Genomic DNA, 87,012 nt, shown 5'->3' with positions numbered 1-87,012 from the left:
CCTCCCGCCCGAGCAGCAATATGCGATCGGCGAAGCGGTTGCTGCGCTCAAACAGCAGAACGTCCTGGTCATCGGCAGCGGCTCGACCATTCACAATTTCCGTTACATGAATTTTCATGCGGAGAATCAGGCGGACGCGTGGGCCAAAGCGTTCGATGACTGGCTTATCTCGGGCATTCAGGCTTGGGATACGGAAGCATTATTTGATTACAAGCGGCAGGCTCCTTACGGAGTGCAGGCGACGCCTGACTACGAGCATTTTTTGCCTGTCTTTATCGCGATGGGCAGCGGAGCGGAGTCTAAAAAAGCGGAGCTCCTTCATCAAAGCTATCAATACGGCTCCCTTAGCCACGTGATTCTCGAGTTTCACTAAGGGGTTCCGGCATGGCGGATCAGGCAGTAAGGTCGGGGTACCCTGCCACTCTTGCGGCTTCGATCCGCAGGCGCTACTCGATCCACAAAGCGGCGTATACGAGCAGGACGACAAGCAGCGCAGCGAGGGACACCCCGGCCATCGCGGAAAAGACCGCGCCGCGGAGCGTCAGAAGCCCGTGCTGCGGAGCGGAAAACGGGCGGAACGGCTGCAGCAAGGGTTCGCTTGCTCCGGCCGTCGTCCCGCCGCCGGCTTCAATGGCGGTTTCGCCGCTGGCTGTACGGTCCGTTTGTTCACGGACTTCGTCGCTGATTGCGCCGGCGGCATCACCCAAGCTGTTTCGCAATATCGCTTCGGCCTCCTGCTCCTCGCAATGCTGCAGGCGTTCCCACAATTCCTCGTGCAATGAACGCAGCGCCGCTTGATTCTTGCTGTCTTTCAACATGGCCATACGGATGTCCCTCCTTACGATCAATCGAATGGATTCATTCCATTATATCCAAATATAGTCTATATTGGAATGAACCCGCGGCCGACACCGCGAGCCCCAGTAACAAGAAAAATAGCCGCCGGATTATGGCTTCCCGGCGGCTTCTTTGGATTTGAGTCCACTTAAATAGGTCGTCAGCATGTGGCGGAGCGTACGATCCCGATCAAGCTGCAGCCGGAACCCGTTTCGCCCTTCCAAGGAAGCGAAGCCGTGCACCATGCTGCGTATGCCCCTTACCGCATGCAGCGCTTCCTCCGGCTCCAGCCGGTACACTTCAAGCACCCGCAATACCGTGTCTACGACCGACGCCGACACCTGCTGGATGTCCGGGTCGGACATATCAGGCGCGCCCATCGTGGCCTCGTACAAGCCCGGATGCTGCCGCACAAAGGCGACGTAGGCGGTTCCTACGGAGAGCACGGCGTCATCCCCCGACTTCCCCAGCGCACCCTGCGTTAACGCTTCGTTGAGCCGTTCGATCCCGTACAGCGCCAGCTCCCTGCGCAAGCCCGGCAGTCCCTGGACATGGTTATATAACGACGGCGTCTTGACGCTCAGCCTTCCCGCGAGCGACGCGAGCGTGACCTGCTCAAGTCCGACTTCATCGGCCAAATCGGCCGCCGCCTTCACTACGCTCTCCCGATCAAGACCTTGCCGAGCGGCCATGGGCTTCCCTCGCTTTCGTCAATGCTTGGTCGGCTGCCCGAATCGCTTCGGCGATCGCCTCGGCCGGCCCCTCGATCATCGGCCCGTGCCCGACCGCGAGCAGCGACGGCTCGACACGCTGCAGCTTGCGCGCGGATTCAACCGCCTGCGCGGCGCTCCAGGTCGCGAAGGCAGGAAACGGAAAGCGCCACTGCAGCTTCCCCGATACGGCGACGCCCCCGCGCGTTTGCATCGCATCGCCGGCCACCAGCGCGCCGCTGCGCTCATCGAAGAACGCCATCGAGCCAGGCGTATGTCCCGGTACGGCAATGGCCGTGAGCGAGCCCACGCGATCGCCGTCCTCCAGCAGCACATCGGGCTTCGTGCGGACGGATTTCGGCACGCCACCCTTGACCCTCGTATCCGGCTCTCCCGGCTCAAGGCGGACATCGCCGCTCAGCAGTTTCGCGTCCCGCCGCGAGATGTACACCCGAGCGCTCGGCAGCGCCGCTTTCAAACCGTCCAGCGCCCCCACATGATCGTCATGGGCATGGGTCAGCACGATGCGCGTCAGCGGCTTGCCGATCTGCGCGGCAGCCTGCAAGATCCCTTTGACGCTGAAAGGAAGCGCCGCGTCGATCAGCGTCAGCTCCTCGTCCTCCTCCACCAAATAGCAGTTGACCGGGAATAGCCTTGGCATAAAAGCAAGCTGGTAGATCGTGCCTCGTTTCGTCATGCGCATGAAAAATCGCCTCCGTTAAACTAATGATATTAGTATAATAACTAATGTCATTAGTTTTATCAAGAGGCTAAAAGGAAAAAATTCGATTATACTTCTCTGCCGAGCCGTTTGCTCGCGATGTCTCTGGCGATCCAGACGCCCGCCGCGCCCGCTTGTGCGAGCCCGCGCGTGACGCCTGCACCGTCGCCTCCGCAGTACAATCCGGCGATTTCCGTCTCCAGCCGCTCGGTCAGCTTCGGCCGGGCGGAGTAAAACTTCGCCTCCACACCGTAAAACAGCGTGTGTTCCGAAGCAATACCCGGTGTGACTTGATCGAGCGCTTCCACCATTTCGATCAAGCTTTTCATCGTATTATAAGGTAACACCAGCCCCAGATCGCCCGGTACCGCTTCCCGCAATGTGGGCTCCAGAAAGCCCTCTTTGATGCGCGCTTCGGTCGAGCGGCGGCCGCGAATAATATCGCCGTACTTTTGCACGATAACGCCGCCGCTGGACAGATCGTTGGCGCGCTCGCAAATTTCCCGCGCATATTCGTTCGGCTTGTCGAACGGCTCCGTGAACCGGTGCGATACGAGCAGCGCAAAGTTCGTGTTGCTCGAGCCGAGCGCCGGGTCTTTGTAAGCATGCCCGTTCGCCGCCATGACCCCGCTGTGATTCTCAACGACGACATGACCGGACGGATTGCTGCAAAATGTCCGCACCCGCGTGCCGACTGACGTATTGAAAATAAACTTGCCTTCGTACAGATGCTCATTGATTTCGCGCATAACGACATCGGATGTTTCCACCCGCACGCCGACATCGACCTGATTGTTGTACATCTTCAGACGCCGCTTGCGCAGCACGTCTGTCAGCCAGGCCGATCCGTCGCGTCCCGGAGCGACCACCACATGCTCCGCTTCGATCTCCTCGCCGCTGCGCAGCACAATGCCCTTGACCTGGTGGCCCTCCTTCGTCTTCACGGTAAGCAGATCGGCTACCTCGGTCTTGAACTGCATGTCGACCCGCTGCTTCAAGTAGGCGTTGATCGACTTCAAGATTTCCAGGTTTTGCTCCGTCCCGAGATGGCGCACCTGCGCGCGCAGCAGCTTCAGCCCCGCGGCATACGCCCGCTGCTCGATCGACTGTACTGTCGGTGTCGTCGGATCGGTGATCGAATCCGTTGCACCATGCTCCAAATTAATGGCGTCGACGTAGCGAATCAGCTCCATGACCCGGGACGGGGCCAAATATTCCGTCAGCCAGCCGCCGAACTCGGTCGTAATATTGAATTTGCCGTCGCTGTATGCCCCTGCTCCCCCGAATCCCGCCGTGATCGAACAGGCCGGCAGACAGCCGGCGAATTCCTTCTTCCCGGCCGGCGGCGGACACAGCTTGATCTTTTCTTCCAGGATCGGACATCGGCGATGGTCGATATCATGTCCTTTATCGACCAGCAGCACCTGCAGCTGCGGCGCCTTCAGCGTCATTTCATATGCGGCGAAGATGCCCGCCGGACCTGCCCCTACAATAATTACATCATAGCGTTGTTTCATTCGTGTCATGGCCTCCCGTTCGATTCAATGCATGTGCGATGCGCGAAAGCAAAAAAAATCCCGGCTGTCCGAGGGTGCGGAAAGTCCGCACCCTTCGTAGCCAGGAATTTATCGGTTCCTTGTAGAAACCCTCGACCCGTATCGTCAAGGTTATACGAATGGTAGCTTGCAATCGATTTTATTGTAAACATCAAGCCCTTCGCTTAACCGTGAAGGGGGTTTGGCAACCAAAGAAATCATAAACGTTTTCGAAGATGATGTCAACGAATTTATAATAAATGTTCGTGAATAAATATGTTTATTGGCATAATAGCGATTCCATTATAAACGTATATGATCAAAACACGAACATTAACCACCGACGCCCCGTCCGGATCGCTGCCGGATAACACACCATATTCCCGACTCCCCGTGCAATCATCCACTGTCCATTGCAACTATCCACTGTCCGCTTCCCCTATGCCGTTCGGCAGCAGCTTGTTCCTGTCCGCCGCCTATTGTTTGCCCCGACGATGCATACCTACGTATCCCTTGCCTTACGCCTAGGCCGAGGCATCGAGTCGGCGTTCCGCCAAACGCTTGTTTTACTCCTAGTTCCCGATCGTGTAGGATGGGTACATAGGCTTTCATTGGGGAAACCTGTGAATAGACGAATGACGAACTGCGGAGGAATGGCAATTCATGCTTACTTTTGAACAAAAGCTTGCTGTCATCAGCAAGTTTCCCGAGCTTGAGCGGAAGGACGTATCGCTTGGGCGGGTCAATTTTCATTACGAACAAAGCGCGTACGACAAAAAATCGGTCGTCTACCACCTGCACCCGAACGGCAACGGCTTCGTCTTCGCCGGCAAGCTGCACGGATACGAGACCGACGACAAAGGCTTTGTCAATATTCGCGACTTCTCGGCCGACGCGCTGCGTACGCTCATCGAAGCTTCGATCCGCTCTTTGGCGCCGAAATCGACGGAAGAGCTGGCCATTGTCGGCGACGCTGAGGAAGAACGGTGGACCGGGCCCGACAATCAGACCCTGCTGCTGGTGAACGAAGACGAGCTGTGGTACGTGTATGCCGGTCTCAGCCTCGAGATGGCGTTCGATACGTACGAAGAAGCGGAAGCGTACTTGAAAGAGGAAGGCTTCGCCCGGCTGTAGCCGAACCGCGGCACAGCGCCCAGGTGCGCCTTGGCATTCCTGCCTGGCAGCGCCTCTGCGCAGCCGGGCCTGCAGCCGTCAGAGGCACGTGGCATTCGCCAAACTCGATACCATAAGCAAAGAAAGAGACAGCCGGCTTCGGCTGTCTCTTTCTTTGCTATGCAGATGATGTCGCTTGGCTTACGCCATGTTAAGCTCCATTTGGTCTTCTTCGTCGCGATTGAACGCATCGCGGTCGAATTCTCCCTCCGAGTTGGCTACGATCAGCGAGCAGACGGTGGTACCGGTCGCGTTGACCGCCGTACGGCCCATATCGACGATCGCATCGATGGCAAGCACGAGCCCCAGCCCTTCGAGCGGCAGACCGAGCGCCGTCAGCACAACCGTCGTCGAGATCGATGCCGGCCCCGGCACACCGGCCACGCCGATGGAGGAAATCATGCTGACGAGAATGATCAGAATATATTCGGAAATGCCGAGCGGCACATTGTACACGCGAGCGACGAAGATCGCGACGATCGCCGGCCACACGCCGCCGCAGCCGTTCATGTTCATCGTCGAACCGAGCGGCGCCACGAAGCTGGCAATTCTCGGGGATACGCGCAGCCGCTTCGTAATGACTTCCAGATTGACCGGCAGCGTCACGTAGCTGCTTCTCGTCGTAAAGGCGACGGCAATCGTAGGATACGCCTTGCGGAAAAATTTGAACGGGTTCACCTTCGCGATGAACGTTACCATGCCGCCGAACGTAATCACAAAGTGCAATAGGAGCGCCACGTACGTAGCGACAACGACTTTCATGAGCGGCAGCAGCGTCTCCAAGCCGTACTTCGCAGCCATGGCTCCGATCAGCGCATAGACGCCGTAAGGGGTTAGCCGAATGATGTATTTGGCGACCTGGTGCATCACCTGCGCGAACGACTCGATAAATTGCTTCACCGGAGCGATGATTTCCGGCTTCTTCGAGCCGACCTGCACCATCGCAATGCCGACGAAGATCGAGAAGATCAAGACAGGCACGACTTTGGCATTCGCCATATCGCCGACCGGATTGCTTGGAAGCAGGTCGATGATGACTTGCGAGAATGTCGGAATATCCCGCGGCTTGAACGTCTTCGGAACTTCCTGCTGAATACCGGAGCCCGGATCGAACGCAAGGGCGACCAGCAAACCGATCAGCGCCGCGATCCCCGTCGTAATCAAGAACAGGGAAATCGTCTTGACCCCGATCTTGCGCAAATGCCCCAGACTGGAAATCGAAGAAATACTGTTGATCACGAGCACGACCACAAGCGGGATAACCAGCATTTTGACCAGATTGACATAAATCGTACCGATCGTGCTGACGCTCGTCGCGTCAAACTTGAACTTGTTGAAGAAAATGCCGGCCACTAGCCCGAGCCCCAATGCAATCAACACTCTATAGCCGAAATTGACGCGCTTTCTTGCCAGGAAGTAAAGAATGCCGATGACGACAACGGATACGAGAAGACTGACCCAGTTCGTCTGAAAGGCTGTCAATAAATTGTTCTTCAAAGTACTCAACCCCTTCATTGCCTACTTTTCGTATAGGAATTATCCATTGCTAAGATAGTACTTCCATCCCTGTTCCCTGTCAATATGATTTTATGTTCACCTGTTGGAAAAATCCGCATGCATGCAAAATAACCCGGGGACGCCCCCCGGGCTCGCTTGCCGACATCATGCGATTTACTACTTTTTCGCGGCCAGCCATTCGGCTACCGCGTTCACTTCTTCCGGCTTCAGCTTGTCCTTCAATCCGGGCATGCCATTGCCGCCGTTGTTGATTTGATTAGCGATCTGCTCCTTCGTAAGCTTCGAGCCGATCTTCGTCAAATCCTTCTTCGGGCTGCCCTTGCCGTCCAGCGTATCTCCGTGACAGGCAATACAGCTCTGCTTCACGATGACCTCCGCATTGACAGGCGTCGCCTTCGCCGCATCAGGCGCTGGCGTTGCAGATCCAGCCGCGCTTCCCTGTCCGCCGCTACCGGCCGCACTCCCGCCTTGGGCCGCGCCTCCTTGCGCTGCCCCGCCTGCGCTACCAGACGACTGCTGCTGGCCCGCGTCACTCTCTGGCTTCGCCGCACAAGCGGCCATCGTCAACATCGATGCGGCAACCGCCGCGATCAGTACATAGTTCCACTTCATGCCCATTTCCTATACACCCCTCGATCATGATCAACAATGCCGAACCTCTCGCAGCCCGGTTTAACTGAACGACAAACCCGCATCACCACCTCTTCGTCTTCAAGCGGATAGGCATACAACCCTGAAGCCGCGGCTGCCCGGTTCCGGAATTAACACTACAATACGTAGTGTGATGTTTAAAAAAAATCAGCGCAGCGCCCATAAAAATAAAATGGTCAGGCTGAGCATGATATGAACAGAAATCATTGTAAGCGTCAACGGCAGTTTCAGCGGCGCTTTCTCTTCGGGATCGAGAATTTGCCGGATGCGGTAATTCACCGACGTGTCCGCGAACGAGACGTGGGCCAGCGACATCGGCCCAGCCGGCAGTCCTTTCTTCATCAGCTTGAGCAGCGCGCTGCCGATATCCGCCGAAGTCCCCATCCTGTCTATTGCATATTGATCCGCAAGCAGTTCCCGCGCAATTTTGTATTGCTGGTGAAACCACTTCATCAGCGGAATGTACCAGAACATCGTGGCGAATAGCGACAAAAGAAACGTCTTGAGCGGATCGGCGTGGCGGCCGTGAAACCGTTCATGATGAATGACCGCCTCGATTTCTTTCGCATCCAGCAGCTCGAGCAGACCCGTCGTCAGGAAGACGTCTCTTCGCACGAAGCCCATTGTGAACGCAACCGGACGCTCGCAGCGAACCACGATCAGCGCCCTGCCGCCGTCCCCGTATGTATCATTCAGTTGGCCGCTGTACTCCGGATGCCGGGCCGCAAGCAGCTTCCTTCGCGCCCGCCGCTCCAGTATCGCCTGCCTGACGATAAGCGCACAGGCCATCACAAAGGTACAGACAACCAGCGCATCCAGCACGTAACCGACGGAGAAGACGCCCTGAGAGCGCATCCAATTGTTACACATTTGCAGCAGGTTGAATCGGAGCTTCCAGCCGAAAAGCATATGCATGGCATACATGCCCATTTGTGTCAGAATAACTGCCGCAACCATTATGGATGAAGCGAACATCATCTTCGACCGGTTATTCCACATAAGGTTACCTGTCCTTTTTCAGCGACTTGATTTTTTGCTCCAGCTGCTCAAGCAATTCCTGATCAGCTTCTTCCAACGCTTCGATCATATGGTTTACGACGAGCGGCCCGAATTCCTCGATCAGCTCATGCGTCAATTCCTTCGATTGATTCTCCATAAAATGTTCCTTCGACAACAACGGCCGGTATAACGACGTTCGTCCGACGGACCGCTTCGTCAAAACGCCTTTCTCGACCAGCCGGTTCATCACCGTCATGACCGTGTTGAAATTAATCGCCTGATCGCGCTCCAGCCGCGCCTGCACATCCTTGATGGCGATTTCGGAGCTGGTCCACAGCACGTTCATAATCCTCGCTTCCAGCGGACCGAAAAAGCGGTTCAAGCCTCTTTCATATACGTTAAACCTGCGAATTTTCATCCTGCACACCTCTCACACTACCCATTGTAGTGGCAATATTTGACTGCGTCAAGATCCACTTTCACTTGTCATCAGCCATCGTATCTGTGATCGGCGCCGTGTGTTCGCCCTCCGTCCCTGCTGTCCGGCCGCTGTGAAACCGTCAAGCAGGCCGCTGTGCGATCGCCAGGACGGAATAAAAACCGGCACCTCACGGTGCCGGCTCATACCGCATTAAGCTTGCTTCGCCGCTTCAATCTCAACCGATACCTTCACTTCGTCTCCGATCAGCACGCCGCCCGTTTCCAGCGCCGCGTTGTAGGTCAGCCCGTAGTCGCTCCGTTTAATGACCCCTTGCGCGCTAAAGCCAGCCTTCTCGTTGCCCCACGGGTCCGTCCCCGATCCCTCGTACGTCACCGCGAACGTTTCCGTCCGGGTCACGCCATGCAGCGTAAATTCGCCGGATACGTCATACGTCCCGTCCCCGGTATTGACGATGCTCGCTGACCGGAAGGTCATCTTCGGATACTTCTCCGCGTCGAAGAAATCGCCGCTGCGCAGATGCGCGTCACGATCCTGATTGCGCGTGTCGATACTCGCGATATCGACGCTGAAATCGATGCTCGCCGTCGTCAAGTCGGCGGGGTCGGCTTCGATCTGCGCTTCGAACGCATGGAATGTGCCTTTCACTTTCGCAATCATCATATGCCGAATCGTAAAATCGATGCTGCTGTGTGTCGGATCTACCGCCCATTTCGTGTAGGACATGGCCACAACCTCCATTTTACTTACTTTTATTATATTACTAACATATTTTCATCTTTATACCTATCGTAAGTTTGCTTCCCCGTTTTGTCAATCCTTATTTTGGAAGCCCCGCTCGACTCCCTGTAAAAAAGAAAAACTCCTGATTGGAGTTCCTTCATAACTATAGCCAACAGCGCCCTATGTATCGAAAAGGCATCGTTTCCCGCGAGACAAACTCACCCGCCCGCCTTCGCTACAGGGGCCAAAACGAACTGCGTCGTCTGTTCGCTTGTCAAATGCGACGGATACGGATAAAGCGACGGGTTCCGGCCGCACAGCTGCACCCACGCCTCTACAACCACGGGGTCAAAGTGACTCCCCTTGTTGTCGATCAGAAACGCGATCGCTTCGGCATGCGTCATCGCCCTGCGATAGGAGCGGTTGGACGTGAGCGCATCATATACGTCGGCGACGGCGACGATGCGGGCCATGAGCGGGATCTGTGCGCCGCGCAGCCGGTCCGGGTATCCGCCGCCGTCCCATCGTTCATGGTGCCAGCGGATGATGCCCAGCTCTTCTTTCATGAAGCCAAGGCTGCGGGCCATCTCATACCCTTTCACGGGATGCTGTTCAATGACGGTTCGCTCCTCCGGAGTCAGTCTTCCGGGTTTATTGAGAATGTCGTCAGGAATGTTAATTTTCCCGACATCATGGATAATCGTTCCCTGCGCCACCGCGCGGAGCTGGTCGGGACCGAGCCGCAGCTCTTCCGCTAATTGAAGCGCATACAAAGTAACTCGAAAGTTATGGCCCGCCGTGTATAAATCCTTCTTCTCCGTCGCGACCATCAGCGCTTTGATGCTTGGCGACAGGCAGCTCGTGATCCGCTCTACGGGATCGGTCGTATATAGCGCACGGACAGCTCCGACCAGCGAAGCGCTCTCCGCATATTGCCGGATCAGCCCGACGAGCATGCCGATCACGGAAGCGAGCAATAAAAAGTGGTACATCCACCAGCTGATGCGCCACATCTCCCCGAGCGTCATGATCCATTGCGAGACGATCAGCCAGCCTGCGCTGTAGACAATCGACAGCTGCAGAGGAAAGCGGGAGTACAAATACGAACGGTAATAGCGGAATATAACAAAGACGTTGACCAGCGTGACTGCCGCGCAAACAACCAGGCTCAGCTGGCGGGAGCTCAGCGCGACGAAGCTGACAAGGCCGGGATAAAACATAGCCGTAGTTCCCAATACAAGCGCGAGGCCCGCCCACACAGGCAAGAGCAGCTTCTCGTATTTCGATATGGCAGCGACGGCCGGATGGTCGGTAGGCAGAGAGGACAGGCCGAGCCAGAACGTCGCCAGAATAACGCTAAGCGGCGCGGTAACGCCCGGCAAATGCGTGGCATGCAGCAAGAAATTGGGCGTCGACAAGCCATGAACCGCAAACGCGGACGCCAAGGACAGAAAGGATAACGAAAGGAACAATACCTTAATGTTCCTTAGCCGGGTGCCCGCAATGCCGACGGCAACCGCGATGACGGCCGCTAGAATGGCTACCGAGCTGACGACGTAAAAATGCCCCGTCGGCACGTTGAGCAGCACGTCGAGATTTGGGCTGCTTTTGACGTACATGAACAAAAGATACGGTATGATCATTGCAGCAAGGGGCCCTACCAGACCGCGGTATCTCATTTCAAATGACCATTCCTCTCATTGTGACTTTTGACCCACATCTCTTACCTTAATAATAGAACAGAAGAAGGAAAAATGAAACAAAAAAAGCGGGTTTCCCCGCTTCCTTACGCCGCTGCCGGCGTTTTCCCGACCTTTGCCCGGCAGCTACATCCACGTCTTGATATCGTCATCGTCAATCTCGTCATCCGGCGTCCTCGCCGCCTCCCTCACATGGGCCGCCGCGGCTTCTCCATAGGCGAATTCCGCCGGCGAAACGGCCGTCCGGTCCGCCGGAACGTACCGCTGCAAATTGCGCACGCCATGGGCGCGCACCTCGTTCTCGATCAAGTAGCGGATCGAATCCATCAAGTTCGTCTGGCTGTTGATCCACTCCATCACTGCGGGGGATTCCGATTTTTTCGTTTTCAGGCTGATGTTTTCGCCGGGTTGTTTGCGCTTTTTCACGAATGTCACCTGCACCCGCGGTTACCCGGTCTGCTGCGCTTTCGTTTTTAGCGTTTCGTATATTTTGCCGCGCACAAAATGATCGAGCCCCTCGGCGTTCATCGTGACCGCATACTGCGATGGTATGTAGAGCAGCCTGATTTCGCGTTCGTCGCATAATTCTTTGAGCATCGGATACAAGATGGACCGCATCAGGATGCTGCCCCCGCCGTATACACAGATCACATCGATTTCATTGCGCGCCTTGGTCAGCTGCTTGCGAATATTGTGCGCAATATGACGGGCTTGCCCCTCAAGCGGCCGGGCGAGCGTACGCAGCGCCTTGGCGTGGTATTTATGCTGCGGATTTTTGATGACGTCGCTGAAAAACTGGCGGGGGCTGTCGGGCAAATAAATCAGCTTGTTGAACGCGTCCAGCGCCTCCTCGATCGCATGCCCGGCCCCGTGATGGCTGCCGTGCACGAACTGGCGCAAAAACTTGTTGCCCTCCGTGATCGGATATTCCGTCGACCCGTCGCCGATGTCCGTATGCAAGATCCGCTTGTCCTTGAAGTAGCTGCCGTTAAACTGCGCGGGCAGCCCGTAGGCGGCGACAAATTCGGCGAAGATATCCCCTTCCCGCCAGCGGCCCTCCGCGTCCTTTTGCAGCGCGAACGCAACCGGCGTCGCTTCCGGAATCGCCTTTGCGAAGCGAAACGTCATGCGAACCGACACCCGCTGCTTGCCCAAGTGAACCGTGACATGATGGAGCCCTTCCATAAACTTTTGTTCAAATTTCAATGACGACTCGTCAGAATGCTGCGTCACCGGAAGGGCCGTTGCCATGTCGATCTCCACTTCGAGCTGCTCGGGAATCCGCTTGTCATCTTCGTATGATTTCTGCACCCCTGCCGCAGCAATTTGCGCCAGCGTATTGACCACCGGCAAATCGACATCGCATTTCTGGTCGATCCCGACCTGGATGGCGTCCACCAGCTCGCCGCTGTCGAGCGCGAACTTGCCGATGTAATACATACCGGGACGTACGGCAGGAGAATCGATCGTAACGATCAGCTGGTTCTGTAAATGCTTGATGAAGCTCTCCGGAGCTTGCTCGTCGCTCCAAGGCAGCTTGTCCACCATGCAGTTGACGTTAGGCTGGCGGATCAGTTTCCCGTCGATTACGATATCATGCTCGCTGTTTCCGTTATCGTTGCCTACGAATAAATGAAGCGGCATTCGTCATTCCTCCTCATACCAAGTTATGTCCGGTAACACCGAATCGGCAAAAAAATAAAACTACAATCCACGTCATATTTACGGTAGATATCATTACTCATCAATCTCCTCAACCGGCAGCGAGCCTCCGCCGCCGGTCCATTCATCCAGGTAGCCGAACTGCTTGAGCGCCCGAAGCGCATCCAGCAGCGCCTGCTCTTCATCGCCCGATTGACCCGATAGCTCAGCGAGCTCCTCCATCGTTACGCGGGGATGCCGCTTCAAATAAACGAGCAGCCCTTTCGCCGTCCAGGACAAGCGGTCGTCGCCGAAATCTCCGACGATTTCGCGGAATGCCTTGGACGTTAAAACCTTTTTCTCCACGAGCCCTTGCAGCGCGCCGATCGCCTGCCGGCCGGACATCCGGCCGTAAGCCGCAATATCGGCAACCGATACGATCCCGGACTTCTCGCCCGTCACCGTGCTAAGTACGATGCAGACCATTTGCTCGTAAATATCGAGATCGGGAATTTTGAAAAAGTCATGAAGTGAAAACGAACCGGTTTGCGTCAACGTCGTCACAGCCTGCGTGTACCTCCATTCGGAATATATAGATGGAATTCAGCAATCTCGGCACTGCCTTTATTGTAGTGAATACATGTTATCAAACTATGTTCGATCCTTTAAACAATTTAAGATAGTCATGGAGCCCCATTCCGCCCCGAATTAATGTCATGTTAATGTCATGTTTTTCTCGATTAATGCAGTGCGGCACTCGGAAAACGAACATTACAAAAAGAATTTAAACCCAATGTTAAGAAAAATGTGTTAGATATATTGACGTAACCATGGTTTGTGTCATAAAATGTGTACATGAGAAATAACATCAAAGAAAAATGTGAGAGTCAGGGGGAAAGACGTAGGTAATCAGCACTAAGTGTAATTATATCTACTATCAAAAGTGAGGTTGAGCGACATGGAATTAGGATTGAATGCGATTTGGGTAATGCTGGGAGCTATCTTGGTCATTTTCATGCAAAGCGGGTTCGTCTTACTGGAGGCCGGTTCTACCCGTATGAAAAATGCGGGACATATCGCCGGTAAAACCATTTTTACGCTCGGCATTGTTTCTCTTGTGTTCTGGGCTGTCGGCTACGCATTGATTTTCGGTTCACAAGGCAATTCACTGATCGGTTGGGGCGATTACTTCGGATTTGACATGAAGAACGTTCCTGAAGGTAGTCCGGTCGCTCCGACAGTCATGTTCATCTTCCAGCTCGCTTTCGCGGCCATCTCGATGGCGGTCGCGTTCGGCGGCTTCGCCGAAAGAGCGAAGCTGTCCGCGTACTTGATCTTCGCGATCTTCTTCTCGATTATCGTGTATCCGATCATCGCGCACTGGGTATGGGGCGGCGGCTGGCTGGCGGAGCACGGCAAACAAGACTTTGCGGGCTCGACAGTCGTGCATTTGACAGGTGCGATGGCGGCCCTTGCGGCAACGATATTGCTCAAGCCGCGTCTTGGCAAATACAACAAGAACGGTACGCCTAACGAAATTCCGGGACATAACCAAGTCTTCACGACGCTCGGCGTTATGCTGCTGTGGGTAGGCTGGTTCGGTTTCAACGCAAGCAGCACGATTACAGTCGGCGACGGCAGCTTCTTCGGTTTCGTTGCCATCAACACGCAGCTCGGCGCTGCAGCCGGCGCGGTCGCAGCACTGCTGATCGCTTGGGCCGTCAACGGTAAAGCGGATATTTCGGTCATGCTGAACGGCGCGCTCGCCGGTCTGGTCGCCATCACAGCTTCCTGCGCCTTCGTTGATTCCTGGGCGGCTATCGTCATCGGTCTGGTCGCCGGAGTTGTCGTATTCGCCAGCATGCGCTTCTTCGAGAAGCTTCGCATCGACGATCCGATCTATGCGTTATCCGCTCACGGCACGGCAGGCGTGTGGGGGACATTGTCCAACGGTCTGTTCGCCACGCCGGAGCTGGTCGAGAAAGTGGGCGTCGGCAAACCGGGTCTTCTGTACGGCGGAGGATTGGAGCAATTGGGTGTTCAAGCGATGGGTGTCGTCGTCTGCGGCGCATTCGCCTTCGTTGTCTCATATGTCATATTATCTATCATCAAAGCGGTCATTGGCTTACGCGTTACGGAAGAAGAAGAAACGATTGGTTTGGACTTGAGCGAGCACGGAAGCTACGGATATCCCGAGCATCTGAAAGCCGGCTCCTCTGCAAGCGGCAAAGCAGCGCCGGTTCACCCGTCGGCCTAACGCAAAGATCTGAATACAACGCATCGCAGCAAAGAACAACGTCCCGCTCACTCGAAGGAGTGCCGCGGGACGTTGTTCTTTTGAATAGGCGCCAGCGCCAATACACGGCGTCCAGCGCTTGTTCGATTGTACCGACCATCGAGGGTCGGAGCACACATGCTGGCGGAAAAGCTACATGCCTCCGAACAAGTCGGGCACGTATTCGATGCTGGACTGCGCTTCGATGATCAACAGTTCTCGTTCCGGATCGTAGTGGACGGAATCGTCTTTGACATAAAACCATATTTTGGCCGTCGGCCGGTCGTCAAATTCCCGGAACAGGAATACGTTCAGCTCCTGTTTCCATTCCAGCAGCTCTTCCATCGTACGGTCCGGCGGTGCCTTCACCGTAAACTGAAATGATGTACCGTCGCTCTCTACGCGGTACTCCACGGGCTGCTTCCCCGTATCGATGAACGTTCTGCCTCCGACCGCATGCTTGATAAGCAGCGTTTCCTTCATTTCGGCGCCTCCTTTACGGCAAGTCGATCAGCATGAAAAACGAGTCTTCGGACGCCCGAATCGCCAGCTCCGGCGTATCGGCAATGCGCGCCGTATCTCTTGCTGCCAGCGTTTCGGCTTCGTTTAATACGACCTGCCCTTCGATGACGAACAGGAAGATGCGCCTGCCCGCTTCCTGCCGGAACGAGATGGACTTCCCCTGCTCCGTCCTGCTCAAGTAGAGGGTCATGTCCTGATGAATGATCGCCGTACGGCCCTCCCCATTCGGCGTAACGACAGGCAGCAGCGCATTAATCAGCTGCGCCGGATCGTAATCGGCCGTTTCGTACGATGGCGGCAGTCCGCGTTCGCGGGGCATGAACCATAGCTGCAGCAGGCGAAGCGCTTCCGTATCGGAAGCGTTGTACTCGGCATGAATGACGCCGGTACCCGCCGACATCCGCTGCACTTGGCCGTACGACGTGACCTCTGTGTTGCCCAAATTATCCTCGTGCTTAATCTGTCCGCCGAGCACGACGGACACGATCTCCATGTCGCTGTGCGGATGCGGGCCGAAGCCGCGCCCGGGAGCCACTTCATCATCGTTGCACACCCGCATGACGCCAAAGCTTGTGTTCTCGGGATCGAACGGCTCCCCGAACGAGAAGCTACGTGCCCCCTTCAACCATCCGAGATCGATCGATACACGCGAGCTTGCCGGATAAACCTGAATCATCTCGAATCTCCTCCCGTCTGCTGTGTTATGCCTCTTTGCGCAGCCAATGAAACGGCGTCGTATTGAAGAACAAGTTCGGGTTCACGGGCGTGTTATGCGCCCAGAAGGTGAAATGCAGATGCGGTCCCGTCGAGAATCCGGTCGTACCGACAAGCCCGATAATGTCCCCCTTCTTCACCTGATCCCCCGTCTTGACATGCAGCTCCGACAAATGCGCATATTGCGAAAACAAGCCCATGCCATGATCGATATAGATCGAATTGCCGGTCAAGTACAAGCTGTCTGCCAGCGCGACCACGCCGTCGTTCGTCGCCTTGATCGGCGTCCCCTGCTTGGCCGCAAGATCGATCGCAGTATGGGTGCTGTCCAGCTTGCCGTTCACGTAGCGGGTATAGCCGTACGGCGTCGTCAGAATGCCTTCGATCGGCTGGACAAATGCCTCTGAAAATAAAAACTCGGGAGCCGATTTGCTCCGTGCGGCGTCAATTTTCTTCTGATCCGCCTGTATGCGCTGCGTGTCCTGCTTCATCGCTTCCATTTGCTTGGTTACCTGCAAATATTGCGTCTCGAACTTTTTGGCCTTCACCGTCAACGTCTGATCGCCGATCGGATACGTGCCGGGCTTGACCTGCATCGACACCGGGATATACGTGAAATAACCGGCGCCCGACGGCTCAAGGGGGTAGGTCTTCCCCTGCCACGATACTTCGCCCGGCTCGCTATGCCGCACAAGCACGACATCTCCCGGCGACACCGTATCGGGCAGCAGCGTCCATGGCGAGTCGATCGCCAGCTTCGCGCTGCCTTCAGACGCATAGCGCGCAGCTTCGTCTTTCATCTGCTGCTGCCGCTGCTTCTCCTCCTGAATAGAGGCACGGATACTCGGTGTGACTTCGTTGTACCAGGTATTACCGCCATCGGTCGTCACAAGCACGGAATGCTGCAGCTCGGCGCTATGGGGCAGCAGCACCCAGCCGAGCCGATCGGTCATGAACTGGGATTGCTTCACCGCATATTCCTTGGATTGAAACATAACGCTATCCGGCTTCTTGTCCTGCGGCGCCGCTCCGCTCCAGGCCGCAGGCTCGGCCGGCGCTTCCTCCGATTCGGCTGCCGCTCCTTCCCGCCATGTAACCCCTCCGTCCTCCGTAACCATCGTTCCGCCGTCCGCGTACCGAATCCAGCCGCGGTCAAAGTCGGTCATGCGGAATTCGGCCATTTCCCGGCGAACCGGCGCTTTCTTCTCCGCGACGACGTTCCCGGCCCCCTGCTCTCCGGCTGGCGTCCGCTGCTCGTAAATGAAGATACCTGCGCAAATGCCGAGCACCAGCGCGCCCCCCAGCAAAACCTTCTGCTTCATCGTTCCCGTTCCATCCTTCCTTCCAAGTTGACCTTCTTCGTCGGTCGTTTTTGCTATTACCATCATAACCGATGCGCGGATAAAAGAAAAAGCAGGCGCGCGCGCCTGCTTCCATCATGTCAGAACCGTTCTTCTAATGCTTCGTCAAATCCAGATGCTGCATGATCCGTTCCCGCATCTCGGCAAATTCAGCGCCGTTGCGATTGCGCGGACGCGGAATCGCGGTGCGGATCGTCTCTACGATTTGGCCCGGCCTCGGGCTCATCACATAGATCGTATCCGCCAAATAAATCGCTTCGTCGATATCATGCGTGATGAGCAGCACCGTTTTTCCCGTACCTTCCCATAAGCGGAGCAGCTCGTTTTGCATCGTAATCTTGGTGATCGCATCCAGTGCGCCGAACGGCTCGTCCAGCAGCAGCACTTCGGGATCCATGACAAGCGCGCGGGCAATGGATGCGCGCTGCCTCATTCCTCCGGACAGCTGATGCGGATAGTACGACTGGAAGCCCCCGAGACCGACTTTCTCCAGCATCATGTCCGTCTTCTGTTTACGTTCTCTCTTGGACATTCCGGCGAGCTCCAGGCCAAAGCTGACGTTCTGCTCCACCGTTCTCCAAGGGTACAGGGCATGCTCCTGAAAAATGAGCACGCGGCTAGGATCCGGTTCCTGGATCGGTTTACCGCTCGCGGTAACCTCGCCCTCCGATGGCGTTTCCAAACCGGCGATCATGCGCAGCACGGTGCTTTTTCCGCAGCCAGACGGACCGACGATAGCCGCAAACTCTCCCTGCTCAATCCGAAAATCGGTCTGCTTCAACACTTCCAAGGAACCGAATCGCTTGGAGACGTTGTCGATATGAATCGTCTGCATCGCTATTCATTCCCCCCGGTCTTCACGTAGCGGTAACGGAGCAATCTTCGCTTCAGCCACTCCAGCAGCACAAGATCCAGCACAGCAGCGATCGTGCCAATGACCAGAATGCTCATCAACACGCCTTCCATGTCCGCCACTTCGCCGCGCCAGCGCGAATAATAGCCAAGACCAATCGACGCGCCGCCCACCATCTCTGCGGAAATCAGCGAACGCCATGCGTTGCCGAAGGCAACCTGCGCCCCCGTTACGAAGGCCGGCAGCGATTCCGGCGCGAACACCTTCGTGAGCAGCTGCCCTTTGCTCGCGCCAAGCACGCGCGCCAGCTCGAGATGCGTCTTGTTCACACCCTCCGTCGCATTAAGCACAGACAAGGCCATCGGGAAAAAGCTGGCGATCACGATAACCGTGATAATGGTCGCATTGCCGAACCCGAGCAAAATAGCGAAAAACGGCACCCACGTGATCGGCGGAATGGATTGCAGGATAGAGATCAAACTGCGCAAATAAACCGCGAATGCGCGGGAAACGCCACCGATTAAACCAAGCAGCGCCCCAAAAAGACAAGCAAGCGGGTATCCCCACAACAGCCGGAATAAACTGCTCTTAACGCCGTCCGTAAATTCGGGTGTGGACGTACTGCGCAGCAAGCGTTTGAACACATCAGGCACATCGGGAAGCAAATACGAAGGCAGGAAAAACGCAACGATCTGCCAAATAGCAAGAAGGCTTCCCACCGCAAGCACGTAGGGAAGCACTTTCCGCCAAGAGGAGCCTGATTTCGATTTTAGTTTCGGTTTCGCTTGCGATGCGGAAGCGGACGATTGACTCACCGAAAATTCTCCTAACTTGAATATAATATCTTCATTAAACCTGCCGGTTGCCTATTTCTTTTGCTTTTGCTCCCAGCTCAGATCAAGAATATCTTCCACTTTCACACTCTTTTCCAGTATGCCCTGACTCTTCATGATGTCGGCAATTTCCTGCATACGTTTTACTTGATCCGGAGTAATTTTCCAATCGAACACTTGCGTTTCGATCGCTTGCTTAATCACGTCGACCGATTTGATTTCGCCGCCATGATGCGAAGTCATCGTCTCTTTGTCCGCGAATTTGCTTACAAGCAGCTCGGCGGACTTCTTGGAATCCTTCTGCAGCATTTCGATCGCTTCTTTTTGCGCGTCTAGCAATTGATCGACAGCCGCGCGATTTTCTTTCAAGTTTTTGTCCGTCGTAATCGTGACCATGCAAGGGAAAGGCCACACTTTGCCGATCTCATAAATTTGCTTGGCTCCCATCGTCTTGGTAGCGATACTATCGTATGGCTCGAATACGAACGCCGCGTCGACCGCGCCGGCGGCCAAAGACTGAATCGCTTGTGCAGGCTCAACATATACCATCTGCACGTCCTGCTTGGTCAGGTTCGCATTCTTGAGCGTTACGCCGGTAAGGACGATGTCCGCCGTGCTGCCTTGACCTTGGGAAGCGAGCTTCTTGCCTTTCAGATCTTCCACTTTCTTAATGGAGCTGCCGTCTTTGACGAGAATGCTGTGGAAGCCCATCTGCGCGCCGCCGACCACCTTAAGTCCAGCTCCCTTGGCTGCCCACGACACCGCGTTGGTGAACCCAAGCACGCCTGCATCCACTTGGCCGCCGACCATCGCCTTGATCAGGTCCGTGCCGCTGTTGAATTTTTGCATCGTTACGTTCAAGCCGTGCTTATCGTATAGCTTTGCTTCATAGGCGAGCATCGCCTGTGCATCGTCCATTACATTCAAATAACCGACGACAAAGTTCTTCTTTGTCTGCGCGCCGGAGGTTCCTCCTGCGTTCGATGCCTCTTGTTTGGTCCCGCAGGCCGTCATTGCCAGCAATATAACCACCATGAGCAAACCTACAACCCCGCTCCAGCTTTTTCTACGGGTTGTTCTAGTCATGAAGTATGTGCCCCCCAAATATATAATATAATACCGACTTCAATACTAGGCATTATAAAAACATATGCAGAATATTGTCAAGAAATATTTGCGCTCATTTTCATAGCCGCTGCACAGTACCGGTTTACAAATATAAGCCCTGCTCTGACGCAGGGCTTATGAGAATGATCTTCATTGTTTGAACCACGTGTATGATCGAATTACAAAATCCACGCGCCGATTACTCCGCATAGGATACCCAGCACCACGACGGACGAGGCGACAAACCCGATGACTTTCGGCGGAAACGACTTGGAAATCATCATCAAGGACGGGAGGCTGACCGGCGGCAGCGTGATCAGCAAGGCGGCGGCCGGTCCTGCGCCCAGACCGAATGACATCATCGTCTGGATGATCGGAATTTCGCCGGCCGTCGGGATCACGAACAGCATTCCGGCGATCGCGAAGCCGACGATAGCGATCAGGCTGCCGGCCATCTCCTCGCTCATCGCCGGGAACAGCCACGCACGGGCTGCGCCGAGCACGAGGACGGCGATCACATAGGCGGGAACGATGTGCAGAATCATCGTCCATATGCTTCGCAGCCAGCGGTGCAGCAGCGGCTTCTGCTGTTCCGCGCTTATTTCCTTCCGGTATGCGTCGATTTCCGGCGGGAGCTGCTGCACGGAGCCGGCAAACCGGTTGGCGAAGTAGCTCACGCCAAAGGTAAGAATCAGCCCGAACAAAACCCGCAGCAGTGTAAACTTCCAAGACAGCACGAAGGTCATGAAGATCAGCGTCGCCGGGTTGAGCGTCGGGTTTCCGAGCCAGAACGCGAGGCTGGCGCCGACGGAAACGTTCTTCTTGCGCAGCCCGACCGCAAGCGGTGCTGCGCAGCACGTGCACATCATGCCGGGAAGCGAAGCCAGACCGCCGAGCGCCGTGCTTTTGAACGTCGTCTTGCCGAGCACCCGCAGCAGCCACTGCCCCGGGAGCAGCACCTGCACGAGCGAGCCGAGCAGAATGCCGAGCACCGCGGCTTTCCAGACAGAGTTATAGTACGCCTTGGCATACTCCCATGCCGCATTCCACGATGGGCCGGGCGCTTCCGGATTTTTGCCGGACACGATGGACGCGCCGATGGAGTGCTTTACCGCCGCATCGAACGCTTTGTGATAATAAGGCAGCCATTTCACGTAGGTGAGGCCGGCTATCGCGACGAGGAGAAAGACGATGACGGCTGCGATCGCCTTTTTGTTGCTGCCGTTCGGGTCTTGGACGGCAAAACCGTTGTTCGTCATGGCACCCTCCGAATCGTTATATCGAACATAGCATCATTATATCATGACTAGCACAGCCGGACGGCACGTTCGTTCCCCTTGTTGTATGGTGCCCAAGGTCATGTGCCGGAAACGGCGAGCGCACCTTGCCCCGCCAGATCGACGAGCGCCTTTTTCTCCCATGCCCGGCTTCGCCAGCGGAAGAACATGATGACGCCGCGCAGCCATTCGTCGGCCGCAATCGCCAGCCAAATGCCCGCCAGCCCCAGTTCGAGCCGGAACGCCAGGAAATATCCGAGCGGCAGGCTCATGCCCACCATGGAGAGCAGGCCCATATACACGGTGAAATTCGCGTCGCCGGCTGCCCGCAGCGAGTTGATCAATATCAGGTTGAACGTTCGCCCCGTCTCCAAAATAAGGCTGATCACGATAACCTGCGACGCCAGCCGGATAATCGTCTGGTCCTGCGTGAACAACCCGATCAAAGGCTCGCGGAACGCGATAGCCGCCGCATCGATTAAGACGGTGATGCCCAGCCCCCACTTGAGGCTTGTCCATACGCGGCTATAGGCTTCTTCCCTTCGCCCCGCGCCGATCAGCCGTCCGGTGATGATGGCCGTCCCGATGCCGACGGCCGAGCTGAACAAATAAATATACATCGAGATGTTCATGGCATACTGCCTGGAAGCGAGCGCCTCCACGCCGAGGAACGTCACGAAATACAGGAACACCGATTGACAGCTGTGGTACGTGACCTGCTCGAAGGCAGATGGGATGCCGATCTTTAATATTTTGCGTATATATTCGCGCGACATGCGGAAGTAGTCCGCGATGGCGATACGAACTTCCATCAGCCGGTAAAACAGCCAGAAAAACACGAGCAGCGCGATGCCGCGGCTGACGATCGTCGATACGGCCGCGCCGGCGACGCCCATTTCCGGAAATCCCATATGCCCGAAGATGAGCAAATAATTGCCGATGATATGAACGACGTTCATCCCGAGGGAAACAAGCATCGATTGTCTTGTATAACCGTACGTCCGAATGATGCTGGAGAGCGTATTGATCAGCGCCTGCAAGAACAAGCCGCCGCCGACAATGATCAAATACGACTGGGCATAGCCGAGCACGTCTCCCTGCAAGTTAACCGCCCGCAGCAGCGGTTTGCCGAGGGCAATGAACAGGGCGCTTAGCGTTACGCCGATCAGCAGGTTCAGCGTAATGGCAATCGCAGAGATGCGCGCCGCTTCGATTCGTTTGCGCGCGCCGATATATTGGGCGATGACAATCGAAGCGCCGTTGCCGATCACTTCGAGAACGAGAATCGCAATGAACACATATTGATTCGCCACGCCGACCGCCGACACCGCTTCGTCCGACACCGAGCTGAGCATAAGCGTGTCGGCGGTGCCCATCAGCATAAATAAAAATAATTCCAAAAAAATAGGCCAAGTGAGCGTAAACAAGCCAAAGCCTTCGGCTTCGATACCTGCCGCTCCTTTCTTCGCTGTTGTGGTACTCATGATGTCACCTTTCTATTCTTATCATCGTCCGTTGAATTTTCAATTTCCCTATCGTAGCACAGTTTTCATACATTTTCATTACATTTATCCGAATTCCATAAACTCCCCTGAGAGAGATATGGATGAAGGCGCTTTCCCGCGATAGAGTGCCGTTTTTGTCCAAGAATGCCCTCTTCGAAACGCAATCAGCGGCACGCCGCACACGAAAAGGCCGGCCAATAACATATCGGCCGACCTCAACCTTCGGAACCCGGTTTGTCACCGTATCCCTTACCCGCTTCTCCCCTAGTTGCAGCTTACTTCGAACGCTTCCTCCGAAAGCTTCCATGAAAGCGTCCGTCACATCACGGCACAGCCGCCATTACTCTGGCTTGCTGAGGCGGATGACGTCCAGCAGGCCGATGCGATGGTTCGTTTGCTCATGATACAGCCAAGGCTCCTTCACATGATCGACGAACAGCACCCCGTTCAAGTGATCGATCTCATGCTGCATGCAGCGGGCAAGATAGCCCTCGCCTTCCATGATCCATTCTTCTCCTTGCCGGTTGAACGTCTTGATGCGAACAACATTCGACCGGGTCACCGTTCCGTAATATCCGGGAAACGATAAGCAAGCCTCCGGACCGCTCTGCGTCCCGCTCCTATCGAGGATCTCCGGATTAATCAGCTCGATCAGCCCGTCTCCGCAATCCATGACGATCAGCCGCCGGAGCAGGCCGATTTGCGGCGCGGCCAGCCCTGCCCGCCCGTCCTGGTCATACAACGTCTCCGCCAGGTCATCGAGAATTTTATGCGTTTTCGGCGAAACCGGGTCGGCCGGCTTCGCTTGCTTGCGCAGCACGGCATCGCCAAAAGGCAAAATAGGTCTTACCGTCATGGGTTTACGCACCTCTCATTTCGTCTGGCCGGGTATGAACCCATAAATCATTCGGCGTACATTCCAGCGCCGTACACAGCGCGTCCAGCGTATCTGACTTCATCTGTTTCGGCTGGCGCGGCGGATTTCATCTATAGTAAGATGAATATATATATTAAGAACGCTTCGAAAGGAGACCGTTATGTGCCGAAATATTAAAACATTGTTCAACTTCGAACCGCCCGCTAGCGATCAAGAGGTCGAGGATGCTTCCATTCAATTTGTCCGAAAGCTCTCCGGCTTTACGAAGCCTTCGAAGGCGAATGAGGAAGCATTCAACCGCGCCGTGGAAGAAGTGGCCGCGGCAGCCCGCAAGCTGATGGACTCTCTGGTTACGAACGCCGAGCCGCGCAATCGCGAAACGGAAGCGGAGCGCGCACGGCTGCGGTCGGCCAAACGGTTCGGCAGCACCGCGGAATAGAGCTATCTTCGACGCCTGATCCACGCTGCTTCCGAAGCGATGAATCCCGCCTGCTTACAGCCCCATTGTATCAACAAAGGATCTCCCTTCACCTGTCCGTGAAAGCGAGGTCCTTTGTGTGCAGATCGGTTTCCATCTCATGTGAACATTTCGGAGCACCCGCCGCCGCTTATTCGGCCAAAAGCGCTCTGACCTTGGCCGCCGTATCGTCGTTCGACGGCACATTGACCGTCACCGTCAAATGCGGGGCATCCGATACCAGAAATGAAATTTGGTCAAATACGAGCCGCCCAACGGCCGGGTGATCGTTGATCTTCTTCCCTTCGGGGCCGCTCAGCACATCATGCTGCGGCCACCACGCCCTGAATTCCGCGCTCGCCTCGCTCAATTCCGCAATGAAGCCCATCCACCAGGGATCGCCGGCGAACTTCCCGTAAGCGGCGCGAAAGTGCGCCAGCCGATGCCTCGCATGCGCCTCCCAATGCTCGCGCAGCAGCAGTCGGACAGCCGGCGAGGTGAACGTCCGCCACACCGAATTGCGCTCGCGCGGCGACAACGTCTCATAGTCGCCGTATATTTTGTTTGCCGCCTCGTTCCATGCGACGATATGGAGCCGTTCGTCAGTCACGTATGCGGGACTGGTCCCCTGCAGATCGAGGAAACGCTGCAGCGTCGGCGCAATGCCGCTTCCGGTTGGAGCCGGATCGGCCGGGAGCTGCTGCAGCGCAAGCAAAAACAAATGCTTGCGCTCGTTCATGTCCAGTTGAAGCGCACGCGCGACGCTTTCCAGCACTTGCGGGGACACCTGAATGTCCCGCGCCTGCTCCAGCCAAGTATACCAATCGACGCTGACGCCTGCGAGCAGAGCGACTTCCCCGCGCCGCAGCCCGGGCGTGCGCCGCCGTCCGCCGCCGGGCAGTCCCGCCTGCTCGGGCGCGATACGAGCGCGCCGCGTCCGCAAAAACTGCGCCAGCTCTTGAAGTCTCTGCTGACGTGATGATTCCATAGCTCATGCCCCGTTTCCTGTTCCTGCGTTCTCGTCTCCTAATCCGCATCCCCCATTCCGCGTTCCGCGTTCGTAGGAGAACGACTCCCAGGATAAACCGTCATCTTATATCCGTATACGAACCATTATACACTTTCCGTAAGCGGGTCGGCGCTTCAAGAAACGAATCAACCGTATTACGGAAAGGGGACATCGTCATTGGAAAAACAGCTGCCTCTGGCAGCATACTCGGCAGCCGGACGCTCCAGAGCGTTTCTGCTGCTCGGACTATCGCTCGGCTACTTCATGGTCTTGCTCGACACGACGGTCGTGGGTGTCGCGCTGCCGTCCATCCGCGCCGATCTGGGCGGCGGAATGGACGGTCTGCAGTGGGTCGTCAACGCCTATACGATTGTATTCGCCGGACTGCTGCTGTCGATGGGCGCCTTGTCCGACAAGCTGGGAGCCCGCCGCATCTATATCGCCGGCCTCTTCGTCTTTCTGGCCGCTTCGGCCCTGACCGCGGCCGCCTCATCACTCGGCATGCTCATCGCCATGCGCGCCGCTCTCGGCGTCGGAGGTGCAGCCTTGCTGCCCTCCTCCCTCGCCCTGATCGCCCACGCGTATCCCGAACCGGCGGCGCGCGCCCGGGCGCTCGGCGTATGGGCGGCGGTGACCGGCGCAGCGATGGCCGCGGGGCCGGTGGTCGGCGGCGCGCTCGTCGATACGCTCGGCTGGCGCAGCATTTTCCTGCTCCAGGTGCCGCTCGCCGTCATCAGCTGGGCCTTGACTTCGCGGCTCGCGCGCGAGCCGGAACGCAAGCCGCAGCAACGCCTGGACCCGATCGGTCAGGTGACGGCATTTGCCGCGATCGCTTCGTTATCGTTCGCGCTGATGGAAGGCGATTCCTACGGCTGGCACTCGCCGGTCATTATCTCCGCATTCGGTATAGCGCTGCTCTGCGCCGCCATCTTCCTTCTCGCACAAGCCAGAGGAAGGTCGCCGCTGCTGCCGCTGAAGATGTTCAGGAGCGCAACCATTTCCGCCGGGATGCTCGCCGGCATGGCGATTAACATCGGGCTGTCGGGCATCTTGTTCGTGCTTCCATTATATTTGCAGCAGGTCCGGGCATGGCCCGCCCATATCGCCGGTCTGGCATTGCTGCCGTTGACGGTTCCGCTCGCCTTCAATCCGCTCGTAACCGGACGAATCGTCGCCCGTATCGGGCCGAAGCTGCCGATGACCGTCGGATTTGCCCTAAGCGCGCTCGGCGTGCTGCTGCAGGCGTGGACTTCGCCGGATTCGAGCTATGCGCTTACGTTCGCCGGGCTTCTACTGGTCGGATTCGGCGTATCCTGCGCGATTCCGTCCTTAATCGCCGCGGTCATCGCTGCGGTGCCGAAGGATCAGACCGGAGCGGCATCCGGGGCGTTGAATTCCATCCGGCAGCTTGGCGCCACGATCGGCGTCGCCCTGTTCGGCTCCATGGTCGGCGCCGGCCCGACGTTCATGGACGGGATGCAGCGGTCGCTCATCCTGACGGCGGCCATCCTGTGCGTCGGAGCCGGCCTGTCGTTCGCGCTGATCGGCGCGAGGAGGCGTTGATCCGCGCCGGTGCCGCGATACGGGCTGCATCCTTTTATAGAACGGTGAGATGCCATTTCCTGCACCTATTATGACTTGTCACGACCCAGCTCCATGATCGGTCATGAAGTTCTGCGAATCGTTGTGGAAACGCGATTTTTCACGTTATACTATACACAAAGTCGACACATGAACCGGAGTGGATACGATGATCAAAGTGCTGATGGCGGACGACCATACGTTAATGCGGGACGGACTGGAAACGATCCTGAATCTCGAACACGATATCGAAGTCGTCGGGTCGGCCCGAACGGGCGACGAAGCGCTCGAAATGACGGAACGGCTGCGGCCGCATATTGTGCTGATGGATATCCAGATGCCCGGCATGAGCGGCATTGCTTGTACGAAGCGGATCAAGGAGCTTTATCCCGACGTCCAGGTGCTGATCCTGACGACCTTCGCCGAGGAAGAATACATCATCGACGCGTTTGCTTCAGGCGCCACCGGCTTCCTGCTGAAGGACATGTCCGGCGATAAGCTGACGCAATCGATCCGCGATGCGCTGGCAGGGCAGTTTATTCTGCCCTCCGCGATCGCCGTCAAGCTTGTCTCCCGGCTGGCCGCCGCCACGACGGGAAGGCATCCGCTGGACAAGGTGCTCCGCAAGTCGGCCAGCGCCCATCTGACCGACAAAGAGACGCGCGTAGCCCAGCTTATGCTGGAAGGAGCCAGCAATAAGGAAATCGCCGAACGGTTATTCATGAGCGAAGGCACGGCCAAAAACTACGTCAGCGCGATCTATAACAAAATCGGCACGAACGACCGGACCATCGCGGTCATGACGCTGCGCGGCATGCTGGGGGAATAGCCGATCCAGGAACCTGCGCTGCCCCCGCCTGCTCTCTTGCAGCCCAACCGATAGTTCGAACAGCTCCGCGCCCCTCCAGACGCAGAATGCGGACGGTCGCCTCGCCAAGCAGAAAAACACATCGTGCGGACGGCCTGATATTGCCCAGCCCTCCGCTTCCCGCTCCAAACACATCCTTCGACGCAAACCATGACTGGTCATCGACAAATGATGACGCCGTCACCTCCCGAATTAAGACTTACGGAACTGTCGATCTCCCCCCCAAAAGCCCGATGATGAGTAATGTCATTCGGTTTTCATTTTTTGGATACTTATCGGGGGTGTGAGTTTACTATGGCATGGAGCCAACGCGCCGTTCGCGCATCGTTACGAAGCGCAGCGGCATTTGCTTTATCCGCTCTGCTAGCCTGCACGAGTGTGTTCCCATCCGGCTTCGCAGCAAAGGCGCGGGCGGAGGATTCTAGCGCCAAGCTGGTGGTGTACGACGATCAGCTGCGCAACGGATTCCAGGATTACAGCTGGGCGGCGGTCAATACGCGCCAAACGAAAATTACGCACAGCGGGCCGTACGCGATTCAGATGAATCCGAGCAACCACGGCGGCTTGTACTTGTACAAGGACCGCGTCGTGCAGGTCTCGGACTACGGCATGCTCGAGTTCTGGGTGCATGGAGGCTCCGAAGGGGGACAGCAGCTGCGCCTCGTGCTGAACGCCGGTGGGCAGCAGGTGGCCGAGATGTCGCTGAATCAAATGCTGCCGCAAGGCAAACCGGCGGCCAGCAGCTGGCAAAAGGCGACACTGAACTTAACCGCGCTGAATCTGCCCTACGGCATGTTCGACGGCATTTTGCTGCAGGATAGCAGCGGTACGGAGCAGCCCGCCATTTATTTTGACGATATCTCACTGATCAAGGACCAGCAGGTTCGAGTGTCGAGCCTGTCGGTGATGCCGGAGTCGGTCACGATGAACCAAGGCGACAGCTCCTCGCTTCAAGCGGAGGCGCGGTACAGCGACGGCGACCTGCGCGGCGTCAACGCTTATGCGCAGTGGAGCTCGAGTAACCCGCAAGCTGTGACCGTGGAACCGGGCGGGGCGCTGCGCGCCGTCGGCGCGGGCGCCTCCGTGGTGAGCGCGACCTACCAGGGCTTCTCGGATACAGTCAGCGTCACAGTGCGTTCCGCCGACCCGGGCCCACAGCAGCCGCCCGGACAGGAGCCGCTTCCCGAAGTGAAAGGCATCGTCGTCTATGACGACAAGCTGCAGTCCCCGTTCCAGGATTACAGCTGGGCGCAGCATGATGTGGCCCATGGCGGAACGGTTCATACCGGGGCGAAAGCCATTCAGATGGACCCGAGCGGAGAAGGCGGGCTGTACTTATACAAAGGCGACGGCGCGGTGCTGGTCAAGGATCACGACCGGCTCGAGTTCTGGATTCACGGCGGCGCGCAGGGCGGGCAGCAGTTGAATCTGAGCTTCAATTCCGGGGGCGTGTCCGTCGCAACCGTCAGCGTGTCCGACATTACGTACGGAGGGGCTATCCCGGCGGGCGCATGGGCTAGAGCCTATGTCTCTCTGCCGGAGCTGAATTTGCCCGGCGGCATCTTCGACGGCATCCTGATCCGCGGGGCGACCGCCGGCTCGCAGCCGCCCGTCTATATCGACGACGTGCACCTGCTGGAGAAATATATCGCGCCTCCGACCTTGCTGGAGCTGCTGCTCGACAAGTACGAGTCGATTTTGCTCCCCGGCGATAAAGGCGCACTGGAGCTGACGGCCAATTATTCCGACAGCACCTCCAAAGCGGTGCAGGCGGAAGCCAAGTGGACCACCAGCGATCCGGGCATTGCGACGGTCGAGCGCGGCGTCGTGACGGCCCAGCAGCAAGGCATCGCCAAAGTTACTGCCGAACTCGGCGGCAAGCACGTATCGGCCTATGTCCAGGTCACCGGCGTAACGCCTGTCCGCGTCTATGACGAAGGGCCCGCTGCCGAGTTCTCCGACTGGAGCTGGGGCACGCGCGATATGCACAGCACGAAGCAGGCCCATCAAGGAAAGCAATCGATCTCGTTCCGGGCCCGGGGCTACGAAGGCATCTGGCTGCACAATAACAACCGGCCTTACGAGCTGTCCGAGTTATACGGCGTGCAGCTGTGGCTGCATGGCGGCACAAGCGGCAAGCAGAAGCTCAAGCTGCTGCTGCTAAGCGACCGCAGCGTTGTCGGAGATTACGACCTTGCCCCGCTCCTACCTGCGGAAGGACTGCCGGCCGGCGCATGGACGCAGGTGACGGTAAAGCTCGCCGATATCGGCATCAGCAGCGAAACGTTCGACGGCGTCGGCTTGCAGGCTTGGGGTGAGCAGGATCAGGGTGAAATCTTCATCGACGATATTGCGCTGCTGCGCAATACGAATCCGGTGCCGCTGCCTGAGCCCGAGCTGCCGAAGGTGGCCGTGCAGGTCGATATGAACAGCGCCCGCCGTGCGGTCAGCCAGGAAATATTCGGCGTGAATTTCGAGGAAATGCCAGCCGAGAACGCATCGCAGATGAAATTTCCGATCAAGCGCTGGGGCGGCAATCAAATGACCCGCTACAACTGGGAGCTGGACGTCACCAACCGCGGCGGCGACTGGTACTTCCTCAACTTGACGAACGGCACGCCCGATCCGTCGCAGCTGCCTAACGGCTCGCTGTCCGACCGGTTCATCGCGCAGTCGATCGCCGATCAGACGAAAGTGCTGCTGCAGATGCCGACGATCGGCTGGACGCCGAAAAGCCGCGACGTCTCCTGGAGCTTCTCCATCGAGAAGTACGGCGCGCAAGCCGGCAACGAATGCGATTGGGGCGAGGCTTGGTGCCGCAAGGACGCGGGGAACGGCAAATTAAAGAGCGGCGAATACGTGACCGGCAACGATCCGGAAGACACGTCCAAACGGGTCGGGCCGGAATTTATCGGCCGCTGGGTCGATCACCTGAAGAGCCGATTCGGTTCCGCCGTCCGCTATTACGCGCTCGATAACGAGCCTGCGCTATGGGGTCACGCGCACTGGGACGTCCATCCGGAGATGACGACCTACGACGAGATTTGGAAGTATACGCAGGATTACGCGAAAGTGATCAAGGCCAAAGACCCGCAAGCGCAAATCTTCGGTCCGGTGTCATGGGGCTGGTGCGAATATTTCTACTCGGGCAAAGACGGCTGCTACCCGGGGGACGACATGAGGGCGCATGGCGACAAGCCATTCCTCGAGTGGTACTTGCAGCAGGTCAGCGATTATGAGCGCAAGACGGGCCAGCGCCTTGTCGACGTGCTCGATATTCACTATTACCCGGCAGAGGGCGGCATCGCCTTCTCCAACGACGAATCGACCGAGACGTACAAACGCAGAATGAAATCGCTCAAGTCGCTGTACGATCCTACATTCCAGGACCCGTCCTCGTGGATTCAGGAGCCGGTGCGGCTCATCCCGCGGATGAGAGAGCTGATCGACCAAAACGCGCCGGGAATGCGGCTCGCGATCACCGAATACAACTTCGGCGACGGCGGCGGGATCGGCAGCGGACTGGCGCAGGCGGAAGCGCTCGCTCTGTTCGCCCGCGAAGGCGTCGACGTGGCGACCCGCTGGGGCGGATTGCCGGCAAACACGCCGCTGGAGGACGCATTCAAGCTGTACGTGAACTACGATGGCAAAGGCAGCCGCATTGAAGGCGACATGGTGCAAACGGTCAGTTCCAACCTCGACGCGGTAGGCGCCTATACCGTGCAAGCCGCAGGCGGAACCGTCTATACGCTGCTGTTCAATAAAGACGCCGCTCCACGCGTCGCGGAAATCGCCTCGAACGGCGACCTGTCCGGCAGCCACGAGCTGTACCGCTTCGACGGCAGGCAGCGTCTGAAATTCGAGCAGCACGTCCAAGGCACGCAGAACGGTCTGTCCGTCAAGCTGCCGCCGCGATCGGCTACGCTTATCGTGAGCAAGCGGTAGCACAAGCAAGCCTCCGTTTGGTGAATCGCAGCAAAGCGGCCGCCAATGGCATATGGCCGGAGACGGCGAATGAGTACAGTCCTTCGCCAAACAGATGATAGCAAAAACAGCCTGCCGACCTTAAGCGTCTGCAGGCTGTCTTTTGTCATGGGGCGAGTGTCGGACCTTCCCGGTGCGGCGGCTCCCCCTTCCTCTCCGTTTCCTTGTACCAGCGGTTGACTTCCTCCGTCACGACATCCCCGCCTGCCTTGTGCCACTGCTTGACGAAGGCGTCGAACGTATCGGCGGGCTCCTTGCCGTAGACGATCTTCAGGAAAGCTTCCTTCTCCAGCTTTTTCAGCAGCGGCCATTTGCTCTTCATCGCCCCGGTATTCGGCCCGACATATTCATCCTTTTGCGCATAGGCCGCCTGTATGTCGCTGACGAGCAGCCCTTCCAGATACGTGCGGGAATACGTCGAAGCGAGCTTTTTTTCGTACGGCGACTTGACCTGCCCCTGGAACACCCGGCGCTCGATGCTGTCGCCCTGAATGACGTTCGGCGGCGCGCTCCCCGGCGCCACCATCAAAAAGTTGGCGATGCCCGTATCGGCTCCCGTGAAGTCGTAAACCGGCTCGCCGTCCTTCATGATATAGTCGTAACCTTCCGCATATCCGTGGACGAAATCCGAGTTCGGATCTTCCGTCAGCGCCCCGTATACTTTATCCCAATACAAGAAGATGGCGTCCATGCGGCTGAAGCCGCTGCGGAATATATAGCTGCCGTAGGACAGCTTGGTGCCCATTCTGCCGATTCTGCCATCCGGCCCCGCCGGGAAAGGCAGGGGCTTTACGACCGCGCCCGGCACTTGCCGCGGCGTATCGTCGAGCGGCCAGCCGCCCATCCAGCCCGGTCCGGCAATGATGCCGGCATGCCCCTTCACGAACATCGCCGCCGCCTGCTGCTCGTCGTGCAGACCGAAGTCTTTATCGATGTATCCTTTGCCGTACCAATCGCTCAGCCGGCGCAGGGCGGTTTTGATTTCGGGCTGGACCGAACCATAGGCGAGCGAGCCGTCACTCATCCGGTTCCATTGATACGGCTGATTGCCGTAAGCGCCGTACAGGAAGCTGACGTTCCCCATCCACGCGTTGAGGCTGTTTTTGCCGGCGAATGCGAGCGCAACCGTATCGTTCATCCCGTTACCGTCAGGATCGCCGTTCGTGAACGCGTCCATGACCGCCTCCAGCTCCTCGAGCGTCGCCGGGGCGTTCAAGCCCAGCTTGTCGAGCCAGTCTTGACGAATCCACATGATGGGGTCCCCGACTTTCCCATCGGAAATTTGCGGCAGCCCCCACCGCTTCCCGTTATAGGTCACCGTCTTCCAGACGTCGGGATTTTTCTCGTACGCTTCCTTGACCCGCGGCGTCGCATAGCGCTCGAAAGCTTCGCCGATATCCATAATTTTGCCGGAGTCGACCATCTCCTCCAGCAGATCCGGCAAATCGTGGTTCGTCACGAACAGCACGTCCGGCAGCTCGTCTCCGCCGCTGAGCGCAAGCCGGATCTTGGTGGCCAGCGCTTCGTTCTGGTCCGCCACAATCCATTTGTTCTGCTGAATAATGCCGAGCCGGTCTTTGGCCCAACGGGTAATCGGGTTGTTGTCGATCGTGTCGCCGTTCTTGAGCGTATCGGAATCGCGAAGCGCCTTGGCCGTCGTGATAACGACCGGCGGATCAAGCTTCTCCTGCCCGCTTCGCACGTCCACGCCTGCGGCCGCCGGCTGCGGCTCCCTGCTCGCCGCCGGACGTTCTTCCTTGCAGCCGGCGGCGAGCAGACACAAAGCCAGCGCTGCCGCTCCCGCCCGGATCGGTCTATGCCTCATGTCCGGACCGCTTCCTTCCGCTGGCCGGGCGGCAGCCACAGCATCAGCCGTGTCCCCGGTGGCGTATCGGTCGAGGCGATCTGCAGCGTGCCGCCCAGCTTGCGCACCCGCTCCTCCATCGCCTTCATACCGAAGCCCGGGCGGTCCGCGCTGTACGGCGCGCCGTCGTTCCATAACATAAAGTGCAGCCCGCCGCCTGCATCCGGATACAGCTCGAACTCAAACCGGGCAGCGCCGCCGTGGCGAATCCCGTTCGTCAGTCCCTCCTGGAGCGCATGGCAAATCGCCTTGCTGCGCGGCGGGTCTGTCGGTGGCAGTGCTTCGATGCGGCTGGCGATGCTGACGTCAGCCGCTTTCTCCGTCGCCCGGATCAGATGAAGCAGCGCATGCTTCAGATCGGTCTCCGTTCCGGTGTCGGCCGACTTGATTTTCCATACGGCTTCCCGGATATCATCCAGGCTTTTGCGCACGAGCTCCTGCGAAAACGCAAGCCGCTTAAGCCCCTCCTGCTCGTTATGAACCAGCAGTCGTTTGGCCGCTTCGATCTGCACGAGCGTGGTCGTCAGCGTATGTCCGACCAGATCGTGAATATCGGCCGCAATCCGGCTGCGCTCCTCCCGCATGGACGATTCGGCGAGCGCTTTTTCCACCAGCAGGTCCGCTTGCATCTGCTCCAGCATCGTGCGCAGCTCCGCATCGGCTTGCTCCAGCTCCCGCTTCTTCGCCAGCTGCGCCCGGCGGCGCTGCACGATCCGGTCCAGCGAGACGGCCAGCGCCTCGTCCCGCACCGGCTTCATCAAATAATCGACCGCCTGCAGCTCGATCGCCCGCTTCGCGTATTCGAATTCGGCATAGCCGGTAATCAGGATGCACTCGATGTCCGCATGCCGCGCTTTTGCCTGCTCGATGAGATCGAGCCCGGACATGCCCGGCATTCGAATATCCGTCAATAAGATATCGATGTCATGCTGCTCGATCAGCTTCAAGGCGTCCGTCCCGGAATACGCTTTATAAATGCGGGTCACCTCGTATTGCTCCCAGGGCGTGGTCGTCGCCAGGCTCTCTACCAAGTGCTTATGGTCATCCGCGATCAATATCGAGAACATACGTTTCTCCGATCCTCCTTTATTCCTGTCCATGAACGGGCGCCTCCCGCTTCAACCACTGCAGCGTAACCCGCAGCCCTCCCGAGTCGGCCGACTCGACGATCATGCCCGCGCCTTCGCCAAAATGGTAGCGCAGCCGCATATGCACGTTCCACAGCCCGCAGCTGCGCGGGGGAAGCTCAGGCCTCTCAAGCCGTTCCCGCAGCGTTTCCAGCTCGGAAGGCGACATCCCGACCCCGTCGTCCTCGACGATGATGCGGCGCCAGCCCTGTTCTTCTTCTCCGCTGATGCGAATGATTCCGTCTTCCGGCTTGGGCTCAAGGCCGTGTACGATCGCATTCTCCACAATCGGCTGGATCAACAGCCGCGGGATCGTCTCGTGCAGCAGCGGTTCCGGCATCTGCGTTTCGCAGCGGATCTTGCCCAGCTGCCAGTTCATGACTTCCGCGTACGACGTCACGAATGCAAGCTCGTCGCGGACGGTCGTGATCATCCGGTCGTTGCGCGTCGTATACCTGTAGTAGTCGGCCAAACTGTGCGCCATGGAGACGATCGGCTGCGTCCGCTCCATCTTGGCCATGCTGACGATGAATGCGAGGCTGTTGTACAGAAAATGCGGGTTGATCTGGGATTGAAGCTGCTTCATCGACGCTTCCTTCGCGCGAATGTCGCTCAAATACACTTTCTCGATCAAATGCTGAATTTGTGCGGCCATTTCGTTAAACTGCGTTACGAGCAGCTGAAAATCGCGATTTTGCTTGGCGGTGATTCGGGTGGACAACTCGCCCTTTTTAATTTGGAATGCGCTTTGCGCAAGCGAACGGATCGGCACCTGCACATGAACATACAGGAGAAAGGCGGCAATGACGCCGAACAGCAGCAGCAGACCGGAGGTCAAATAAAACAGATGCTTGCTCCGGGTCACCGGGGCAAGGATATCTTCGAGCGGCACATAGTCGACGAGCGTCCACCCCAATTTGTCCGAGGTCAGCGCGTAGATGAGGTACTGTTTGCCGTGAAGCCGGACGACGCTCTGTCTGGGATTCGGCCCGTCCAAGCCGGCCGCGCTCGACTGGATGATTTCCCGTACCATCGGTTCGTCGGACGAGGAATTCAGCACATATTCCCCCGATGCCTTGTAGAAGAACGGGTCGTTATTGCCCTTGGTCTTGAAGCTGTCGAGCAGCTGCGTAATATTGTCTTCCATCAGGTCGACCTCGACGATGATCGAGGACTTGCTCAGATCGGCGGCGGTGGCGGCGGACGGCCCTACGAAATAACGGGTAAACACGCGCCGGGCTATGCCGCTGACCTGCACGTTCCGCAGCGTCCAGCCCGTTCCCTGGCGCAGCTGGCCGGCCAGCTCCTCCTTGTGATAGGCAATGGGGGTCTGGGAGGAAACCGCGAGCTCCAAGGCGGGAAAATAGACGCTGATGCGGTTCATCCATGAAGTGGACAAGCTGAACAGCCCCAGCTTGCGCTCGATCGTTCCGATCATGAGCGAATAATCGTACCCGTTCTCCGGTACGACCCCAGCTGCCAGCTCGACGAAGTCCGGGTCCTTCGTGACGATATTCGCATAGACGGACACCTGCTCCATCGTATCCTCAATGGCGTTCAAAAAATGAGACACCCGGTTCTGGTTGGCGATGTTGATCTGTTCCTCAACGACTTGCGTGCTTTGCTGATTCGAGTATAAATAGATGACGAAAATCGGGGCGATCAGGAAGAAAATCAACAGGATCACTTTGGTAATGAGATTCATAACGCACTCCGGTTTCAGAACGTTTAATCCCACTATAACCGATAATGTACGCGATGACGAGAGCCGAAACGGGAAAAATCGACGGAATTCGGAGAATTCAAGAAAGCGCTATCCTTTTCGCTGTTTCGCGCCGTACCGCTTGTGCCGCCTATCATTTTATATTCCAAAATGAGGAAATGTAATGTACAATGAAAGCGAACTCATGTTCCATATGATTGCGAAGAAGGGAAGGAAGCCGCGTGAGCCGTTTTAGCGCCTTAACCGAATATACCGAGCAGGTCCGGCAACGCATTGCCGCATCTGCCGCCGCGCTATGTATTATAAAAGACGACAACATCGTTCACGAATGGTATGCGGGGCATCATCATTTCCATAAAGGAGCGAGGAAAACCGGGGAGACCTCGCAGTTTAACGTCTATTCCACGAGAGTGACCTACGTCGGTCTGGCTGCTGCTATCGCTATCCATGACGGCTTGATTGGAAGCCTGGATGACCGTCTGAGCCAATACATGCCGGACGCGGACCAAGACGTGCTCGGCGATACCACCTTGCGGCATCTCCTGACGCGCACCACCGGATTGCAATTCAAAGGGACGCAGGCGGTACGCAGATTCCCCTCAGGTACGGCACTCGAAGGAAAAAAGCCGGAAATTGTCGCCGCCGTTATTAAGCAGGCAACCGGCAGAACGGTTGCCGACATCATTGCCGAACGGGTGCTGAGGCCGCTGCGCCTGACGCAGACGGAGTGGCGGACGGAGGGGAAAGAGACGCTCGTATGCGACATTACCGCTCCCGACGCCTACCCGACGCTGCGGCTGGAGTCGGATGAGGGCAGCGACCGCAATTTGTATGTGAGCGCGCGCGAGCTCGCCCTCTGGGGGAATTTGCACCTGAATCGCGGGATGTTCGAAGGAAGACAGGTCGTGCCGCAGGAAGCGATCGATCTGGCCGTGACCGTCCAGACCCCGCCGTCGCTGCCGGACCATTTGCCCCGGCTCGGTCTGTTCTGGTGGGTTCAGCATCCCCGCACAGAGCACAGCGAGATCGGCCCTCGCCTGCCGGAGCATACGTACCAGATTCTCGGGGCGTCGGGCTGCTCCTGCACGGTCATCCCGCAATATCGCGCGGTCGTCGTCCGCATGACGAACAGCCTCTGGACCTTCGGCGGGAAAAATCATTTCGACCACATCGCCGACATTCAGCATTTCGGCCATTTGGCCGAAGCCGCTTTGCGGGACTGACCCGATTGACGTGAGGCCGGGAGTGAGCGGCTCGTGTTCTCCAATGCGCCCGAATTCCAAGCGCGCGCGTTGCGGTGCTGCGCGGTAGTCGGTCTGTCGGGCCTGGCCGCCGCCGCACTGCGCGTGAAAACGACTGCCGCCTTACCGCGCGGCGACAAGCCGCAGAACCATATCGACGCTGGGCATCCGGTAGTCGTCGATCCCCTGCGCATTCAGCACCATCAGCCCGGACAGCACCGATAAATACGAGGAGATCAGCTCCTCCGGATCGCCCTGTACAATGTCGCCGGCCTGCTGCCCCTCGACAAACAACGGACGCAGCAAGGAAACGAACAGCTCCATAGAATACTGCTTCATCAGCTGCTTGACTTCGTCGGGGATGCCTTCGGACGTACGCGCCTGATGAATGAGCAGGAAATACGGGGCGCCGCCCTCATCGAGGATTTCATGGGTCAGCGCCCTGATTTTGTCCATCGGCGTGCCCTGCAGATCAAGCACCTCCCGCATCCCTTCTTGGGAGGCGATCATCGCCTCCCGCACCAGCGTCGTAAACAGCTCTTCCTTCGACTTGAAATAATGGTACAGCAAGCCATGGCTGATGCCGGCTTCCACGGCAATCATGCTCATTTTCGTCCCGATGATCCCCCGCCGGGCAAATACGTTCAGAGCGGCGCCCATAATTTGTTCCCTGCGTTCATCGCGAATCTGATGCAATTGTTCATCATTTAACGGAGCCACGGACTGTTCATCTCCTTTTCCTATGTTTCAGGCCTTTTGCCGCCTGTTGATCATGATCTATTTTATCGCACGGGCCGAGACGCGCCAATCAATGCGCCGACGCATACACTGCCGCGGAGAATTGAGGCACGATGCGATCCCAAGCGTCTTCCCACGAGCTGCCGTACTGCCGGGTAAGCTCCGCGAGCAGCGCCCTGCCTTCGTCCGTTGCACCCAGCACCGTGGACGCCATCTGCGGATTCAGTATTCTTTCCGGTGAGACCGACAGCGTGTTGACGGCCCAGTACAGGCCATACAGCTCCCAGCTCTGGGTCACGGTCGCGTGCTTCAAATACAAATCCATATATTGCTGCCCGAAAGTAATACCCTTTAACGGCTCGGAGCCCGCATATTGTACGCCGGTCCATTGGAGGTCGTTGGCGCAGTTCAACCACCAGGCCGGCTCGATCGTTTCCTGTATTTTTTGCAAAACGAGCCGTTCGAAACCGTCCGTGGACGCACGGTTCCGTTCGCTGAGGCACGACTCCAGCACCTCCGCTTCCATCGCCGCCACCGTCATCCCTTGACCGAAGATCGGATCGTAGATGCACAGCGCATCGCCCAGAACGAGCAAGCCGGACGGCCATTGCGGCATCCGTTCGTAACGGTGCCGGTACAGCTCCGGTACGCGGAATCCGCGGGGCGGCCCAAGCGGCTCGAGCTGCCGCAGGATGTCCGTAATGACTGGGTTCGGCAAACTCGCCACTGCCTGCTCGAACGCTTCCGCATCCGTAGGCGGGTAATGCCCGCCGGGACGGTACAGCAACATCTCAGCGACATGATTTTCGATGAACGAAAAGACGCCCGTGTAGGTTCCGCTTCCAGGCCGGCCGGCGATATTGATGACGTCCCATGTATCCGCCACATGCCGCAATTCGGAAGGAACCTTATAGCGGCGGGTGCTGTACCCGAGATTCACCTTGAGCAAGTCCGGATCAGGGACGTCATAGCCGAGCGACTCCAGCCATTGGGGCAGCCGGGAGTGGCGCCCGCTCGTATCCACAACCATATCCCCTGCGATTGCCTGCCGCTCCGTTTTCCCGCGTTCCCGGACCTGAACCCCCGTAACCGCCGAACGGCCCGAGTCCGTTATGAGCTCAATCACGTCGTGATTGGAAAGAAGCCGAACTTGGGGCAGCCGCTTCACCCGCTGACGCAGCACCCATTCCAGCGCCGCCCGGCTGAATTTGATATCGTTGCGCTGATACGGCCCGGTAAAGCTACCGTATGCGTTCAGGTTCAGGACCGTCTTGTTCAGCGACGTCGGGGCTCCAAGCGCGAGCAGGTCGTTCTCATAGCCCGGAAACAACCGCTCCGTTATTTGCTTGCCGCGCATCGTGAACCGATGGGGATGGAACCCGTGCGGCGTACCCGCCCGGTCCGCGGGCCGATCGGGAAAGTGGTCTTTATCGATGATCAGAACTTCTTCATAATAATCAGAGAGCACGCGGGCCGTCAACAATCCGGCGATGCTCCCCCCAATAACAATGGCCTTGCCTTCTCTGCTTGCGTTGTTCATTGCAATCGCTCCTGTCTAATTATAGATTGATTAAGTCAGTCAATACAAGTATAAAAAAATTTTTCCATACTTCAGCTTCCTGATTGATCTTACCGCCAATCGGACATGGGCCGTTTTCAGCACCCGCTCCTCGAAGAAACCGAGAACGCCAAGCCAATATCCCTTCGCCGCAGCGGTCACACCTGATCATTACCCCTAGGGCCCGACTGACCAGACTGTCGCACTGCTGTGAACCGAATGTCATTATTCGATTGACTTGTTCAGTCAATATTAAAGTAAACCATTTCCGAACTGCTGTCAACTGATTTTTTTTGCGCGATATTTGTGCAAGAGCCTTGCTCTGTTTTGATAACCGTTTTATACCCTACCCTTGGGATACGCTCGCCTCTGCCTCACCGTTATTGCGCTATCGCATCCGTGTACAATCGCAACTTTATCAATAGGGTTGTGGCATTGGACAGCTTGAACTAAACATAACCATTTAAAGATACTAATTTCTTTTGGGGGGTTACCCGTTGAATGCTTTTGTAGCGCGTTCACTTGATGAAATTCGTTTCTGGTCGAGGATTATGAAAGAGCATTCCCTTTTTTTGAGGCTAGGATTTAGAAGTGAAGACACACAGTTAATTCAGGAAGCCAACGGATTTTACTCGCTTTTTGAGCAAATTGAAGCGAAATCGCATGCCTTTTCAGCGGCAACCGCTCCCGAGCAAATCAGGGCATTCAATGTAGAGGTGCATCAAGCGGCATCACATATTTGGGTCTTCAAGCGAACAGTACTTGGTTTGATTCTAACGTGTAAACTTCCCGGGGCTAACAATTTTCCACTGCTGGTCGACCACGTCAGCAGAGAAGCGAACTATTTCCGAAACCGTCTTTCAGAGCTTAATAACGGGCAGCTGGAGCCATTGGCCGATGCGATCATTGACGAGAACGTCTTCTTCTTGAAAATCATGGCTGATCATGCCAAATTCATCGGCCATTTGCTTGATCCATCTGAGCGAAAATTAGTCGACCAAGCGCGGGAATTTAGCCATGATTTCGATCAGCTGCTTTGGCAAGCTCAAGACTTAAGCTCCATGCGTCCCCAGTCGCAAACGCAGCCCTTATTAAGTCAATTTTTAGACCAGAACCGTGTTTCTGTAGCCAGTCTCCGTGATTTTAAAAAGACGGCCCGGGATCTTATTGAAGCTTGCCGTGTTAAGAGCATCATCCACCCTCTATTAGCTGACCACGTTTATCGAGAAGCAGAGCGATTCCTAGCTATTATCGATATGTTTGAAAACTGCTTAACGGGGAAAACAGCGGCAAATCAAAATGCGTGGCATTAAATGCCTTCCCCTCGAAAAGAGGATGAGGCGACTATTAATATATAAACGGGTACCCCTACTCTGGACACTTAGAAAAAAGGTGTTTAGCGTAGGGGTACCTTGACTTCTCCCCTAGGCTGGGTCCCCTTACTTCACACGGCCCATCCGGCTTGTGGGCCGCCGCCTCGTTACCTTGTGCCGCTCCAAGAGCTCATTTCGACGCTGTACAGCGGTCGGTCGAACCCCACATGAAGAGCCGCCGCGCCCTGCCTATATGATGTCGTCTCCTTCACCATACAATCCTTGCTCGCCGGCATAACGGCCCCAATGCGGCTTCCTGCCGTCGATATCTGCGAAGCCGTATTCGTCGGATAAGTCCCAGCTCGTCAGCCGCTTCCCCGACTTCAAGGAATAGTTCGGGTCAGCGGCGAGCGAGGCGATCGCCTGACCGATAAAATATGGCGTTTCCGATTGGAGAAAGTGCGGGTCGGTCTTGCCCGCTTCCTGCCAGTTCGATTCCGTCACGCCGAAATGGTCAAGCATTGCTTCGGAACGCAGAAAGCCGGGTGTAACCGCAACTGCCGTCACGCCGTCTTCGCTCAAGTCGGCAGCCATCGCTTCGGCGAGATGGATCGCCGATATTTTGGCCAAGCTGTAGTACAGATTGCCGCGGTAGCCATAGCCGGCGCCGTCCGTAATTTCAACGATCAGTCCCGATCGTCGCGCTGCCATGAGAGGAGCACCGTAATAGCTGGTGATCATGTGGGAATGGACGGCCCGCTGCTGCATCAGGAGGCCGTTGTGCAGATCATGACGCCAAAATTTGGCCCCCCATTCGGTCAGTGGATCGCCGCCCCAAACATCGTTGACGAGGATATCCAACTGACCCTCCTGTTCCTGCTTGATCGTGTCAAACAGCCGCTTCACTTCAGCTTCGACCGTATGGTCGACTCGCATGGCAATGCCCCGTCCCCCCTGACGGTCGACTCGCTCTGCGGTCTCTTCAATCGTCTCGGGCCGCCCCATGCCCGACAGCGCGCCCCGGACGCTGCGCCCGGTGACGTAGACGGTCGCGCCCGCGCGTCCGAGCATCTCGGCAATTCCCCTTCCGGCGCCGCGGGTCGCCCCCGCCACGACGGCGACTTTCCCTTCCAACGGTTTCCCTGGTTCCATATAGATCGACTCCTCTCTTCCTTACGACAGGAACAGTATACCCCGAATCTATGACAACCGTTGACCTGGATTCGGCAAGTCGGCCGCGGATAACAAAAAAAAAAAGACGCTCCGCAGTTCATACGGGCGTCTTCCTTATGCAATGCTATGAGTACGGCTCGAGCCGTTTAATCGCACAGCGATTCCGGATCATTCACGTGCTTCTCGAACTGCTCCGACAGCAGGTTCAGCGCCTGGATGATCGATCCGATCTGCTCCGGGGACAAATCCTTCAAGATTTTGCCGTAGTAATCGTCCGTGTACGAGTCGATCAAGCTCTTAAACTGGCCGACCTTCTCCGTCTTCCGGATCCATATCATCCGCCTGTCGGCCTGATCTCGGATCCGCTCGACGAAGCCGTCGCGTTCCAGCCGGTCTACGATGCCCGATACGGTACTGTAAGACAGCAGAAGCGCTTCGCTGAGCTGTCCGATCGTCTTCGGCTCGTTGTATATTTCGAAAATCGCCATAAGCTGAGGCTTGGTCAGGTCCAGGTCTTTCAAAAACTTGATTGCGGACGTTCGATACAATCGACTAAGCTTGCGAATGACCTTACTGATCTCTGAAGGTTGATCCACGCTCACAGATGCCAGCCCCCCTTATTATGGTATTTGTCGAAATATGCACTCGCTGCTAAAACTATACCATACGGGTAAACGTTACAACAACTACCTTGGCGCGAAATTGCACATGATTTCGTGCAATTTTACGCTTTTACCGTTGCCGGCGTCTCTTGCGCGCTCACTGCGGCCGGTCCTGCCGGAGCAGCCGCCTTGTCGCCCGTGCCGGCTTGCGGTTTCACCGGAGTCGCGGCTTTCCTCTTGCTCATGAAAAAGACGAACGGCAAACAAAGAAACGCAGGGATCGCGGAAATGTAAAACGTATCGGCGATGGCCCGGACCAGCGCCTCCTTCTGAATCATCCCGGCGATGACCGAAGTAGCCGCCCCTGTCGCGGTCGACATATCGACTGCCGACTGGTAGACGTAGCCGGAGATCGCCGAGATCGCATTGCTGGCCGCCAGCGAATCGACCGTCACGCTTTCGTTGATATGCTGAGCGTGAACCAGCTGCCGGCTGCTCATCAGCGCTGTGAAGATCGCAATCGACATCGAGCCGGCAACTTGACGGGAGACGTTCCCGAGCGGCGACGCGTTGCCGATCTGATGCGGCGCCACCGCGCTCATCCCAGCCGACGTCATTGGCATCATACAAAGACCGATGCCGATGGAGCGGATGCTCATAATCCAGATCAGCCAGTGATTCGGCGTATCCGCCGCGAGCAGATGCAGCTTGAGCGTCGTCACGCCCAGAATCGTCAAGCCGACGAGTCCGATCGGGATGATGCCGTACTTATCGTTCAGCTTGCCGCTCAGCGGCATCATCAGCGCCATGACAATCGCCTGCGGCATCATGACGAGGCCCGCCTGCATCGCATTCAATCCCTGGATGTTCTGCAAATAGAGCGGAGCGAGGAAGGAGCCTCCCATCATCCCCATCATGACCAGACATGACGCTATCGTGCTGATCGTAAACTGCGGAATGGCGAACAGACGCACGTCCAGTACAGGCGTTTCAGTGCCCAGCTCTACCCACAGCAGCAGTAAAAGGCTGAATAAAGCGACGAAAAACAAGCTGAGAATAAACATCGAGGTCCAGCCTTCCGACTGGCCTTTACTTAAAGCAAGCAGAATGCTGCCGAAAAAAATCATCGATAGCACAGCGCCGGGAAAATCGAATTTGACGCCCTTTTTCGTCTGCGAATTTTTGAGCAGCAAATTCCCCAAGATGACGGCGAAGATCCCGATCGGGATGTTAATCAGAAACAGCCACCGCCAGCTGTAATATTGGATCAAATATCCGCCTGCCGTCGGGCCGAGCGCGGGGGCCACCATCGCGGCAATCCCCCACAGGCCGATCGCGGTCGATACTTTCTCTCGCGGAAAAGACGTATAGATGATGGACATGCCGACCGGCATAATAAATCCGCCGGCAAACCCTTGAACAATTCGGAAGAAAATAACCGATGTGTCGCTCCAGGCAAGGGCGCATAGCACAGAGCCAATCGTAAAGCCGGCTACCGAATAAACGAATACGGTTTTGTTGCCGAAACGTAACCCGAGATAACCGGTCATCGGAATGACCATTGCGGATGCGAGCATGTAGCCTGTCAGCATCCACTGCATCGTCTGCGTATCCGAGCCGAAGACGGCAGTCAGCTTCGGCAGGGCGACGCTCATCAAGCTGCTGTTGAGCACCGATACGAACGTGCCCAAAACGATGGCGATCAGCCCAAGCCACATGCCGCCGCTGCTATTTTTCGCGGATTGACCATCAGGTGACGTACCCGTAGTTGAATCGGTCATATCGCGCCTCCTACTCTGCTTTCAGCTTCGTGCCTTCGGCGATGTTGGCGTTCGGATTCACAACGACCTGCTGGCTGGCCTGCAGCTCTTTGTTCGGCAGAACGTACACCCAATCCTGATTTTTTTCTTCGGTCTTCACTTCGACCAAATGCGCCGTCTGATTTTCCGCCTTCACGACGTAGGTCTTATCGTCCTTCTTGATCATCGCCGACTTCGGAAGCTCCAGCTTCGCATTCGCCGTACCGGCCATGCGCACTTCGGCGACCATCCCGGCGAAGAGCACGCCGTCTTTGTTATCGACGGTCACTTTGACAGGGAACGTCGTGCTGTTGGCGTTCGATACCGGGCTCACGAACGTAATCTTGCCCTTGAACGTCTTGTCCGGCACGTTCGGCACCTTCACTTCAACGTCGGCGCCGCTCTGCAGCTTGCCGATCTGGCTGTCAGCCACGCTCAGCTCCACCTGCACCTGATCCATGTTGACGATCGAGACGATCTGCGCACCCGCCTGCGCCATTTCGCCGACGGATACCATCCGTTTGACGACGGTGCCGTCAATCGGGGAAGTGATCGTCGCGTTGGCGACCGTCGTATTGGCCAAATCCAGGACGGACGTCAAGCGGTTGACTTCCGCTTCCAGCGCCTTGAGCGTGTTCTGCGTCGGCCCGGCCTTGGTCAGATCCAGCTTGGCACGGGCGGCTTGCACGGCAGCTTCCGCGGACTTCTGTCCGGCTTGCGCCTGCTCATACGCCGCTTTCGCTTTTTCAAACTCGAAGGTGCCTTTATCCATATCTTCTCTGGTGATGGAAGAGCTGCTATCGTACTGGTTGCGCAGCTTGTTATACGAATCCGTCGCCAACTTGAAGCCGGCTTCCGCTTGCTGCAGCGCGGCGCCCGCCGTCTGCGCGGCCGCTTGCGCCTGCATGAGCGCGCTGTTCAGCGCGTCAATCTCCTGCGTTCTTGCGCCGGCGCGGGTATCGGCGAGCCTCGCTTGCGCCGCGGTAAGCGCCGATTCGGCTTGCTGCGCCTGCTTCGACAAATCGTCGGTTTCCAGCTGAATCAGGACGTCGCCCTTCTTCACCTTAGCCCCTTCCTCGACACTGACGGCAGCGACCTTGCCCGACACCTTGGATACGACCTTGATGTCCTGGTCGGGGATGATTTTACCGCTCATGCCGGAGTCGGATAGTTGACCCAGTTTGATCAGCTGCACAGGCACTTCGGAGCCGTTCACAGCTCCGGCCGCCGGCGCGCCGCATCCCGGAAGCACTCCAATGACGGAAAGGGAGAGCAACGCGGGAATCCATATATGTTTGTTTGTTGTTTTCATCGATTACTCCACCTTTGTCAATTGCCTTTCAAATGAATTTTGATGACCGTGCTCATGCCAGGAGACAGATCCAAACCTTGATGATCGTCAATGGCGATCTTGATCGGAATACGCTGCGTCACTTTCGTGAAGTTGCCGCTTGTATTGGTCGCGGGCAGCAGCGAGAAGGTTGAAGCCGTCGCTTTGCTGATTTCGGAAATCGTCCCCGTCAGCGTCGCGCCGGCGTACGTATCGATCTTGATGTCTACCTTTTGCCCGAGCTGGATGCGGTGCATTTCCGTTTCTTCAATATTGGCCGACACATACAGCTTCTTCTTATCGACGACCATCGCGACCGTCTGTCCGGGCGAAGCGACTTCCCCGGTGCGAACCATCGTCTTGATGACGGTGCCCTCGATCGGCGAACGAAGCGCCGCCTGGTCCAGCATGCTGGTCGACAAGTTGCTGCTGTCCTGCTGCCCGATAATTTGATCGGCCATCACATGCTCGCCTTCGTTGACCTGCAGGGAAACGACTTTGCCGGTCACACGCGGCATGACGCGGTAAATATCCCCGGCCAGCCTGGCGTCCTCCGAAGACAAGTAATGCTGGCTCTGATACCAGAACATGCCTCCGCCCCCTACGCCGGCGACCACGAGTACCGCCAAGATCACGTACAAAATGATTTTACGTTTCATGTTCTCTCCTCAACCTCTTCCTTTTTCAACAAGTACAAATGCGCCTTCGGCGACATCACGCCTCTCCGGCGTCCGCCGGCATGGCTGGCGCCGACCGCATGGAATATGAGTGCGTGAAGCTATTACCCCTTGCCCAGCGTCTCCTGCTCCGCAGTCAAGTTGCTAAGTATCGTGCTGTAGATCCGCCCCATGCTTTTCAGATCGTCCTGGTAGATGCCGCTCAACGTCTTCTTGATTAACCGCTGCTTGCGGTCGACAATCATACCGACGAGCTCCCTGCCCTTGGCCGTAATACCGAGCATGACGACCCGGCGGTCGTCGCCGCAGCGAATACGCTCGATCAATCCGCACTCGACCAGCTTGTCGCTCAAATAGGTCATCCCGGCAAACGAGATGCCGAGCTGCTGCGCCAGGTCCGAGGATTTGAGCGGTCCTTCCTCCGAAAGCCGCAGCAGCAAATCGGACTGGTGCAGCGTCAGCTCGTCTTTCGGGCACATCTTGCTCCATTCGGCTTCATATCGCTTCATAATTTGCCGATGCATGTGAGCAAGCGAGCTCAGGTCGTAATTTTCGCGCAAAATCACATCCCCTCCCTAAATGAAAAATAGTACACCAGTAGATATTTCACCTGCGAATGTTTCCTGTACGAAATAATAGCACACGCCTAATTATTTTGTAAACAAAATAATTGGAGGGCTCCTGCCCGGAGCCCTCCACGATCTATTACGATAGCGACGTATGTCCACCGCCGTTTATTCCGCCGCCGCATACTCGAACCAGTCGAAATCGGCGTAGTTATTGCTTGCCTGCCCGCTGCTGCCGGCGTACAGCCCGATGAACGCGCCGAGGAAGCTGCCTGCCACATCCGGGCTGAGCAGCGTGCCGTCCACGCCGTCGCTTAAGCCTATCCATGCTTCGGCTTCCAGTGCATAATCGAAGCGCAGCCGCTGCTCGTCGGCTTCGACCCGCAGGTACAGCTTGCCCGCCTCGAGCGGCTGCGAGGCAAGCACCCGCTCCTCGCGGTTCCGGCACTCCACGAGCCGCAGCCGCCGCTGCCCCTCGGCCATCGCATATTCGAAGCGCAGATGAAAGTCGCTTGTCTGCAGCAGCACAAGCCCTGCCGCCTCTTCATTAGCCCGCGGCGTAAACTCCATGACAGTGCGCGCGGCGAAGCTCTTGTGCTGCTGCCGGCGGGCGATCACCGCGGGATTCGACCAGTCGGTGAGCCGGTCGGGCTTCAGCCTGAGCCGCAGATGGCCGGGACGCTCCGTCAAGCTCCAGAAGTCGCCCCGCGGCGTACGAACGAAGCTCCACCGCATATCGAGCGCCGCCCGGTCGAATGAGTCGCATACCGGCGGGAGCGGCCATTTGCAAGCCGGCAGATTTGGGCGTGTCAGCTGCGTCTCGACGATGCCTTTGCCCGGATTGACCACCGGCCAGCCCTTCTCCCACGCCAGCGGCACGAGAAACGTCTCCCGCCCCAGATTGCGGTAGCCTCCGCCGTACGGCCGCGTGCCGAGGCATACCATCCACCACTGGCCACTGCCGGTTTGCACGATGTCGCCGTGACCAACGTTCGTGATGGCGGCCTCCTGACCCAGATGGCGATGCGTCAGGATCGGATTCGTCTTAGCGCCCTCATACGGCCCCGTGATCTCCCGGCTGCGGGCGACGGTGACGGAATGCGTGAAGCCGGTGCCGCCCTCGGCGATGAACAAGTAATAATAGCCGTCCACCTTGTACACATGCGGGCCTTCCTGCGCATGAATGAATTTGAGCGCGCCGTCCCATAGGCTGTATCTGGGCCCGATCAGCCGGTGGTTATGCAGATCGAGCTCCTGCATATAAATTTCCATATGCTTCGGATAGTGCTGCCCTTCCGGCGGTCTGCGGTTCGCCGTGAAGTAAGCCCGTCCGTCGTCGTCGAAGAAGAGCGACGGGTCGATGCCCGGCGCGTCCTCCAGCCAGTAGGGGTCGGACCACGGACCGGACGGATCGGAAGCGGTGACATAGAAGTTACGGCGCTCGCTGGTTGCGCTCTCCACAAGCGTCGTGATCATGTAGAACACGCCGTTATGATAACGGAGTGTCGCCGCGTATATGCCGCGCGACGTCTGCACCCCGTCCAGATTCAGCTGCGAAGGCCGGTCAAGCACATGGCCGAGCTGCCGCCAATGTACGAGGTCTCTGGAATGGAAGATCGGGACGCCGGGGAAATATTCGAACGTCGACGTCACCATATAATAGTCATCCCCCACCCGGCACACGGAAGGGTCCGGGTACATGCCGGGCAAAATCGGATTTTGGAATAAGGTCATATCGCCAGCTCCTTCGCTATCGATCGGTACGTTTCCATCATGTACGCTTCGCGCGTGCCAGTCTATAGACCGGATTTAACTTTTTCCTTACAATAGTTGTATATCAGTTGTATATCCTTGGCTCTCGCGCCTCGGGCCAAGGGCTAGCCACTCGCGCCGAATGCAGCGGTCCCGGCGCGAATTGCTTCAAAATGGCACGCCCGCTTCGGAATTTGGCCTACTTCGCCGGCCGTTTTCCGGTACGATGAACAGGAAAGCCGAGCCCGAAGCCGGTCGTGACCATCCCGAGAAGAATGGAGGAGAACCATTGATACCCGAAGGCAATCTGAAGAACAATATCGACCGGTTTACAGGCTATGGCGACGTTTATGACAAGAACCGCCCGCAAGCGCCGCAAGCGCTCGTTCAAGTGCTTACCAGCTACGCCGGGGGCAAGCCGTCGCTCGTCCTCGATATCGGCTGCGGCACCGGGCTGTCCTCCTTCGTCTGGAAGGACCATGCCGAGCAGGTGATCGGCGTGGAGCCGAATGCGGACATGATCGGCAAAGCGCAGGACAATTTGCGACGCAGCGGCTTAAGCCATATTTCTTTCGCGCAAGGGTACTCGAATCAACTGGATGCCGCCTCCGGCTCGGTCGACATCGTGACCTGCTCCCAGTCGTTTCATTGGATGGAACCGGAGAGCACACTGCGCGAGGTTGCCCGCGTTCTGCGCGAAGGCGGCGTCTTCGCGGCCTATGATTGCGATTGGCCGCCTACCATTCACTGGTCCATCGAGGAGGCGTACGAGCGGCTTGTTTCCAAAGCGGACGTGATCATCGCCCGGCTTGCGCATGAAGACGACCGCGCGATAAAGCGGGATAAAAGCCAGCATCTGGCGAATCTTCGCAAGAGCGGTGTCTTCCGTTACTGCAAAGAAATTTTGTTCCACAACATCGAACGGTTCGACGCCGAGCGTTATGTCGGCCTTGCGCTCAGTCAAGGCGGCGTGCAGACGGTGTTCAAGCTCGGCTCATCCGAGCTGGACGAAGACATCGAAGCGTTCCGGACGCTGGTGGCGCAGTATTTCAACGGCAGCGCAATGGATGTGCTGTTCAGCTACAGAATGCGGGTCGGCGTGAAATAAGCGCCGGGCTCCACGCACTCAGGTAAGCGTTTTCTATTAATATAGTAGAAATGATTCGCCGTCCATCCGAATGTTGCCTGCACGGAGACGGCGACGGGGAGGCTTGTCCTTGCGATTCACGAGCTTGCAACGGCCTTGGCGATGGATCGCCGCGGCACTCGGGCTGGCGCTGGCGCTCGCTATCATCGCGCTCTCGCTCTATGGCGGCCGGGGCATGCCGCCCCCTTCTCCCGGCGGCATGCCGCAGCCGGAAGAAGGCACGCTGAACGTATTGACGTACAATATGCATGTCGGAATCGGCATGGACAACGCGCTCGATCTGAAGCGGGTCGGCGACCTTCTCGCCGCATCGGGCGCCGATGTGATCGGTCTGCAGGAGGTCGATAAGCATTGGGCGGAGCGAAGCCGATTCGAGGATCAGGCCAAATGGCTGGCCGACTACTTGAAATTTCATTACGCTTTCGGCGCCAATCTTGACCGGGCTCCGCTCAAGCCGGGAGAGCCGCGGCGGCAGTACGGCACGGCGATCTTGAGCAAATATCCGATTGCCGATGCGAAAAACACGCTGCTGCCGAGCAATCTGAAAGCAAGCGAGCGCGGCGAACAGCGCGGTATCTTACGCGCCACCATCGACGTCGGCGGCACGCCGGTTCATTATTACAGCGCGCATCTCGGATTGAACGCCGAGGAGCGGAGGGGCCAAACCGCCGAGATCGTGAAGCTCATAGGCGCTCAAGGGGGCAACGCCATCCTGGTCGGCGACCTCAACGCCGCGCCGTATTCCGATGAAATCAAAATTTTATCGGCTGCCTTCAAAGACGCATTCGCCGATCGAACGAATACGTACACCTTCCCGGCGGACAACCCCCATGTCCGGGCCGATTATATCTTTTACACGCCGACCCTGCAGCTGAAGAGGTCGGAAGTCATCCGCTCGCTCGCCTCCGACCACATTCCGGCGACGGCGCAATTCACATTCGTCAAAGCGACACGCCCGTAGTTTTTCCATTGGGAACTCATCTCATTTATAACTGCACTTATAGCCAAAAAGACCGGGAGCATCCTCCCGGTCTTTCCTTTTTCCATTGACGTCAGCTTACTCACATACGAGGTTTTTCTCCGACAGCACATGATACGTATTGTCGGTGTCCAGCTTGCCGAGGAAGCGGACCGTGTATTTGCCCGTATAATTCAGCACAACGTTGTTCAGCCCCCAAGTATACCAGAAATCTTCTTTGCCCGGCAGCACGTATTCCTTGGACGATACGATCGTGTTGCCCGCGGAATCAACCATATCCAGCTTGACGGACCGGACTGCCGGAATGAGATTGTCGACCTGCACGAACACCGAGAAGTCGATCGGCACCCCTTTTTTCACCTTGCCGAACAAGTCACGAATGCCTTTGCCGTCCTTGCTCTCGCCGAGACCGAAGATCATATGGACGTTTGGTTTGTACAGCTTCGTCAAGCCGGTCTCGGTGTCGGGAATGGCGAGCAGGTTCGCCTTCTCCGCAATCGCCTCCACGGGCACGAGAACGGTGCCGTCCACTTGCAGCGCCGGAACCTCATCCTGCTTGAACGACATCTCGCGGCCGTTGAAGAAGATGGACGCGATGTCGAGGTCTTTGAATTTGCCTGCCGCCCCTGCGTAAGAAATGCCCACGTTCAAACAAGTGAATAAGGAAATCACGATCGCGATTTTGTTTATCTTCAATCCGTTCACCGCTTTCGGCTTTTATAAATTTGTACACCAAAATGGGGAAAAAGTTTCTATAAATAAACAAAATTTAGCAACTATTTATTAAATTGTTCCTGCGCGTATTTGCCCAGCTTCTTCAGCAGCCGGCTCGCCGTTTGCTTCTCCTCGGGCGTAAGGCTGTTCATCGCCTGCTCGATCACTTCCGTATGCTTCGGAAACACGTCCTCGATCAACTGTTTGCCGCTCTCGGTAATTTCCGCAAAAATGAGGCGGCGATCCTCGGTCGACGCTCTGCGCACCGCCAGCTTTTTCTTTTCGAGCTTATCGACGACATACGTAATGTTGCCGCTGCTCATAAGCACCTTGCCGCCGATTTGCTGAATCGGCTGCGCTCCCTTATGGTACAGCAGCTCAAGCACGCCGAACTCCGTCCGGTTCAGCCCGTGCTGGCGAATATCGCGATCTGCATGCGCGTTGATCCACTGGCTCGCCCGGGAAAGCGCGATATAAAGATCCAATGCGTCGTTTCTGGAAATGGCCATTCCTTTCACTGCCTTCCGTTCAACATAGTAGTCCGGTTGTACAACGTCTTGAAATGAAGATATTGGATTTAGCCGTCATTGTCAATGAAGGCATGGTTCATCACCGCCTGTGTCGTACATAACGGAAATTTTTTGAAAACGCCCCTTTACAGACCGACGGTCGGTACGGTATGATGTTTGTGTACCGACCGACGGTCGGTTCGTCCAAAAACTTACGGAAAGAACGTGTGAACCCATATGACTTCATTAAACGAAAGTTATCAGCTCATTCTCGACACCGCCGAAGCGCTTATTCGCGAGAAAGGCTGCCGGCAAACGACGCTGCAGGACATTATGACCCGCACCGGCCTATCCAAAGGCGCGATTTATCATTACGTCACAGGAAAAGACGAACTGCTCGGACGGCTGCTGCAATCGCGGGTCGAGCAAACGAATGCGAAATTTCACGAGGTGGTGAATGACCCGGATACGCATGGCTTGGAGAAGCCGCTCCAGCTTATTGCGCAGGCGTTCGGGGCAGTGAAGCATGACGATGTGTCGAATCAAATTTTTCTTTATTTGCTCAGCCGCATGGACGATCGGAAAGTGTCCGACATCATGAAGGGGATTTATCAGTATACGCTCGACACTTGCGCGAATTGGATCGAAGCCGGACAGCGCGCCGGTGCAATCCCGGCCGAGGCAGACAAATTGCAGCTCGCCGAAGGCATGCTGATGTTTATGTACGGACTGCGCGTGCAAAATACGATCAGGCAGGAAAGCAGCCGCATGAACGCGCAGGAAGTGACGCAGTTCATGTTCCGCGTTCTCAGCTGATACGCATGTGTGACTCCCACATCTCCCCTCTATCGAAAGGATGGTTCATCCCATGTCCAAACGTATGTATGTAGTCTTGACTCTGCTCATTAACGGCATCGTGCCTTGGGCGCTTTATGTGTGGCTGTCCGGCCACATGCCTAGCTTTACCGCACTCTGCATCGCCACGCTCGTTCCGCTGGCCGACAACGTCGTTCACCTGCTCAAGCACCGCAAGCTGGACGCGTTCGGCTCCTTGATGCTGTTCACCTTCGTGCTTACGCTCGTGCTCGTCGCGCTGGGCGGAAGCGAAAAAATGCTGCTTGTTCGGGAGTCGATGATTACCGGCGCCGTGGGGGTTGTCTTTCTGGGCTCGCTGCTGTTTCACCGGCCGCTGATGTTTTATATGGCCGCCCGCTTCAACGGGAACCCCGAGAAATTCGCCGCCAACTGGCAGTATGCGTATTTCCGGTATGTGCTGCGGCTGATGACGTTCGTATGGGGTATTTTGCTGCTGCTGGAAGCGGTAGTACGCACGATGCTGGTGTACCAGCTGACGACCGCTCAGTTTCTCGCGATCTCCAATGTCGTGCTTTACGGGTTCGTCGGCATAGCAATTGCCTGGACTGTGCTGTATCGGAAGCATTCGGCCAAACGGCTGAAGGAAGTGATTTGGAGTGCGGAGCATAGGGGGGCGGCGGCCAAATGATCGACGTCTTCACCCTTGCGGACAAAAAAAGCGTCATGGCCTTGTACCGGTCCGTCTCCGGCGAGCTCCAGCGCCAGGGGATCCGTCAATGGGACTGGTTGTATCCGAACGGCTTCGTCATCGGCGCGGATCTGCGCCGCGGCAGCTTGTTCGGGGTGAAAGCTAGCGGCCTTGCCATCGCGGCGGTCGCGCTTGACGACCGGCAGAGCGCGAAGTATGCGCCGCTGCCCTGGAGCGACCGGCACGGCTCCGCCGCCTGCATCCACCGGCTGGCTGTGCACCCGCAGCATCAAGGTAACGGCCTCGGCAAGCGGCTGCTGCATTTCGCCGAGGACACGGCGCAGGAACGCGGCTATTCGAGCATCCGGCTCGATGTGTATGCCGGCAATCCCGGGGCCGTCCGCATGTACCAGCGGGCCGGCTACCGCGAAATCGGCGAGATACGATTCCCGCTGCGGCCGTTGCCGTATTTATGCTACGAGAAGCTGCTGTAGCGCTTGGCATGGGCTGCGGCCGCTCGGGCGTACCCCGCTTGAACGCGCAGCGTGCGCGGAAACGGAGCGCCTATCGGCCTGATTCGACGCGAGCCCGCGCGCGGGCTGCTTTCCCTGCCCTGTGCCGCTGGAACAACTCCGGCGGGATATCCCGGAACGCCATGAACGTCTTGCTCTGCTCGTTCCACACCCGGTGCTGAAGCGACCGCAGGCTTGTCCGCAGCGTAATCGTCTGCGCCTGCTGCAGCAGCGGATTGGCGTTATGCGCCGCCTCCAAATAATAGTTGGGCACTCGCGGGCTCAAATGGTGGATATGGTGGAAACCGATGCTGCCCGTGATCCAGCAGAGCCATTTGGGCAGCTTGTAATACGAGCTTCCCTGCATGGCCGCCCGAACATAATTCCAGTCCTCTTCCAGCTCAAAGTAGCCGTCCTCGAACTGATGCTGCACATAGAACAGCCATATGCCGGCGACGCCTGACACGACAAATACAGGCGCCTGCACGAGCAGGAACGCTTCCCAGCCGATCGCCCAGCACAGCAATCCGGCGATGACGGCAATGCCGAGATTGGTCACATACGTGTTCATACGCTCATGGAATCCGGCGCGCTTGCGGTTAAAACGATAATCGATCAGGAAAATGTAGATCGGACCGAACGTGAACATCAGGAGGGGATTGCGATACAGCCGGTACAGCAGTCGCCGCATAGGGGACGATGCCACATATTCTTCTACCGTCAGCGTCCATATGTCACCGACCCCCCGCTTGTCGAGGTTGCCGTTCGTGGCATGGTGAACGGAGTGGCTGTGCCGCCATTGATAGTAGGGGCAAAAGGTCAATATCCCGGTCAACGTGCCTACAATGTCGTTGGCCGTTTTGTTTTTGAAAAACGATTTGTGGCAGCAGTCATGAAAAATAATAAAAATTCGAACGAGAAATCCGCCGGCCGCGATGCCCAGCGCAAGCGTGATCCAGTAAGAAATCGACAAACTGAGATAAGCGGCGTACCAAAGCGTTACAAAGGGAATGAAGGTGTTGAGGATTTGCCACACGCTGGAGCGTGTTCGTGGTCTTTCATAGGGGGCGAGGTCTTTACGCCATCCGCTGTGCTGCTCATGAGCCATGAAGGTTGAATCTTCCTCTCTCGTATTAAGTCGAAACATTTGTTGTCCATTGGGTATTACGCCGGAAACCATCCAAGGTTCCGAAAGGTCGAGGAAAATTGCCGCTGGCCGGCGCACCTTCTCTTCTCATCCCTCTGCCGTAAAATGTGCCGCAGGGCTTAAGTATAGCATGGGTCCGCCGAATTAACTATGACGATCTCATTGTCAAAAGATGCAAGCGCCGGCCGTAAAAAAACGCCTGTACTTGATATACAGGCGTCGTATCGTCGCGCCCCGGACAAGTCCGGAAGCTACTTCAGTTTTTTCACCATCTCGGCATGCTGCTCATTCTCTCTCTTCACAGCTTCTGTATAGCTCTCCCGCAGCAGCGTCAGCTGATCCCGCAGCGCCTGTATTTGCTGCTGGACCGAGCCTTTGGCAATAATTTGCGCGAGCAGCTCCTGCGTCTCGATCAACTGCTTCTCGAGCTCCACGCGGGCGGCCTCGGCCGTTACGGAATTGTCGAGCGGCAGCGAGCCCATTTTCTCGAGAATCTCCTCTTGCTTCGCATTGGCATCCTTGAGCGCCCGATCGTACGACGCTTTCGTTGCGTATGTACCGGGATTGCTTTTGCGAATTTGGGCGATCTGGTTCTCTACCTTCTTTTTGTTCTCGTTGTACTGCGTTTTGAGCAGACTGATCGCCTTATCGTGGCGCTCGTTCTCGATCTTCAGCGGAGCGGGCTGCGTCGTCGTGTTCGTGTTCGGCAGCGTACTGCTCTCGCTGGTCATATCCACTTTGCTAATCAGGATGTCGTTGGAATACTCGCTTACGGAAAGCAGCGTGCCTTTCCTGTCGTAATGAGAGACCAGACCGTTCAACGTGTTATTCTTGAACTCGCCGACCACCTTCTCGCCTTTGGCCGTCGTATACGTCCCTTTGCCTTCGCGCACGCCGTCCACGACATCCCCCTCGTACACGTCGCCGCTGTCGTACGTGATCTTGCCCGTGCCGTTGGGCAGGTCATTATCGAATGGGCCGACATATTTGTCGCCGGTCTCGGAGTAAAGCGTCCCTTTCTCGCGTTCGCCGTTCACGTACGTACCGTCGAACATCAGGCTGCCGCTTGTCATGTACTGCTTGACCGATCCGCTCCACACGCCGTCCTTGATCGTCCCGTTAAACTCCAACTGACCGTTATCGTAATAGCTTCTCAGCCGTCCGTCGGCGGGCAGACCGCCCGACATCGTGCCTTCGAACAGCAGCTTGCCCTTCTCGTCGTACAGCTTGCCGGTACCCTCAGGATAGCCGTTGACGAGCTGGCCCGTATATTTCGTGCCGTCCGGGAAGGCGTACTCCCCTTTGACCGGCTTCGACGGATCCGTCGTCTTGCCGACGTTCTTCGGCGTACGGAGATAGATGGTGGACGTCTTCTCGTTCCACGTCACTTCCTTGCCGGACGCTTCCCCGACGAATCGCAGCGGAACGAACGTATTGCCGTCCACGAGCCGCGGAGGCAGCTCAAGCTCCGTTGGCCGCTCGTTCACGTAAGCGCCGGTATCGTCGATGATCAGCTTGATCATCAGATCGTCCCTTGTCCCGGTGACCGTCTGCGTATCCTCGTTCCAGCCGATCCGCAGGCCGAGCTTTTCGAAGATGGGCCGGAACTGCACCAGCGTCGTTCCATCCTCGACGAGCGGCGGCGCTTCGAATTTGATCGGCTTGCCGTCCAAAAACACGCGCACCGGCTTCTCCGCCGCCGCCGCGGATGCAGCACCAGGCAGCGCCAGCACGGACGACATTAAGCAAGCCGACAGCGCGATGGCATACCATTTGTTCATCGATGGGTCCTCCTTTGCATCGGTCACACCGCATTATGACCGTTCGATGGATCTTGTTTCGTCTCGTTCGGGCTGCTGCTGTGAGGCCGGTAGACGTTCCCCGGCCTGCTTCGCTTTGCCGCTTCTATTATGTTGTCGGCTTTTGCCGCCGCAAAATGAAGCTTTCTTTTACCATTGTCATCCATTCCCCGTCGCATTCCAGACTTACGCGCTAGGGACATCACCGTCCGGTTCGCCGGGAATAAACCGGTACCGCTCCAGATCGATGCGTCCGTCCCTGCTGACCTCTACGCCCTCGCTTTGCAGAAAATGCATTTGCTTCATCCGCGATTCGTCGTCCGTGAGCGCAATCTCGCCCTTCACGTTCACGACGCGATGCCAGGGCAGCCGGTGCGCCCGGCTGAGCGAATGCAATATCCGCACCACCTGCCTCGCGCCTCTGGGGCTGCCGGCCAGCGCGGCAATTTGTCCGTACGTCATGACATACCCTTCGGGGATGCGCTGGATAATATCCACGACCCGCCGCGTGTACGGCTCCATGCTTGTCCCTCCGTTCTGTTTCACCGCCAGAGCGCTTCTAATGCGCACAAATCCTGAACGCATGTTGAGCTGCTGCGCGGGGCCGGTCGGACCCCCTGGGGGCGAATGTTTCGTTTATAGGTAATTTCTATATATTTTATATGTGTCATATATTTTACCAATAAGTCTACTTCCGTTACAATCGCTACAAGACAGTCACTCATACGGGAGGCGATCCACATGGATATGAAGCGAATCGGCGTGCTCGAAGGCGACTATATCGGACCGGAAATCATGAAGGAAGCGCTGCGCGTGCTGCGTGCCGCCGGGGAGCATACGCAGCTTGCCTTTGACATCGTGCCCCTGGAGGCCGGCGGGCAGGCATACGACAAATACGGCTGCCACCTCCCCGCAAGCACACTGCGTCTGGCGGAGACGTGCGACGCTTTGCTGAAGGGCCCGTTCGGCGGGCCGCCGGAAGCGCTCGCTTCGCCGAAATGGTCCGGCGTGGAACAGGAGGCGATCTTGCCGCTCCGCCAGCACTTCGGGTTATACACGAATTTGCGGGAAACGAAAGTATTCGATTCGCTGCTGGATTTGTCCCCGGTCAAGGGGCACGTAGTGAAGGGCGTCGACCTGTTGATCGTCCGCGAGCTGATTTCCGGGATCTACTTTGGCGAGAAGCAAGCTCGCGTGGTCGAGGGCGAACGGGTCTACTCCGATGTCGAAGCGTACGCTGAATCGGAAATTCGGCGCATTGCGATCCGGGCTTTCGAATACGCCAAATCGAGAAGAAACAAAGTGACCTTGGTCGCAAAATCGAACGTGTTGAAAAGCAGCGTGCTGTGGCGGGAGGTCGTTGCCGAAACCGCCGCTTCGTATTCCGAGGTGGATCTCGATTATATGCATGTTGATAACGCCGCCATGCAGCTCATCATTAACCCGCGGCAATTCGACGTCATTCTGACGAGCAATCTGTTCGGCGATATCTTATCGGACGAAGCGTCCGTATTGTCCGGGTCGATCGGGCTGTTCCCTTCCGCCAGTCTCGGAGACGGGCCGTTCGGATTGTATGAGCCGATACACGGCTCCGCTCCCGGCATTGCCGGGCGGCAGATCGCCAATCCGATCAGCGCCATTCTGTGCGCCGCCTTGATGCTGCGCTACACGTTCGGCGAAGAAGCCTTGGCGGTTCGCATCGAGCACGCCGTCCGGCGAACGCTGGAGCTAGGCTACCGCACGCGGGATTTGTTCCGCGAAGGCGCAGACGATCCCGCCAAGCTGCTGGGAACCGCGCAAATGGGCGAAGCGATCGCCGGGGCGCTGCAGGAGCGGCTGCCATGACCTCGGCAGCGGTCGGTCGGGGTACGGGGCGGGCCTGATACCCGCCCGCACGTACCTGCCCCGGCCGTGCACCTCGCGCGCCTCGGCGCGGAAGCCGGTTAGCGTCTCCACCCGCCCGGCTGCTTCCTTACCGTTTGACACGACCCTCGCTCGATCACTGCTTCCGCCATTTTCACCGCCGCCAGAACACTGCCTCCCCTCGTCTGACGCCGCCCGCGAGCGGCCATCGCTTCTCCCTTTGGCATCGCCCTTGCCCGACGACGGCTTCCCACCGTCTCATGCCGCCCGTGCTCGTCCACCGCTTCCCCCCCTGGACACCGCCCGTTGCTCACCAACCGATTCGTCGCCCGCGAGCCGTTATATGCGATTTTCCCGAAGCCATCCGATCATTTTATCGCACCAGTCGGCATAGCCCCGCTCGAACAAAATGCCCATCTCAATCACGCCGATGCTCGAAAACAGCGGATGCCCGGCCTCAATACGCTCCTCCTGACCGCGCAACGACGCCGCCTTGACGGTATATTCCTCGAGCCGCGCCTCATGCTCCTTTCTTCTCTCGACCAACTGGGCGATCATGACCTCCGGCTCCACCAGCCATGAGCTGTACTGTTTGAGCAAAAACTCGTCCCACGCCCCCGGCTCGCTCGGCGATATAACCCATGCCTTCAAGCTATCCAAGCCTTTATCCGTAATGGTGTATATTTTTTTGGCCGGGCGGTACGACTCCCGCTCATGCGATTGCAGCCGGATATATTCCTCCGTCTCCAGCTTGGACAAGGTTGGATACAGCTGGTTGTTGCTGATTTTATAAAAGAAGCTGATCCGGCCGTTGATTTGCTGCTTCATGTCGTATCCGCTCAGCGGCTCCCTCGCCAATAAACTGAGCAGCACATATTGAATGGAACTCATTACACATCCCCCTATTGAATTATAAGTTAATTTTAACATAGGTTATTATTGACATATAATCACAATTGATATAAGTTAATATTAACCTATAAATGAATCAACCACAACTTTTCCTATGAGGAGCGATCACCATGCATCTTATTTTTAACGACCAAACGTTTTCCTTCGAGCTGCTGCGCACGCTAAGCTATGCCCCCTACGGTGGAGCGGACATCGGCGAGTGCCTGTCTACCGCTTACCGCATCAAGGAAGGCTGCTTCGACAGCTGGTATACCGAATGGCGCAAGACCGCGGAGCGGATGCACCGGCTGGCCGTGGAGAGCCGGGACCAAGGCAATCGGGTCAGCGCAAGGGAGTTCTATCTGCGGGCCTCGAATTATTACCGCACCGCGGAATTTTTCCTGCATGGCGATCCGCAGGACCCGCGCATCCTCGATACTTGGGGCAGCAGCCGCAGCACGTTCCGGGAAGCGCTGCGCCTGATGGAAGGACGGGTCGAACAGGTGGAGATTCCGTATGAGGGCGCTTCGCTGCCGGGTTACTTGTACCTTGCGGATCAAACGCCGCGGCCCGTTCTGATCGTTCACGGCGGCTTCGACTCGACCGGAGAGGAGCTGTACTTCGAGGTGGCAGCGGCCGCGCTGCAGCGGGGATACCACTGCCTGACCTTCGAGGGGCCGGGGCAAGGCGCCGTCATCCGCGAGCAGCGCATCCCGTTCCGCCACGATTGGGAGCACGTCGTCACGCCGGTTATCGATTACTTGCTGAGCCGGCCGGAAGTCGACACCGAGCGGATTGCGCTGATGGGGATCAGCCTCGGCGGCTGTCTGGCGCCCCGCGCCGCCGCGTTCGAGCACCGGCTCGCCGCCTGCATCGCCAATGACGGACTGTTCTCCAACCAGTTCGGAGAGATGGGACGCAAGCTGCATCGCGGGAACGATGCCGATCTGGACGATCCCGCCTACATGGACCGCTTCATTCGCGGATTGATGGCTCATCACACGGGCGTCCGCTGGGCGATCGAGAACGGGATGTTCACGTATCAGGCCGCATCCGTCGCCGAGCTGATTGACAAGACGGAGCCGGTCACACTGGAAGGCGTCGCGCACCTTATCGAATGCCCTGTACTCGTGTGCGATGCGGAAGCCGATCACTTCTTCGCCGGACAGCCTGAACGGCTGTACGAAGCGCTGGCCTGTCCGAAGACGTTCATGCGGTTCACGACAGAGGAAGGCGCAGAGGAGCATTGCCACTTCGGCGCGCTGCAATATTTCAATCACCGCGTATTCGAATGGCTGGATCGAACGCTTGGCGTGGAGGCAGCCAGCACAGCCCGCTAACAGCAAAACGCCGCTTCGCGACATCTCGCAAAGCGGCGTTATCGTTGTTGGACGACTTACTTGAGCACAAGCGCTTCCCGGTCGGCCGCCTGCGGCGGCTGCTCCAGCCAGCCGTGCTCGATCATAAGATCCGCCCCCGACTCGGCATAATTGCCGACCTCCAGCGTGGAGCGCGCGAACAAGGCCGCAAGGTCCCGCCTGGCGGTAAAAGACAGCGCGTTCCCGTACGTGCGGACTCGCATCGTAAACATATCGAGCTTATGGAATACCATCAGCCGATCGGAAAACGGAGCCACCGTCGACTCTGTCACCAAGTGATCGAGCAGCCCGGGCGATGGCAGATCTTCGTTATGAAGCATCTCGCTGAACGAATCGATATGACGGGTCGCCAGCTCTTTTCCCCTGACGAAATATTGTCTGACCTTCTCTTGACCGGCCACTTGGCCAAATCCGGTTAACACCGCTCGACTGATCGTATTGTTCTCAATACTGTCGAACAGATGTGTAATTTCCAGCGCCTGCAGCGGCCTGACATTCCCGAAGAAGCCATTCATGTAGCTTTTTTTACGAACGAATTCGGGATGTTTCGGCGGCGGGATATAGGGGGACTTTTGCAAATAGCCCTTGTTCTCCAGCAGTACGTTGACGCTATTCAGCAGCTTAACCGTATCGTTCAACCCGCTCGTAAAAAATTCGCGGACATCCGACCTGACCATCAGCGGGATTGCTGCGCTGTATATGCTCATGCCTGCTTTGCCGACATAGATTAAATAATGAAGATACAGCTCGTCGGCGAATAACCGGGGCGCGTTCAGGCTGACGTCCTTCTCCGTAAATCCGATCGGCATCGGATAATGGGCCCGGGTAAAAATGTCGTCAATCGACTTCGTAAACCGCTCCGTCAGTTGAACCGCCTCATCCAATATGCTGCGAATGTCCGAGTCGTCCACATTTTGCAAATAGTAGCGGAGCACACAGGAGGCCATTGTATTTCCCATATAAGTAGCCCACAGCTTCCCGATCTCGGCCGCCGTCAACTGGTCATCACGGTCGTTCTTCGTCGTTGCGGCTCGATTCGATTTCATCGGTTTGATCATTTCCACGAATAAAACGCCCCGCTCTCCATTTTTTGCTTATTATTCGGAGATGAGGCGCGATTTATTCTTCCTCCGCGGATGCAATCACCCGGATCGGCACACTGCGGAAACCCTGCGCTTGCTTACCTTCCCTGCGCGCGGGCGATCAACGCTGCGGCCTCGGCGCGCGTGACGGCATCGTTCGGACGGAAGCTGCCGTCCGCGTAGCCTTCGGCCCAGCCGATCCGCTGGGCTTTCGCTACAGCCGGCACCAGTACAGCAGGGATGTCGCCCGCATCGCTGTAGGGCAGCGGCTCCGTGCCGCCGGCCATCGACCCATTCGCGCTCTCGTAGGCGCGAACCAGCAGCACTATGGCCTCGGCACGGGTGATCGGCGCACTCAGGCTCGGCGCATCGCCCATTTGTCCGTTTCCGCCGACACCCGTCGCAGGCTCCAGCCCGAAGGCGCGAACGAGCAGCGCGTCCCAGGCATCGCGGGCCATCGGCTCATCGGGGCGGAATGCCGTCTCCGCTGCCGGATCGATCAAGGAAGCTGCGGAGGCGCCGTCGATGAACGGCCGGGCCCAATGGCCGGGCGCCACGTCGGCATACTTGGATTCGTAGCTCATGGCGCGATACACGGTCTTCGCAATCTGCTGCACGACCGGGTTGCCTGTCGCCTGCGCCTTGTCGAAATCACCGGTGGTAGTAACCTCAGTCAGCACGGCGATAGCGATCTCTTTGCCAGGAATCAGAATATATCCGGTGTCATGCGTGACGTTGGCGTTCTCACCGGTCTTATGCGCAATCGGAGCATCCGGCAGCGCCGCGCCGAATTTCGTCTTGACCTCCTGCGCTTTCATCCACGCAATGATCTGTTCTCGCGAGCCTTCGGATAAAAACGTGCCTTTATATATGTGTTCGAGCAGCGAGACCAGATCGGCCGCATCGATGTAATTGTCCTGCGCGGGCGTCGGCGCCGCCGCAAACATTTTGCGGCCCAAATGCATGACCTTGAGATTCAACCGGTTCATCAGCGCGTCTACCTGCTCCAGGCCGACGACATCGATCAGTACGTTCGTCGCCGTATTGTCCGATTGCGTAATCATCAGCCGCGCCAGCCGCTCGATCGTCACCTCCTGCGGGAATGTTTCCTTTTGCAGCGAGCCGGTGCCGCCGACGACATCCTCGGGCTTCACGGTTACGGCGCGATCCAAGGACAGCTTGCCGGCATCGACCTGCTGCATAAGCGCGGAGACGAGCGCCAGCTTGATCGTGCTGGCCGGCATATACGGCTGCCCGGAGCCGAGCAGCAGCTCCCGCTGGCCGGAGCGCCCGCTCACATCCTTGATCCCCACCGACACGCGGATGCCCTGCTTGGCCGCCCCCTCAATGAGCGGATGAAGCGCCATGGACAGCTCCGGCCACGCCGCCGGCTGGTGCCCCGCAGCAGGCGTATCGGACAACTCGTTGTATACCGCCTTGGCGATCCGCTGTATGACCGGGTTGCCGAGCTTCTGCGCCTGCCCCGCGTCTTCCGGCCTCGTCACCCGTGTCAGCACGGCGATGGCAACCTCCCGGCCCGGAATCAGGAAGTATCCGACATCATGACTGACGTCCCCGAGCTCACCCGTTTTGTGGGCAATCGGCTTGCCCGGCAGCGCTGCTCCGAATTTGGTCTTCACTTCCTGCGCCTTCATCCAGGCGATGATTTGATCGCGCGACGCAGCGTTGACGAGCTCGGCTTTATAAATCTTATCCAGCAGCATCACGAGCTCCGCCGCGCTGACGTAGTTTTCCTGCTCCGGCGGCTTCGCCGGATTCATCATTTTGCGTCCCAGCTGCATCGCCGTAAAGCCCAATCCATCGACCAACGCATTCACCTTATCGAATCCGACGAGGTCGATCAGCACGTTCGTCGCCGTATTGTCGGACTGCGTAATCATCAGCCGCGCCAGCCGCTCGACCGTCACCTCCTGCGGAAACGTTTCGCTTTGCAGCGACCCCGCTCCGCCGACTACGCTGGCGGGTGTGACGGTAATGTTTTGGTCCAGCGATAAGCGCCCCGCTTCAACCTGCTGCATGAGCAGCGACACGATCGCAAGCTTGATCGTGCTGGCCGCAACATAGGCATCCTGCGAGCCGAGCCGGGCGGTATCGTTCCCATACGTCCCACTTAAGTCTTTTACTGCGACCGACACGTCGATCCCGTCCTGACGGGCCGCTTCGATGATCGGCTGCAGCACCAGTTCCAGTCGTTTCAGATACCCACCCTCTCCGGTTACCGCCGCTAACGCGCTCGCCGCCTGCGCCTGTGAAAACAGCAAAGTTACGGCTAGCAGCAAAAATGCCAAACGGGTCTTGCATACAATGAATTTCGATGATCGCACGGTGGTTCCTCCTCAATGCAAGTCGGTAATCGCTCTCGCTAATGTAATATTAAATAACACCAATATATATAAATCTATCAATATTATAATATTATGTTAGATAACATTACAATATTTTTATAAATTTTTGTATAATACTGACCTTATACGGTTATTTACCAATCTATTTATAAGTATTTTGTCATTAAATATTACAAATACATTACATTAATAGCGTGGTCCAAACCATTTTTTATATAACGCATGTATACTTTTCCTTTCCCTGACAAACCGTACTAGATGACATTTGAAGGGAGGCCTATTCGAGCAGCATGGAGAAGGACACGCAAGAGTTGACGTTAACGAATCGGCAAGGTCATCCGATATCCGATAATCAAAACATTCGCACCATCGGCAATCGCGGCCCGTCCACGTTGGAAAACTACCATTTTATCGAGAAGATTTCGCATTTCGACCGGGAGCGCATTCCGGAACGGATCGTGCACGCCCGCGGCGCCGGCGCTCACGGCTACTTTGAAGCGTATGGCAAGGTCGGGAACGAGCCGGTCGCCAAGTACACGCGGGCCAAGCTGTTTCAGGAGGCCGGGAAACGGACTCCCGTATTCGTCCGATTCTCTACGGTCGTACACGGAGGCCACTCGCCGGAGACGTTTCGCGATCCGCGCGGCTTCGCTGCCAAGTTTTATACCGAGGACGGCAACTGGGATCTGGTCGGCAATAATTTGAAAATCTTTTTTATCCGCGATCCGCTCAAGTTTCCGGACATGGTTCATGCGTTCCGTCCCGATCCGGTCACGAACCTGCAAAATCCGGAGCGGTTTTTCGATTTCGTCTCGAATTCGCCAGAAGCGACGCATATGGTTACTTTTCTGCATTCACCCTGGGGCATTCCGGCCAACTACCGGCAAATGCAAGGCTCCGGCGTGAACACGTACAAGTGGGTTAACCAGGCCGGGGAAGCGGTGCTCGTGAAATACCACTGGGAGCCGCTGAAGCAGGGGATTAAAAACTTGACGCAGCAGGAGGCGGACGCCATCCAGGCGAAGACGACAAGCCATGCGACGCAGGACTTGTACGAAGCGATCGAGCGGGGCGATTATCCGGAATGGGAGCTGTGCGTGCAGATCATGAGCGACGACGAGCATCCCGAGCTGGACTTTGATCCGCTCGATCCGACGAAGCTGTGGGATCACGAGCAGTTCCCGTTCCTACCCGTCGGCAAAATGGTACTGGACCGCAATCCGGAAAACTATTTTGCCGAGGTCGAGCAGGCTGCTTTCGGTACGGGGGTACTGGTCGACGGCCTCGACTTCTCAGACGACAAGCTGCTCCAGGGACGTACGTTCTCCTACTCCGATACGCAGCGTTACCGGGTAGGCACGAACTACCTCCAGCTGCCGATCAACGCCCCGAAGACGCATGTTGCGACGAACCAGCGCGACGGGCAAATGGCGTTTATAGTCGACCGCGCTTCCAGCCAGAACCCGCACGTCAACTACGAGCCTTCCTCGCTTGGCGGGTTGAAGGAGGCGCCTCCGGCAGGCCAAGAGCATCAGCCATTGTATAACGACAAGCTCGTCCGCGAAAAAATAAGCCGGCCGAACGACTTCCAGCAAGCCGGCGACACGTACCGCAAGTTCGAGGATTGGGAACGCGACGAGTTGATTCGCAACCTAGTCGACGGGCTGAAGGTGTGCAAGCCGGTGATCCAGCAAAACATGATCGACCACTTCACCAAGGCCGATCCCGATTACGGCCGGCGCGTCGCGGAAGGGCTGGCTCAGGCGAAAGCCGATCCGAATCATATCGCCTCAGACTCCGCAAGGGAAGGCGCCGCTATGGCGCAGAGCGCAGGGCAACGTACGGACGGGTATTGAGCAGAGAAACCCCCAAACCATCGGCGATTGGCAACCGATGGCTTTGGGGTTTGTATTTCTACGGCTCGATGCCGACGCCGGCATCCATCAGCTGGCTTACAGCCGATTAACGCGCTCGGCCCAGCCAAATTTCTTTGCGGCTGCGCTGCGATTCATAGGCGCCGAGAATAATTTCGAGCGAGTGTACGCCGTCTTCTCCGGTGACGATGGGGTCCCGTCCTTCGAGCACTGCCAGCGCCATATCGCGGATTTGCGCGGCATGGCCATCCGGGATGACGGAGAATGGCTCGAACTGCGGGATGTCCACTTCTTCGTCCATGATGTCCAGCGCAGTAATCTGATCGCCGGTGAGAATGATCGTCCCTTTATCGCCATGAATGACGATCCTGTGATCCGGCTGCTTGTATGCGGTCGTCGTCGCCTCAATCGATCCGAGCGCGCCGCTTTTGAATTGCAGCGAGGTTACCGCCGTATCTTCGACCTCGATATTGCGCAGCACATTGCGGGCGTAACCATATAGCGATTCAACCGGGCCGGCAAGCCATTGCAGCAAGTCGATTGTATGAATCCCCTGGTTCATCATTGCGCCTCCACCATCCACAGCCCAAGTGCCTCTCCAGCCGGCCTTATCATAGTAGGCTTGATTCCGGTAAAATTTCACATAGCCCGCGCATAAGCTGATTTTGCCGAGCCTGCCTTCCTCCAGCAGCCGTTTCACGAACTTCGATGCGGGCGACATGCGGCGCGGGAAGATGGTAGCCAGCTTCACACGATTTTTCTTGCAGGCTTCGATCATCCGGACCGCGTCGTCGAGGCGGATCGCCATCGGCTTCTCGCTAATCACGTGCTTACCGGCCTCTGCCGCCATGACCGTCTGCTCGGGGTGCATACCGCTTGGGGTACAAATGTTAACGACATCGATATCGCCCCGCTTCAGCATCTCCTCATAGCTTGTATAGGCCTGCACGCCATACTGCTGCGCCGTCTCCCTGGCACGTTCCTCGCTCACATCGCACACGGCAGCCAGCTCGGCTTCCTCCGCAGCGGCAATCCCCTTCAGATGCGTTTTTGAAATGCCTCCGCAGCCGACGACGGCAAAGCGTACTTTCGTGTCTCTTCCCATGTTCATCCTCCGTTATGTTCGAATGGCTCCAGCGGTAAGGGTTACTTCGTATGAACGGTCGCGGTATTATCGATCACGACCGCGTTCTCGTCCGCTTCCACCGACGCTCGGCTCGCAAGCAGCACATCGCGATGCGTAATAATTCCGGGTTGGCCTTCTATGCGACGAAGAAAATCCCCGCTCACCGTGACCGGTACGATTTCCGGTTCCACCTTCCCGAACGGTTCGTCGTGGGTGATCCGGAACAGCAGCTCCTCCTTCGCCGACACCGCCGGGTCGCCGTTCATCCTCAGCTCGGCGCAGCCTGCGGTGCCGGACACGAAGATGCGGCAATCCCCCCACGTCCAGCTTTTCCCTGGAGTATGCCAATCTGCGTACAGCTGCCCGATGATACCGCCTTCCAACTGAATCTGTGCGCAGGCTGTATCGTAGAAGGTCGGGTACTCCGGCAGCATGTTTTTTGTCTTCATGCTTTGTACCGATACGATTTCCCGGCCGGTCAACCAGCGCAGCAAATCAAAATCATGTATGAACAGATCGACGATAATGCCGCCGTTCGTCTCGCTGGAAAAATGCCATGCGTGACGCGAGGCCGGCTTCAGATTATGCGGCTTGCGCATGGAGATACTGACGATATCGCCCAGTTCCCCCGCCGCGATTTTCTGCTTCAACGCATGTACAGCCGGCCGGAAGCGCTCCGTCAACAACATGCCGACTTGGATCGTCCCTCGCTCGATCACCGCTTCCAGCCGTTCCAATCCCGCTCTTCCCGTCACGATCGGCTTATCCACCATGACATGCTTCCCATACCGCTCGCACATTTCTATGATGTCGATCTTCTCATTGTTGATCGCCGATGAACCAATGATTTGCACGGAGGAATCGAGCAGCGTTTCCACTTCGTCCACAAGCGGAATTCCGTACCGCTCCGAGAACATCCTGGCCAGCTTCGGATTCCCGGCGTCGTATATCCCCGAGCAGGAGTGCCCCCTATCGAGCATCTCCCGGATAAACGTTGAAATATGACCATGCTGACAACCGATGATGGCAAATGGATATGGCACATGAATCACTCCCCCATCTTGATGTTTCTTGCATCTCACCACTTAGATCAATGCGCTGAAATGGATCTCCTTGGCACATGAAACCACTTGCACCGATCCCCCCATCCGCTCATATACGTCCCGGGTCAACCGATAGCCATCGGGTAATTCTCCTACGAAGACAAGCTTCGCGGGCCAAAGGCAAGCGGCGGTTTGCGGCAAGTCGGCATGCCGGAGCGCATTGATGACTTCCTTAAAACACGGCGATTCTCGCGAAGCGTCAGGTGCGTCCAGTGTGTCGGGAGGATGATCCAAAATAACCGCCGCAATGTTTCCGTCGAGTAACGCCGCATATAAGGCCACGACCGCCATCTCCCCGCTGCCGGAAAGCACTATGCGTTTCGAATCGACTCCCGGTATATTGCGCAGCGCCTCAATTCCCCGCAGCGTATCCCACACCCTCATGGAAGCAACGGTACCGCCGAGCAAAGCGGCAGCACGACGAATATGCCAATGCCATTCCGCCCCCCATGCGGTATCGCCTGTTCCCCGTGGATCAAGGCGCGCTTTCAGCCACGAGGAGGAAGCGGACTGCAGCAATGCGAACGCTCCCTTCCCCCGCTCATCACCAGTCATGCGCAAGGTAACCGCCAACGGACGAAGCGCCGATCCTTCCGCGGGCTCTGGAGCCGCCCCATGAAGCTCGCCTTGCAACTGCCAATACGCTTCCGCCTCGTAATCGAATAGGAACCACCAGCTAGTCTGCGGCTTGTTCCACGTTCGCTGACGAATCACAGGTTTGCAGGGGCCGGCGGCGGGCGGGAATGCCGAAAAGCTTTCCTGCCTCAACCGCGCCACCAGGTTATCGCGACACTGCTCCAGCATTTGCGGGCTGTCCGGCATCACTGGACGCGCAGCCGGTATGAACCACTCCTGAACGGTAAGCGAGCGATCGTCTGCCGGCGGCTGCCCCCCGTACACGAGCAGTTGTTCGTCCGGCAGACGTTCTCCGTCGATATCCTCCACAACGGCGGGAGACACCTCCTGTCCGGCGAGATGACGCAGCAGCCAGCTGAAGATTTGCTTGCGCGATTCCGGCGTATACATATGGGCAGAGCGAAAGGCAAATAATTTCAGCCGGTCTTCCGCACCCAGGCTTGCATATAAACCTTTTAACCGGCCAAAGACGTCCTCGACCGAGTCAATCTGAAAAACCGCATCGCGATCCGGGGCTACAATCAGCACAGGCCGAGGTGCTGCCAGCGCATATTGTTCAATCAGCGACCACCCGAAAGGATTGTTAGGAAAATTGCAGTCGCAATGACGATCCAGCGTCCGTTCTCGAAGATGGGAAGCCTCATGCCCCGTGCCGGATGAAGCGGCAATCGCCTTTACGCGATCGTCGGCACACATCGTCCACCAGCTGATCGAGCCGCCTCCGGAATGGCCGGTGACGCCCAGTCGCTGTTCATCCACTTCATCCCGAGCGCTCAGCAGGTCCAGCCCGCGAATCGCATTCCATACCTCGATCGCCGCCGGAGTGTATCCTTTGCTAACCCAATCGAACCAACCTCGCGAGTAGGTTCCATGATGTTCGCCGAACACTTCTCCGTTTTGCACCGTATCGATAATGAGCGTTACAAAACCAAGCTGCGCCAAGCGTCGAGCATGATCCTGATATTGAATCTTCTGATTCCGGTGATGACCGCAAACGTACAGAACGCCGGGAGCCGGAGACGATAATTCCCGCGGAATGTACAGATGACCGGCCACGTATAGCCCTGGCAAGCTTTCATAATACAGCTTTTCCAAACGATAAGCCTGATCGTCGATGACCCCCGACACGCGAATATTTAAAGGGGTTCGTTCCGCTTGCAAGTACTTGTCAATTCCCAATGCGCGATGGAAGTTCGCTTGTCTTTCAGCTCGCCATGCGGTAAATTCCGCTGGGGAAGCAAACACGGGCAGCGGTCTCTCTACCCTTCTGGCAGCCCAATCATTCAAATATCGTTTCATACTTTGCAGCACTCGCGATGGTTCATCGAAAAATCCCCCTTAAATTTGCGCGGCATCATTCTACCTCTGCGCCTCCTTCATACTGCGTACTTTCTGATTGGCCTGCTCTTCCGCTTGCCGCAAGGCTGTATTGATATCCGCTTTGTTGACAGCTATATTTTTAACGGCGTCGGTAATAAACGGGGAGATGACGTCCTTATACTCCGAGAAATCAGACCGTACCAACGGAGCGGCCGATACGTTGAAGATGGCCTTCAAATTTTTTTCGGTGAATATCCCTGAATCTTCCGCAAACGTCACTTTGATCTGAGGATCGGCCAGCACGCTAATGCGGCCGGATTTACTAATCGCGAGTTGAGCTTCCTTGGATAACAGCGTTTCCAGCACGCGGATCGCGGCATCCTTGTGCTTGCTTGTTTTGGAAACGGCCAACATATGAAAGTCGACAGGGTTGCCTACTGCGGGACGGTCCTTATAAACAGGAAACGCGGTGAGATCCCACTTGAACGGCGGCTTCAATTTTTTTATATCGCCCGCCACCGCGGCAATCCAGTTGGCTTGCATGACCAAGGTTTGATCTCTATAAAAATCGGTGTTCTTATACGTATAATTGCTGTTTTGCACATAGCCCGGGGCCTGGAACAACTGCTGCATCAGACCGAATACATGCCGGAAGCCGTCGGAGGTAAGAACCGCCTTCTCATTCTTCTCGTCGACGAGCGACAACCCGTATTGACGTGTCATATTAAGAAAAGAGCTGGTTGCAGCTCCAATGTATTGAACTCCGCCTTCCAGACGGGTCAGACGCCGGTTCATCTCGACCACCTCCTCCCATGCCAGCGAATCCTTAGGGTAGGGAAGGCCGAACTTGTCGAAGATATCCTTGTTGTAGATGAGCGCGCCATGATTCATACCGAACGGTAATCCGAATATTTCGCCGCTGGGCCCGAAGTCTTTGATCGCGTTCATAACAACCGGATCCAGCGACGTTAAATCGATATTTCTCTGTTTGATCCACATGCGCAGGTCGTCCGGAAGATCCAGCGATTTGTAATTTGCCAATTGGCTGTGGCTGAGCGCTACCATGTCAGGAGGCGAACCGGAGGCGATCATATCCTCGATTTTGTCATTTACGATCCGAAGGGTAATCTCAGGATATTTTGCCTTCACCGCCTGCATCATCACTTTTTGGATGTCTTGATCGGTGAAAATCGCTGTATTCACATCCTTGATCAGCAGCTCTACCGGTCCCCCTGTGTATGGTCCCGGTACGCCGGCTTTGTCGGCCGTACCCGGCCCGGTACTTTCATTCCCCGGACGCGGCGTGCCGCTGCAACCGATTAAAACAGACAATGTAACAAAGCATACGATCAACAGCTTGCAAATAAACTTCGGTCTGAACACCGGTAAGCCCCCCTTGTTTCAAGCGGATTGTTTTGCAAACCTGGCCTATGCCCCCCTTCGTACGGTTCGATTGATTGTTTCTAACCGGGACTACTATAATAAAGACAACGCGCTACAGAAATAAGCATACAATGATTACCTTGCCCGCTGTATGTCGGCATTTATCTTGTTTATATCGGTTTTTGTCCAAAATCCAAACGAGGGGAAGGATCGAGATGAACATCGAAATGTTCGATGAAGTGATCCCCTACCAGAACCTCATGTTGTGCATTCAAATTCGAAAGCGGGAAAAACGGAGACAGCAGAAAAAGCGGTGGCATTACCACAGAGAGCTTGAGTTCGCCTATGTTCTGGAGGGGGTACTCGGGAAACAGATTCAAGACAAGCAGTATCGGTTGGAGCCTGGAGAAGCATTGATCGTAGGTTCGTCTCAGCCGCACTGCAGCTGGTGCGCCGACGGAGACGCTACAACATATTTAATTTTGCATTTCGACCTGCAGCCCTATTTCGATCCGTCATTAATGACGTATTATCATTTTTTCTACGAAATCACCGGACCGCTCAGTCAGTTGAACGAGACGCTTCGGCAGAACGAGGAATTGCGAATTTCGCTGGGACAGCATATGAAGTCCATTTACGACGAAATGGAACAAAAAACGGTCGGCTATGAACTCGCCATCCAGCTTCAAGTAAAGCAGCTGCTGCTCCTTTTGCTGCGCTGCGGCCCCAATGAAGCGCCGAAGACCAACAAGGTCCCGCCAGCGTACAATCTGCGTCCGGTTATCGATTATGTAGAGCGCCATCTGCAAGAAAATATCGAAATGGAAACCGTCAGTCAGATGGTAAATATGAGTTATCATTACTTTTCGAAATATTTTAAAAAGATGGTCGGCATGTCCTTCGTTGATTATGTCAACATTCAGCGAATCAAAAAGGCCGAGCGCCTGTTGCTTACGGAAAAGATCAATATTACGCAAGTAGCCGAAATGGTCGGCTTTGTAAATATGACGCATTTCTACGATTTATTTAAAAGGTACAACCATTGCTCGCCTAAGGAATACATACGCAGATTGCTTCCGGATGCGAGCGAGTTTACTTGATCTGGGGCTGGGCCTGCTTCGGTGCCTGCAACCTGTTAGTTGCGCGGCCAAACGCGCAAAAAGACCCGGGGAGCTTATAACAAGCTTCCCGGGTCTTCCTCTGCCGCCTTCCTCCGGCGCCCTATTCGATGCAGAACCGCTCTCCGCTACAACCTATCCCTTTTACACGGTGAACGGCTTCAGCTTCACGCGCGGCGCATTGAACAGGTCGATCCATTTCTTAATCGCCGCCACCATAATGATCACGCCCAAGATCAGCATAATGATCGACAATACCCCGTTGAGCACGTTATAGCCCGACGCCGCCGGATTGAGATACACGTACTTCACCATCCAGTATCCCGCGTAATTCACGGTCGTGAACAGGTACGCCAGCGGCACGAGACAAGTGAGCATATAGCGGCGTTTGTCGGCGATATTCAAGATGACCGTCGCGCCGACAATGAGCCCGATGGAGGCCATCAGCTGATTCGATACGCCGAACAGCGCCCATACCGAGCCGATATCGCCGGAATAGAGCAAGTATCCCCACATGAGACAAGCCAGCGCACTGGCAAAGATCGTGCCCGGAACCCAATCCACCCGCTTCAGCGGCCTGTATACTTCACCGAAGAAATCCTGGATCAAATAACGAGCCGTACGGGTACCGGCATCGATAGCGGTCAAGATGAATACCGCTTCGAACATAATGACGAACTGGAAGAAATACGGGGCCAAGCCGCTGAACCACGGAATTTTGGTGAAAATATACGTCATGCCGACCGCCAGCGTCACCGCCCCGCCCGTTCTGCCTTCCAGATTCAAGCCGATTTCCCGGCTGAGCTCCGGCAAATGGACAACGCTCATTCCTAATGCTTTGAACGCCTGCGGCGTCGAGTTGATGGCAAAATAATCGGCCGGCTGCAGCGCTGTCGCGGCGATCAGAGCCATGATCCCGACGACGCATTCGACCAGCATCGCCCCGAAGCCGACCACTTTAATGTCGGTCCAGCGATTCAGCATTTTCGGCGTCGTGCCCGACCCGACAAAGGCATGGAAGCCGGAAATCGCGCCACAGGCGATCGTGATCGAGATGAACGGCCATACGGGACCGGGCAGGATGGGCCCCCCGCCCTTGACGAACTCCGTCACCGCCGGGAAAGGGATGTCGGGGTTAATGATGAATACTCCCACGATGAGCGCGATAAAAACGCCGATCTTCATAAAGCTGCTCAAGTAGTCGCGAGGCGCAAGCAGCAGCCAGACCGGGAGCGCCGCCGCGAAGAAAGCGTATACAGGCAGGATCAAGGATAACGTCTTCGTATCCAGCGTCAGCCAGTCGCCCAGCACCGTGCTTTGAATCGACGGGCCGATGAAGACGCCGATCATGAGCAGAATGAATCCGACCGTCGAAGCCAGCTTCAAATTGCCGGTTTTCTTATAGAACAGGCCGACGCCCATCGCAATCGGTATCGTAATGCCGACCGCAAACGTCCCCCACGGGTTATTCTCCAGGGCGTGCAGAACGACCATGGACAACCCGGCCATCGTGATCGTAATGATGAACAGCATCGCCAGACCGGTACAGAAGCCGGCGACCGGACCAAGCTCCTCCTTGGCCACCTCGGACAGCGACTTGCCGTTTTTGCGCATCGACGCGAACAGAACGACCGCATCATGCACCGCACCGCCGATGACGGCTCCGATCAGCAGCCAGAGCAGTCCGGGAAGATAGCCGAATTGGGCGGCCAGAATCGGGCCGACCAGCGGACCGGCCGCGGCAATCGCCGCAAAGTGATGGCCGAACGTTACCCACTTGTTGGTCGGAACGTAATCCTTCCCGTCGTTTAGCGTATGCGCCGGCGTCGGCTGGGCATCGTTTAACTTCAGCACCTTGACCGCCATAAACGTACCATATAATCGATAGGCAATCATCAGAATGCATATGGAACCGATGACGATTGTAATCGCATTCATTTTATGCAGCCTCCCTTGGTTCATCCTTGTACCAACTCATCATACTAAATGAAAAGGCCTTCCTATCGTTTTCAGGACAAAACGCGCAGGCGAGGGAATGAACCGCAAAAACAAAGGCTTGAAATGCAATCGCCGCAAGACAGCGGGCGCTGGCTAGAAGCCGATCAACTGCTTCAGCTCCTTCATATAGGTCCGGCTGACCGGGACGCTGGAGCCGTCCTTCATGACGAGATTATACGTGGAATGAAACCAAGGCTGGATTTCCACGATCCCGTCCAGGTTCACGAGGTAAGCCCGGTGAACGCGTACGATCGGCGTATGCTGCAGCTTCTGCTCATAATGAACGAGCGGCTCGTTCACGGTATAGCGCTGATCCTCCGTGACAATGACCGTTTTCCCTTCCGCAGCGCTGATGTATACAATCCGGCTGATGTTCACAAGCAAAATCCGGTCCTCCACGAGCACGGCCAGCTTATCGGTTTTCTCCGGCAAGCCCGATTTCTGCACAGCCGGAGAAGCCGCAGCGCCGTCATGCCTCTGCTGCAGCCGGAGCATCTTCTCCACCGTTTGCTGAATGCGGCGTTCGTCGAACGGCTTGAGAATATAGTCCGCGGCGTTCAGCTCGAATGCTTTCAGCGCGTACTCGTCATAAGCCGTAGCGAAGACAATTTCCGGCCGGTGCCTGGCATCCGCCAGCTTGCGCGCCACATCCAGCCCGCTGTCCTCCGCAAGCTGAATGTCCAGGAACACGACATCCGGCTCCAGCTTTTGAATGTGGTCCAACGCTTCGTCCATGCTCTCGGCTTCCCCGACCACTTCTACGCGTTTGGTTCTTCGAAGCAAATAAGCCAGCTCGTCTCTGGCGAGCGGTTCATCATCCACGATATAAGCCTTCAACATGCTGATCTCCCCATTGGTTGTGATGTAGCGGCAGCCTGATCACGATCTTGGTGCCTGCGCCGCGTTCGCTTTCCACCTGAAAACAGGCTGCCTCTCCGTATATTTCCTCGATTCGCTTGCGAATATTGTACAGCGCCGTTCCGGTCCCTTCCGCCGAATCGACGGTTTGCTTGCCGACGAGGTCCAGCAGCCCGCGATCGATCCCGCTGCCGTTGTCCTCAGTGACCAGAACCATTTGATCGTCCTGCTTGAACGCCCGGACGGTGACTTGTCCGATGCGTTTGTCCTTCGGCTTCGAGAATGCATGGCGAACTGCATTCTCCACTAGCGGCTGCAGCGTAAACGGCGGGATGAGCACCTTCTCGGTCGAAGGCTCGATGTCCATCCGAATCTCGTACTTATCGGGAAAGCGGGCTTGTACCAGACTAACGTAAGCCTCCACATGCTCCAGCTCCTTATGCAGCGGAATGAGCATCTGACGCGCGCCCTGAAGGTTGCTGCGGAAAAACACGCTCAGCTGGAGCAGCAGCTCCCTCGCTTTTTCCGAATCGGTACGGCACAGGACGGAAATCGTATTGATCGCGTTAAACAAGAAGTGCGGATGAACCTGCGCCTGCAAAGCCTTGATCTCGGCATCCTTCAGCAGCTTGCTCTGCAGCTCCGCCTCGGCCAGCTCCAGTTGGGTCGAGAACAGCTTGCCCAGCCCTTCGGCGAGCTCCTGCTCTACCTGATCCATCTGGCCCGGATTCGTAAAATACAGCTTCAGCGTACCAACCGTCTTGCCGTGAACCTGCAGCGGGAGCACAATGGCCGCCTGCAAAGCGCAGCTTTCGTGAGCGCATTGAATCTCGTCCCGCGATCGCGCCTTCAATAGGCGCCCTTGCTCCAGCACGTTTTTCGTCAGCTGGGTAGCGAGGCGCTGCATCGGCATATGGTGATCGGCTCCGGCACCCACGTGCGCCAGCACTTGATGCCGATTCGTGATGGAGATGGCGGCCGCATTCGTCCATTTCAATATAATCGCCGCGACTTCCCGGCACGAATGCGCGTTCAGCCCTTGCCGGAAGAAGGGCAGCGTCTGGTCGGCAATATACAGCGCCTTGTGCGTCTGCAGGGCGCGCGTGCGTTCTTCTTCCTGCAAAATCGACTGAACGATCAGCATGAAGAGCAGCGTGCCGAAGCCGTTGATCAATATCATCGGCACGGCGATCACCTTGACCAGCGTAAGCGCAGCTTCATAAGGGCGGGCGGCCAGCACAATAATTCCCATCTGGGTGCATTCCATGACGATGCCGATCGCAACGGCGCGCCACGGCGTATGTTTGTCGTTAACTTGAAATCGTTTGCCGATCAGACCGGCGACGATCCCGGCAAGCAGCGTGGAGACGCCGCAGGCGGCAGCCGTGAATCCACCCAGCGCCATCCGATGCGCGCCGGCAATCAGTCCGGCTCCCAGACCGACCAGCGGACCGCCGAGCAAGCCGCCAAGCACTACGCCAAGCACGCGCGTATTGGCCAGCGCACTGTCGAACGCCACGTCCGTCTGCCATACTTGCGTGGAGACTTCCCCGCCCCGGATCTCGATTCCGGTATAGTTGCTAAGGATGCCGAACGTCCCGAATACGGCGATGAGCAGCAATCTTTCCTTCATGCCGTGCTCGTTATCAATGATCTTGCGGAAAGACCTCATGCGCGAGAGCAAAAAAACGACGATCAGAAGAATACCGACGCGCTCCAGCATCAAGATCAACAAGGTTGTCAACCGATTCACCTTCTCATCTTATGACCTGTCTATACGTATTATACAAAAAATTGCCTCCGAGCCCATCTGACAGATGATGGGTTCGCATGTCCCCCGTAAATGGCAAAAGGCACCTCAAAGGGTGCCTCGCCGCTTCTGCATTCGGAGCAAAGGCCGGCCTGCAAGCCGTTTCCTTCTCTCCGCCGCGATTAAATGGAGATCAAATCTTTCACGTCGAAGCGGACGCCAACCTTGTCATCCGCCTCGACGCCGCTGCCATACTTGATCTTCGCCGTTCTCAGCTCCAGATCGTAGTACCAGCCTTCCTCTGCCGCCGCCCACACCTGCGGATCGAGAAACATCGGAAGCTTCCGGCCCTGCAGCATGACCTGTACAGGGGCAATCTCCTTGCACAGCAGCTCGATGACGACCGATTGAACGCTGCTCGCATACGTCCCCTCACGCCGGAACGAAAGGGTCGTTTCCCGACCGGACTCGACCTGGATCGTCGTTTTCAAATAATCGCCGGTCTTGTAATTGTTCGTTACGCCGTCGTCCTCATACAGCACGAAGCTCGCGTTCTCCGACGGTTCGATCAGCAAGCGCAGCTCCTCTACCCGATCGTTCTGGATGTTCTGCAAGCCTGGCGCGAGCGGAACGATCGCCCCTGAGCGAAGGAACATCGGAATCGAATCGAGCGACACGTCCAGCTCGATCGTTTGGCCTCCGGCATGCCGCTCCCGCGTGTACCAGTTGATCCATTCGCTGCCCTGCGGCAAATATACGCTCCTCGTCTTCGCGCCTTGCTCCAGCACGTTGGCGACGAGAATCGAGCCGCCGAGCATGAAGTCGAAGCTCTCTTCCCACGTGCGCGGGTCGTTCTGGAACTCGTACACCATCGGCCGCATCACCGGCGAGCCTTCCACGGAAGCTTCATGCAGCAAGGAGTAGAAGTACGGCACCAGCTGATAGCGAAGCCGGATCGCCTCGCGAATGTACTTCGTATAAGAAGGGTACATCCACGGCTCGGTGACGGTATTATCGGTATTGCACGAATGGATGGAGAACCGCGGCTGGAAAATACCGTTCTGCACCCAGCGCACGAACAGCTCCGGTTCCGGCGCCGGGCCGAAGAAGCCGCCGATGTCACAGCCCTGGTTCGCCACGCCGGACAAGCCCATGCCGAGCATAACCGGCACATTGAACTTCAAGCTGTGCCAGCTCGTGTTGTTGTCGCCCGCCCACGTTTGCGCATACCGCTGAATGCCGGCAAATCCGGCGCGGTTGACGATATACGGTCTCGTGTTCGGGGCCGCTTCGGCGATCGCTTCCTTCGCCATTTGCGCCATCAGGTTCGGCATGATCGGCCGCACAGCGCTGATTTCTTTCTTCTCGCCTTCAAACGCGCACAGCGCATCGGGATTGTTGATTTCATACTCGTTGTTGTCGTTCCAGATTGAGGTAACGCCGAGTTCGATGAACGATGATTTCAAATGCTCTTTCCACAGCTGCCGCCCCGCAGGGCTTGTGAAGTCGACGAAGGAAGCCTGCCCGCCCCAGTAGCGGTCGGTCTCCGACTTGTCCCCCGCGGCGTCCTTGACGTAGGCATCGGCTTTGTCGAACTTGGCATACAGCGGATGCGTAAGCAGCATGCCCGGTTTAATGTTGGGCGCGAGCGCGACGCCCTTCTCCCGCATTTGAGCGATGAACGCCCGCGGGTCGGGGAACCGGTCGTGATTCCAGTTGAACACGTACCGCTTGCCGTCCTCGCCCGTCGTGTAGCCGGAGGACATGAAGAATCCGTCGCACGGGATCCCTTCCGCCTTGCATTTGTCCACGAAGTTCAAGATCGCCTTGTCCGCATCGCGGTCCAGCTCCGTGTAGTACATCGTGGAGCCCATATAGCCGAGCGAATAGCGGGTCGGCATGATCGTTTTGCCGGTTAGATCGGTGTAATGGCGAATGACATCCTTGATGTCCGGCCCGTACATGAAGAAGAGATCGAGCTCTCCGCCGTCCGCGCAAAAATAACTGTACTTGTTCCAGTAACCGCTTCGTTCGCAGCCCATGTCGAACACCGAATCATGCGAGTTATGGTAAAACAGCCCTGTAGCGGCCTGCGTCTCACCGTTGAATTTAATGTAGAACGGAATATGCTTGTACAACGGGTCGGTATGCTCCGAATCATAGCCGATCGTATCGACGTTGTGCATCCGCAGCCTTCTCTTCTTTTTGTTCAGGTAGCCGCTCTTCTCGCCGAAGCCGTAATAATGATCCGCATCGTTCAAGCATGAATAATGATACAGCCGCCCATGGTTGTCTTTGACATGCGGCCGCTCCTTCAAGTCTTCGTGCAGCACGCGGCCCTGCAGGTCGGTAATACCAATGGCGAACGGCTGCTTGTGCACGATAATGCGCAGCTGGGCCGTACGCAGCAGCAAGCTATGTCCCAAGTCCTCAACCTGCGCCGGCAGCGCCTCTACGCGGCGGCGATCTTCGATCATGCCGTCCATCTTGTCATCCCACGCGGTCATCGCGAGCGCGTACGACGCTTCGTCGTCGAACTGCTCGTCGAACGTGCACCGGATGCGCACGATGTGGTCGTTCATTAGATAGATGCGATATTTGGCCGCATCAGTAGTCAAGTCCAAATAATGGCTATGTTGTTCCGCTTGCAGTAACTTGCTGCTCACTTCCATGATGTCCCTCCATGATTCCAATCCGTTTATTTAAAAGCGCGTGCCGCATGCACGGCTTTTTTCCATCCGTCGTACAAGGTACGCCGCTTGGCGTCGTCCATTTGCGGAACGAACGTCCGGTCGACTTTCCACTGCGCCGCAATATCGTTCTGATCGGCCCAATAGCCGACGGCCAGACCGGCGAGGTAAGCTGCGCCCAGTGCGGTCGTCTCGTTGATTACCGGGCGGTCGACGGGCACATCCAGCATGTCGCTCTGGAACTGCATCAGGAAGCTATTGCGGACCGCGCCACCGTCCACGCGCAGCCCGTTCAAAGCAATGCCCGCGTCCTCTTCCATCACCGCGAGCACGTCCTTCGTCTGGTAGGCGAGCGCCTCCAGCGTCGCCCGGATGAAGTGCTCCTTCGTCGTGCCGCGGGTGAGGCCGAATACGGCGCCTCGCACTTCGCTGTCCCAGTACGGCGTGCCCAGCCCGACGAGCGCCGGCACGACATACACGCCGTCGGTCGACTCGACGCCGGCGGCCAGCGCTTCGCTCTCTGCCGCATGCTCAATCATGCGGAGGCCGTCGCGCAGCCACTGGACGGCCGAGCCCGCGACGAAGATACTGCCCTCCAGCGCGTATTCCACCCGGTCGCCGACGCCCCAGGCGATCGTCGTGAGCAGGCCGTGCTTCGAGCTCACCGCCTGATCTCCGGTGTTCATCAGCATGAAGCAGCCGGTGCCGTACGTGTTCTTGGCCATCCCCTTCTCGAAGCACGCCTGCCCGAACAGCGCCGCCTGCTGATCGCCCGCCGCTCCGGCGATGGCGATCTCTTCGCCGAACAGCGCCCGGTCCGTCATGCCGTACACGCAGGATGACGGGCGGACTTGCGGCAGCATCGATTCCGGAATGCGCAGAAGCTCGAGAAGCTGCTCGTCCCATTGCAGCCGGCGAATATCGAACAGCATCGTGCGGGAAGCGTTAGAGTAGTCCGTCACATGGACGCGGCCGCCGGTCAGCTTCCAGATCAGCCACGTGTCGATCGTGCCGAGCAGCAGCTCGCCGTGCTCCGCCCGCTCCCGGACTCCCGGCACTTCGTCCAGCATCCACGCGATCTTCGTCGCCGAGAAATACGGATCGATGAGCAGGCCGGTCTTCTCCTGGATGCTCTTCTGCCAGCCCTGCTCCTTCAATCGCTCGCAGATCGGTGCAGTTTGCCGGGATTGCCATACGATTGCGCGATATACCGGCTTGCCGGTCTGCTTGTCCCAGACGACCGTCGTTTCGCGCTGGTTCGTGATCCCGATCGCCGCGATCTGGTCCGGGCGGACGCCCGCTCCTTCCAGAGCGGAGGCGACCACCGCCTGAACCGACTGCCATATTTCTTCCGCATCATGCTCCACCCAGCCCGGCTGCGGGTAATGCTGCGTAAATTCTCGCTGCGCCGCAAATACGATTTCGCTGTCGCGGTTAAACAGGATCGCCCGCGAACTGGTCGTTCCTTGATCTATGGAAAGAATAAATGATTTCATTCCGCAAAACTCCCTTACGTAGACAGGCTCTCGCCTTTTCGGCGAAGATCCATTGGTGACTCGGATGAACCGTTTGTTATGAAAAATCCCTTCAGCGACAGAGACAAATCCGGGTCACTGTAATTGAAGGGAACAGGTTCATTCCATTATTTCATTCCGGACGTCACCATGCCGCTGACGAACTGCCGCTGGAATACGAGAAACACGACAAGCACCGGAATCATCGTAATGACGGACATCGCCAGCAGACTGCCCCAGTCCACATTGTATTCCCCGATAAAGTTGGACAGCGCCAGCTGAATCGTATACAGAGACGGATCGCTAATCCCGATCAGCGGCCACAGGAAGTCGTCCCAACGCCACATGAACGAGAAGATGGCGAGCACCGCCAGGATCGGTTTGCACATCGGCAGGATCAGCTGCGAATAAATGCGCCATTCCGACGCCCCGTCCATCCGGGCCGCTTCGAGCAGCTCGTCCGGTACGGTGAGCAAATATTGCCGGATCAGGAAGACCCCTGTCGGCGTCGCCGCCGGCGGAATGATCAGCGCCCACAACGTGTTATACATGCCCAAGGTGCTGAGCACCTTAAAGATCGGGATCATAATGACTTCAAGCGGAATCATCAAGGTGGAGATGAAGCCGACCAGCAGCAGCATATCGCCCTTGAATCGATATTTGGCGAGCGCGAACCCGGCCATCGAGTTAATGACGAGCAGCAAAATCGTCGAGCTGATCGTCACGATGGCGCTGTTCATGAAATAGCGGCCGAAGTTGCCTTTGGCAAAGGCATCGGTAAAGTGCTCAAAGGTAATCGGCTGCGGCCAAAACCGCGGCGGGAAGCTGTACAAGTCGTTGTTCGTCTTGAACGAAGAGATGACGATCCAAAGAACAGGAAATAACCATAACGCCGCCATGACGATTAATACAATATACAAGGTGACTTTCGCGGAAGATTTCAATTCCATGTTAATTGTCGCCTCCCTTCGATAATTTGAACTGCGCGACCGTGAACAGCGAGATCAGAATAAACAGCAGGATGGACATCGCGCTGGCCATGCCGAGCTCTTGCTTCACAAAGCCGGTTTCGTAAATGTACTGCACGATATACGTCGTCTCTTTGCCCGGTCCGCCGCCCGTCAGGGCGAACAGCAGCGGGTAAGCCTTGAATGCGTCGATCAGCGACAGCATGACGACAAGCACCGTTGTCGGCTTAAGCAGCGGCAGCGTAATATTCCAGAATACGCGCGGCTTAGAAGCGCCGTCCAATCTCGCCGCTTCGTAAAAGTCGGTTGGGATCGCCTGCAGGCCCGCCATGAAAATAACCATGAAAAAGCCGAGACGCGACCATACGGTAGCAATAATGACCGAAACGTTGGCAAACAAGGAATCCGATAAAAAATGAACCGGCTCAACGCCGATGAGCGTCATCACATAGTTCAACACCCCGAAATCGCCAAAAATCCATTTCCACGTCAAACCTACGATGATGTAGGAAATCATGGTCGGCCAATAAAAGACGGCGCGGAACAGTCCCTTGGCCCGGATTTGCTGAATGAGCATCATCGCTACGGCGAGAGACAAGCAATAAATCGACGGTACGACGACCAGCGCGTACAGCGCCGTTTTCCCGAGCGCGGTCCAAAACTCTCCGTTCGTTACGATTTCTTTGTAGTTGTCAAAGCCGATAAACTCCATCGGGTTGAGCCCGTCGTACTCATGAAACGAATAAACAAAACCGATAATGGTCGGGACGACAATGAAAATGGAGAAGATCAAAAAGTTGGGCAAAACAAAAAAGTAAGGAATGGCGCCCATCTTATGGTCCCGCCGCTTCTTTATCGCCTTGGATGCTGGAGCTTGCGCAGACATCAGGTACTCTCCTTTCCGGCAGCAAATGTCGGTGAAAAACCGGCCGCTGCCGGTTCACCCCGGCAGCGCCCTTGGAATCAAGTTATTTCTTCTCGTCGGCGATCGCTTTGTCGATCACTTTGGCGACTTTATCCATACCGTCTTTCGCGGTCGTTTTACCCGCAATGACTTCCATCAGCGTCGTCTTCAAATCATTGCTGAATTTCGGCACGATCGTCTGCTTGGACCAGTCTTCGGCTGCGGCAGGGACCGTATTGTTCAGCTCGTTCGAGAACACTTCCATCATTTCTTTGCCGAACGCGTAGTCGAGCTTCGCGCTGTCTTTGCGCGGGCTTAAGAACAATGCTTCCTTGTTGTATTTCGAGTTCACTTCTTTGGTTGTAATGTAATTGATGAAGTCGGTCGCTTCTTTTTCAACGCCGGTTTTTTGGAACGCCATGGCGAATTTTCCGCCTGGTACCGAAGAGCGCACTTTGCCTTTCGGCATGTACGTTACGCCCCACTCGAAGTTCGTAATGTCTTTATAGTTGCTGATCATCCAGTTTCCTGCGAAGTGCGCTGCCACCGTCCCTGTACGGAACAGATTGTTCGGGTTTTCCCCGCCGAGCCATACGGATACCGGGATAATGCCGTCGTTATGCAGCTTTTTGAAATATTCGGCCGCCTGCACGCCCGCTTCGTTGTTGATCGCCGCTTTCGTTCCGTCCGGACTGATCATTCTGCCGCCCAACTGATACAGCAGCGTCGACCAGCGATGCGGCGTCAAATCCCATACGAGCCCGTATTTGGCTCCGCCTTTTTCCATGACCTGCTTCATTGCCGCGGAGAACTCGTCCCACGTCCATACTGCGTCAGGCGATGTCGGCACTTTCACGCCCGCTTTGTCGAACAGCGTTTTGTTGTACAGGAGCCCGTTGGCCGTAACGTCCATCGGAGCGGCAATCGCTTTGTTGTTGACCACGTAATACGGCTTCAGAGAATCGATAAATTGCGCCGTATACGTCTCCACGCCGCCGTTGCTTGCGCCGAGGTCTACCGCTTGGTTCGCAAACGCGCCAAGCTCCGTTGTGCTGATCCGGGCCAGTGCCGGCGGCTTGCCGCCAGAGATCATCGTCTTCAGCTTGGTGGACAAATCTTTGTAAGGCACTTCGATCATATTGACTTTCACGTTCGCGTTTTTCGCTTCGTATTCTTTAATAATGCCCTTCATGATATCGCCTTCATTTCCGTCCGAGAACCAGACGAAATCCAGCGTTACATTTTTTTGGCCGCCCGCCGCGCCTGTGCCCGGTTCCTTCTTCGCGCAAGCGATCGACATGAGCGCCATCAACACGAGCACCATCGCGATGGAGACGATTTTCGTAGCTTTTTTCATTTTCTCTGCCCCTTTTCGTAAGTTTCGTAGCTGCAAGTAAGCGTTACGGTCCGACACCGTGCTTGCGGTACTGCTGCGGCGACATCCCGGCGTACTTTTTGAATGAGCGGCTGAAATGCACCGCCGTATTGAACCCCAGCCTCTCGGAGATGAGTCCGACCGGCTCGTCCGTCGTAACCAGCATCTTCTTCGCTTCCTCGATGCGTTTGCTCGTCAAATAGTTATTGATCGTGTATCCGGTTACTTCTTTGAAGCAGTGGCAAATATAATATTTGCTCAGGTGAAGCTCCTTGGACAGCTCCATCAGCGAAAAGTTTTCCGTATAATGCTGATTGATATATTGTAAAATACGGCGAACGTTCGCCTGACTGTTCGATTGCTGCTGCGCGGGAGCAATTTCGTGCAAGCGTTTGGACTTTCGATATACAGCCACCAGCAGTTGAATTAGAAACGTCTTGAGTATCAGCTCGTAACCGAATGATTCCCGTTCATTCTCGCGATGGATCGACCGGAAATACGTCTCCATTTCCTCGCGCTCCTCCGGCGTCCAGTGAATTAACATCCCGTTCGGCGATTCGAACAAGGACATCAGCTTCCCGAACATATCGCCGGACACCTGCTCTCGCAAGAAGGACGGCGTGAAATTCACATAACTGCGGATGTACGGCACATCCTTGGAGGGATTGACCCGATGGATCGTGCTTCCGTGAAAAAGAAGCATGTCGCCGGGAGATAAATCGTAAATATTTTCCCCAATGATGTAGTTTGCATTTCCGCGTATGAAATAATAAATTTCGACCCCTTCATGGGTGTGAACCGGCCAGCTGTACTGCCAGTCGTCCGCGTCCGCCCTGACATAAATCCCAAGCTGCCGGAGAGCAAGATTGGTGGGAGTATGAATAATCAAGAGGACACCCCCCTTCATGAAAAGCGAAAAGAACAATCTTGTTTGCGTTTCCATTAACACGATATCATACTAAAATTCAGGACACTTAACGTATATTGCTGTTAATTTGACCGGAATTGTTGAAAACTATGCAAGCGTTCTAGAGTAAAGGGCAGAGAAATCTGCCCCTCCTCATCAAACCGTACGTGAGGTTTTCCCTCATACGGCTTTCCGATGTTCGTCATTCATGTGCATGCAGATTACAAGAGCGTTTTAAGTCCATATTGACTAGCTAGGAACCT

74 protein-coding genes, 2 pseudogenes and 1 riboswitch are annotated in these 87,012 nt (G+C 56.7%); of the genes and pseudogenes, 18 read left to right on the top strand and 58 right to left on the bottom strand.

The annotated features are described in order from the left end of the window. The coding region (locus KXG62_RS23425) for a DODA-type extradiol aromatic ring-opening family dioxygenase (RefSeq protein WP_218094444.1) at positions 1–373 on the top strand (373 nt) is incomplete at its 5' end. A 73-nt stretch (positions 374–446) separates the two neighbouring features. Here the strand turns inward: KXG62_RS23425 and KXG62_RS23420 are convergent. From KXG62_RS23420 to KXG62_RS23405, 4 genes are all read right to left on the bottom strand, one after another. Further along, entirely contained in the window at positions 447–824 is a 378-nt protein-coding gene (locus tag KXG62_RS23420; protein ID WP_218094443.1) for a hypothetical protein, read from the bottom strand. Positions 825–947: 123 nt separating this feature from the next. After that, the gene (locus KXG62_RS23415) at positions 948–1,529 is read right to left on the bottom strand and encodes a TetR/AcrR family transcriptional regulator (protein WP_218094442.1); all 582 of its coding nucleotides are present in this window, start codon (positions 1,527–1,529) and stop codon (positions 948–950) included. Then, entirely contained in the window at positions 1,507–2,250 is a 744-nt protein-coding gene (locus KXG62_RS23410; RefSeq protein WP_218094441.1) for an MBL fold metallo-hydrolase, read from the bottom strand. The genes KXG62_RS23415 and KXG62_RS23410 overlap by 23 nt, the downstream gene beginning before the upstream one ends. Before the next feature lie 86 nt (positions 2,251–2,336). Next, a complete protein-coding gene (locus KXG62_RS23405; protein ID WP_218094440.1) occupies positions 2,337–3,785 on the bottom strand; it encodes an NAD(P)/FAD-dependent oxidoreductase in 1,449 nt (482 codons plus the stop codon). 77 nt (positions 3,786–3,862) lie between these two features. Then, positions 3,863–3,963, bottom strand: a riboswitch (purine riboswitch). 503 nt (positions 3,964–4,466) lie between these two features. Between KXG62_RS23405 and KXG62_RS23400 the strand changes: the two genes are divergently transcribed. Further along, positions 4,467–4,937: a hypothetical protein gene (locus KXG62_RS23400; RefSeq protein ID WP_218094439.1), complete on the top strand. Its 471-nt coding sequence runs from the start codon at positions 4,467–4,469 to the stop codon at positions 4,935–4,937. Positions 4,938–5,117: 180 nt separating this feature from the next. Here the strand turns inward: KXG62_RS23400 and KXG62_RS23395 are convergent, their stop codons facing one another. The 9 genes from KXG62_RS23395 to KXG62_RS23355 all read right to left on the bottom strand — a co-directional run bounded on the left by KXG62_RS23395 (position 5,118) and on the right by KXG62_RS23355 (position 13,211). Next, positions 5,118–6,473, bottom strand: a complete 1,356-nt coding sequence (locus tag KXG62_RS23395; protein WP_218094438.1) for a dicarboxylate/amino acid:cation symporter — start codon at positions 6,471–6,473, stop codon at positions 5,118–5,120. 177 nt (positions 6,474–6,650) lie between these two features. Further along, positions 6,651–7,112, bottom strand: coding sequence for a c-type cytochrome (locus KXG62_RS23390; protein ID WP_218094437.1), 462 nt, complete (start codon positions 7,110–7,112; stop codon positions 6,651–6,653). 180 nt (positions 7,113–7,292) lie between these two features. After that, entirely contained in the window at positions 7,293–8,144 is an 852-nt protein-coding gene (locus KXG62_RS23385) for a M56 family metallopeptidase (protein ID WP_218094436.1), read from the bottom strand. Positions 8,145–8,148: 4 nt separating this feature from the next. After that, positions 8,149–8,562: a BlaI/MecI/CopY family transcriptional regulator gene (locus tag KXG62_RS23380; protein ID WP_218094435.1), complete on the bottom strand. Its 414-nt coding sequence runs from the start codon at positions 8,560–8,562 to the stop codon at positions 8,149–8,151. Between the two features lie 213 nt (positions 8,563–8,775). Next, positions 8,776–9,309 (bottom strand): YceI family protein, encoded by a 534-nt coding sequence (locus KXG62_RS23375; RefSeq protein WP_218094434.1) that lies wholly within the window; start codon positions 9,307–9,309, stop codon positions 8,776–8,778. A gap of 215 nt (positions 9,310–9,524) precedes the next feature. Further along, positions 9,525–10,949 (bottom strand): HD-GYP domain-containing protein, encoded by a 1,425-nt coding sequence (locus KXG62_RS23370; protein ID WP_246627606.1) that lies wholly within the window; start codon positions 10,947–10,949, stop codon positions 9,525–9,527. Between the two features lie 183 nt (positions 10,950–11,132). Continuing rightward, complete coding sequence (locus tag KXG62_RS23365; protein ID WP_218094432.1) at positions 11,133–11,432, bottom strand: hypothetical protein; 300 nt, start codon at positions 11,430–11,432, stop codon at positions 11,133–11,135. Positions 11,433–11,453: 21 nt separating this feature from the next. Continuing rightward, a complete protein-coding gene (locus KXG62_RS23360) occupies positions 11,454–12,650 on the bottom strand; it encodes a ParM/StbA family protein (RefSeq protein ID WP_218094431.1) in 1,197 nt (398 codons plus the stop codon). A 93-nt stretch (positions 12,651–12,743) separates the two neighbouring features. Continuing rightward, on the bottom strand, positions 12,744–13,211 hold the full coding sequence (locus tag KXG62_RS23355) for a hypothetical protein (protein WP_218094430.1): 468 nt from the start codon (positions 13,209–13,211) through the stop codon (positions 12,744–12,746). 394 nt (positions 13,212–13,605) lie between these two features. Here KXG62_RS23355 and KXG62_RS23350 point away from each other — a divergent pair, with 394 nt between their 5' ends. Further along, positions 13,606–14,904, top strand: coding sequence for an ammonium transporter (locus KXG62_RS23350; RefSeq protein WP_218094429.1), 1,299 nt, complete (start codon positions 13,606–13,608; stop codon positions 14,902–14,904). A gap of 171 nt (positions 14,905–15,075) precedes the next feature. Here KXG62_RS23350 and KXG62_RS23345 read toward each other — a convergent pair whose 3' ends face one another. The 10 genes and pseudogenes from KXG62_RS23345 to KXG62_RS23300 form a co-directional block, all read right to left on the bottom strand. After that, positions 15,076–15,405, bottom strand: coding sequence for a hypothetical protein (locus KXG62_RS23345; protein ID WP_218094428.1), 330 nt, complete (start codon positions 15,403–15,405; stop codon positions 15,076–15,078). Between the two features lie 13 nt (positions 15,406–15,418). After that, positions 15,419–16,120, bottom strand: coding sequence for a pirin family protein (locus KXG62_RS23340; RefSeq protein WP_218094427.1), 702 nt, complete (start codon positions 16,118–16,120; stop codon positions 15,419–15,421). 25 nt (positions 16,121–16,145) lie between these two features. Further along, positions 16,146–17,480 (bottom strand): M23 family metallopeptidase, encoded by a 1,335-nt coding sequence (locus KXG62_RS23335; protein ID WP_218094426.1) that lies wholly within the window; start codon positions 17,478–17,480, stop codon positions 16,146–16,148. Positions 17,481–17,613: 133 nt separating this feature from the next. Continuing rightward, positions 17,614–18,354, bottom strand: coding sequence for an ABC transporter ATP-binding protein (locus KXG62_RS23330; protein WP_218094425.1), 741 nt, complete (start codon positions 18,352–18,354; stop codon positions 17,614–17,616). 2 nt (positions 18,355–18,356) lie between these two features. Next, positions 18,357–19,187 carry an ABC transporter permease gene (locus KXG62_RS23325; RefSeq protein WP_218094424.1) on the bottom strand — a complete coding sequence of 277 codons (831 nt, stop codon included), beginning with the start codon at positions 19,185–19,187 and terminating at the stop codon, positions 18,357–18,359. A gap of 51 nt (positions 19,188–19,238) precedes the next feature. Beyond that, the gene (locus KXG62_RS23320) at positions 19,239–20,291 is read right to left on the bottom strand and encodes an ABC transporter substrate-binding protein (protein WP_218094423.1); all 1,053 of its coding nucleotides are present in this window, start codon (positions 20,289–20,291) and stop codon (positions 19,239–19,241) included. A gap of 200 nt (positions 20,292–20,491) precedes the next feature. Then, on the bottom strand, positions 20,492–21,571 hold the full coding sequence (locus KXG62_RS23315; protein WP_218094422.1) for a permease: 1,080 nt from the start codon (positions 21,569–21,571) through the stop codon (positions 20,492–20,494). A 98-nt stretch (positions 21,572–21,669) separates the two neighbouring features. Beyond that, positions 21,670–23,073 carry an MATE family efflux transporter gene (locus KXG62_RS23310; protein ID WP_218094421.1) on the bottom strand — a complete coding sequence of 468 codons (1,404 nt, stop codon included), beginning with the start codon at positions 23,071–23,073 and terminating at the stop codon, positions 21,670–21,672. Positions 23,074–23,434: 361 nt separating this feature from the next. Continuing rightward, complete coding sequence (gene def, locus KXG62_RS23305) at positions 23,435–23,950, bottom strand: peptide deformylase (protein WP_218094420.1); 516 nt, start codon at positions 23,948–23,950, stop codon at positions 23,435–23,437. Between the two features lie 4 nt (positions 23,951–23,954). Beyond that, positions 23,955–24,065 (bottom strand): annotated as a pseudogene (locus KXG62_RS23300) (helix-turn-helix domain-containing protein); the annotation flags it as partial. Positions 24,066–24,131: 66 nt separating this feature from the next. On the opposite strand from KXG62_RS23300, the gene KXG62_RS23295 reads away from it, so the two are divergent. After that, complete coding sequence (locus KXG62_RS23295; RefSeq protein ID WP_218094419.1) at positions 24,132–24,410, top strand: DUF2277 domain-containing protein; 279 nt, start codon at positions 24,132–24,134, stop codon at positions 24,408–24,410. 169 nt (positions 24,411–24,579) lie between these two features. Here KXG62_RS23295 and KXG62_RS23290 read toward each other — a convergent pair whose 3' ends face one another. After that, positions 24,580–25,416, bottom strand: a complete 837-nt coding sequence (locus KXG62_RS23290) for a helix-turn-helix transcriptional regulator (RefSeq protein ID WP_218094418.1) — start codon at positions 25,414–25,416, stop codon at positions 24,580–24,582. A 198-nt stretch (positions 25,417–25,614) separates the two neighbouring features. On the opposite strand from KXG62_RS23290, the gene KXG62_RS23285 reads away from it, so the two are divergent. From KXG62_RS23285 to KXG62_RS23275, 3 genes are all read left to right on the top strand, one after another. Further along, the gene (locus KXG62_RS23285; RefSeq protein WP_246627605.1) at positions 25,615–27,000 is read left to right on the top strand and encodes an MFS transporter; all 1,386 of its coding nucleotides are present in this window, start codon (positions 25,615–25,617) and stop codon (positions 26,998–27,000) included. 187 nt (positions 27,001–27,187) lie between these two features. After that, positions 27,188–27,847 carry a response regulator transcription factor gene (locus KXG62_RS23280; RefSeq protein ID WP_218094417.1) on the top strand — a complete coding sequence of 220 codons (660 nt, stop codon included), beginning with the start codon at positions 27,188–27,190 and terminating at the stop codon, positions 27,845–27,847. 333 nt (positions 27,848–28,180) lie between these two features. Continuing rightward, positions 28,181–31,831, top strand: coding sequence for a glycoside hydrolase family 44 protein (locus KXG62_RS23275; RefSeq protein WP_218094416.1), 3,651 nt, complete (start codon positions 28,181–28,183; stop codon positions 31,829–31,831). 145 nt (positions 31,832–31,976) lie between these two features. Here the strand turns inward: KXG62_RS23275 and KXG62_RS23270 are convergent, their stop codons facing one another. Genes KXG62_RS23270 through KXG62_RS23260 form a run of 3 tightly spaced genes read right to left on the bottom strand, consistent with a single transcriptional unit; the run spans position 31,977 to position 36,566 of the window. Continuing rightward, complete coding sequence (locus KXG62_RS23270) at positions 31,977–33,695, bottom strand: extracellular solute-binding protein (RefSeq protein WP_218094415.1); 1,719 nt, start codon at positions 33,693–33,695, stop codon at positions 31,977–31,979. Further along, positions 33,692–34,834 (bottom strand): response regulator, encoded by a 1,143-nt coding sequence (locus tag KXG62_RS23265; RefSeq protein WP_218094414.1) that lies wholly within the window; start codon positions 34,832–34,834, stop codon positions 33,692–33,694. Before KXG62_RS23265 ends, KXG62_RS23270 begins: the two co-directional genes overlap by 4 nt. Next, positions 34,821–36,566, bottom strand: coding sequence for a sensor histidine kinase (locus KXG62_RS23260; protein WP_218094413.1), 1,746 nt, complete (start codon positions 36,564–36,566; stop codon positions 34,821–34,823). The genes KXG62_RS23265 and KXG62_RS23260 overlap by 14 nt, the downstream gene beginning before the upstream one ends. Before the next feature lie 239 nt (positions 36,567–36,805). Between KXG62_RS23260 and KXG62_RS23255 the strand changes: the two genes are divergently transcribed. Further along, on the top strand, positions 36,806–37,807 hold the full coding sequence (locus tag KXG62_RS23255; RefSeq protein WP_218094412.1) for a serine hydrolase domain-containing protein: 1,002 nt from the start codon (positions 36,806–36,808) through the stop codon (positions 37,805–37,807). A 141-nt stretch (positions 37,808–37,948) separates the two neighbouring features. On the opposite strand, the gene KXG62_RS23250 is transcribed toward KXG62_RS23255, so the two are convergent. Beyond that, positions 37,949–38,545 carry a TetR/AcrR family transcriptional regulator gene (locus tag KXG62_RS23250; protein ID WP_218094411.1) on the bottom strand — a complete coding sequence of 199 codons (597 nt, stop codon included), beginning with the start codon at positions 38,543–38,545 and terminating at the stop codon, positions 37,949–37,951. An 88-nt stretch (positions 38,546–38,633) separates the two neighbouring features. Further along, positions 38,634–40,103 (bottom strand): FAD-dependent oxidoreductase, encoded by a 1,470-nt coding sequence (locus KXG62_RS23245; protein WP_218094410.1) that lies wholly within the window; start codon positions 40,101–40,103, stop codon positions 38,634–38,636. Between the two features lie 515 nt (positions 40,104–40,618). Here KXG62_RS23245 and KXG62_RS23240 point away from each other — a divergent pair. Further along, complete coding sequence (locus tag KXG62_RS23240) at positions 40,619–41,434, top strand: DUF2935 domain-containing protein (protein ID WP_218094409.1); 816 nt, start codon at positions 40,619–40,621, stop codon at positions 41,432–41,434. A 249-nt stretch (positions 41,435–41,683) separates the two neighbouring features. Here KXG62_RS23240 and KXG62_RS23235 read toward each other — a convergent pair whose 3' ends face one another. From KXG62_RS23235 to KXG62_RS23205, 7 genes are all read right to left on the bottom strand, one after another. Then, the gene (locus KXG62_RS23235; protein ID WP_218094408.1) at positions 41,684–42,586 is read right to left on the bottom strand and encodes an SDR family oxidoreductase; all 903 of its coding nucleotides are present in this window, start codon (positions 42,584–42,586) and stop codon (positions 41,684–41,686) included. Between the two features lie 167 nt (positions 42,587–42,753). After that, a complete protein-coding gene (locus KXG62_RS23230; RefSeq protein ID WP_218094407.1) occupies positions 42,754–43,209 on the bottom strand; it encodes a MarR family winged helix-turn-helix transcriptional regulator in 456 nt (151 codons plus the stop codon). Between the two features lie 122 nt (positions 43,210–43,331). Then, complete coding sequence (locus tag KXG62_RS23225; RefSeq protein ID WP_218094406.1) at positions 43,332–44,990, bottom strand: DHA2 family efflux MFS transporter permease subunit; 1,659 nt, start codon at positions 44,988–44,990, stop codon at positions 43,332–43,334. A 10-nt stretch (positions 44,991–45,000) separates the two neighbouring features. Then, complete coding sequence (locus KXG62_RS23220) at positions 45,001–46,320, bottom strand: efflux RND transporter periplasmic adaptor subunit (RefSeq protein ID WP_218094405.1); 1,320 nt, start codon at positions 46,318–46,320, stop codon at positions 45,001–45,003. Positions 46,321–46,337: 17 nt separating this feature from the next. Continuing rightward, positions 46,338–46,997 (bottom strand): efflux RND transporter periplasmic adaptor subunit, encoded by a 660-nt coding sequence (locus KXG62_RS23215; protein ID WP_218094404.1) that lies wholly within the window; start codon positions 46,995–46,997, stop codon positions 46,338–46,340. Between the two features lie 122 nt (positions 46,998–47,119). Continuing rightward, positions 47,120–47,575, bottom strand: a complete 456-nt coding sequence (locus tag KXG62_RS23210; protein ID WP_218094403.1) for a MarR family winged helix-turn-helix transcriptional regulator — start codon at positions 47,573–47,575, stop codon at positions 47,120–47,122. A 174-nt stretch (positions 47,576–47,749) separates the two neighbouring features. After that, on the bottom strand, positions 47,750–49,315 hold the full coding sequence (locus tag KXG62_RS23205; RefSeq protein WP_218094402.1) for a glycoside hydrolase family 43 protein: 1,566 nt from the start codon (positions 49,313–49,315) through the stop codon (positions 47,750–47,752). Positions 49,316–49,622: 307 nt separating this feature from the next. Here KXG62_RS23205 and KXG62_RS23200 point away from each other — a divergent pair, with 307 nt between their 5' ends. Next, on the top strand, positions 49,623–50,441 hold the full coding sequence (locus KXG62_RS23200) for a class I SAM-dependent methyltransferase (RefSeq protein ID WP_218094401.1): 819 nt from the start codon (positions 49,623–49,625) through the stop codon (positions 50,439–50,441). A gap of 109 nt (positions 50,442–50,550) precedes the next feature. Continuing rightward, a complete protein-coding gene (locus KXG62_RS23195) occupies positions 50,551–51,441 on the top strand; it encodes an endonuclease/exonuclease/phosphatase family protein (RefSeq protein ID WP_246627604.1) in 891 nt (296 codons plus the stop codon). A gap of 96 nt (positions 51,442–51,537) precedes the next feature. On the opposite strand, the gene KXG62_RS23190 is transcribed toward KXG62_RS23195, so the two are convergent. Then, the gene (locus KXG62_RS23190; RefSeq protein ID WP_218094399.1) at positions 51,538–52,155 is read right to left on the bottom strand and encodes a hypothetical protein; all 618 of its coding nucleotides are present in this window, start codon (positions 52,153–52,155) and stop codon (positions 51,538–51,540) included. Positions 52,156–52,235: 80 nt separating this feature from the next. Beyond that, a complete protein-coding gene (locus KXG62_RS23185; RefSeq protein WP_218094398.1) occupies positions 52,236–52,682 on the bottom strand; it encodes a MarR family winged helix-turn-helix transcriptional regulator in 447 nt (148 codons plus the stop codon). Positions 52,683–52,919: 237 nt separating this feature from the next. On the opposite strand from KXG62_RS23185, the gene KXG62_RS23180 reads away from it, so the two are divergent. From KXG62_RS23180 to KXG62_RS23170, 3 genes are read left to right on the top strand one after another with little or no spacing between them, the layout of a single operon-like run. Next, positions 52,920–53,498, top strand: coding sequence for a TetR/AcrR family transcriptional regulator (locus KXG62_RS23180; RefSeq protein ID WP_218094397.1), 579 nt, complete (start codon positions 52,920–52,922; stop codon positions 53,496–53,498). 52 nt (positions 53,499–53,550) lie between these two features. Then, positions 53,551–54,186, top strand: coding sequence for a VC0807 family protein (locus tag KXG62_RS23175; RefSeq protein WP_218094396.1), 636 nt, complete (start codon positions 53,551–53,553; stop codon positions 54,184–54,186). Beyond that, positions 54,183–54,680, top strand: coding sequence for a GNAT family N-acetyltransferase (locus KXG62_RS23170; RefSeq protein WP_218094395.1), 498 nt, complete (start codon positions 54,183–54,185; stop codon positions 54,678–54,680). Before KXG62_RS23175 ends, KXG62_RS23170 begins: the two co-directional genes overlap by 4 nt. A gap of 70 nt (positions 54,681–54,750) precedes the next feature. Here KXG62_RS23170 and desA read toward each other — a convergent pair whose 3' ends face one another. From desA to KXG62_RS23155, 3 genes are all read right to left on the bottom strand, one after another. After that, entirely contained in the window at positions 54,751–55,806 is a 1,056-nt protein-coding gene (desA, locus tag KXG62_RS23165; protein ID WP_218094394.1) for a Delta(5) desaturase DesA, read from the bottom strand. 290 nt (positions 55,807–56,096) lie between these two features. Beyond that, positions 56,097–57,626 (bottom strand): stalk domain-containing protein, encoded by a 1,530-nt coding sequence (locus KXG62_RS23160; protein ID WP_218094393.1) that lies wholly within the window; start codon positions 57,624–57,626, stop codon positions 56,097–56,099. 204 nt (positions 57,627–57,830) lie between these two features. Beyond that, positions 57,831–58,166 (bottom strand): MGMT family protein, encoded by a 336-nt coding sequence (locus tag KXG62_RS23155; RefSeq protein ID WP_218094392.1) that lies wholly within the window; start codon positions 58,164–58,166, stop codon positions 57,831–57,833. A 219-nt stretch (positions 58,167–58,385) separates the two neighbouring features. On the opposite strand from KXG62_RS23155, the gene leuB reads away from it, so the two are divergent. Next, complete coding sequence (leuB, locus tag KXG62_RS23150) at positions 58,386–59,489, top strand: 3-isopropylmalate dehydrogenase (RefSeq protein ID WP_218094391.1); 1,104 nt, start codon at positions 58,386–58,388, stop codon at positions 59,487–59,489. 98 nt (positions 59,490–59,587) lie between these two features. Here leuB and KXG62_RS23145 read toward each other — a convergent pair whose 3' ends face one another. Continuing rightward, positions 59,588–59,788, bottom strand: coding sequence for a hypothetical protein (locus KXG62_RS23145; RefSeq protein WP_218094390.1), 201 nt, complete (start codon positions 59,786–59,788; stop codon positions 59,588–59,590). A gap of 58 nt (positions 59,789–59,846) precedes the next feature. Beyond that, entirely contained in the window at positions 59,847–60,398 is a 552-nt protein-coding gene (locus KXG62_RS23140; RefSeq protein WP_218094389.1) for a PadR family transcriptional regulator, read from the bottom strand. Between the two features lie 131 nt (positions 60,399–60,529). Between KXG62_RS23140 and KXG62_RS23135 the strand changes: the two genes are divergently transcribed. Continuing rightward, positions 60,530–61,738, top strand: coding sequence for an alpha/beta hydrolase family protein (locus tag KXG62_RS23135; protein WP_218094388.1), 1,209 nt, complete (start codon positions 60,530–60,532; stop codon positions 61,736–61,738). Between the two features lie 56 nt (positions 61,739–61,794). On the opposite strand, the gene KXG62_RS23130 is transcribed toward KXG62_RS23135, so the two are convergent. Both KXG62_RS23130 and KXG62_RS23125 read right to left on the bottom strand, forming a co-directional pair. After that, positions 61,795–62,835 (bottom strand): DUF3231 family protein, encoded by a 1,041-nt coding sequence (locus KXG62_RS23130; RefSeq protein WP_218094445.1) that lies wholly within the window; start codon positions 62,833–62,835, stop codon positions 61,795–61,797. Positions 62,836–62,957: 122 nt separating this feature from the next. Further along, complete coding sequence (locus KXG62_RS23125) at positions 62,958–65,204, bottom strand: serine hydrolase (RefSeq protein ID WP_218094387.1); 2,247 nt, start codon at positions 65,202–65,204, stop codon at positions 62,958–62,960. Between the two features lie 326 nt (positions 65,205–65,530). On the opposite strand from KXG62_RS23125, the pseudogene KXG62_RS23120 reads away from it, so the two are divergent. Then, positions 65,531–67,081, top strand: a pseudogene (locus tag KXG62_RS23120) (catalase); the annotation flags it as partial. Between the two features lie 106 nt (positions 67,082–67,187). Here KXG62_RS23120 and KXG62_RS23115 read toward each other — a convergent pair. The 4 genes from KXG62_RS23115 to KXG62_RS23100 are packed head-to-tail and all read right to left on the bottom strand — an operon-like array spanning position 67,188 to position 72,667. Continuing rightward, complete coding sequence (locus KXG62_RS23115; protein ID WP_218094385.1) at positions 67,188–68,204, bottom strand: Gfo/Idh/MocA family protein; 1,017 nt, start codon at positions 68,202–68,204, stop codon at positions 67,188–67,190. A gap of 41 nt (positions 68,205–68,245) precedes the next feature. Beyond that, positions 68,246–69,268, bottom strand: a complete 1,023-nt coding sequence (locus tag KXG62_RS23110) for a Gfo/Idh/MocA family protein (protein ID WP_246627603.1) — start codon at positions 69,266–69,268, stop codon at positions 68,246–68,248. 42 nt (positions 69,269–69,310) lie between these two features. Next, on the bottom strand, positions 69,311–71,263 hold the full coding sequence (locus KXG62_RS23105) for an alpha/beta hydrolase family protein (protein ID WP_218094384.1): 1,953 nt from the start codon (positions 71,261–71,263) through the stop codon (positions 69,311–69,313). A gap of 60 nt (positions 71,264–71,323) precedes the next feature. Beyond that, positions 71,324–72,667, bottom strand: coding sequence for an ABC transporter substrate-binding protein (locus KXG62_RS23100; RefSeq protein WP_218094383.1), 1,344 nt, complete (start codon positions 72,665–72,667; stop codon positions 71,324–71,326). A gap of 215 nt (positions 72,668–72,882) precedes the next feature. On the opposite strand from KXG62_RS23100, the gene KXG62_RS23095 reads away from it, so the two are divergent. Then, positions 72,883–73,767 carry an AraC family transcriptional regulator gene (locus tag KXG62_RS23095; protein WP_218094382.1) on the top strand — a complete coding sequence of 295 codons (885 nt, stop codon included), beginning with the start codon at positions 72,883–72,885 and terminating at the stop codon, positions 73,765–73,767. Positions 73,768–73,929: 162 nt separating this feature from the next. Here KXG62_RS23095 and cstA read toward each other — a convergent pair whose 3' ends face one another. The 9 genes from cstA to KXG62_RS23050 form a co-directional block, all read right to left on the bottom strand. After that, positions 73,930–75,723 (bottom strand): carbon starvation protein CstA, encoded by a 1,794-nt coding sequence (gene cstA / locus KXG62_RS23090; protein ID WP_218094381.1) that lies wholly within the window; start codon positions 75,721–75,723, stop codon positions 73,930–73,932. 153 nt (positions 75,724–75,876) lie between these two features. Then, positions 75,877–76,623 carry a LytR/AlgR family response regulator transcription factor gene (locus tag KXG62_RS23085; protein ID WP_218094380.1) on the bottom strand — a complete coding sequence of 249 codons (747 nt, stop codon included), beginning with the start codon at positions 76,621–76,623 and terminating at the stop codon, positions 75,877–75,879. After that, positions 76,598–78,385: a sensor histidine kinase gene (locus KXG62_RS23080; protein WP_218094379.1), complete on the bottom strand. Its 1,788-nt coding sequence runs from the start codon at positions 78,383–78,385 to the stop codon at positions 76,598–76,600. The genes KXG62_RS23085 and KXG62_RS23080 overlap by 26 nt, the downstream gene beginning before the upstream one ends. 188 nt (positions 78,386–78,573) lie before the next feature. Further along, the gene (locus KXG62_RS23075) at positions 78,574–81,063 is read right to left on the bottom strand and encodes a glycoside hydrolase family 31 protein (protein WP_218094378.1); all 2,490 of its coding nucleotides are present in this window, start codon (positions 81,061–81,063) and stop codon (positions 78,574–78,576) included. 26 nt (positions 81,064–81,089) lie between these two features. Next, positions 81,090–82,577, bottom strand: a complete 1,488-nt coding sequence (glpK, locus tag KXG62_RS23070) for a glycerol kinase GlpK (protein WP_218094377.1) — start codon at positions 82,575–82,577, stop codon at positions 81,090–81,092. 146 nt (positions 82,578–82,723) lie between these two features. Continuing rightward, entirely contained in the window at positions 82,724–83,545 is an 822-nt protein-coding gene (locus KXG62_RS23065) for a carbohydrate ABC transporter permease (protein WP_218094376.1), read from the bottom strand. A 1-nt stretch (position 83,546) separates the two neighbouring features. Next, complete coding sequence (locus KXG62_RS23060; RefSeq protein ID WP_218094375.1) at positions 83,547–84,449, bottom strand: carbohydrate ABC transporter permease; 903 nt, start codon at positions 84,447–84,449, stop codon at positions 83,547–83,549. 82 nt (positions 84,450–84,531) lie between these two features. After that, positions 84,532–85,824 (bottom strand): ABC transporter substrate-binding protein, encoded by a 1,293-nt coding sequence (locus tag KXG62_RS23055; RefSeq protein WP_218094374.1) that lies wholly within the window; start codon positions 85,822–85,824, stop codon positions 84,532–84,534. 43 nt (positions 85,825–85,867) lie between these two features. Further along, positions 85,868–86,731, bottom strand: a complete 864-nt coding sequence (locus tag KXG62_RS23050) for a helix-turn-helix domain-containing protein (RefSeq protein WP_218094373.1) — start codon at positions 86,729–86,731, stop codon at positions 85,868–85,870. Positions 86,732–87,012 lie beyond the last annotated feature (281 nt).

The sequence above is a fragment of the Paenibacillus solanacearum genome (genome assembly GCF_910593845.1).
GTDB lineage: Bacteria > Bacillota > Bacilli > Paenibacillales > NBRC-103111 > Paenibacillus_G > Paenibacillus_G solanacearum.
This window is presented reverse-complemented; position numbering and strand designations above follow the sequence as displayed.

Bases quoted from the DNA above. Each gene is read 5' to 3' on its own strand.
- KXG62_RS23270 (WP_218094415.1), bottom strand. From the start codon at position 33,695: ATGAGGCATAGACCGATCCGGGCGGGAGCGGCAGCGCTGGCTTTGTGT.
- KXG62_RS23265 (WP_218094414.1), bottom strand. From the start codon at position 34,834: ATGGACAGGAATAAAGGAGGATCGGAGAAACGTATGTTCTCGATATTG.
- KXG62_RS23385 (WP_218094436.1), bottom strand. From the start codon at position 8,144: ATGTGGAATAACCGGTCGAAGATGATGTTCGCTTCATCCATAATGGTT.
- KXG62_RS23130 (WP_218094445.1), bottom strand. From the start codon at position 62,835: ATGATCAAACCGATGAAATCGAATCGAGCCGCAACGACGAAGAACGAC.
- KXG62_RS23115 (WP_218094385.1), bottom strand. From the start codon at position 68,204: ATGGGAAGAGACACGAAAGTACGCTTTGCCGTCGTCGGCTGCGGAGGC.
- KXG62_RS23185 (WP_218094398.1), bottom strand. From the start codon at position 52,682: ATGGCCATTTCCAGAAACGACGCATTGGATCTTTATATCGCGCTTTCC.
- KXG62_RS23330 (WP_218094425.1), bottom strand. From the start codon at position 18,354: ATGCAGACGATTCATATCGACAACGTCTCCAAGCGATTCGGTTCCTTG.
- KXG62_RS23180 (WP_218094397.1), top strand. From the start codon at position 52,920: ATGACTTCATTAAACGAAAGTTATCAGCTCATTCTCGACACCGCCGAA.
- KXG62_RS23075 (WP_218094378.1), bottom strand. From the start codon at position 81,063: ATGGAAGTGAGCAGCAAGTTACTGCAAGCGGAACAACATAGCCATTAT.
- KXG62_RS23105 (WP_218094384.1), bottom strand. From the start codon at position 71,263: ATGAAACGATATTTGAATGATTGGGCTGCCAGAAGGGTAGAGAGACCG.
- KXG62_RS23360 (WP_218094431.1), bottom strand. From the start codon at position 12,650: ATGCCGCTTCATTTATTCGTAGGCAACGATAACGGAAACAGCGAGCAT.
- KXG62_RS23400 (WP_218094439.1), top strand. From the start codon at position 4,467: ATGCTTACTTTTGAACAAAAGCTTGCTGTCATCAGCAAGTTTCCCGAG.
- KXG62_RS23235 (WP_218094408.1), bottom strand. From the start codon at position 42,586: ATGGAACCAGGGAAACCGTTGGAAGGGAAAGTCGCCGTCGTGGCGGGG.
- KXG62_RS23085 (WP_218094380.1), bottom strand. From the start codon at position 76,623: ATGTTGAAGGCTTATATCGTGGATGATGAACCGCTCGCCAGAGACGAG.
- KXG62_RS23260 (WP_218094413.1), bottom strand. From the start codon at position 36,566: ATGAATCTCATTACCAAAGTGATCCTGTTGATTTTCTTCCTGATCGCC.
- KXG62_RS23215 (WP_218094404.1), bottom strand. From the start codon at position 46,997: ATGAAACGTAAAATCATTTTGTACGTGATCTTGGCGGTACTCGTGGTC.
- KXG62_RS23310 (WP_218094421.1), bottom strand. From the start codon at position 23,073: ATGAGTACCACAACAGCGAAGAAAGGAGCGGCAGGTATCGAAGCCGAA.
- def (WP_218094420.1), bottom strand. From the start codon at position 23,950: ATGACGGTAAGACCTATTTTGCCTTTTGGCGATGCCGTGCTGCGCAAG.
- KXG62_RS23410 (WP_218094441.1), bottom strand. From the start codon at position 2,250: ATGCGCATGACGAAACGAGGCACGATCTACCAGCTTGCTTTTATGCCA.
- KXG62_RS23380 (WP_218094435.1), bottom strand. From the start codon at position 8,562: ATGAAAATTCGCAGGTTTAACGTATATGAAAGAGGCTTGAACCGCTTT.
- KXG62_RS23155 (WP_218094392.1), bottom strand. From the start codon at position 58,166: ATGGAGCCGTACACGCGGCGGGTCGTGGATATTATCCAGCGCATCCCC.
- KXG62_RS23405 (WP_218094440.1), bottom strand. From the start codon at position 3,785: ATGAAACAACGCTATGATGTAATTATTGTAGGGGCAGGTCCGGCGGGC.
- KXG62_RS23140 (WP_218094389.1), bottom strand. From the start codon at position 60,398: ATGAGTTCCATTCAATATGTGCTGCTCAGTTTATTGGCGAGGGAGCCG.
- leuB (WP_218094391.1), top strand. From the start codon at position 58,386: ATGGATATGAAGCGAATCGGCGTGCTCGAAGGCGACTATATCGGACCG.
- KXG62_RS23065 (WP_218094376.1), bottom strand. From the start codon at position 83,545: ATGGAATTGAAATCTTCCGCGAAAGTCACCTTGTATATTGTATTAATC.
- KXG62_RS23220 (WP_218094405.1), bottom strand. From the start codon at position 46,320: ATGAAAACAACAAACAAACATATATGGATTCCCGCGTTGCTCTCCCTT.
- KXG62_RS23350 (WP_218094429.1), top strand. From the start codon at position 13,606: ATGGAATTAGGATTGAATGCGATTTGGGTAATGCTGGGAGCTATCTTG.
- KXG62_RS23175 (WP_218094396.1), top strand. From the start codon at position 53,551: ATGTCCAAACGTATGTATGTAGTCTTGACTCTGCTCATTAACGGCATC.
- KXG62_RS23290 (WP_218094418.1), bottom strand. From the start codon at position 25,416: ATGGAATCATCACGTCAGCAGAGACTTCAAGAGCTGGCGCAGTTTTTG.
- KXG62_RS23275 (WP_218094416.1), top strand. From the start codon at position 28,181: ATGGCATGGAGCCAACGCGCCGTTCGCGCATCGTTACGAAGCGCAGCG.
- desA (WP_218094394.1), bottom strand. From the start codon at position 55,806: ATGGCTCATGAGCAGCACAGCGGATGGCGTAAAGACCTCGCCCCCTAT.
- KXG62_RS23280 (WP_218094417.1), top strand. From the start codon at position 27,188: ATGATCAAAGTGCTGATGGCGGACGACCATACGTTAATGCGGGACGGA.
- KXG62_RS23225 (WP_218094406.1), bottom strand. From the start codon at position 44,990: ATGACCGATTCAACTACGGGTACGTCACCTGATGGTCAATCCGCGAAA.
- glpK (WP_218094377.1), bottom strand. From the start codon at position 82,577: ATGAAATCATTTATTCTTTCCATAGATCAAGGAACGACCAGTTCGCGG.
- KXG62_RS23170 (WP_218094395.1), top strand. From the start codon at position 54,183: ATGATCGACGTCTTCACCCTTGCGGACAAAAAAAGCGTCATGGCCTTG.
- cstA (WP_218094381.1), bottom strand. From the start codon at position 75,723: ATGAATGCGATTACAATCGTCATCGGTTCCATATGCATTCTGATGATT.
- KXG62_RS23095 (WP_218094382.1), top strand. From the start codon at position 72,883: ATGAACATCGAAATGTTCGATGAAGTGATCCCCTACCAGAACCTCATG.
- KXG62_RS23390 (WP_218094437.1), bottom strand. From the start codon at position 7,112: ATGGGCATGAAGTGGAACTATGTACTGATCGCGGCGGTTGCCGCATCG.
- KXG62_RS23415 (WP_218094442.1), bottom strand. From the start codon at position 1,529: ATGGCCGCTCGGCAAGGTCTTGATCGGGAGAGCGTAGTGAAGGCGGCG.
- KXG62_RS23345 (WP_218094428.1), bottom strand. From the start codon at position 15,405: ATGAAGGAAACGCTGCTTATCAAGCATGCGGTCGGAGGCAGAACGTTC.
- KXG62_RS23135 (WP_218094388.1), top strand. From the start codon at position 60,530: ATGCATCTTATTTTTAACGACCAAACGTTTTCCTTCGAGCTGCTGCGC.
- KXG62_RS23370 (WP_246627606.1), bottom strand. From the start codon at position 10,949: ATGATCATACCGTATCTTTTGTTCATGTACGTCAAAAGCAGCCCAAAT.
- KXG62_RS23340 (WP_218094427.1), bottom strand. From the start codon at position 16,120: ATGATTCAGGTTTATCCGGCAAGCTCGCGTGTATCGATCGATCTCGGA.
- KXG62_RS23205 (WP_218094402.1), bottom strand. From the start codon at position 49,315: ATGACCTTATTCCAAAATCCGATTTTGCCCGGCATGTACCCGGACCCT.
- KXG62_RS23375 (WP_218094434.1), bottom strand. From the start codon at position 9,309: ATGTCCTACACGAAATGGGCGGTAGATCCGACACACAGCAGCATCGAT.
- KXG62_RS23315 (WP_218094422.1), bottom strand. From the start codon at position 21,571: ATGACGAACAACGGTTTTGCCGTCCAAGACCCGAACGGCAGCAACAAA.
- KXG62_RS23245 (WP_218094410.1), bottom strand. From the start codon at position 40,103: ATGAACAACGCAAGCAGAGAAGGCAAGGCCATTGTTATTGGGGGGAGC.
- KXG62_RS23420 (WP_218094443.1), bottom strand. From the start codon at position 824: ATGGCCATGTTGAAAGACAGCAAGAATCAAGCGGCGCTGCGTTCATTG.
- KXG62_RS23160 (WP_218094393.1), bottom strand. From the start codon at position 57,626: ATGAACAAATGGTATGCCATCGCGCTGTCGGCTTGCTTAATGTCGTCC.
- KXG62_RS23335 (WP_218094426.1), bottom strand. From the start codon at position 17,480: ATGAAGCAGAAGGTTTTGCTGGGGGGCGCGCTGGTGCTCGGCATTTGC.
- KXG62_RS23055 (WP_218094374.1), bottom strand. From the start codon at position 85,824: ATGAAAAAAGCTACGAAAATCGTCTCCATCGCGATGGTGCTCGTGTTG.
- KXG62_RS23320 (WP_218094423.1), bottom strand. From the start codon at position 20,291: ATGACTAGAACAACCCGTAGAAAAAGCTGGAGCGGGGTTGTAGGTTTG.
- KXG62_RS23060 (WP_218094375.1), bottom strand. From the start codon at position 84,449: ATGTCTGCGCAAGCTCCAGCATCCAAGGCGATAAAGAAGCGGCGGGAC.
- KXG62_RS23295 (WP_218094419.1), top strand. From the start codon at position 24,132: ATGTGCCGAAATATTAAAACATTGTTCAACTTCGAACCGCCCGCTAGC.